We start from the raw sequence: 110,711 nt of genomic DNA on the forward strand, positions 1-110,711 counted from the left end.
GCAGGTGGCGCAGGCCTGCGGCGCGCGCCGGCTGATCCACCTGTCCTCGGCCGCCGTCTACGGCCCCGGGCGCGGCATGACCGAAGACGCACCGCTTCGCCCGACGGCGGATTACGGCCGATCGAAGCGCGCGATGGAGCAGGCAGTGGCCGCCCTGCCCGCCGATGACGGCATGGCACATTGCTGCCTGCGCCTGGCCAACGTGGTGGGCGCCGACAGCCTTGCCCCCGGCCTGCGCGGCACGGCCCCCGTGGGCATGGACCAATTCGCCGACGGGCGCGGCCCCCTGCGCAGCTACATCGCCCCCGGCGACCTGCTCAGGGTGCTGCGCGCGCTCTCCGCCCTGCCGCCCGAGGCCCTGCCCCCGGTGCTCAACGTGGCCGCCCCCGCCCCGGTCCGCATGGACGACCTCGTCCGCGCCCGCGGCCGCGACCTCGCCTGGCGCCCTGCCCCCGACACGGCGGTGCAGGAGGTCTCTCTCGACGTCACGCGCCTCGAAACCCTCCTGCCCGGCACCACCGCCTGCCACACGGCGGACGCCATGATCCCCGACTGGGCCGCGCTGGAGGCCCCGGCATGACATTCTCGAAACGCCTGATGGATCTCGGCCTTGCGCTGATCCTCGCGGTCGTCCTGATCCTGCCCATCGCGATCATCGCGGTCTGGATTCTGCTGCGCGACGGCCGGCCCGTCTTCTACCCCTCCGAACGCATGAAAGGCGTCAATCAGCCCTTCACGCTCTGGAAATTCCGCACGATGCGCTCCGACCGGAACGACACCGGCGTCTCGGGCGGCTACAAATCGGCCCGCATCACCCGCACCGGGCGCGCGCTGCGCGGCAAACGGCTCGACGAACTTCCCCAACTCTACAACATCCTGAAGGGCGACATGAGCTTTGTCGGCCCCCGCCCGCCCCTGCGCCGCTATGTCGAACTGCGCCCCGACCTCTACGCCAGGGTGCTGCAGAACCGCCCCGGCGTCACCGGTCTCGCCACCCTGGCCTATCACGGCAAGGAGGAAGAGCTTCTCGCCGCCTGCACCGACGCGGCCGACACCGAACGCGTCTACCTCAAGCACTGCGTTCCGGCCAAGGCGCGACTCGACCTGCTCTGGGCCCGCCACCGCTCGTTTTGCTACGATGCAGCATTGATCGTCGAAACCGTGCGCCGCGTCCTCATCCGGCGCCGCCAAAAATAGCGGCAACACCCGCCAAATTCCTGAAAGTTGCGCGGAATTCCGCGACTCGCGGCCTTAGGTCTTGTGAATGCAACGAGACTTGCAATACATTGAATTTCTGACACTTGGGGACATTGCGGCTTTTGTTACACAACAGTTTCACGCCGTTGCCCGGTCTGATGAAGCGACACCGGGAGATGCGCCGGCATGTTCTATAATTTGGTCATCGCCCTTTCGCGTCAGCAGAAACGCTTCATCATCCTCGCAGTCGATCTGCTTCTGATCGCCCTGTCCTTCGGCCTCGCCAAGGCGATCGTGATGCATCCGGTCAGCCTTCTGGAAACGCCTTTCGCCTCGGCCATGTTCGTACTGGCCCTGATGAGCTCGGGCGCCGTCGCGACGGTGTTGCAGGGCCTGCACAAGGTGAAGCTGAACGCCTACCAGATGCAGGGCGTGATGGAATCGGCCATCGTCGCCGTCGTCCTGATGATCACGGGCACCCTGCTCTCCTATTTCGACGCGGTCACCGGCGGCACGCCGCAGCTTTTCATCGTGGTCGGCATGACCTTCCTGATCCTGTCGGTCGCCGCACGCCTCCTGATGCGCCGCATCCTTCTGGGCATCTATGCGCGCGGCACTCAGCGCAAGCCGCTGATCATCTTCGGCGCGGGGCAGACGGGCCAGCAGCTGGCCATGGCGCTCTCGACCGATGACAGCGTCGAGCCGGTGGCCTTCGTCGACGACGATTCCCGCCTTCAGGGCCTGACCGTCGCCGGCCTGCGCGTCTACCCCCCGAGCGAGCTGATGAGGCTGGTCAAGCGCCGCGGCGTCAAGCGGATCGTGCTCGCCATGCCAAGCGCCACCCGCAACCAGCGGGCCGACATCAGCCGCCGCCTCGCCCGGACGGGCTGCGAGGTGCACGCCCTGCCCTCCTTCGCCGACCTCGTCGCCAACAATGCCCGCAACCTGTCCGACACGCGGCCGGTCGATATCAACGACCTGCTCGGCCGCGACCAGATGGAAGAGGAACTGCCGGGCGTCAGCGACACCTACCTGCATCGCAGCATCATGGTCACCGGCGCCGGCGGCTCGATCGGCTCCGAAATCTGCCGCCAGCTCATCACCTGCCGCCCGAGCTCGCTCATCCTCGTCGACCACAGCGAGCTTGCACTGTTCGAGATCGACCGCGAACTGCGCGGCTACTGCCAGAACGTGAACATCATCCCGATCCTGGGCTCGGTCTGCGACAAGTCGATGATCGAAGCCGCGATCGCAGACAACGACGTCGACATCGTCCTGCACGCCGCCGCCTACAAGCACGTGCCGCTGGTCGAGGCCAATGCCCTCGAAGGCATCCGCGTGAACGTCTTCGGCACCAAGGTCGTGGCCGACGCCGCCAAGGCTGCCGGGGTCGAACGCTTCATCCTCGTCTCGACAGACAAGGCCGTGCGCCCCTCGAGCATCATGGGCGCCTCCAAGCGTTTCGCCGAACTGCTGGTGCAGGATCTCGCCACCCGCAGCCAGACCACGCGCTTCTCGATGGTCCGCTTCGGCAACGTGCTGGGCTCCTCCGGCTCGGTCATCCCGATCTTCCACGAACAGATTTCGCGCGGCGGGCCCGTCACGCTCACCCATGCCGACATCACCCGCTACTTCATGACCATCCCCGAGGCCGTGCGCCTGGTGCTGCTGGCCGGCTCCTTTGCCCGCGGCGGCGACGTCTTCGTGCTGGACATGGGCAAGCCCGTCCCGGTGCGCGACCTGGCGCGCAAGATGATCGAAAGCGCGGGCTTCACCGTCAGGGACACCAACAACCCCACCGGCGATATCGAGATCGAGATCACCGGCCTGCGCCCCGGCGAGAAGCTGCATGAAGAGCTGCTGATCGGCTCCGACATGCTGACCACGCCTCACCCCAAGATCCTGCGCGCGCAGGAATCCAGGCTGTCGGAGCTCGAGATGGCCAACGCCATCCAGGCGCTGCGCCAGTCGCTCGAAACACGCGGTCTCGACCTGATGCACCAGACGCTCGAAAAATGGATCGAAAAGGACGTGGCCCAGACCGCCAAGACGGTCAACGAATAGCCACCGCCCTCAGGCCTCCGCCTTCTCCGCCAGAACCAGCCATTCCTCTTCGGCCTCCGACAAGGTCGCCTGCCGCTTGGTCAGCGCATCCGTCGCCTTCTTGAACTTCTCCGGCTCGCGCGTGAACAATTCCGGGTCCGACAGCAACTGCTCCAGCTTGGCAATCTCGCCTTCCAGCCGCTCGATCAGCCCCGGCAGTTCCTCCAGCCGGTGCTTCTCGGTGAAGCTCAGCTTGGGCTTCGATTTCTGCGGCTTCTCGGGCTTGGGCTCGGCGGCCTGCGCGGGTTTCGCCTTGGGCTTGGTCCCCTCATCCGCAGGCGCCGCCTCGGCCCGCTGCGCCTGGTAATCCGACCAGCCGCCGGCATAGACGGTCGCCTGCCCGTTGCCCTCCATCGCGATGGTCGTGGTCGCCACCCGGTCAAGGAAATCCCGGTCGTGGCTGACCAGAAGCACGGTGCCGTCGTAGTCGTCCAGCAGCTCCTGCAACAGGTCGAGCGATTCGATATCGAGGTCGTTGGTCGGCTCGTCGAGCACCAGCAGGTTGCTTTCCCGGGCCATCAGCTTGGCCAGCAGCAACCGCGCCTTCTCACCCCCCGACAGCGACCGCACCGGCGCCCGCACCTGCCGCTCGTCGAACAGGAACTCCTTGAGGTAGCCCACAACATGCTTGGGCTGTCCCCGCACCAGCACCTGGTCGGCCTGCCCCGAGACGCGCATATCCTTGTCGCCGGTCAGGTTCTCCCAAAGGCTCATGTCGGGGGCAAGCCCCGCGCGCGCCTGGTCGAAGAACGCCGGCACAAGGCTGGTGCCATGGGTGACGGTCCCGGTATCGGGCTCCTCGCGCTTCATCAGCATGTTCAGAAGCGTCGTCTTGCCAACACCATTGGGCCCGACAAAGGCGATCCGGTCCTTGCGCAGCACCTTCAGGCTGAAATCGCTCAGGATGACGTTCCCGTCGTAAGCCTTTGAAATCCCGTCCGCCTCGATCACCTTGCGGCCCGATTTCGGGCCAGATTCGAGCGCCATCGCCGCGGTGCCCTGCCGCTTGATCTGCGCCGACCGCTCGGCCCGCAGATCCTGCAGCGCCCGCACCCGGCCCTGGTTGCGCTTGCGCCGGGCCGAGATGCCCTCGACAGCCCACCGCGCCTCGGCCTTGATCTTCTGGTCCAGCTTGTGGCGGCTCGCGTCCTCTTCTTCCCAGACCTTGTCGCGCCAGGCTTCGAACTCGGTAAAGCCACGCTCCTGCCGGCGGGTGATTCCCCGGTCGATCCAAAGGGTTGCACGCGTCAGCTCACGCAGGAACGCCCTGTCGTGGCTGATCAGGACGAACGCCTTGCGCGTGTCCTTCAGCTGCTGCTCCAGCCACCCGATCGCCTGGATATCCAAGTGGTTCGTCGGCTCGTCGAGCAGCATCAGGTCCGGCCCCTCGGCCAGCAGCTTGGCCAGCGCCGCGCGCCGCCGCTCCCCGCCCGAGGCCGTCTGCGGCGACAGGCCGGGGTCGAATTTCAGCCCCTCGGCCACCATCTCGACCCGGTATTCCTCGCCCGCCTCCAGCTCGCTCGCGGCAAAGTCGCCCAGCGTCGCGAAGCCCGAGATATCGGGGTGCTGTTCCATGTAGCCGACCGACATGCCCGGCGGCACCGCGCGGGTGCCCTTGTCCGGCTCCACCAGCCCCGCCATGACTTTCATCAGCGTCGACTTGCCCGACCCGTTGCGCCCCACAAGCGCAACCCGGTCGCCCTGCTGCACGGTCAGCGAGACGTTGTCGAAAATCGGGTCGCCCCCGAAGGTCAGCGAGATGTCGGAAAGTTGGAGAAGCGGTGCCTTGGCCATATGCGCGAGCTATCCCGGCACCCGGGGATGGTCAAGCGGCTGCGCATCGCGGCGCCCTGTTTCACAGGTTTTTCCCAAAGACAGGCCGCCTATCCCGCCGTCGCCCGCAACAGCCGCTTGCGCGTCGGCGGAATCGCCGCGATCTCCAGCCCGGTGAAGACATGCAGCGTGTTCATCTGGCGGTCGACAACCGCATGATCGCTGACCCAGCCCCCCATCAGCAGGTAGGTCCGCAACAACGGCGGCATCCGCAGCATGGCCAGCTTGGCATCCGGTTTCCTCAGCCGCAGGCTCTGCGCAAAGCGAAACACCGACGGCGCCTTCACCCGCGGCAGCCACCGGCGCGGGGCAAGATGGCGATCCTTCAGCATGGCGAAGGCATCGGCATAGATCTCGGCATCCGTCCCCTTGAACGACGAACAGCCGAACAGCATCTCGACCCCGTTCTCATCGACGAACCGCGTCATCGCCCCCCAGGCCACCCGCAGGATATCGGCATCGCGCGCGTCGGGATGGATGCAGAACCGCCCCATCTCGACCATCGGACCCTCGAACTCCTTCAGCGCCGACAGCTCGTAGAACTGCGCCGAATAGCTCCGCCCGATCTCCGAGCCACCGGTCAGCGGCAGCATCCGGAAACAGCAGACCAGCTTGCCGGTCGCGTCCTCCTCGACAAGGATATGGGTGCAGATGTCGTCGAACTCGTCGGCGTCGATGCCGGGCACATCCTCGCCCTGCTTGAAGGCCACGAAGCGCAGCCGCTGTGCGGCGCGGATATCGGCCTCCGTCTCGGCCACCCTCGTGCTGTAGCGCCCTTTGCGGAACATCGCCCTGCCCACCCTCGAAGACCTACTTCTGAAAGTAGTTGCGGGCGCTTAAACACTCAAGATGTGACAGGCCGATGACGCGCACGCGCCGATCAGTTGAAGAGTTGGGTCGGGTCGATATTGCCGAAGTTGCCGAAGATCTGGCGCAGCAGGCCGTTGCCCATCACCGACGAATCCGTCACGCGCCGGGTCAGCGGCACGACATTGCCGTCTTCCAGCCCGAAGCTCTCGATATTCCGGATCGTGTCGTTCTCGTTGAAGCTGATCGCCACCACCTGCCGGTCGACCACCTGCGACGCCCGCGCCCCGTAGGCCCGCATCCGGCTGCGCACATAGTAATAGTCGCCATCGCTCAGCAGGCCCGAGGCCGAGGGTGCGCCGATCACGTCATCCACCGTGGCCCGGGTGTCGACCCCGATGACCAGCTGGTCAAGGTCGCGCGCCGGCGGCACATAGCCGTGGTTCTGGTACTGCGCCTGGCAGGCCCCCAGGACCATTATGCAGATCACGGCCAGCACGCTGGCGAACCGGTTGCGGAAACTCATCATGATCTGCCCTCTTGCACTTGGCCCGGATTGCTTTCACACCCGCTTACAACAAGCTAGGCTACATGTTCAAGAAAGGATGAGTGAGGCCCGATGCCGGAACATTCCCGGAAATCCGCCATTTACCGCGTCAGCGGGCTGTCGCCGCGCAAGCCGCAGCCGTTCGAGATCGTCCCCGCCCCCGACGAGCTTCAGGCTATTGCCGAAGACCTGGGCATCCTCGGGCTGCGCAAACTGCGCTTCACCGGCGAGCTCTCGGCCGAGGGCAAGGCCGACTGGCGGATGGATGGCCATCTGGGCGCCACCGTCACGCAGGCCTGCGTCGTCACGCTCGAACCGGTCAACACCCGGATCGAGGAAGACGTGGCCCGCCGCTTCCTCGAAGAGTGGCCCCCGCTCGAGGAAAAGGGCGAGGAAGTCGAGATGCCCGAGGACGAAACCATCGACCCGCTGGGCGAGCAGATCGACCTCTGGACGGTGATGACCGAGGCGCTGGCGCTGGCCCTGCCGCCCTACCCGCGCGCCGATGATGCCGAGCTGGAAACCGACAGCGCGATTCCCCCCGGCGCCGCCCCGATCGAGGACGAAGAGACCAAGCCCTTCGCCGGCCTGGCCGACCTGAAGAAAAAGCTGGAAGATGGCGGCGACTGACCCCCAAAAAACCACTTGCTCCTGCAACAATTCCCTGTATTTTCGCCGTCTCACCGGAATTTGGGGTTGAACCGGCGGCTCGAGACAGATTATGAGCCGCCTCAACCCGTGACACACGGGTCTTTCCAGGGACCCACAGAAATTGAGGTTGCGACATGGCTGTCCAACAGAACAAAGTATCGAAATCGCGCCGCAACAACCGTCGCGCCCACGACTCGCTGACCGCAGCGAATCCGAACGAATGCCCCAACTGCGGCGAACTCAAGCGCCCGCACCACGTCTGCGCCGCGTGCGGTCACTATGCTGACCGTGAAGTCGTCGCGATGGTGGACGAGGTCGATCTGGACGACGACGCAGCCTGAATGAGGCGGGGGCGGGCCTCCTGATGACCGCAGATTCGGATCAGACCAGGGCACGCCCGAGACGCACCATCATTTCCGTCGATGCGATGGGCGGTGATCTTGGGCCGGCAACCGTGGTTGCCGGCATTTCGCGTTCGGCCAAGAAGAACGACGAGATCGGCTTCATCCTGCATGGCCAGAAGGCCGTGCTGGAACCGCTTGTCGCCAAGCGCAAGAACCTCGAAGGCCGCTGCGAGATTCGCGACGCCCCCGATGTCGTGTCGATGGAGGAAAAGCCCAGCCAGGTGATCCGCCACGGCAAGGCGACCTCGATGTGGTCGGCGCTCGAATCCGTCCGCAACGGCGAGGCGACGGTCTGCGTCTCCTGCGGCAATACCGGCGCACTGATGCTGATGTCGGTGGTGCGCCTGCGCAAGCTGCCCAGCATCTACCGCCCCGCCATCGCCGTGCTCTGGCCCTCGCGCAATCCGCAGGGCTTCAACATCATGCTCGACGGCGGCGCCGATATCCGGGCCGATGCCAAGGACCTGATGCAATACGCGCTGATGGGCACCTCCTATGCCCGCAACGGCTTCAACCTCCAGCGCCCGCGCGTGGGCCTGCTGAACGTCGGCACCGAAGAACACAAGGGCCGCGCCGAGCTGAAAGAGGCGCATGACCTGATCGCCGCCAACGCGCGCACCGCCGATTTCGAATTCGTCGGCTTCGTCGAGGGCCGCGACCTGCCCGGCACGATCTGCGACGTGATCGTCACCGACGGCTTCACCGGCAACGTCGCCCTCAAGACCGGCGAAGGCGTCGCCAAGCTGGTCTCCGACCTGCTGAAAGACGCGTTCCGCTACACCCCCCTCTCGCGCATCGCGTCGGTCCTCGCCTACACCTCGCTCCAGCGCCTGAAAAAGCGAATCGACCCGCGCCGCGCCAATGGCGGCGTCTTCCTCGGGCTCAGCGGCACGGTGGTGAAATCCCACGGCGCGGCCGACGCGATGGGCGTCTCCTCGGCCGTGAAACTGGCCTTTCAACTGGCCCAGACCGGCTTCACCGAAAAACTCGCCGCGCGGGTTGCATCTGCCTCGCTGCTTGATCAGGATGACGCGACCGAAGACTCGAAAGCCAGCGGTGACACTGCATGACAATACGCGCCGTTGTAGAGGGCGTCGGCCACTACCTGCCAGAACGTATCGTACCCAACACCTGGTTCGAAGAGTTCCTCGATACCTCCGATGAATGGATTCGCACCCGCTCGGGGATAGAGCGTCGGCATTTCGCCGCCGAGGGCGAAACCACCTCCGACCTGGCCGTCAAGGCCGCGACCGTCGCGCTGGAAAACGCCGGGCTGACCGCCGATGACATCGACGGCGTGCTGGTCGCCACCTCCACGCCCGACCTCACCTTCCCCTCCGTCGCCACCATGGTGCAAAGCCGGCTGGGCATGACCCGCGGCTTCGGCTTCGACGTGCAGGCCGTGTGCGCGGGCTTCATCTACGCGCTGGCCAACGCCAACGCGCTGATCGTCTCGGGCCAGGCCAAGCGCCTGCTGATCATCGGCGCCGAGACCTTCAGCCGGATCATGGACTGGGAAGACCGCTCTACCTGCGTGCTCTTCGGCGATGGCGCGGGCGCGCTTGTGCTGGGCGCCGCCGAGGGCGAAGGCACCTCCGACGACCGCGGCATTCTCGCCACCGACCTCAACTCCGACGGGCGCTACCGCGACATGCTCTATGTCGATGGCGGCGTCTCGACCACCGGCACCTCGGGCAAGCTGCGGATGCAGGGCAACCCGCTCTTCCGGCAGGCGGTGGAGAAACTGACCTCGACCGCCGAAACCGCCCTGGCCAGCGCCGGTCTGGGCCATGACGACATCAACTGGATCGTCCCGCACCAGGCCAATATCCGCATCATCGCCGGCACCGCCAAGAAGATGGGCGTCCCGCTCGACCGCGTCATCGTCACGGTACAGGAGCACGGCAACACCTCCGCCGCCTCGATCCCGCTGGCCATGGCAGAGGGCGTGGCACAAGGCAAAATCAAGCGCGGCGACCTCATCGTTTCCGAAGCGATCGGCGGCGGGCTGGCCTGGGGCGCCGTCGTCCTGCGGTGGTAAACGGCCCGTCGACAGCTTGAAACACCGCTTAAACTCCTTCCGCCAAGTCATTGACATTGACTCGGAAATTCCTTCCGCCCTAAAGTCCTAGAAAGAGCGAGGGGATGCGATGAGCGACAAGACACTGACGAGGATGGATTTGAGCGAGGCTGTATTCCGCGAGGTCGGTCTTTCCAGGAACGACTCCGCAACGCTGGTGGAAAGCGTTCTTGATCACATCTCGGATGCGCTGGTGCGCGGCGAGCAGGTCAAGATTTCCTCCTTCGGCACCTTTTCCGTCCGCGAGAAATCGGCCCGGGTGGGCCGCAACCCCAAGACCGGCGAAGAAGTGCCGATCAACCCGCGCCGCGTGCTGACGTTCCGGCCGTCGCACCTCATGAAAGACCGTGTCGCCGCCGGCAACCGGAAATAACGAAGGCCCTCGCCGATGGCCAAATCCGCAGACGCATTTCGTACGATCAGCGAGGTTGCCGAGTGGCTCGACACACCGGCACACGTGCTGCGGTTCTGGGAAAGCAAGTTCACCCAGGTCAAACCCGTGAAGCGCGCCGGCGGGCGGCGGTATTACCGCCCGCAGGACATGCGTCTGCTCGGCGGGATCAAGAAGCTGCTGCACGATGACGGGATGACCATCAAGGGCGTGCAGAAACTGCTGCGCGAGAACGGCATCAAGCATGTCGCCGCCCTGTCGCAACCGCTCGCGGGCGAAGAGGATGACGTCTACACCGCCCCGGCCCGGCAGGAACCGGCGCAGGTGCTCGATTTCCGGCCCCAGCCGGAGGCGGAAGAACCCGCGCCGATGCCGCCCGAGGCGGCGGCCCCGGCAGAAACGCCCGAGCCGCCGGCAGAGCCCGCGGAAGAGCCGGCCCCGGCGCCGACCGCGCGCGATTTCGACCTGAAACACGCGGTTCCTGCCAACCCCCAACCGACACCGGAGGCGCCGCCCGCTCCCGAGCCGGACGAGCCCCCCGCCCCGGCCGCGGAGGTCGATGCCGAACCGCAGGACGCCCCCGAACCGGAGGACACGCCCGCGCCCGCCGAGGACGCATCGCTCTTCGACACCGAGCCGCCGGAAGACACGATGCCGGCGGAACCTGAGCCGGAGGCCGAACCTGAGCCTGAGCCTCAGCCCGAGGAGCGCCCCAGGCCCAAGCTGCCGGGCTTCCTGAGCCGCCAACCGCTCGACAACCAGCCGGCGGCCGAAGACGACACACCGCAAGAGCCCGCGACGGAGACAGAACCCGAGCCCGAGCCCGCCCCCCGGGTCGAACCCGAAGACGCGCCCGAGCCCGAGTCAGCTGCGCCCGAATCCACCGCGCCGGAGGCCTCGCCCCGCCGCCCCCTGATCGTCGATGTGCCCGAAGATCCGGGCGACTACGACTACATCCCCGAAGGCCCGCTATCGGCCCTCGCCGACGTGCCGCGCCCCTTCAAAACGCCGGTCATCGACGCGATCGAGCCGCTGATCGAACGCCTGCGCAAGAAGCTTGACGAGTCCGACGAGCATTGACGCCGAAAATTCGAAATTGCCCCTTGTCCCTGTGCGCAAATCCAGTATGTAACCCCAATCGTCGGGCTATAGCGCAGGCTGGTAGCGCGTCCGTCTGGGGGACGGGAGGTCGCAGGTTCGAATCCTGCTAGCCCGACCATGAACACCCTCCCCGCAGAACCGGAACATCAGGCGCACCGCGCATCGCGCAGGTCGCCCCGCCGCAAGGGAGCCGCAGGATGACAGGTGTTCTCGCCAGCCAGCAACTCAGGGCGATGATCGCCGACGGGCGCATCTCGGCGCCCACCGCCATTCTCAATGAACAGGTCCAGCCCGCCAGCCTCGATCTCCGCCTCGGGCATATCGCCTATCGCGTGCGGGCCTCCTTCCTGTCGGGCGCCGGCCGCACCGTGGCCGAACGGCTCGACGAGCTCGAAATGCACCGCATCGACCTCTCGAAGGGCGCCGTGCTGGAAAAAGGCTGCGTCTACGTCGTCCCGCTGATGGAGATGCTCGACCTGCCCTCCGACGTCACCGCCGTCGCCAACGCCAAGTCCTCGACCGGCCGGCTCGACCTGCTGACCCGCACCATCACCGACCAGGGCGAGGAATTCGACCGCATCGCAGCCGGCTACACCGGCCCGCTCTATGCCGAGATCTGCCCCCGCTCCTTCTCCGTCCTCGTCCGCCCCGGAATGCGCCTCAACCAGATCCGCTTCCGCGACGGGCAGGCCGCGCTCGACGACGCGGCCCTCGCCGCACTCCACGCCGACTCTCCCCTGGTCGATGGCGAGGCCGTGATCTCCGACGGGCTGGGCTTCTCCGTCGACCTCAAGCCCGCCAAGGGCTCGCTGGTGGGCTACCGCGCCAAACCCCATACCGGCGTGATCGACCTCGACCAGATCGGCCATTACGACCCGGCGGAATACTGGGAAGAGGTCCACAGCGACACCGGCCGCATCATCCTCGATCCGGGCGCCTTCTACATCCTCGTCAGCCGCGAAGCCGTGCACATCCCGCCCGCCTACGCGGCCGAGATGGCGCCCTACCTGGCGATGGTCGGCGAATTCCGGGTGCATTACGCGGGCTTCTTCGACCCCGGCTTCGGCCATGACGCCGCCGGCGGCACAGGCTCACGTGGGGTCTTGGAAGTGCGCTGCCACGAGGCCCCCTTCGTGCTCGAACACGGCCAGGTCGTCGGCCGGCTCGTCTACGAGAAGATGGATCAGGTGCCCGACCAGCTCTACGGCGCCGGCATCGCGTCCAACTACCAGGGCCAGGGCCTGAAACTCTCCAAGCACTTCCGCGCCTGACCCGGCACAACCAGCAGCTTCAGAAGCGGCCCATCCGCTTCGCCATGCGCATGCCCTGGCGCATGCGCTTTTGCGTCTTGCCGGTCTCCGGGCTCTTGCCCTTCGGCTGCCCCTCGCCCTGGCCCGACTTGGCCTGCCGCCGGTTCGCATAGGCATTCACGCCCGCATCCACGCCCGAGCGGATCACCCGGCGCATCACCATGCGCACGACCATGTTGATCATCTGGTTGGCGTTCATGACGCCCTCCTTTCAATGTCCGTTACCCGGTATCTAATAGGAAATCGTGGAGAATTCAGGGCATCCCGGCGAATTTTCCGCGGTCCCCGCACCGCTCAGTCGTTGAACAGCTCGTCCTGCCCCTTGGCGCCGGGCTCGTCCTCGTCTTCCCCCTCGCCGCCCGTCGGCATCTCGCCCAAAGGCGCGCGGTTCTCCAGCAAACCGGCAGCCCGCAGCTCCTTCAGCCCCGGCAGGTCGCGCGCGCTTTCCAGCCCGAAATGATCCAGGAAGGTCTGCGTCACCACGAAAGTCACCGGCCGGCCCGGCGTCATCTTCCGCCGGCCAAACCGAACCCACTCCATCTCCAGCAGCTGGTCCACCGTCCCCCGGCTGACCGACACGCCGCGGATCTCCTCGATCTCGGCGCGGGTGACGGGCTGGTGATAGGCGATGATCGCCAGCGTCTCGATCGCCGCCCGCGACAGCTTGCGCGTCTCGACCGTTTCCTTCTGCATCAGGTAGCCCAGGTCCGAGGCCGTGCGCATCGCCCAGGCATCGCCCACCTTCACAAGATGCACGCCGCGCCCCTCGTAACGCTTGCGCAGATGCACCAACGCCTCGGCCGCGTCGCTGCCATGTGGCATCCGGGCCTCCATCTCGCGCACGGTGATGGGCTCGGCCGTGGCGAACAGGATCGCCTCGCACATACGCTCCTGCTCGGCCATGGGCGGCGCCTCGAACAGGCTTTCTTCCTTATGTTCCGTCTCTTCTGCCACTACCCTGACCCAACATCCCGACGGTGACGATTTCTTGAAAAGAAATCGGATCGAAATCTTTTAAAGATTTCGACCCCTCCGGCCAACCCCATCCTATTGATCCTTCCGCCGCAACTGAACCGGCGCGAAATGCTCCGACTGGCGGATCTCGACCTTGCCTTCCTTCACCAGCTCCAGCGAGGCCGCAAAGGTCGAGGCCGTGGCCGACCTCCGCCGCCCCGGGTCGGTGGTGAACCCCTCGGGCAGGTAGCTGACGATATCCGTCCACGTCCCCGCGAACCCGATCAGCCCGCGCATCCGCTCCAGCGCCTGTTCCAGCGTGAAGAGCGCATCCCGGTCCATCGCGTAAGGCCTGAATTCATCCTTCGTGCGGATCCGGGCATAGCCCTGCATCAGGTCCAGAAGCGTGGCGGTATAGATCACCTTCTTCACCCGGGTCACGTCCTCGGGAATACCGCGGGCAAAGAAATCCCGCCCCAGCCTGTCGCGTCCCATCAGACGGGCGGCGCTTTCGCGCATCGCCTGCAGCCGCTCCAGCTGGAACGCCAGGTGCGCCGCCAGCTCCTCGCCCGACGGCCCCTCATCCTCGGGATCGGGCGGCAGCAACAGGCGGGATTTCAGAAACGCCAGCCACGCCGCCATCACAAGGTAATCGGCCGCCAGCTCGATCCGCAGCTGTTTGGCCTTCTCGACGAACGCCAGGTATTGCTGCGCCAGTTGGAGAACGGAAATCTGCCGCAAATCCACCTTCTGCGTCCGCCCCAGCGTCAGCAGAAGGTCAAGCGGCCCCTCGAACCCGTCGACATCGACGATAAGCGCCTCGGCCGCCATGCGGTCGGCAACGCGTTCGACCTGTCCTGTTTCCTCGAAGCTCTCATCCACCATGGTCGCGCCCGTTCATCAGCGCCTCAAGCTTTGCTTCCATGGCATGAATGTCAACCTCGTCGGGGGTCCGCCTTGCCTCCAGCGCGCTTTCCGCCCGCGCCTGCCCTGCATTCGACAGCGTCTCGGCGGCCTCGGCCACCGCGCGGCGCTCGTCCAGCGTGCCGTTGCAATGCAGGATCACGTCGCACCCGGCCGCCAGCGCATCGCGGGTGATATCCGTCAGCGAGCCGTGAAGCGCCTTCATCGAGATATCGTCGGTCATGATCAGGCCGAAAAACCCGATCTCGTCGCGAATGCATTTCATCACGGTATGAGAGGTCGTCGCCGGCAGGTTGTCGAGCGCGGAATAGACCACATGCGCGGTCATCCCCATGGGCAGGTCATTGAGCGCCTTGAACGGCGCGAAATCCACCGCCGACAGCTCCTCGTGCGACACCTCGGCCACCGGCAGCTCCTCGTGGCTGTCCACCAGCGCAAGCCCGTGCCCGGGGATATGCTTCACCACCGGCAGCACGCCGCCATCCAGCATCCCGTCCGCCACGGCCCGGCCCAGCCTTGCCACCGTCTCGGCATCGAACCCGTAACACCGGTTCTTCAGGAAATCATGCGTCTCCTCGCGCGCCACGTCGACCAGCGGGGCACAGTTGGCATCCACCCCGATCTCCCGCAGCTCATGCGCGATCAGCCGATAGCGTAGATACATCGCCTCCTCGGCCCCGTCCCCGGCGGCGGCCACATGCTCCAGCGGCGGCAGCCACGCGCACCAGCGCGGCGGGCGCAGGCGCTGCACCCGCCCGCCTTCCTGGTCGATCAGGATCGGCGCCTCGCGCCCCACCGCCGCGCGCATCTCGGAACAGAGCGCGCGCACCTGGTCGGGCGTGTCGATATTGCGGGCGAACAGGATGAACCCGAACGGGTCGTACTCGGCGAAAAGCGCCGTCTCTTCCCGCGTCAGCCGCAGCCCCTCGGCATCCAGTATCGTCGCACCGAACCGGCTCACCGCGTGACCACCGGGATGCATTCCGCCCGTTCCGCCACCAGCGCCGAACAGAAGCGGCGCGCATCCGACAGGTCGGCAAAGCCCATGGCCCGCAGGCGATAGAAGGTGCGCCCTCCGCTCGTGGCCTTCTCGATCACCCGGTCCTTGTCCTCGAGATACTCGTCAAACCGGTCGGCCAGCTTGTCCCATTCCTGCACCGCGATCTCGTGGCTGGAAAAGGCGCCAAGCTGTGCCAGCCGCGTGCCCACGGGTATCTTCGACGGGTCGACATCGCGGGCCGAGGCATTGGCCACCGCCGCCATCGCCACGCCCTCGGGCGAGGTCACAAGGCTCGACGGCCGCGTCTTGGGCCGAAGCGAGCGCCCGATCCCGCCTTCCACCGGCGGGCTGTCGCGCTCCTCAAGCTCCTCTTCCTCGACCGGCTCGGCGGCGGGCAGTTCCTGCAACGGCTCCACCCCTTCGGCCAGCGACTCCGCCAGCGCCTCGACCGAGGCAAAGCGCATCGGCGTGTCGTCCTGCGCGACCTCCTCGCCGCTCTCGGCCTCGCCGACCGTCACCGTCGTGGTCCGGTCGTCCAGCCGCGCCAGTTGCGTATCTTCCAAGCTCAGGTCCAGCGGCTCGGGCGCGAGGATCAGCCGGTCGGCCGGCTTCGCCGCCGTCCCTTCCGCCGCCACGTCATTCACCGACAGCCCCTGGTGCAGCGCCTGCCGCCCGCCCGGGTCTTCCGGCTGGATCCGCATCGGTCCCTCGGCGGCGCGAATGACCGGCACGCCACTGACATCGCGGATCACCAGCTTGTAGCCCCAGACGCCCACGCCAACCACAAGGGCCAGCGACGTCACTGCCCCAAGCAGGTTGACGACACTCTTGATGGATTTCGGCTGCCCCTCTGCACCGTCACGGTACACCTGTTGCATCTCTGCCATGTCTCGCCTCGCCACTTCCGGCGATGCATCGCCGCCGGACTTTCTGATATCTGCCTCTAGCGCCCGGCGGTTTGTTTTATGTCTCGGATGCGGCTCAGCGCATCTCCTCTGCCGGGACGACCCCGAGAATACCAAGACCGGCGGAAATAACAACGGTTACGGCCCGTGCAAGGGCGATTTTCGCCTGAGAGGTCGCCGGATCGTCCTCCTGCAGGAAGCGCAAGCCGGGCTCGTCATTGCCCCGGTTCCACAGCGCATGCAGCTCGCTCGCCAGGTCGTAGAGGTAGAACGCCACCCGGTGCGGCTCATGCGTCCGCGCCGCAATCTCCACCAGCCGCGGCCACTCGGCCAGCTTCTTCGCGACCGCCAGCTCCGCCTCATGGGTGAGCCCGCTGATATCCGTGGCCGACAGCGCCGCATCGCTCACGTCGATCCCCGCGGCCTCGGCCTTCCGCAGCACCGAACACACCCGCGCATGGGCATATTGCACGTAGAAAACCGGGTTTTCCTTCGACTGCTCCAGCACCTTGTCAAAGTCGAAATCAAGCGGCGCGTCATTCTTCCGCGTCAGCATCACGAAGCGCGTCACATCCGAGCCCACCTGGTCGACCACGTCGCGAAGGGTCACAAACGTGCCCGCCCGCTTCGACATCTTGAAGGGCTCGCCGTTCTTGTAAAGTTTCACCAGCTGCGTCAGCTTGATATCGAGCGGCACCCGCCCGTCGGTCAAGGCACTCACCGCCGCCTTCATCCGCTTGACGTAACCGCCATGGTCGGCGCCGAACACATCAATAAGCGCGTCGAACCCCCTGGAAACCTTGTCATAATGATAGGCGATGTCGGGCGCGAAATAGGTCCAGCTGCCATCCGATTTCTTCACCGGCCGGTCGACATCGTCGCCATGCTCGGTCGACTTGAACAGCGTCTGCTCCCGCGCCTCCCAATCCTCGGGCACCTTGCCCTTGGGCGGCTCAAGCACGCCCTCGTAAATCAGGCCCTTCTCCTCCAAGGCGTTCAGCGCCTCCTCGATCCGGCCCGTCCCGTAAAGCGACTTCTCGGAATAGAACACGTCCATCTCGACGCCAAGCGCCTTCAGGTCCGCCCGGATCAGGTCCATCATCTTGTCGGTGGAAAAATCCCGCACCTTCTCGAGCCAGACCGACTCCGGCTGATCGACATAGGCATCGCCCACTTCCGCCTTCAAAGCCTCGCCCACCGGCACAAGGTAATCGCCCGGATAGGTGCCGTCCTCGAACGCCACGGCCTGCCCGTGCGCCTCCAGATACCGAAGGTAAACAGACCGCGCCAGCACATCGACCTGCGCGCCGCCATCGTTGATGTAATACTCCCGCGTGACGTCATAGCCCGCGTAATCCAGCAGGCTCGCCAGCGCATCGCCGAACACCGCGCCGCGCGTGTGCCCAACATGCAAGGGCCCCGTCGGGTTGGCCGAGACATACTCGACATTCACCTTCTGCCCCTTGCCCATCTCCGAGCGCCCGAACGCCTCGCCGCCCGCCAGCGCCTTGTGGATCACACCCTGCCACACCGACGCCGACAGCCGCAGGTTCAGGAACCCCGGCCCCGCCACCTCGGCACTTTCGATCCAGCTCTCACCGGAAAGCCGCTCCGCCAAAGCCCCCGCGATATCCCGCGGCTTCATCCCCGCGGGCTTGGCCAGAACCATCGCCGCGTTCGTCGCCATGTCGCCATGCGCCGCATCGCGCGGCGGCTCGACCGTCACGTTGGCGGTGTCCAGCCCCCCGGGCAGCTCACCCGCCTCCTGCATCGCCTGCAGCGTGTCCAGAACAAGGCTTCTGATTTCGGTGAAGAGGTTCATATGCGTTTCGTCCTTCCAGCGTTGGCGCCGGTTTACCACCGCCAGCCTTGGCGTCAATCGGCCTGACCGGCCGTCAGCCGCGACGTTCCCCCGCCCCGCCGGGCCCGCCCAGCAGCCGCGCATGGCTTTCCAGCGCGAAGCGGTCGGTCATCCCGGCGATATAGTCGCAGACCAGCCGTGCCAGCGCGGTCTCCCCCTCGGCCCGCGCCACATCCTCCTGCCAACGCTTGGGCAGGAACTGGGGCTTCTCCATGTAGAAGGGAAACAGCTCCTCGACCACGGCCGTCACCTGCTTGCGCATCTCCACGACCGAGGGCGCCCGGTACATGTGCCGGAACAGGAACGCCTTGATCTCCTTCATGTGCCGCCAGACATCGTCCGAGAACGCAATCGCCGGCCGGCCGAGATGCCGCACCGCCTCCACGCTCTCGGGGTTCGCCTCCTCCAGCACCCCCCGCGACGTCTCGATCACATCGGCCACCATCACGCCGAACACCCGCCGCAGCGCCTCGTGCCGCCGCCGGTAGTCATCCAGCCCCGGATAGACCCGATCAACCTCGTCATAACAATCGCCCACGATCGGCAACCCGCGAATATCGGCTTCCGTAAACAGCTTCGCCCGCAACCCGTCATGCAGATCGTGGTTGTTATACGCGATATCATCCGACAACGCCGCCACCTGCGCCTCGGCACTCGCATGCGTATAAAGCTCCAGGTCATGCCGCTCGTCATACTCCGCCAGCGCCCAGGGCAGATCCCCCGTCACCGGCCCGTTATGCTTGGCGATCCCCTCCAGCGTCTCCCATGTCAGGTTCAGCCCGTCGAACCCCGCGTAATGCCGCTCAAGCGACGTCACGATCCTGAGCGCCTGCGCGTTATGGTCAAACCCGCCATAAGGCGCCATCAAACCGTCCAGCGCATCCTCGCCCGTATGCCCGAACGGCGTGTGGCCGAGGTCATGCGCCAAAGCCACCGCCTCGGTCAGCTCCTGGTTCAGCCCCAGCGCCCCCGCAATCGTCCGCGCCACCTGCGCCACCTCGATGGAATGCGTAAGCCGCGTGCGGAAATAATCCCCCTCGTGCTCGACGAAGACCTGCGTCTTGTGCTTGAGCCGCCGAAAGGCGCTGGAATGGATGATCCGGTCGCGATCCCGCTGAAAACATGAACGGAACGCGCTTTCCTCCTCGGCCACCAGCCGGCCATGCGTTTTTGCAGGGTCCGCCGCATACCGCTTCTGCATGACCACTATCCTTGTCGCCTGTTCCCCGAGCCCATATATTGCAGCCAAGCGAACAAGGAAACCACGAGGGTTTATCGACAGATGGAACTGCCACCGAAAGTCACCGACCGCGCCTTTGCCCGGCTGGCCGAAATCGGCGCCGGCGATCAGGGGCAGGCCCTGCGCATCGCCGTCGAGGGGGGCGGATGCTCGGGATTCCAATATGATATCAAGCTGGATCAGCCCGCCGATGACGACCTCATTCTCGAGGGTCAGGGCCAGAAAGTCGTGGTCGACAGCATCTCGCTGCCCTTCCTGAACGGCGCCACCATCGACTTCGCCGAGGAAATCATCGGCGCCCGGTTCACCATCGAGAACCCCAACGCCAGCAGCTCCTGCGGCTGCGGCACGTCTTTCGCGATGTAAATCAAAACCTTGAAGGGCGCCGTTAAAGCGCCCTTCCCGTCATTCGGCCGGCACGATCCGCGTGTCTTCCGGCCGCGGCCGCGTCTGGTCCCAGACCAGCCAGCTGCCCGCCGCGATCACGATCGCCGCCCCCACGAAGACCCCCGCCCAGGGCGTCTCGCCAAAGGCCACGAAGCCGATCGCGACCATCCACAGGAACTGCAGGTTCATCAGCGGCGTCACAACGTAGGCCGGCAACAGCCGCAACGCCGCCACCAGCACCCAGCGCGCCCCGAACAGGAACACCGCATAGGCACAGGCCCAGCCCAGGTCGGCCAGTCCCATCGGCTGGAACACGAAAGGCAGCGCACAGGCCATCACCGCCATCAGCGCCAGATTCGGATAGAACACCTGCGACAGGATATTGTCGTCCCGCTGGCCGATATAGCGCGAGGCCACCATCGACACCGTGCCCAGCACCACCGCCGCCAGCGCCACAAGATGCCCAAGGCCCACGCTGCTCAGTCCGCCGGGGAAAAGGCACATCACCCCCACCGTGCCCAGCACCAGCGCCGCCCAGACCTGCGGCCGCACCGCCTCGCCCAGGACCGGGCCAGACAGCAGCGCCGCCACCAGCGGAATGAGCGCGATGAACAGGAACACCTCGGCAAAGGGCAGCAGCCGGAACGCATAGAAGAACGCGATCGAGCCCAGCACCGTCGCCCCCGCCCTGATCGCCATCGCCTTCGGACACGCCGTGCGCACCCCCCGCCACTGCCCGCCCTTCCGGTTCGACACCAGCGCCAACAACGCCACGATCCCCCCCGACAGCGCAAACAACTGCGGCGCCGCGTAAGACGTGGCGAACAGCTTGGTGATCGCATCCGCCGTCGAAATCAGAAGCGTGTAAAGCGCGGTCAGCCCCACGCCAACAAGCAAGGCACTGCGCGCGACAGACCCGATCATGTCAAACCTCCCGGCCCACCGGCCCTCGCGAAACCCTTGAAAAAGGCCCCGAAATCAACCGCCTGCTCGGCCGCCGCCAGCACCGTGCGCGCCTCGTCCGACAGCCGGTCGCCCACCCGGTCGCGCATTTGCGTCCAGTCCGGGCTGCGCGCCTCGGTCATGTTGTACATGCAGTCCGACAGCTCCCGCAGCGGGCCCGAATTGGGCTCCGGCGCGGCAAACACCACGGCCCCCTCGGGCATCTCGTGGGCAAACCCGCCCCGCCCCGACAGGTCCATGAACCAGTTCACCATCAGCCAGGTGTGATAGTCGTCCATCCCCCCCGGCCGATCCGCCGGCATCACCTGGAACCGCATCACCTGGTCCGACAGCCACCGCTCCCACACCGGCGGCGGCGTCTTCCCGGCAAACCGCAGCGCAATGCAAACCTCTGAAAGCAAATCGATATTCAGCTCCAGAAACGCCAGCGTGCCGGCATAGCACAGGCTGTCGATCATCTCGGGGTCGGCCCCGGGGTCGGTCCGTCCATATTCCGACAGGTAGAACACGATATGGGTCAGCTCATACGCCGCCTTCTTGTTCGGCAGCGCGAACGTGTCCGACCGCCGCGCAAAGGCCCTTAGCCGGTCGTCAAGCTCGTGATCCGAAACCACCGGGTCGACCCCCCGGCGCAGGCACAGCCGCCGCGCCTCGGCACGCTGCAGGTCCGACAGTTCGGCCCCGGCCAGCCCCTGCGACGCGACCCACTCGGCCAGCGCCGCCCCCTTGTTCCCCGGCAGCCCGAGATCTTCGAGATCCAGGCAGATCGACAGGAAAAACCGGTAATATTGCGGGAAAAACCCGATCCGCTTCTCGATTTCCCCGTAAAGCCCCGCATAGGCCTCGAGCGCGGCCTCGCCCGGCCGGGAATCGGCTGTCTCCAGCACGTTGAGAAGTTCGGCGTTCTCCTTGAGCCAGAAAACGTCTTCATGCGGGCGCCGCTCACGCGCGACACGGTCGACAAGCGCTGCCTGCCGTGCCGCGCGCGTGCGCTGGCGAAACGGAACGTTCAGATGAAGTATGCTAGCCATCTATTTGATTTCTCCAAGCTTCGTCAGTTTGTCCGTTCCGCATCCGCGGCTTACATGCTCGAGGTGAACATCTCGCAGCCGTCGCCTTCCTCGGCGGTCACGACCCTGGGGCCCATCGACGAGGTGAAAGCGCCGACGGCCTCACCGGTCTCGGCCGCGCTGGCCGTGACGGGCGCCATGGACGAGGTGAACAGCTCGACCGCGTCACCGGTGCCCGCCTCGGCCGACGCCACCGGCGCCATCGACGAGGTGAAAAGCCCGGTCACGTCGCCCGCGCCGGCATCGGCCACGGTGGCCGGGCCCATCGACGAGGTGAACATCTCGACGCCATCGCCGAGTCCCGCATCGGCACGGGCAACCGGCGACATCGACGAGGTGAAGGCGCCAACGGCATCGCCATCGAGCAGGCTGGCATGGGCGCGCGAAGAAGTGGTTTCAAAGGTTTGAACAAGCTTACGATTTGCAGACATTGGTTAACTCCCGTGTATGACGTTGCCCGAAAACGCTTGCACGTTAAACGGGACTTGCCAACACGGATTTCTCTCATAGCGAGTTATCCACAGGGCAGTTTCGCCAAAACCGATCTGGCAAATCTTTGAAAATTCGTCGGGTTTTTCGCGTACAAACAATACTTAAAAAAAGTTATCCACAGGCCTGATCTTAAACAACTTTCAACTTGCAATTGTGCACTTTATGGCGAATCGATCAGTCAACATCTGACACTCCTCCAACCCCCGCCCTTGCCACCGCCGGCCGCCTGCGCGATAGAAAGGGCGAACCAGCGCGGAGGACCCGGATGAAGATCGCCAGCTTCAACATCAACGGCATCAAGGCCCGCGCCGGTGCCCTCACCGACTGGCTCGACGAGGCCGAACCCGACGTCGCCGTGCTTCAGGAGATCAAGTCGATCGACGAGAATTTCCCCCGCGAGCTCTTCGAGGAGCGCGGCTATCAGGTCGAGACCCACGGCCAGAAAAGCTTCAACGGGGTGGCGATCCTGTCGAAACTCCCGCTCGAGGATGTCACCCGCGGCCTGCCCGGCGATGACGACGACGAACAGGCCCGCTGGATCGAGGCCACCGTCATGGGCGACCATACGGCGGTGCGCGTCTGCGGCCTCTACCTGCCCAACGGCAACCCGGCGCCGGGCCCGAAATACGACTACAAGCTCGCCTGGATGGAGCGCCTGAAGGCTCGCGCCGAGGCCCTGCTCGAGGCCGAGGAACCCGCCCTCATGGCCGGCGACTACAACATCATCCCGCAGGACGAAGACGCCAAGCGCCCCGAGGCCTGGGCCAAGGATGCCCTCGCCCTGCCCGACAGCCGCGCCGCCTTCCGCCGGGTCGTGAATCTCGGCTTCACCGAGGCCTTCCGCGCCCGCGTCCAAAGCCCCGGTCACTACACGTTCTGGGATTACCAGGCCGGCGCCTGGAACAAGGATGACGGCATCCGGATCGACCATGTCCTGCTGACACCCCAGGCCGCCGACCTGATGACCGACTGCCAGATCGACAAGGAAATCCGCGGCCGCGAAAAGCCCTCCGACCACGTGCCGATCTGGGTGAACCTCGACGCGTAAGCCTCTGACGCGAAACCACTTCCGCGCGTGACGCGCCTTACCGGCCCGTCACCACGTCATGCTCGTAGATCCAGTCGAACTGATGCATGATCTTGCCGGGCGCCACCGCCCCGCCAAACCGCAGAGCGGCATGCGCCGCCCACCGCAGCGGCGGAAACGACAGGTGGTATTTCCAAGCGTTGGAACTGGCCGCATCCACGACCTTGCGAACCCGCCCCTCCCGGCGCGTCTGGTACGCCGCCAGCCGCGTCTCGAGCGACCCTGACAGCGACAGCGCCTCCGCCAGAACCCAGGCATCCTCCAGCGCCATCGACGCCCCCTGCGCCATGAAGGGCAGCGTCGGATGCGCCGCATCGCCCAGCAGAACCGTGCCCGGCCCATGCCACGCCGCCGCCACCGGGTGCCGGAACAGCCCCCACAGGTGCACCGTCTCGACCTGCCCCAGCATCTCGCGCACCTCCGCGCCGAAATCGGCGAAAGCCGCGCGCAGATTGTCAGGATCGTCCTGCTGGCTCCAGCTTTCCTCCTGCCACGCGGCGCGCTCCTGCACCGCCACCAGGTTCAACGCCGCACCATCGCGCAGCGGATAGCTCACCACGTGCCGGTGCGGGCCCATATGCACATGCACCTCCGGGCCCCGGCCGCGCGTGTTGGGCACCACGGCCCGCCACGCCACCTGGCCGGTAAAGAACGGCGCCGCCTGGCCATTGAGCGCCCGCCGCACCACCGAATGCAGCCCGTCGGCGCCCACCACCAGGTCGGCCTTCACATCGACACCCCTGGCCAGCCCCACATCCGGCGGCTCGCCCGGCGTCACGTCCTCGGCATGCTGAAGCAGGCGGATCTTCACCCCCGCCTCCCGCGCGCCGGAGGCCAGCACCTCGATCAGGTCGGCCCTATGGACGAAATGGTAATCGGCGCTCTCCAACCCGCCCAGGTCGAGCCGCAGCACCTCGCCGCCCCGGTAATCCTTCAGCCGCACCGCCTGTCCCTGCACCGACACGTTGCGCAGCGCGTCCCCCAGCCCCAGCGCCTCCAGCACCCGGAAGCCGTTGGGGCTGACCTGTAAACCCGCGCCCACCTCGCGGATCGTCTCGGCCTGCTCGAACACCGTCACATCGGCCCCGCGCAGCCGCAGCGCCCGCGCCGCCGCCAGCCCGCCGATGCCGCCGCCCACCACGACGATCTTCATGCCGTCCAAAGTCATTTCCCGGTCCCCGGACAAAAAACGCCGGAGCTTTCACCCCGGCGCCTTGATCTTTCTCAGGCCGCGACCTCTAGTCGTCGCGGTGAACCTTCTCGCGCCGTTCGTGACGCTCCTGCGCCTCGAGGCTCATGGTCGCGATCGGGCGCGCATCCAGCCGCTTGAGGCTGATCGGCTCGCCGGTCACCTCGCAATAGCCATATTCGCCCTCGTCGATCCGGCGCAGGGCCGAGTCGATTTTCGCAACCAGCTTGCGCTGGCGGTCGCGGGTGCGCAGCTCCAGCGCGCGGTCGGTTTCCTCGCTGGCGCGGTCGGCCACATCGGGGATCGCGCGCGTGCTGTCCTGCAGCCCTTCGATCGTGTCGCGGCTGTCTTCGAGCAGCTCGGATTTCCACTGGATCAGCTTCCGTCGGAAGTACTCCAGTTGCCGCTCGTTCATGAATGGTTCGTCTTCTGCGGGACTGTAGTCCTCGGGAAGAAAGACCTCGGCTTTCATTTCCACTCCCTCATCAAGGCCAGTGTCTGGCATGGTATTCTCCTCAGACATTTGGCAAGCCCATAGGCCGAGCACTTACACTTCCATCCGGCGAATGTCACTACACAAATACACGCCATTGCGGTGTTTTCTGCGGCGCAGTACGGTGCGAGGCGACCGTCTGAGCAAAGATGCAAAAAGGATATACAATTCATGAAGTTCGCCGGAACCGAATCCTACGTCGCCACGGAAGACCTCACCGTCGCGGTCAACGCCGCCGTCACGCTCGAGCGTCCGCTGCTGGTCAAGGGCGAGCCCGGCACCGGCAAGACAGAGCTGGCCCGCCAGGTGGCCCAGGCGCTCGGCGTCGACATGCTCGAATGGAACATCAAGTCGACCACCAAGGCCCAGCAGGGCCTCTACGAATACGACGCCGTCAGCCGCCTGCGCGACAGCCAGCTGGGCGACGAACGGGTGCATGACGTCAAGAACTACATCCGCAAGGGCAAGCTCTGGCAGGCCTTCGAGGCCGACAGCAAGCTCGTCCTCCTGATCGACGAGATCGACAAGGCCGATATCGAGTTCCCGAACGACCTCCTGCAGGAACTCGACAAGATGGAATTCCACGTCTACGAGACCGGCGAGACGATCCGCGCCAAGCACCGGCCCATCGTGATCATCACGTCCAACAACGAGAAAGAGCTGCCCGACGCCTTCCTGCGCCGCTGCTTCTTCCACTACATCCGCTTCCCCGATGTCGAGACGATGAAGAAGATCGTCGAGGTCCACCATCCCGGCATCAAGGAACAGCTCCTGACCACCGCCCTCACCCAGTTCTACGAGATCCGCGACCAGGGCGGGCTCAAGAAAAAGCCCTCCACCTCCGAGGTGCTCGACTGGCTCAAGCTCATCCTCGCCGAAGACCTCACCGCCGAAGACCTGCGCCGCGACGGCGCCGATGCCCTGCCGAAACTGCACGGCGCGCTCCTCAAGAACGAGCAGGACGTGCACCTCTTCGAACGGCTCGCCTTCATGGCGCGGCGGCAACGCTGACGGCCGCGTCCGGGAGACGCTCGGGAAAATCCTTCCCCGGCCGGGCAAAGCGTGTAGGCTTGGCCGGGGCAGGTTCCTGCCCCGTACCGGACAGACAAGAGCGAGCCTTCGGACCCGTGCCAAGCGACAGCACCAAAGCGCAGCAGAGTGACCGGGGAATGTCGGCCCGCCACTTAGGTGGCCGCGCCGGGAAAACAGGAAACAAAACCACCCGGTTTTCGGAATTGTTTCGCACTTTCACCCCCCGCCTGGCCCCCGCGTTAACGAATCGCCCCGGCCACGGGAATGCCGCCTTTGTTCCCTATCCGCGACAGCATCCGCCCGCTAACCTGATCCCGGCCCCGCCGCGGGGCCGTTCCGTGTTTCCCGGTGTCGGAGGGTCCATGCGCCGAATTCTGCTCCCCTTTTGCATGGTGCTCGGCGCCACGTTGCTCGGCGCCTGCGGCTCCGCCCCGCGCGAGGATGTGCCGTCGCGCGCCGCGACCCCCGAACAGACCGACCTGCCGCCGATGAAAGCCTTCTCGGTGGCCCATCCCGAGCCGCCCTCTCGCTCCAACCGCGACATCTACCGCGACTTCCTCGAACTCAGCTTCCAGCTCGAATCCGGCCGCCAGCTCGACCGCTTCTCGCGCTTCGAAGGCCCGATCTCGATCCGCGTGACCGGCAGCCCGCCGCCCAGCCTGATGCCCGACCTCAACCGTCTGGTGACCCGGCTGCGTCGCGAGGCCGGCATCGACATCGGCCGGGTCCGCGGCCGCAACGCCTCCATCACAATCGAGGCCGTCAGCCGCGCCGACATCCGGCAATTCCTGCCCAAGGCCGCCTGTTTCGTCGTCCCCAACGTCTCCAGCCTGCAGGAATACCGCAGCGCCCGCCATTCGCGCCAGACCAACTGGAGCGACCTCGTCGAGCGCGAGCGCATCGCCATCTTCGTGCCCGGCGACAGCTCCCCGCAGGAGGTGCGCGACTGCCTGCACGAGGAACTGGCCCAGGCGCTCGGGCCGCTCAACGACCTCTACCGCCTGCCCGACAGCGTCTTCAACGACGACAACGTGCACACCGTGCTCACCGGCTTCGACATGCTGATCCTGCGCGCCTATTACGCGCCCGAGCTGCAGGCCGGCATGACCCGCGAACAGGTGGCGTCCCGCCTGCCGGCGATCCTGTCACGGCTCAACCAGCGCGGCGACAGCATCGCCCCCCGCGCCCTCAAGGCCACGCCGCGGCCGTGGATCCGCGCAATCCAGACGGCCCTCGGGCCGGGCGCCTCCTCCGGCCAGCGCCGCCGCGCGGCGCAGGAAGCGCTCTCGATCGCCCGGTCGCAGGGCTGGCGCGACCACCGCCTCGCCTTCAGCCATTTCGCCCTCGGCCGCCTCACCCAGATGTCCGACCCCGACTTCGCCCTCGGCCAGTTCCTCGCCGCCGAGCGCATCTATGCCCAGACCCCGGGCACCGAGCTGCACCGCGCCTACTCGGCCTCGCAACTGGCCGCCTACGCCATCAGCCAGGGCCGCAGCGCCGAGGCCCTCCGCCTGATCGAACCCTACAAGGCCATGGCCGAGCGGCACGAGAACGCCGCCTTGCTGGCCACGCTGATGATGCTCGAGGCCGAAGCGCTTGACCTCGCGGGACGCCCGGCCGAGGCCCAGGCCATCCGGCTGGACAGTATCGGCTGGGCGCGGTACGGGTTCGGGGCGGACTGGGCCGTGCGCGCAAAACTGCGCGAGATCTCGGCCCTCAGCCCGCAGAAGGAACCGAACGGGTAATCTGAACCATGCTACTTGCCTTGATAGGCGCAGCAATTGGGGCCCTCCTCGGCGCGGTCGTCGCGCGCCGCCGCAAGGGCTCCATGACGGACATGCTGCAATACGGCGCCGTCTTCGCCATCATGTTCGCGCTCGCGGGCCTGTTCCTGACCATCTTCATCGTCCGGGCCTCGGGCTGAGGGGGCGGCGATGTTCCTTCCCTTCTTCGAGAACCTGCGCAAATCCGGCCTGCCGGTCTCGCTGCGCGAATACCTGACCTTTCTCGAAGCGATGTCGGCGAACCTCGTCACCTACGACATCGAGGGCTTCTACTACCTCGCCCGCGCGGCCATGGTGAAGGACGAGCGGATGATCGACCGCTTCGACCGCGCCTTCGCCGCCAGCTTCGAAGGCCTCGAACAGATCAGCGCGAGCGAAGTGCTCGACGCCGTCGACCTGCCTCAGGAATGGCTGGAAAAGATGGCCGAGAAACACCTTTCGCCCGAAGAGAAGGCAGAGATCGAGGCCCTTGGCGGCTTCGACAAGCTGATGGAAACCCTCAAGGAACGCCTCAAGGAACAGGAAGGCCGCCACCAGGGCGGCAACAAGTGGATCGGCACCGCCGGCACCTCCCCCTTCGGCGCCTACGGCTACAACCCCGAAGGCGTCCGCATCGGCCAGAAGGAAAGCCGCCACCAGCGCGCGGTCAAGGTCTGGGACAAGCGCGAGTTCCGCAATTTCGACGACTCCGTCGAAATCGGCACCCGCAACATCAAGGTCGCCCTCAAACGCCTGCGCAACTGGGCCCGCCAGGGCGCCGCCGACGAGCTTGACCTGAACGGCACCATCCGCGCCACCGCCGAGCACGGCTATCTCGACGTCAAGATGCGCCCCGAGCGCCACAACGCCGTCAAGGTCCTGCTCTTCCTCGACGTCGGCGGCAGCATGGACCCCCATATCAAGGTCGTGGAAGAGCTCTTCTCCGCCGCCCGGACCGAGTTCAAGCACCTCGAATATTTCTACTTCCACAACTGCCTCTACGAAGGCGTCTGGCGCGACAACCGCCGCCGCTGGGATGCGCAAACCCCCACCGAAGAGATCCTGCGCACCTACGGCTCCGACTACAAATGTATCTTCGTCGGCGACGCCTCCATGTCGCCCTACGAAATCGCCTACCCCGGCGGCGCCAACGAACACTGGAACGCCGAAGCCGGCCAGGTCTGGCTCCAGCGCGCCCGCGAACAATGGCCCCAGCACCTCTGGATCAACCCGGTGCCCGAGAATTACTGGCCCTACACCCAGTCCGTCCAGATGATCCGCGAGATCTTCGAAGACCGCATGGTCCCGATGACCCTCGCCGGCATCGAGGAAGGCATGAAGGAACTCGGGCGCTAACCCACGGCCTAGCGAAACCGCGCCCAGCCCCGCATGTCGATGTAGACAAATCCGCCGCGCCGTGAGACAGGCACACCATGAGCGCGCGCAAGATCATCATCGACACCGACCCGGGCCAGGACGACGCCGTCGCGATCCTGCTGGCGCTCGCCAGCCCCGACGAGATCGAGCTTCTGGGCCTCACCTGCGTCGCCGGCAACGTCCCGCTCGACCTCACCGCCCGCAACGCCCGCATGGTCTGCGAACTGGCCGGCCGCACCGATATCCCCGTCTTCGCCGGCTGCGACAGGCCCTTGGGCCGCGAGCTCGTCACCGCCGAGCATGTCCACGGCAAGACCGGCCTCGACGGCCCCGACCTGCCCGAACCCGCCATGCCGCTGGCCGACACCCACGCCGTCGACTTCCTCGTCGACACCCTGCGCGTCGAACCCGCGGGCACCGTCACCCTCGTGCCCATCGGGCCACTCACCAACATCGCCGCCGCCTTCAAGGCCGCCCCGGATATCGTTGAAAAGGTTCACGAAATCGTCCTCATGGGCGGCGCCTATTTCGAGGTCGGCAACATCACCCCGGCGGCCGAGTTCAACATCCACGTCGACCCGCAGGCCGCCGACATCGTCTTCCGCGCCGGCGCCCCCATCACCGTCATGCCGCTCGACGTCACCCACAAGGCGCTCGTCACCAAACCCCGCAACGACGCCTTCCGCGCCCTCGGCACCTCCGTCGGCACCGCCGTCGCCCAGATGACCGATTTCTTCGAACGTTTCGACAAGGAGAAATACGGCTCCGCCGGCGCCCCCCTCCACGACCCCTGCACCGTGGCCTACCTCCTGAACCCCGAGCTCTTCACCGGTCGCCACATCAACGTGGAAATCGAAACCACCTCCGAGCTCACCATGGGCATGACCGTCGCCGACTGGTGGCGCGTCACCCGCCGCACGCCCAACGCCCTCTTCATCGGCGACCTCGACGCCGACGGATTCTTCGACCTGCTGACGGAAAGGCTGGCCCGGCTGTGACCGCTCTCACCATCGCCAAGACCGACGACCTCGACCGGATCATGCGCCTCGTCTCCGACTACCACGGCGAGGAAGGCATCGCCCAATCCGAAGACACCCGCCGCGCCGCCATCCTGCCCCTGCTCGAAGGCTCGCCCCACGGCGTCATCTACCTGATGGGCCCGGCCCGCGCCCCCATCGGCTATGTCGTGGTCTGCTTCGGCTGGTCCATCGAATTCGGCGGCATGGATGGCTTCGTCGACGAAATCTACGTCCGCCCCGCCGTGCGCGGCCGCGGCATCGGCACCGAAGTCCTCCACACCCTGCCCAAGGCACTCGCCAAGGCCGGCATGAAGGCCATCCACCTCGAGGTCGGCAACGAGAACCCCCGCGCCCGCAAGCTCTACGAGAAACTCGGCTTCCGCGCCCGCGAAGGCTACGGCATGATGACCCGCGAGCTGTAAGCGCCCCCTAGCCATTCGCGGCGGAACACTTATCTTTCGTCCATGACCCTGACGATTCCGTTCGACAACTCCTACGCCCGCCTGCCCGCGCGGTTCTACACCCGGCTGAACCCCATGCCGGTGAAGACCCCGCAACTCATCCGCTTCAACCACGCGCTGGCGGCCGAGATGGGCATCACCCCCGGCACCGACGAGGAGATCGCGCTCGCCTTCTCCGGCAACACGCCCCCCGACGGCGCCGACCCGCTGGCCCAGGCCTATGCCGGGCACCAGTTCGGCGGCTTCTCGCCCCAGCTGGGCGACGGCCGCGCCAACCTGCTGGGCGAGACGGTGGCGAACGGCAAACGCTACGATATCCAGCTCAAGGGCTCCGGCCCCACCCCCTATTCCCGGATGGGCGACGGCCGCAACTGGATGGGCCCCGTGCTGCGCGAATACGTGGTCTCGGAAGCCATGCACGCGCTCGGCATCCCCACCACCCGCGCGCTCGCCGCCGTGGCCACCGGTGAACGCGTCTATCGCGAAAACGGCGGCATGCCGGGCGCGGTGCTGGCCCGCGTCGCCTCCAGCCATATCCGCGTCGGCACCTTCCAGTTCTTCGCCGCCCGCCGCGACACCGAAGGCTTGCAAGCCCTCTTCGACCACACCGTCGAGCGCCACTATCCGGGCGTCGAAACCCCCACCGACCTCCTCGACGCCGTCATCGCCCGGCAGGCGAAACTGATCGCGCAATGGATGTCCGTGGGCTTCATCCACGGCGTCATGAACACCGACAACAGCACGCTCTCGGGCGAAACCATCGACTATGGCCCTTGCGCCTTCATGGACACCTACCACCCCGACACAGTCTATTCCTCGATCGACGCGCATGGGCGCTATGCCTATTCCAACCAGCCCAACGTGATCGTCTGGAACATGGCGCAGTTGGCCACCGCCCTCGTGCCGCTCATGCCCGATCAGGACGCGGCCATCGAGACATTCACCAAGTCCGTCCACGCCATGCCCGACCAGATCCATGCCGAATGGATGACCCTCTTCCGCGCCAAGCTGGGCCTCGCCACCCAGGACGACGGCGACGAAGAGCTCATCACCGGCCTCCTGCGCCGCATGGCCGAGAACCGCGCCGATTTCACCAACACCTTCCGGGCGCTCCCCGCCGGCACCGCCCGCGACCAGTTCCTCGACCCCAAAGCCTTCGACGAATGGGAACCGCTCTGGCGCAAACGGCTGGAGGCAGAGGACGACCCCGAGACCCGCATGCGCGCCGCCAACCCGGCGGTCATCCCGCGCAATCACCGCGTCGAACAGATGATCCAGGCCGCCGTTCAGGGCGATTTCGGCCCCTTCGAACGGCTGAACGACGTGCTGGCCAACCCTTACGAGGATCAACCCGACGCGGCCGATCTCACCCGCCCGCCGGAACCCTCGGAAGTCGTCCACCAGACATTCTGCGGCACCTGACCGCCGGACGTGCCCGTTGCGCGCGGAACAACATCTCGTGCAGCGGGCCACCGAACGCCACATTAACACCGGGGGTCACCGCCCCCCGCACCGACGTGATACCGACAAAATACCGACGTTATACCGACGTCGGAATCCCAGCAAAACAAGGCCGTTAACCTGATTCGGCCCGAAACGGGGCCGACACCGCTATTTCCGCCGCAATCTCCGGAAGTAGCGCGGGTTGCGCGTGACGAACTCGTCGATCAGCACCGCCAGCCCGCCCCGGGCCTGCCCCTTGAGGTATCCGAACCCCGTCGCCGCCCCGATGAAGGCCCCCACCGCGTCGACGATCAGGTCGCCCATCGTGTCCATCAGCCCCGATTTCTGCATGTTGAACCCGAAGGCCTGGTCCATGAAGAACTCGAATATCTCCCAGGCCGTGCCGATGGTGATCCCGAAACAGAAGGCGAAAAACGCCACGGCAATCGGCGGCGCCGCATAACGATCACCCTGGAACATCATGAAAACCAAGACAAATCCGATCAGCCCGAACCCCACGGCCGAGGCGCCGTGCATCACCATGTCCCACCACCAGAACCGCTCGTAGAAGTCATAGACCTCGCCCAGGAACAGCGTGGCGCCCACGAAGATCACCAGCGCCGCGATGAAGCTGGGCGGCACGTGAATCTCCGTCCACCGCGCCACCACCACCGGCGCCAGCGACAGCGCCAGCGTGCCAAGTGCCACGAACGCGAGCTCCCACCGCAGCTCCGCCAGCGCGAACAGCACCACCCCGGCCAGCGCCAGCCAGATCGCGCGTGCCAGCCATGTCTGATCTGCGAACATGGGTGATGTGTCTCCTGCAAACGGATGATATTGCAGGGATATGAAAGTCGATCGGTTCCGGATTGCAACCTACAACCTGCAGAAATGCGTGGGCCTCGACATGCGTCGCCGCCCCGACCGTTCCCTGTCTGTCATCGCCGCGCTCGACGCGGATCTCGTTGTTTTACAAGAGGTTGACAAGCGCCTCCCGCCCCGTCCCGCCGCCCTGCCGCACGACATGGCCGAACAGGATGGCTGGCACATCCTGCCCTTCGGCGCGCCGGGCGGCTCGCTTGGCTGGCATGGCAACGCCATGCTTGCACGTCCCGGCGTAACCGTCCGGAATACCTCGCATTTGGAGCTTCCGGGCCTCGAGCCGCGCGGCGCCATCATGGCCGAGCTGGACACCGCCATAGGCCCCGTCCGCGTGGTGGGCCTCCATCTCGGCCTCGTGCGCCGCTACCGCCTGATGCAACTCGCCACCATCCAGCGCCACCTCCGCCGCATGGCCCCCATGCCCACCATTCTGGCCGGCGATTTCAACGAATGGGGCAGCGCCGCGGCCCTCGCCGCCGCCGTCGACGACAAGCAATTCGCACCCACGCCCCCCAGCTATCCGGCCCCGCGCCCCGTGGCCCGCCTCGACCGCATCGCCACCTGCGACGCCCTCGTCGCCGCCGCCACCGGCACCCACAGGACCAAGCCCGCCCATATCGCCTCCGATCACCTGCCCGTCTGGGCCGATCTGGAACGCGCCCCGCGCTAGACATCTGGCGCCGTCCGGGGCACCGTGCTAGGCGCTGCCCCGCAGACCCGCCATTGTTGGACGCTTTTCATGACCATTCTTCAGATCACCTCGCTTCTCATCGTGCTGGCCGCTGTCTTCGGCGCCATCAACTACCTGTTTTTAAAGCTCCCTTCGGCCATCGGCATCCTCGTCGTGGCGCTGCTGGCCTCGTTCGGCGTGATGCTGGTCGACATGGGCCTGCCCCATCTGGAGATCGCCGAAACCGCCCGCGATTTGATCACCTCGATCGACTTCTCCGACGCCCTGCTCGAAGGGATGCTGGGCCTCCTGCTCTTCGCCGGCGCGCTTCACGTCAAGCTGGCCGACCTGCGCGAACAATGGCGGGCCGTCTTCCTGATGGCCACCATGGGCGTGGCCCTCTCCACCGTGGTCATCGGCACCGGCTTTCACTGGCTGACCGGCATGCCGCTCCTCGTGGCGCTCGTCTTCGGCTCCCTCATTTCCCCCACCGACCCGGTCGCCGTGCTGGGCGTGCTGCGCGAGGCCAACCTGCGCAAGTCCCTGGAAACAAAGATCGCCGGCGAATCCCTCTTCAATGACGGCGTGGGGTACGTTGTCTTCCTCGTGCTCGTCGGCCTCGCCTTCCCGGGCGACGACCACCACGCCAGCGGCCTTCAGGCCGCGGCCCTCCTCTTCGTGCAGGAAGCCCTTGGCGGCGCCGTCCTCGGCCTCGTCCTCGGCTGGCTCACCTTCCGCGTCATGCGCCTCATCGACGACTACTCGCTCGAGGTTCTCCTCACCCTCGGCCTCGCCTTCGGCGGCTACGAACTGGCCGTGTTCCTGCACGTCTCCGCCCCCATCATGGCCGTCTGCGCCGGGCTTCTCATCGGCGAGGTCGGCGCCAAGCACGGCATGAGCGAGGAAACCCGCGACTATGTGGATGCCTTCTGGAAACTCATCGACGAAATCCTCAACGCCGTCCTCTTCCTGATGATCGGCTTCGAGGTCTTCGCCGTCGCCTTCGAGGTCGATTTCCTCCTCGCCGGCGCCCTCTCCATCGGCTTGGCCCTCATCGGCCGTCTGGCCGCCGTGGCTGTGCCCGTACTGATCCTGCGCCCCTTCCGCACCTTCGCCCCCGGCGTCGTGCCGATCATGACATGGGGCGGCCTCAAGGGCGGTATCTCGGTCGCACTGGCCCTCTCGCTGCCCGACAACGAGTGGAAGCCGCTCATCCTGACCGCCACCTACGTGGTGGTGATCTTCTCCATCGTCGTGCAGGGGCTGACGGTCGGCAAACTCGCCAACCGCCTCGGCCGCGCGCCCGACCTTGTCTGAGGAACGCCCCATGTCCCGCTACGTGGTCTATGACGTCTTCACTGAAACCCGCTTCGGCGGCAACCAGCTGGCCGTTTTCCCCGACGCCACCGCCCTGCCCGAAGCCGACCTTCAAGCCATCGCGGCCGAGTTCAACTTCTCCGAGGTCACCTTCGTCTATCCGCCCGAAAGCCGGGCCCACACCGCCCGCGTCCGCATCTTCACGCCCACGATGGAAATCCCCTTCGCCGGCCACCCGGTGATCGGCACCGCCATCGCACTGGCCGATGCGGGCCACGGGCCCGACATGGTGCTCGAACTGGGCATCGGGCCCCTGCCTTGCCGCGTCGATACCGGCACCGCCGCCTTCACCACCGCCGCCCCGCTGGAAACCCTCGCCAGGCCCGAACCGGCCCTCGTGGCCCGTGCCCTCGGCGTACAACCCTCTGATATCGCCACCGAAACACACCCGCCCACGATGGCCTCTCTCGGCCTGCCTTTCACCCTCAGCGAACTCACCAGCCGCGCCGCCCTCTCCGCCTGCCAGACCGATATCGCCACCTTCCGCAAGGGCGCGAAGGCCCATCCCGGCGGCCTCGACTTCGCACAATTCGCCTATGTCCGAGAAAGCGACACCATCCACGCCCGCATGTTCGCACCGCTCGACAACATCCCCGAAGACCCGGCCACCGGCAGCGCCTGCGCCACCCTCGCCGCCCTCCTTGCTGAGACGCTCGGTCGCGACCTCTCCCTCACCGTCCACCAGGGCGAGGATATGGGCCGCCCCAGCCGCATCAGGCTGCAAACCCAGCAAGGCCGCGTGACCGTCTCCGGGCAGGCCGTACAGGTGATGGAAGGCCGACTGGTTTAGACCGCCGATAAAATCTGGCCAACGCGCCGCGAACCGGCTATCCAACGGTCCCACGAGTCGCAAAAGATCGAGCCGATGACCGAGACCATCACCGAGCGTTGCGAGGCCAAGGGCCTGCGGATGACCGGCCAGCGCCGCACCATTGCCGGCGTGCTGGAAGACTCCGACGATCACCCCGATGTGGAAGAGCTTTACGCCCGCGCCTCGGGCCGCGATCCCAACATTTCCATCGCCACGGTCTACCGGACGGTGAAGCTGTTCGAGGAAGCCGGCATCCTTGAAAAGGTCGAATTCGGCGACGGCCGCGCCCGCTACGAAGATGCCGAGCGCGACCACCACGACCACCTGATCGACCTGCAATCCGGCGAAGTCATCGAATTCGTCGATGCCGAGATCGAGGCGCTTCAGGAAAGGATCGCCAACAAGCTGGGCTACAAGCTCAAAGGCCACAAGCTCGAGCTGTACGGCGTGCCGCTCAAGAAGTCCTGAGCCCTACTCCAGCCGCTCCGGCAACCCTCGCCCGTCGTTCCACCAGCGGTTCGGGTTGTCGCTTCTCGGGTCATAGGCCGCCCGGCTGGCCCAGTCCTCGCGCAGGAAGATCACCGGTTCCTCGTAATGATGCGCCCAGATCACCGCATCCATGACGCGCTCCAACACCTCCAACTCCCTGGGCACCGAGATCTTCAGCTCGACCATCGGATAGGTCTCCGTCGCGCCCGCCTTAAACCCCTCCACATGGGTCGTCGTGGTCGAGCCCGGTTCCGGCTGCGCCGTCTCGCGCCCCACCGCCGAGATACTCGCATTGCGCTGGTACCGCCCATAGCCCAGCGGATACACCTCCATCACCGCATCGAGAATCCGGTCCGTATCCTCCGGCAATGTCTGGATTTCCAGCGTCCATACCGGCTCGAACCGCCCCGATGTCGCCTCGTACTCCGTCAGGTCCATACCCGCCTCCCGCTATTGGCTGACCGACCTTCGGCCGCCGCCCCGCCGCGGTCAACGCCCCACCGCCACGCCCGGTGTTGCTGCTGACGCCAATGGTCACTATAGCCGGTCGCGTGCGGCATCCCGCCACAGCACGGAAAGGCACCCCATGCAGAACGTCCACGGCATCCTGCTCGTGATAGCCGCCATGGCCGGCTTCACCATCGAGGACACGCTGATCAAGCGGATGTCGCAGGATATTCCCGTGGGCCAGATCCTCATCATCATTGGCCTTTCAAGCACCCTGCTCTTTGCGTTCATGGCCCGCCACCGCGGCCATGCCATTTTCGCCCGGGCGGCATGGCGGCCGATGTTCCTGTGGCGCGCGCTGGCCGAGGCGATGGCCTCCATGGCCTTCGTCACCTCGCTCTCGCTGGTCGACATCTCGGTCGTGGCGGCCGTCTTCCAGGCGACACCGCTCGTCATCACCATGGGCGCCGCCCTCTTCCTCGGCGAAGACGTCGGCTGGCGCCGGTGGAGCGCCATCGCCATCGGCTTCATCGGCGTGCTCATCATCATCCGTCCCGGCGTGGCCGGGTTCGAGCCGGCAGCGCTTATTGTGCTGATCTCGGTCTGCGCCATCGCCGCCCGCGACCTGATCACCCGGCGGATGGATACCAACGTGTCTTCCTTCGTCATCGCCTTTCAGGGCTCGGGTGCCGTCATCCCGGCGGGTTTCCTGTTGCTGGCCCTGGCCGGTGAAGGGCCACAGACCATGACCGCCACGCATGGAACGATGATGCTCGTGGCCATCGCCGTCGGCGCGCTCTCCTATTACGGCATCGTTCAGGCCATGCGCCTTGGCGAGGCCGCCGCCGTCACGCCCTTCCGCTACACTCGCCTGCTCTTCTCTCTGATCGTGGGCGTCACCATCTTCGGCGAACACCCCGACACCCTGACACTCGCCGGCGCCGCGCTTATCATCGCGACCGGCCTTTACACCTTCATTCGCGAACAACGCCTCGCCCGCCGCCAGCGCCGCGATCTGCCGGGAAACCCCAACATCTAGTTGGGGCATCTCGTTAGCGCTACCACCCCCAGTTGCATTCGACGTAAAACTTGGTATGGGACACCCAACCATTTCAGCCTTCCGAGGGACAAGGACATGAGCACCATCATCGACATTCACGCCCGCGAAATACTCGACAGCCGCGGCAACCCCACGATCGAGGTCGACGTCGTCCTCGAAGACGGCACCATGGGCCGCGCGGCAGTGCCCTCGGGCGCCTCGACCGGCGCGCACGAGGCTGTCGAGAAGCGTGACGGCGACAAGAACCGGTACATGGGCAAGGGCGTGCTCGAGGCCGCGGCCTCGGTCAACGGCGAAATCGCCGATCTGCTCCTGGGCTTCGACGCCACCGAACAGGTTTCGGTCGACGCCGCGATGATCGAGCTTGACGGCACCCCCAACAAGGCCCGCCTCGGCGCCAATGCCATCCTCGGCGTCTCGCTCGCCGTCGCCAAGGCCGCCGCCGATTTCACCACCCAGCCGCTCTTCCGCTATGTCGGCGGCACCTCGGCCCGCACCCTGCCCGTGCCGATGATGAACATCATCAACGGCGGCGAGCACGCCGACAATCCGATCGACATCCAGGAATTCATGATCATGCCGGTCGCCGCCAGCGATATCCGCGAAGCGGTGCGCATGGGCGCCGAGGTGTTCCACACCCTCAAGAAAGAGCTGTCCGCCGCCGGCCTTTCCACCGGTATCGGCGACGAAGGCGGCTTTGCCCCCAACCTCTCCTCGACCCGCGAGGCGCTCGATTTCATCCTGAAATCCATCGAGAAGGCCGGCTACAAGCCGGGCGAGGACATCTACCTCGCCCTCGACTGCGCCGCGACCGAGTATTTCAAGGACGGCAAGTACGAATTGAAGGGCGAAGGCCTCTCGCTCACCTCCGAGGAAAACGCCGACTACCTCAAGGCACTGGTCGGCGACTACCCGATCATCTCGATCGAGGACGGCATGAGCGAGGATGACTGGGACGGCTGGAAAGCCCTGACCGACATGATCGGCGACAAGGTGCAGCTCGTGGGCGACGACCTTTTCGTCACCAACCCGGTGCGCTTGGCCCAGGGCATCGAGAAGGGCGCCGCGAACTCGATGCTGGTGAAGGTCAACCAGATCGGCACGCTGACCGAGACGCTGAAAGCCGTCGACATGGCTCACCGCGCGCGGATGACAAACGTCATGTCCCACCGCTCTGGCGAGACCGAGGACGCCACCATCGCCGACCTCGCCGTCGCGACCAATTGCGGGCAGATCAAGACCGGCTCGCTGGCGCGCTCCGACCGGCTTGCCAAGTACAACCAACTGATCCGCATCGAGGAAGCCCTCGGCGACAGCGCCGAGTACGCCGGCCGCTCGATCCTGCGCGGCTAAGCCTCGCCGGCCTGGCCCTAACGCCCTTCCCGCCGCGCCTTTTGCTGGCGCGGCGGCGTCAGCTTCATCTCAGGCAGCCTCAGCCGGGTCTCCGGCCCGCTCCACGCATAGGCCAGCAGGCAGGGCTGCTGCTCTCCGGTCGTGATCCTGTGCTCGTCCCCGGCCCGGTTCAGAATGAGCGACCCCGGCGCATAAACCGCCGCATCGTTTTCCGACCATGCCCCCGCGACCGACACGTAGCTTTCCTCGATCTCGACATGGCTGTGCTGCGGATAGGTCGTGTTCGGCGCAAACAGCACGAACCCGATGATCAGCCGGCCCGTCTGCACCGGGCCGTTCGGCCCCATCACCTCGCAATAGGCGTATTTGCGCGCCAGCGACGGCGAAACCTTCTCGTACCCGTATTCCCATGTCAGCTGGTCCGACACCCGCGACAGCGCCCGCGCGAGCCCCTGCATCACCCCGCGTTCGCCGATATCGAGCGCGCGCCCCAGATGCGCGGTCACCGGCTTTGTCTCCGGCGCCCGCATCGCCATCTCAGGGTTCGACTCCAACACCGCCGACACCGCCTCGCGCACCCGCTTGCGATGGCTGCGGATCGACCGGCTGCCCCCGGCAGAGCCCTGCCGGTACAGCGTCTCGAACTCCCGCAGCAGGTAATACCAGTCGGGGCAATCCCTCAGCCGCGGCCCGGCCGCGGCGGCGGTTTCGGGCTGCGAGACACCTGCCTGCGGCTCATTTTCCTGATCGGTCGCCATGCCAACCCCCTTCGTCTCGAATCCGCGCCAGCTAAGCCGCACAATTGACCCATGAAAAGGGGGGATTGGCATCCCCCGCGCCTCGAGGGGCGACAACACTGGTTCTGCCCGTCGCTTGTGCGGATAACTGTCTGAAATGCCGCAGGAAACGGCGACATCAGCCTTTCAGGAATTTCCGCCGGGCATCCTCGGCAATCGACTGGCGCATCATCAGCTGCGCCAATTCCGCCATCGCTGCCTTGCGCGTCTCCGGGTCGGTGATCGTGGCCATCTGCGCCTTGTGCGCGGCGATCTGCTTTTTCAAAGTGATCTCTTCCGGCAAGACCCCGGCCTCGGCCATCATCCGGAACCCCGCCGCCTCGCCCGCGTCGAGATGCGCCTCGCCGCTGTGATCGGGCAGCGGTTGCCCCTCGCCCTCAAGCCCCTGCAATTTCCCCTCGGCACCGGCCTTGAGGATCTGCCGCTCGATCAGTCTGCCAAGCCATGTCATGCCCGCAGGTTACCGTACACACGGCGCCCCGGCGAGCGCCAAAAACTTGCATCGACCCGCAGCATCCCCAAGTCTGGACCACGCACAGGAAAGGAGTTTCCATGCCCGAGATCCCCGTCGACACCACCGCACCCGTGCTTGTCACCGGCGCCACAGGCTACGTCGCCGGGTGGCTGGTGCGCGACCTGCTCGATGCAGGCGTCACCGTCCATGCCGCCATCCGCAATCCCGATGACCCGGCGAAGACCGCGCCGCTGCAGGCCATGGCCGATGCCGCCCCCGGGACGATCCGTTTCTTCCGGGCCGACCTGCTGCAAGACGGCGCCTATGCCGAAGCGATGAAAGGCTGCCGGATCGTCTTCCACACCGCCTCGCCCTTCTCCACCTCCGTCAAGGATCCGCAACGCGAACTGGTCGACCCGGCGGTCAAGGGCACCCGCAACGTGCTGGAAGAGGCCAGCCGCACGCCCTCGGTCCAGCGTGTCGTCCTCACCTCCTCCTGCGCCGCGATCTATGCCGACGCCACCGATTGCGCCCGCGCCAGCGGCGGCAAGCTCTCCGAGGACGACTGGAACACCACCGCCTCGCTCGACTACCAGCCCTATTCCTACTCCAAGACAGAGGCCGAGCGTACGGCATGGGACATCGCCGAAGCCCAGTCGCAGTGGCGCCTCGTCACGGTGAACCCCAGCCTCGTCCTCGGCCCCGCCTCCCACGGGACGCCCACGTCGGAAAGCTTCAGCATCATCAAGCGCATGGGCGATGGCAGCTTCCGCTCCGGCGTGCCGCGCCTCGGCATCGGCGTGGTCGATGCCCGCGACGTGGCACAGGCCCACATTGCCGCCGGCTTCCTGCCAGACGTGCAGGGCCGCTACATCGTCTCGGCCCATGACACCGACCTGCTGACCGTGGCCCAGGCGCTTCACGCGACATATGGCGACCGCTACCCGATCCCGTCCAAGCCTCTGCCGAAATGGCTGGTCTGGCTCGTCGGCCCCTTCCGCGGCCTCTCCCGCCGTTTCGTGGCCAACAATGTCGACGTCCCGTGGCATATCGACAATTCCAAGGGCAAGCGCGAGCTCGGCCTGACCTATCGCCCGCTCGATGTGACCGTGCGGGAGATGTTCGCCCAGATGATCGAAGCCGGCACCTTCCCCGAAACCTGAAAGGCCCCTTTCCTGCCGGGGCCCGCCGCGCTAGCCTGCCCCCATGACAGCAAACGACATCATCGAAAAGCTCGGCCTTCAGCCCCATCCCGAAGGCGGCCACTACCGCGAGACATGGGTGGCCGACAATGACGGCCGGGCCACCGGCACCTGCATCTACTTCCTGCTCAAGGGCGGCGAGGAGAACCGTTGGCACCGGGTCGATGCCACCGAAATCTGGCATTTCTACGCCGGCGACCCGCTCCTGCTGCGCCTCTCGGCCACCGATGACGGCCCGGCCGAGCGCCACCTGCTCGGGCCCGACCTGGCCCAGGGCCAGCGCCCCCAGGTCATCATCCCGACGCACCACTGGCAGCGCGCCGAATGCATCGGCGCCTACACGCTGGTCGGCTGCACCGTCTCGCCCGGCTTCCAATTCGAGGGGTTCACCCTGGCCGCAGACGGGTTCGACATCCCCGAGCGGGGATGATCGACTCCCGAAAGTCAGAAAAATTTATGTAGTCCTATCATATACTTGAAAACATCACTTCCAGATTCACGAAAAACTTCGCCCACCTCTGAAACTTTTCCCCGCCTGATACGTGAGTGACCATCGGAACTCAGCCCAACGGCGGGATTTCCTCGGAGACCATTCCTGACTCCCGTGCTCCGCGGAGCTGCATATCGACGTTTGCATGCAGCATTCCCCAGCCCCGCCCGATGGCAGAGTTTGTCGGGGCCCGCCCTTTGCCCCGTCAGACAGGACCGGCGCCGCTGTTTAGTGAGTGTATGCGTACGACGTTTCGGCGCCGGTTCTGGTCCGGGATGCCAGCGTGCATCCCGGACAATCCCCTTCGCGCCCCGGCGCGAAGCCGACATATGCCGCTGGATCGCGGTTACGAGTGGTGTTGGTTGGTCCCGGTTACGAGGCAGACGAGCAATCCATGCGCGGCATTGGCCCGGAAAGCGAAGCCGCCTTCCGGGCCTTACTCATTATGTTGCCCCGCGCACGAAGGCCACAAGCTGACGGGTCGAGCCGTCCTTGCCGGCGCCATCCTCCGCGCCCGACAGGATCGGCGCCATTTCCTTCGCCAGCGCTTTGCCCAGTTCCACGCCCCATTGATCGAACGAGTTGATCCCGAGAATCACGCCCTCGACAAAGACCCGGTGCTCGTACAGCGCCACGATCTGCCCCAGCCGCCGCGGCGTCAGCCGGTCATAGATCAGCGTGGTCGACGGCCGGTTGCCCGGAAAGACCCGGTGCGCCGCCTGCCGCTCAAGCTCGTCGCCTTCGAACCCGGCCGTCTCCATCTGCGCCCGCGCCTCGGCCAGGGTCCGGCCCCGCATCAGCGCCTCCGACTGCGCCAGGCAATTGGCGACCAGCAAGTCGTGATGATGCGTCAGTTCCGGCTCGTGCCCCTTGGCGGCCACCATGAATTCACACGGCACCACCTGCGTGCCCTGGTGGATGAGCTGATAGAACGCGTGCTGCCCGTTCGTGCCCGGCTCGCCCCAGACAACGGGGCCGCTCTGCTCACTCAACGCATCGCCCTCCATCGTCACGCGCTTGCCGTTGCTTTCCATTTCCAGTTGCTGGAAATAGGCCGGCAACCGCGACAGCCGCTGGTCATAGGGCAGCACAGCGCGGGTCGGAAACCCGCAGGCATGGCTGTGCCACAGCCCCGTCAGCGCCAGCATGACCGGCATGTTCTCCTGCGCCGGCGCCGTTCGGAAATGCCCGTCCATCGCCGCGCCGCCCTTCAGGAACGCGCGGAAATCCTCCGGTCCGATCGCCAGCATCAGCGGCAACCCGATCGGCCCCCACATCGAATAGCGCCCGCCGACCCAATCCTCGAAGCCGAAAACCCGCTCGGGCGCGATGCCGAAATCGGCGGTTTTGTCCTCGGCGCTCGACACGGCGGCAAACTGCGCGGCCGGGTCGTCCACCGCCTTGGCCATCCACGCCCGCGCCGTCTCGGCATTGGTCATCGTCTCGATGGTGGTAAAGGTCTTGGAGGCCACGATCACCAGCGTCGTTCTCGGGTCGAGCCCGGCCAGGCAATCGGCAATATCCGCCCCGTCCACGTTCGACACGAAATGGCATCGCGGCCCGTCATGATAGGGCGACAGCGCCCGCGTCCCCATCTCGGGGCCAAGGTGAGAGCCACCGATCCCGATATTGATCACGTCGGTGATCGGCCCGCCGGCGCCGGTGAAACGGCCCTCCCGCACGTCCTCGGCAAAGGCCTCCATCCGCGCCAGCGTCTCCAGCACGCCCGGCATCACGTCCTGCCCGTCCACCTCGACCGGTCCGCCGTCGAGGTTGCGCAGCGCGGTATGCAACACCGCCCGCCCCTCGGTCTCGTTGATCTTCTCGCCCGCGAACATCGCGGCGCGACGCTCTTCCACCCGATGCGACTGGGCAATTGACAGAAGCAGCGCCCGTGCCTCCTTGCTCATCGCCGTCTTGGAGTAATCGAAAAGCATCCCGTCGAAGCTGACAGAAAAGTCGGCCGCCCGGCCCTCTTCCTTCAAAAGCTCCGAGATCCGCGCGCCGGTATCGGCCGTCAAAGCCTCCCACATGCCGTTGTCTCCCGCCCCTGCGTGTCACCGTTCCTTACGTACTTCGGGGAAAACGTCGAAACCCTGAAAATGGTTTCCACGGACAAGGGCGTTGCCCGCGTCCCCGTCACGGCGCCCAGTGTACCGTCGCCTCTTCCAGCACGGCCGCCACCGGCGCCTTCACCGGCTCGAGCGATCGCGCCCGGTCAAGCGCGGCCTTCTTCGCCTGTCCGGTGATCACCACATGCAGCGCCAGTGCATCCCTGAGAACCCGTGCCGACAGCGTCAGCCGCGGCTCGGGCACGTCCTTGGCCCGCATCGGCACCAGCACCGGCCCGTAGCGGTCAAGCGCCGTCTCGAGGTTGTCCGCGCCGGGAAACAGCGACGCGGTGTGCATGTCGCTTCCCATCCCCAGCAGGCAGACGTTGATCGGCAGGGCCGGGCTTATCGCCTCTTCCAGCTCCGCCAGCACCGGCTCGGGCGTCTCCGACTTCCGGTACAGCGGCAGGAACCGCGCCTTCGCGGCCCGCCCCACCATCAGCCGCTCGCGGATCAGCCGGCTGTTCGAGCGCACATGCACCTCGGGCAGCCACCGCTCGTCGCTCGGCAACACGTCGACCCGGCTCCAGTCCAGGTCGGAGTCGCAGAGGCTGTCGAAGACCGGCCCGGGCGTCGTCCCGCCCGGCACCACGAACAGCACCCTGTCCTTGTGCTCCAGCGCGGCCGTCAGCTCCCCGGCCAGCGTGTTGGCCAGGTGCACCGCCATCAGCTCGTCGTCTGGATAGTCGATGAAATTCATGCCTTGATCTCCCGCCAGCGCCGCCCGTCGCGATGCATAAGCATCAGCGCGTCGTCAGGCCCGGCACTTCCCGTGGCATAGGGCAGCGGGTCGTCGCCGCGTTTCTCCCATCCGGCGATCACCTCGTCCGCCCAGGCCCAGGCCTCCTCGACCTCGTCGCCGCGCATGAACAGCGTCTGGTTGCCCCGGATAACATCCATGATCAGCCGTTCATAGGCATCGGGGAAATCCGCCTCCTCCGGGCCCAGCGCCTCGGCAAAGGTCATGTCGAGCGGCACATCGACCAGCCGCATGCCGCCCGGGCCCGGCTCCTTGATCGTCACGCCAAGCTCGATCCCCTCGTTGGGCTGCAGCTTGATGGTCAGGATATTGCGGTGCCGCCCGGCCTCTTCGCCGAAGATCGAATGCGGCGCATCCTTGAAGACCACGGCAATCTCGCTCGCCCGTTCCTTCAGCCGCTTGCCGGTGCGCAGGTAGAACGGCGTGCCCGCCCAGCGCCAGTTGCTGACCCTTGCCCTCAGCGCCACGAAGCTCTCCGTCGTGCTGTCGCGGTTGCCCACCTGGTTGCGATAGCTCGGCCGCCCGCCCGAGCCCTCGTACTGGCCCCGCACAACGTCATCGGGCGCCACCGGGTCAAGCGCGCGGATCACCTTCAGCTTCTCGTCGCGCACCGAATCGGGGTTAAACTTCGCCGGCGGCTCCATCGCGATCAGGCACAGAAGCTGCATCAGGTGGTTCTGCATCATGTCCCGCATGGCCCCGGCCCGGTCGTAGTAATCGCCGCGCCCGCCCACGCCCACGGCCTCGGCCACGGTGATCTGGATGTGATCGACATACTGGCTGTTCCACAGCGGCTCGAACAGCATGTTCCCGAAGCGGATCGCCATCAGGTTCTGCACCGTCTCCTTGCCGAGGTAATGGTCGATCCGGTAAATCTGGCTTTCGTCGAAATGCTCGGCCAGCACCCTGTTCAGCTCCCGCGCCGTCTTCAGGTCGCGCCCGAACGGCTTCTCCACCACGATCCGCGTCTGCCCGTCGGCCAGCCCGTGCTGGTGCAGCCGCTCCGCCAGCGGCCCGAAGAGCCTTGGCGCCACCGAGAAGTAGAACGCCCTGATCCGGTCCGACCGGGTGATCCGGGCCAGCTCCTCCCAGCCGTCATCGCCCATGGCATCGACCACGACGTAATGCAGCATGGCCAGGAACTCGTCGAGATGCGCCTTCTTGGTGCCCGCCGACTGATCGGACGCCATGATCGCTTCCGCCGCGAAATCCCGATACCCTTGGGTGTCCATCTCGCCCCGGGCCGCGCCGGTGATGCGCACGTCGCCCTCGATCTGGCCGGCGCAATACCGTCGGAAAAGGCCCGGCAGGATTTTCCGCCGCGCGAGATCCCCCGTGCCGCCGAAAATCACCAGGTCGAAGGGATCCACAGGAATGACACGCGAAACCATCAGACCTCTCCTGTCCCGCCGCGATACCGAATTGACGCGCGGCGTTCACGGGGCCTTTATGCCCCTATCACAAACCCGTCACCAGCCCGGTCATGGCTTTTCACGACAAAAAGGACAGGTTACGCCCGAAATGCAAACCAAAATCAGGTGATTTGATGAAAGACGCCGCCACAGCCCTGGCCAATGACGGCAAGTTCCGTGACCCGCAGGTAACCGCCGACGGGCAACCCCGCGCCCACGTGCCCCTCTCCAGGCCCGAGACGCTCTGGTTCAACACCGGCACGCTCTGCAACATCACCTGCGTGAACTGCTATATCGAAAGCTCGCCCGAGAACGACCGCCTCGTCTACATGACCGAGGCCGAGGTGCGCGACTATCTCGACCAGCTTGAAACCCGGGGCTGGCCGGTCCGCGAGATCGGCTTCACCGGCGGCGAGCCCTTCATGAACCCCGAGATGTGCGCCATGGCCCGCGCCGCGCTGGACCGCGGCTACGACGTCCTGATTCTTACCAACGCCATGCGCCCGATGATGCGCCCGAACGTGCAGAACGCCCTCCGCGCCCTGATCGAAGAGTACGGCGACCGTCTCACCCTGCGCATCTCCGTCGATCACTGGTCGGCACAGCACCATGACGAGGAGCGCGGCACCGGCGCCTTCGAGAAAACCCTGGCCGGCATGGCCTGGCTGCGCGACGCGGGCGCCCGCATGACCGTCGCCGGCCGCAGCCTCTGGAATGAAACCGAGACCGAGGCCCGCGACGGCTACCGCGCCTTCTATGCCGCGAACCGGTTTGCCATCGACGCCGACAACCCCGCCGAAACCGTGATCTTCCCGGAAATGGACATGCGCGTCGAGGTGCCCGAGATCACCACCGCCTGCTGGGGCATCCTCGGCAAGTCGCCCGACGACGTGATGTGCGCCTCCTCGCGCATGGTCGTGAAACGCAAGGGCGCGCCCCGGCCGACCGTGCTGTCCTGCACCCTCCTGCCCTACGACCCGCAATTCGAGATGGGCGAGACGCTGGAGGAGGCCGAGCGCGACGTCGCCCTCAACCACCCGCACTGCGCCAAGTTCTGCGTCCTCGGCGGCGCCAGCTGCTCGGGCTGAGACGGCGCACAAGGGGGCGCTGCCACCCACGTTGAAACCCTGAAGGGTTCCAACGCTCCCCCGGGATATTTCCGGCCAGAAGAAGCTTGGGCGCGCCCCCGGCTTCATCTTGCCCGAAATACTCCCGCCGGAGGCTCCCGAGGTCGCAACCAGACAAGCGGCCCGAAGGATAAGCGGCTCCAGTCCGAACAAGGACAGCCACGGAGCCCGCCAATGCCCTTCCATTTCGACGCCGCCGAATACGCCGCCCGCCGCGCCCGCGCCACGCAGGCGGTCAAGGAGGCCGGGCTCGACGCGCTGATCCTCTTCGCACCGGAAAGCCACTACTGGATCTGCGGCTACGACACGTTCGGCTTCGCCATGTACCAGGCGATGGTGCTGACGGCGAAGGGCGATCTGCACCTGATGACCCGCATGCCCGACCGCCTCCAGGCATTCCAGACCTCGGTGCTGTCGGAAGACGAAATCCACGTCTGGCCGCAATACGAAGGGTCGAACCCGGCCGAACACCTGAAGAACCTGCTGACTGACCTCGGCGTGGCGGAGGGCCGCCTCGGCTTCGAATCGGATACCGCCGGCCTCACCGACCGCAACGGCCAACTCACCCGTGCGGCCCTGCCCGCGGCAGAGGAGCATTCCGACCTCATCCGCGCCCTGCGCCGCGTGAAAAGCCCCGCCGAGATCGAGATGCACCGCCGCGCCGGCCAACTGGCCGATGACGCCATGGATGCGGGCCTTGCCGAGACCCGCGCGGGCGCCTTCGAAGGCGATATCCTCGCCGCCATGCAGGGCGCCGTCTTCCGCGGCGGCGGCGATTATGCCGGCAACGAGTTCATCCTCGGCTCCGGCCCGCAGGCGCTGCTGTCGCGCTACCATTCGGGCCGCCGGCACCTCGAGCCGCAGGACCAGATGACATGGGAATGGGCCGGCGCCTATGCCCGCTATCACGCCGCCATGATGCGCACCGTCATCATCGGGAAACCCAGCGACAAACAGCGCCACATGCACGAGGCGGGCGTGGCCGCGCTCGAGGCCTGCGAAGACGCCATCCGCCCCGGCCGCCCCATGAGCGAGGTCTTCGACGCCCATGCCCGCACGCTCGACGACCACGGCCTCGGTCACGCCCGGATGCAGGCCTGCGGCTATGGCATGGGCGCGGTCTATAACCCCATCTGGGTGGATTTCCCGATGTTCTACGAGGGCAACCCGCTCCTCATGCAGGCCGGGCAGGTGTTCTTCCTTCACATGATCCTGATGGATGCCGAGGCGGGATTGGCCATATGCCCCGGCCACTCGGTGCTCGTCACGGAAACCGGGGTCGAACGCCTCTCGCGCCAGCCGCTCGACCTGCTCGTCCGCTAGGCGCACATCACGCGAAACCCCGCCGGCCGGCATTATCCTGTTGCCAGTGCCCGGACCTTGCCCGACACTCCGCCTTCGGTCCTCCTCCTGTTCAGGTTCGCGCCCCCATGCCCTACGATCAGCTGTTCGTTCTTCTCCTGCTGGCCCTCGTCTTCGCCGGCTTCCTGTTCGAGCTCTACCCGCCCGAGGTCACGGCGCTGTCGGCCTCCGCCGTGCTTCTGGCGACCGGCATCCTCGGCACCGACGATTTCCTGAACGTCTTCTCCTCCGGCGCGCCGATCACCATCGCGATGATGTTCATCATCTCGGCCGCGCTCGAACGCACCGGCGTGCTGACCCTTCTCGGCGACGTCCTGCAGAAACAGGCGCGCGGCTCGATGTCGCGGGCGGTGCTGATCATGATGGCCGCCGCCATCGCCGCCTCGGCTTTCATGAACAACACCCCCGTCGTCGTGCTGCTGACGCCGGTGATGATCTCGGTCGCGGCCTCGGTGGGCGCGGCGCCCTCGAAGGTGCTGATCCCGCTCTCCTACGCGGCCATCTTCGGCGGCACGCTCACCCTGATCGGCACGTCCACCAACATCCTGATGAGCGACGTCGCGCTCGCCGCCGGCCAGCCTCGCATCACCATGTTCGAAATGACCCTTCCGGGGCTGTTCCTGGCCGGCGCCGGCATGATCTACATGGTCATCGCAGGCCGCTACCTGCTGCCCAACCGCGCCTCCCTTTCCTCGGTCCTGGGCCAGGAACGCAAGCGCAAGTTCCTCGCGCGCCTGCTCATTCCCGCCGGCTCGGCCCATATCGGCAAGGCCCTCGCCGACCTGCCCTTCAACACGTCTCAATCCCGCATTCTCGACGTGATCCGCGGCGAACGCTCGCAGCGCGCGCGCCTGTCCTCCCTCACGCTCGAAGCCGGCGACCGGGTCGTCATCAAGACCGACGCGGGCGAGCTTCTGGGCCTCAAGGAAGACGGCAGCGTCGCCTTCAACGAGATGCACGACACCGGGTTCGAGCCGGTCACCGCCGAAAGCACCATGATGATGGAAGGCAGCATCGGGCCCAAGTCGATGCTGCGCGGCCGCATGCTGGGCGACCTGCGCCTGCGCCGCACCTACGGCATCTATGTCCTCGCCGTGCACCGCGACGACCGCAACATCACCGAGAGCACCGAGACGCTCCGCCTGCGCTTCGCCGACACGCTGCTGCTGGAAGGGCCCGCCGAAGGGCTGCAACGGCTGGTGGCCGATGGCGGCATCGTCAACCTCTCGACCCCCTCCGAACGGCCCGTCCGCCGCGGCAAGGCCCCCATCGCCATCGCCACCATCCTCGGCGTCATGGTGCTGGCAGCGTTCGGGCTGATGCCCATCGCGGGCCTCGCGGTGATAGGCGCCTCGGTCGTCATGCTGACCGGCTGCGTCGACCCGGAAGAGGCGTTCGACGCCATCGACTGGCGCATCCTGTTCCTGATCTTCGGGATGCTGGGCCTCAGCCAGGGGCTCGACAACACCGGCGCCGCGGAAACCGTGGTCGCGTTCATCGTCGGCCTGACCGGCGGCTTCGGGCCATTGGCGGCGCTGGCGGCGGTCTATCTCTTCACCAGCCTGCTGACCGAGATGATCAGCAACAACGCCGTAGCCGTCCTCGTCGGGCCGATCGTGATCGGCATGGCGGTGCAACTGGGTTACGACCCGCGACCCTTCATCATGGCGGTGATGTTCGCGGCCTCGGCCAGCTTCGCCACCCCCATCGGCTACCAGACCAACACCTTCGTCTACGGCGCGGGCGGCTACCGGTTCCGCGATTTCGTAATCGTGGGCCTGCCGCTCAACCTGCTCTTCGCGGTGGTGGCGGTACTGGTGATACCCCTCTTCTTCCCCTTCTGACCCAAAGGGCAGGTGCGGGGCGACCCGCGCTTGCCCGCCCCTGCCCGGCACCCCATATTCCCCTCATGCTGAAGTTCACCCCCATCCTCCTGGCGATTCTCTATGCCGTGGCCATGTATCGCTTCTCGGTCTGGCGCACCCGGCGCGAGCTCGACGCCCGGTCCTCCGAACTGGCCGACCCGCGCCTGAAGAAGCTGACCGACCGCCTGGCATCCGCGCTCGATCTGCCCCGCATCAAGGTCCATATCTACGAGATCGACCCGGTGAACGGGCTCGCCGCCCCCGATGGGCGCATCTTCATCACCCGCGGCTTCTACCGCAAGTTCCAGAACGGCGAGATCTCGGCCGAGGAAATGGCCAGCGTCATCGCCCACGAGCTTGGCCACGTGGCCCTGGGCCATTCCCGCCGCCGGATGATCGACTTCTCCGGCCAGAATGCCCTGCGCACGGCGCTGGCGATGATCCTGTCGCGCTTTCTGCCCGGCATCGGCGTGCTGATCGCCAACGGCCTGACCACCCTGCTGGCCGCCCGCCTGTCGCGCAGCGACGAATACGAGGCCGACGAATACGCCGCCGCCCTTCTGACCAAGTCGGGCATCGGGACGGCGCCCCAGAAATCGCTGTTCAACAAGCTCGAAGACCTCACCCAGTCCCGCTCCGGCGCCGCGCCGGCCTGGCTGATGAGCCACCCGAAAACCGGCGAACGCATCGCGGCCATCGAGAAGCTCGAGGCCAAGTGGGCGCAATAGGGCCCGAAGACCGAACAAAAGCCGCCATTCCGCGCCTTCCGGCCATAGTCCGGCCCAACTTTCGTTAAATCTCGACGCTACCGACTGTCCTACGGGAACCCGAGAGGACAGACATGCACACGACCGTTGCACCGACCCAAGCCGTTTCACAGCGTTTCGCGCCAATCGTTTTCGTCCTGACGCTGTTTCTCAGCGCGTCGCTGCTGTTTTTCGTGCAACCCCTGTTCACCCGGGTAGTCCTGCCGCATGTGGGCGGCTCGCCGGCGGTGTGGACCACGGCGATGCTGTTCTTCCAGACCATCCTCATCGCGGGCTACCTCTATGCCCACGTGCTGACCCGCCTGCTGCCCGTGCGCGGCCAGGTTCTGGTGCACCTGGCCGTCTGGGCGGCGGCCCTGCTCAGCCTGCCGCTCGGCGTGCCCGAAGGCTGGCAGCTCGACCCGACCGGCTCGACCGCGTGGCAGACGCTTCTGCTCTTCGCGGCCGGGGTCGGCCTGCCCTTCTTCGCGCTCTCGGCCAACGCACCGCTGATCCAGTTCTGGTACAGCCGCAGCGGCGGGCCCTCGGCGCATGATCCCTATTTCCTCTACGGTGCCTCCAACCTCGGTTCGCTCATCGCCCTGCTCGGCTTCCCGCTCGCCGCCGAGCCGATCCTCGGCGCCAGCGCCATAGGTCTGGTCTGGGCCGTAGGTTTCGTGGCCCTGGGTGGCGCGCTCGCGCTCAGCGGGCTCTTCACCCAGGGCCCCGCGGCCGTCACCCCGAAAGACCACAAATGCGCCACGCGCAACTCGGCATGGCAGGTGGCCCAGTGGGGGTTCCTCGCCTTCATCCCGTCCTCGCTGATGCTGGGGATCACGCTCAAGATCAGCATCGACATGGGCTCCTTCCCGCTGGTCTGGGTGGTGCCGCTGGCGCTCTACCTCTTCACCTTCGTACTGGCCTTCTCGAACCGGCGCGTCCTCTCGGACCGCACGGTCAGGATTATCGCGGCCCTCTCCCTCGCCGTGCTCAGCCTCTACGTGCTGGGCTTCCACGGCTCCTACCTGGAATGGGAAGAGGTCGGCGTCCTGCTGCTGTGCTTCTTCAGCATCACGCTCTTCGCCCATCGCCGGCTCTATGCCGCGCGCCCGGCCGGCCACGGGCTGACGGGCTTCTACCTGACCATGTCGGTGGGCGGGGCGCTCGGCGGGCTCTTCAACTCGCTCATCGCGCCGGTCGCCTTCTCCGGGCTGCATGAACTGCTGATCACGACCGTGCTGGCCGTGCTGCTCTTCATTCCCTTCGCCGCAAGCGCCGGCGAGACGCTCGCGAAACTCGCCCGCGGCGGCGCCACCGGGCTGGCCCTCGCCATGCCCGCGATCCTGACCGGACTGGTGGCCGGTGACCCTGGGCATTGGACAGCGGTGCTCCTCATCCTCTTCATCGGTGCGATCCTCGCCCTCGCCTGGATGCGCCGCGACCCGCTGGGCTGCTTCGGCGCCGGCGTGGTCGTTCTGGTGACGGGCCTGATGCATGTGCCCGACGGCTCGGTCTGGCGCGATCGCAGCTTCTTCGGAACCCATGTCATCGTAGAGGATGTCGGCCTGCGCCTCTACGGCAACGGCACCACCGTCCACGGGGCCCAGCGGCTGGCCGACGACGACGCCGAGCGCCCCGAACCGCTCTATTATTACCACCGCAACGGGCCGATGGCGCAGGTTCTGACCTCCGCCCGCGGCACCGCCGCCGACACCGTCGGCGTGCTGGGGCTCGGCGTGGGCTCGCTGGCCTGCTACAAGCAGCCGGGGCAGAACTGGCACTTCTACGAAATCGACAGCCTCGTCGACAAGATCGCCCGCTCGCCGGAATATTTCCGCTTCCTGTCGGCCTGCGCCCCCGAGGCCCCCACCCATATGGGCGACGGGCGGATGGTGCTCGCCCGCCAGAAAGACCTCGCCTTCGACGTTCTGGTGATCGACGCCTACAGCTCCGACGCGGTTCCGGTGCACCTCACCACCAACGAGGCGATGCAGCTCTACCTCGACCGGCTCTCGCCCGACGGGATCCTGCTCTACCACATCTCCAACCGGTATTACGACATCGACATACCGCTCGCCCGCTCGGCAGCCGACCTCGGGCTCTCGGCGCGCGTCCAGCACTACCAGGCCAACGTGTCCGAAGACCCCGGCGATTCCAGCTCGAGCGTGGTGATGATCGCCCGCTCCCCCGACGCCTTCGGAGAGCTGAACGACGACCCGCGCTGGAAAATCCTGGAAAGCGACGGCGGCCGCGTCTGGACAGACGACTACGCCAACCTCATCTCGATCATGACCCGCTGAGCGCCTTGCCCAGCCGCGGCAGCTTCGCCTTCTTCAGAAGCTGCCGCATCTCCCAGATCTGACCCGAAAGCCGGTTCGCATCGGCCAGCACGCTCTCGGCCGCCCCGGCCACCAGCCCCGGCTCGGCCTTCCAGTGACCCAGCAGGAACCCGTCCGGATCGGCCCGCGCCACGCCCTCCTCGGCCAGCACGTTGCGCGGGAAATCCTTGACGTTCAGCGTCAGGATCAGGTCGGCCGACCCCGCCACCGCCGCCGCCAGCACATGAATATCCGCCGGATCGGGCAGCCACAACCGGCTCTCCAGCGACGGCGGCCAGCTCACCTCGGCCTCGGGCCACTCGACCCCAAGCATCGCCGCCTCGGCGCCCGCCTGTGCCACGCCCTCGGGGCCCAGCTTGGCCGCGGCCCGCTGCCATTCCTCGATGATCCGCGCCGACCAGAGCGGCGTGAAAAGCCCCGTCTTCGCCACCCTCAGCAGCATCTGCCGCATCACCGTCGGGTAGATGACGCAGGTATCCAACACCGCCTTCATGCGCCGCCCTCCGCGAGGCAGCCCGCAAGGGCTGACGAGCACCGCCCCCTCAAAGCCGGAAAAACAGCGCCTTCAGATACGCCGTCTCCGCCAGGTTCGGATGCTGCGGATGATCCGGCCCCGCGAACCCGGTATGTATGAGCGGCCCCGCACGCCCCGCCCGGCCGATCCCCCGCAGGCACGCCGACCGGAACTTCGCAAGATCGGCGGCATGGGAACAGGAGCACAAGCCCAGTATCCCGCCCTCGGCCACCAGCGGCGCCGCCAGCCGGGCGACCCGCTCATAGGCCCTGAGACCCGCCTCCAGCGCCTGTTTCGACGGCGCAAAGGCCGGCGGATCGCAAATCACCATGTCGAACCGCGCCCCCTCCTCGGCCAAAGCGGTCAACGCCTCGAACGCGTCCGCCTTCCGCGTCTCGAACCGCCCGGCGGCACCCATCTTCTCGGCGCCGGCCCTTGCCAGCTCCAGCGCCGGCTCCGAGCCGTCCACCGCCAGCGCACTCTCCGCCCCCGCGGCCAGCGCCGCCAGGGAAAACCCGCCCACGTGGGCAAAGACGTCCAACACCCGCGCGCCCTTCGCCATCCTTGCCGCAAAGGCATGGTTCGGCCGCTGGTCGTAGAAGAGCCCCGTCTTCTGCCCGCCCGTCAGGTCGGCCATATAAACGGCCCCGTTCATCGGCACTTCGACGGGCCCAACCGGCGCCGCACCTTCCAGAACCGCGCTCTCGTCATCCAGCCCCTCGAGCCCGCGCGCCCGGCCCCCGGCATTCTTCAGCATCGTGGTCACGCCCGTCACCTCCCGCAACGCCGCCACCAGCTCCGGCAGCAGCGCCTCGGCCCAGGCCGCGTTGGGCTGGATCACGGCAACATCCCCGAACCGGTCGATCACCACCCCCGGCAGACCGTCGCCCTCGGCATGGATCAGCCGGTAGTACGGCGCATCGTAAAGCTTCTCCCGCAACGCCAGCGCCCGCGCCAGCCGCTCGCGCAGCCACGCCTCGCCAATCTCCGCGCTCGTATCGAGATCCAGAACCCGGCCCATGATCCGGGACTTCGGGTTCACCGCCACCAGCGCCAGCGGCTCCCGCCCGGCATCCTCCAGCACCGCGATGCTTCCGGGCGCAATCGCCTTGGTCCGGCGGTCGGTCACCAGTTCATTGTCAAACACCCACGGCGCCCCGTGCCGGATGGCGCGGGCATTGGCTTTGGGTTTCAGGCGGATCACGGGCAAAGAGGATGGCGTCATGCCGTCCCCATAAGCCCTTTCCCCGATGCGGGAAAGCTCAGAGTTCCGTCAGGCACCTGCTATCGCACCCGGCGCTCAGTCCCGCTCGCGCGACCGCCAGCCGCCCCGCCGCCGCGGCTTGCCCGCGGTCTCCAGCCCCTGCCGCAGAACCGCGGTCATCGGGTGATCGGGAAACTCCCCCTCGCGCCGCGCCAGGTGCGCCTCGATCGCCGGCCTGGTCTCCTGCCCCTCGGGCAGCGACAGAGCCCAGTCGAGAAAGACCGACCGGCACTCCCCCTCGGTGATCCCCTCGATCCGATAGGATTCCCGGATCAGCCCTTTCGGGTCCAGCGGGTCGCGCTCTCTGCTCATGCCTCGTCCTTTCCCTCGTCCGCCAGCGCGGCATCGATGATCTCCGCCGCGGCCCCCGTCACCTCGACGAGCCGCGCCTGCACCTCGTCCAGCGTCTCGGCCTTCGTCTCCCGCAGCAGGAAGGCCGTCGCCCCCTCGCCAAGGTTCACCGGATCGAGCGGCTTGTCGGTCAGCAATCGCGCCGCCTGCAACACGCACCAGCAAAGCCCATAAGCCTCGGCCAGCGCTGCCCGGTCCGCGTCATCCAGCCAGCCGATTGCGACACAGGCCCCGAGCCCCGCCGCCACGTCCCGCCCCGGCTCGGCCGCCATCAGCGCGCCGGCCTGCGCCACCAGCTCGATCTCCTGCATCCGGCCCGGGCCCAGCTTGGTGTCCCACGCCCCCGCCGGGCTCTTCGCCTCGGCGATCCGCCGGCGCATGTCGGCCACGCCGGACAATACCCGCTCCCTTGCGCCCTTCTCCGTCAGCAACTCGCAGCGGAACGCCTCGAAGTCCCCGGCCAGTTCCCCGGGTCCCGCAATCACCCGTGCCCGCGTCAGCGCCAGATGCTCCCACACCCACGCCTCGCCCTTCTGATACTCCTGGAACGACGGCCAGCCGGTTGCCACCGGCCCCTGGTTGCCCGACGGCCGCAGCCGCATGTCGACCTCGTAAAGCCGCCCCTCGGCCATCGGCGCGGTCAGCGCGGTGATCAGCGCCTGCGTCAGCCGCGCATAATAGGTCCGCGACGCCAGCGGCCGCCGCCCGTCGGAACTTTCCTCCCCCGCCGCATCGTAAAGCACGATCAAATCAAGGTCCGACGTCGCATTCAGCTTCGCCGCCCCCAGCGAGCCCATGCCCAGCACCACCGCGCCCCGCCCCGGCGGCGGCCCGTGCTTGCCCGCAAACTGGTCGACCACCACCGGCCAGAGTGCCCCGATCACCGCCTCGGCCAGCTCGGCATATTGCGTCCCGGCCTCGTCGGCATCGATCAGCCCCCGCAAGTGATGCACCCCGATCCGGAAATGCCACTCCTTGCACCACCGCCGCGCCGCATCCAGCCGGCGCTCGTAATCCTCGTCCGCCTCGAACCGCCCGACAACCTCTGCCTCCAGCGCTTCCCGCCCCGGCCACTTGGCAAAGAAATCCCCGGCAATGACGGCGTCAAACACGCCCGCATTCCGCGACAGATGCGCCGCCAGCGACGGCGACGTGCCGGCAATATCCACCAGCAGGTCAACCAACTGCGGGTTCGCCTCGAACAGCGAGAACACCTGCACCCCCGCCGGCAGCCCCCGCAGGAACCCGTCAAACGCCAGCAGCGCCTCGTTCGGCTCCATCGATTTCGCCAGCTTCGCCAGCAGTTCCGGCTTCAACCGGTTGAAAATCTCCACCGCCCGACTCGACCGCAGCGCCGGATAGCTGGGCCACCCGGCGATAATGTCCTGGTCGAGCTCCGCCCCGATCTCCTCGGCCTCGCCCGCATCCTCCGGCGCAAAGAAGCTCTCGATCGTCTCGTGCACCTCGGTCAGCCGCCCCAGCAGCGCCGTCTCCATCTCGCCCCGCTCACAATCCATGAACGCCGCCAGCCGCTCGAACTCCTCGTCGCTTGTCGGCAGGTCATGGGTCTGCTGATCCCGCAGCATCTGCAACCGGTGCTCCACCTCCCGGTGCTCCCGGTAATGCCGCGTCAGCATCTCGGCCGCGTCGCCGGGCACCCAGCCCTTCTCCGCCAGCCGCGCCAGCCCCTCCACCGTGCCGCGCACCCGCAGATCAGGGTCGCGCCCGCCCGAAATCAGCTGCCGCGTCTGGGTGAAGAACTCGATCTCCCGAATGCCCCCGCGCCCCAGCTTCATGTCATGCCCCGGCAGGCTCAGCCGCCCGCCCAGCCCCTTATGCTCCCGAATGCGCAGCCGCATGTTATGCGCGTCCTCGATCGCGGCGAAATCCAGGTGCTTGCGCCAGACGAACGGCTTAAGCGTCGCCAGGAAACCCTCCCCCGCCGCGATATCCCCGGCACAGGCCCGCGCCTTGATATAGGCGGCGCGCTCCCACGTGCGGCCCAGGCTTTCGTAATAGGTCTCCGCCGCCGCCATCGCCATGCAGACCGGCGTGACCGACGGATCGGGCCGAAGCCGCAGATCGGTCCGAAAGACATAGCCCTCGGCGGTCTTATCATTGAGCGTCGCCGCCATCTTCCGCGTCGCCCGCACGAAGGCGGCGCGTGCGTCGTGATAGTCGTCCTTATCGAACCGGGTCTCGTCGAACAGGCAGATCAGGTCGATGTCCGAGCTGTAATTCAGCTCCCCCGCCCCCATCTTGCCCATCGCCAGCACCGTCATGCCGCCGGCACTGTCCAGCTCGTCCTCGCCCACCCCCGGCAGCTTCCCGCGCCGGATCTCCACGCCGATCGCGGCCCGCAGCGCCACCTGCACCGCCGCATCGGCAAAGCGTGTCAGGTGCCCCGTCACCTCCTCCAGCGCCCAGACCCCGGCCAGGTCCGCCAGCCCCGTCAGCAGCGCCACGCGCCGCTTGGCCTGCCGCAAGCCCTTGGCCACCCCGTCCGGCGCCGTCTCCCGGATCTCCGCCAGAACCGCCTCCAGCGCGGCCTCCGGCGCGTCCAGCGCCCCCGGCAACCACGCCGTTTCCTTTTCGCACAGCGTGCGCAGGTAGGGGCTGCACCCGGCCGCCCCCTCGATCAGCTCCCCCGGCTCGGGCGCCACATCCGGAAACCGGGCGCGCGTTTCCACCCCCTGGTCTGGTTCAAACGGGCGCGGGCAGCGGGTCATGCGGTCGGTAAAACTCATGGCGCCAGTGATACAGCGCCGCCGGGTCTGGTCAATGCCGCGCCGCTGCAATATCCCAACCCCGACCAAGACGGAGCCGCGCCCCATGTCCAAATCCCTCAAACGCGTCACCCGCGCCCTTCAGGACGGCGGCCTCGACACCCAGCCCGTCGAAGTGGGCCAGGCCACGACCGCCCAGATGGCCGCCGACCTCGTCGGCTGCACCACCGACCAGATCGCCAAGTCGATCATCTTCCGCGGCGAGGAGAGCGGCGCCGCCATCCTCTTCATCACCGCCGGCGGCAACCGGGTCGATGACGCCAAGGCCAGCGCGCTGGCGGGCGAACCCCTCGGCAAGGCCGACGCCGCCCTGATCCGCGCCCAGACCGGCTTTGCCATCGGCGGCGTCTCGCCCGTGGGCCACCTCACGTCTCCCCGCGCCTTCTTCGACCCGCGCCTCAACGCCTTCGATCAGGTCTGGGCCGCCGCCGGCACCCCGCGCCACGTCTTCCCCATCGCCCCCGCCGACCTCCTCCGCCTCTCCGGCGCCGAAGAGGCCGACTTCACGGCCTAGCTACACATCGCATTTTTGCGCCAACCCCGTGCTTCTTCTGGCCAAAAATATCCCGGGGGCTTGGGGGCTGGCCCCCAATTTGCGCCATAAAAAACAAGCGCAACGTCCAATAATGTAAAAATCCTTCACATCACCCCTTGCAACCCCCGCCCGCAATCCCGATCTAGGGTATGTGAAAGACATTCACATTGAAAAGCAACGCTGACCCGAAAGGACACGCCGAATGACCACCGTCGCTTCATCCACCCACGCCACCGGACCGATCGGCTGGCTTCACCGGGCCGAGGCCTGGCTGGATGACAAGGGCAAGGGCGCATGGATCGCAGCCATGGTGCTCGCCTTCATCCTCTTCTGGCCGGTTGGCCTCGCCCTCCTCGCCTACATGATCTGGAGCAAGAAAATGACCTGTTCTGTCTCGAAACGTCGCCATCACGGCTACGGTGGCGGCATCAACCGCTCGACCGGCAACGCCGCCTTCGACGCCTACAAGGCCGACACGCTGGAACGGCTCGAACGCGAGCAGGACAATTTCGAAGCCTTCCTGCAACGCCTCCGCGATGCCCGCGACAAGGCCGAGTTCGACCAATTCATGGAAGAACGCGCCCGCGCCGCCCGGTCCGACCGCGACGACGAAACCCCGAAAGAGGTGTAACGCGCCTCTCCCCCCCCACGGCCGGCCCGGAACTTCCCGGGCCGGTTCCCCGTTGATAAAAGGTACCCGATGACCGACTACGCATGGCATATCCCCGATCCGGTGACCCAGCCGGAATTCTACGCCGACGTGCCGGTGAAGCGGCTGATCGCGTGGGTGGTCGACACGATCATCGTGGCGGTCATCTGCCTGCTGATCCTGCCCTTCACGGCCTTCACCGGCATCTTCTTCTTCCCGCTCATGATGCTCGTCGTGGGCTTCATCTACCGCGTGCTCACCATCGCCGGGGGCTCCGCCACATGGGGCATGCGCCTCGTCGCGATCGAGTTCCGCACCCAGGCCGGCCGGCCCTTCGAGTTCGGCATGGCCTTCCTGCACACGCTGGGCTTCTCGATCTCCTGCGCGGTCTTCCTGATCCAGATCGCCTCGATGGTCCTGATGATCGCCACCCCGCGCGCCCAGGGCGTCACCGACCACCTGCTTGGCACCGTCGCGATCAACAAGCGCGCCCACACGTGAAGGGCGCGTCACGGTTTCGCACTTGGCGCTCGCGGGGATCGTTGTTATCGTTTCTGTAACAGAACGGACAGAAACGACCCTTCATGCGCCATACGCTTCCCATCGCGCCGCAGTTCTACGTGACGGCCCCGCAACCCTGCCCCTATCTCGACGGGCGGATGGAGCGGAAGCTGTTCACGGCGCTACAGGGCGAATCGGCACAGCGCCTGAATGACAGCCTGTCCAAGCAGGGCTTCCGCCGTTCGCAGAACGTGCTCTACCGGCCTTCCTGCGCCGACTGCGCCGCCTGCCTCTCGGCCCGCATCAACGTGGCCGAGTTCGCGCCGTCGAAAAGCCAGAAGCGCACGCTCAACCGCAACCGCCACCTCGAACGCCGCGCCACCTCGGCCTGGGCGACCGAGGAACAGTACGAGCTCTTCCGCCGCTACCTCGAAGCCCGCCACGCCCAGGGCGGCATGGCCGACATGGACGCCTTCGAATTCGCCGCCATGATCGAGGAAACCCCGATCCGCACCCGCGTCGTCGAATATGCCGACAGCGAAACGGGCGAGCTGGTGGCGGTCTGCCTGACCGACGTGCTCGATGACGGGGTCAGCATGGTCTATTCCTTCTACGAGCCCGACCTGCCGCGCCAGTCGCTCGGCACCTACATCATCCTCGACCATATCGACATCGCCCGCGAGGCGGGGCTGCCCAATGTCTATCTCGGCTACTGGGTGCCCGGCAGCGCCAAGATGGGCTACAAGGCCGCCTTCTCGGGGCTCGAGGTCTATTCCTCGGGCGAATGGCAGAAAATGCGCGACCCGGCCGACTACCATTCCAAGCGCCACCCCCTCTCGAACGATCCCATCGCCGAGCAGGTGGCCAACATCTCCCTCCCCGACAGCCGGCCCCTCCGCGGCCCGCAGCGCGGCTGACCGGCCTAGCCGTCGCCACCCCCGCAAAACGAAACCACCGCCTGCATCAGCTTCTCCCAGCTTTCGTCTTGCGGCAGCGGCACGTGGTTGCGCGTGTCCAGCATCATCAGCCGCGCATCGGGCAGCCTGGCGGCCATCCTCTGGCTCTGGCTGAACGGGTGAATCGCATCCTCCCGCGCATGGGCCAGCAGGACCGGCGCCGTGACGTGCACAAGGTCGTCCTCCACCACCAGCCGGTCCACCGCCTGCCTCAAAAGCGCGGCACTTTCCGCCGAGACCGACTGCTGCTGGATCCGCACGAAGCTTTTCAGCTGCTCCGGCGTGGCGTCCGGCATGAAAAGCGCCGAGAAGGCATTCAGAAACGCCGACCCCTCGCGCCCCCAGCCCGCGCGAATGAGCCCCAGTATCGTCTCCTCGTCCACCTCCCCCGGCGCCGCCTCGCGGTAAACCCTGCCCACCGAATATCCGCCGTAAAGCGCCATCCGGCTGACCTTCTCCGGGTGCGTCGCCGCGAACCTCAGCGCCACCGGCACCGCCTGCGAGGCGGCAAAGATCGCCACCCGCGACAGCCCGTTGGCCTCCACCACTGCCGCCAGATCGTCGGCAAAGGCATCGAGCGACAGGTTCCCCGTCGCCCGCGTCGACAACCCCGTGCCCCGCTGGTCATAGCGGTAGAGCGTGAAATGCTCCCCCAACCGCGCCATCAGCGGCTGCCAGACCGGGCAATCCCAGTCGAGTTCGAGGTGCGACAGCCAGTGCCCCACCCGCACCAGCGGCGGCCCGGCCCCGTGATGCGCATGGGCGATCACCTCGCCATCCGCCGATGTCGTGTAGCGGATCGCCGGCGCCGCGACGGGCCGTGACGGGGCCCCGCCTTCAACCTCCACCGGCGCCACCATCTGGAACCCCAGCTTCGGCAACGTCCGGATCACCCGCTGCGCGCTGCCGTCATCGCCCACCGCCTTGCGCGCCGCATTGATCCGCGCGCTGATCGTGGCATCCGACACGTTTAGCCCGTTCCAGACCGTCGCCACCAGCTCATCCTTGCTCACCACCGCCCCGCCCGACCCGGCCATCACGGCCAGAAGGGCAAACACCTGCGGCTCCACATGCACCACCTCGCCCTCACGGCAAAGCTCGTGGCGCCCGGTATCGAGTGTGCACTCCGCGAAACGATGGATCATGCCCCAAGGATAACGGCCCTTCGCGCCACCCGCGCAACAAAAATCCACCGACTTCATCAAACCACAAGGAAAGCACAAGCCTTTCACAAGACCCTCTTCAAGCGCGCCCGCACGCCCCGTGGTCAACTGGTCCCAGACAACGAAAGGACGCAGACCATGACCACCGAGATCAAGACCCGCCCAGACGGCTCCATCGACACCGCCCATTACATGAAGATCGGCCGCCAGATGCGCAGCGAACAGGCGATGACCCTGCTCACCGGCGGCGCCCGGAAAGAAGAACGCCCCCGGCGCAAACCGAGGGCCCTCTTCAGCTTTCTCTGAAACCCGTCACGGGCCGAACGCCACCGGCGCTGCGGCCCCGCGCCCCGGCCACCGGAAAACACCTGTTTCCACGGCGGCCGGGGCGATCTTTCCTCAGCCGATCAGCTGTGGCACGATCGTCACGATCCACGGGAAGAACCACAGGATCGCCAGCCCCACCACCTGGATCAGCACGAAAGGCGCCACCCCGCGATAGATGTGACCGGTCGTCACCTCCTTGGGCGCAACCCCCCGCAGGTAGAACAGCGCGAACCCGAAGGGCGGCGTCAGGAACGACGTCTGCAGGTTCACCGCGATCATGATGGTCACCCATTTCGGGTCGAACGTCCCGCCATAGATAACCGGCCCGACGATCGGGATCACGATGTAGATGATCTCGAGGAAGTCGAGCACGAAGCCCAGGATGAAGAGCACCAGCATCACGATCAGGAAAACCGTGAACTCGTTGTCGAAGCTCCTCAGGAACTGCTGGATGTAATGCTCCCCGCCGAACGAGATCACCACGAGGTTCAGAAGCTGCGAGCCGATCAGGATGGTGAAAACCATCGAGGTCACCTTCGCCGTCTCCCGCACCACCGGGGTCAGAACCCCGCCTGCGAACAGCACCCAGCACGCGAAGACAAGGCCGAAGGCGGCATAGATATAGGCCGCGTAGGCGAAGAAGAACGCGATCCAGGTGTCAAAGCTCACCTCGGCATTGTTGATCCGCAGGTCGAAGTTGATCCCGATCAGGATCGCCAGCACGATCGCCAGCGTCGCGAAGATGATGACCTTGCCCGAGCGTTCCTCGTCCCTGAGCTTGCGATAGGCGGCCAGCATGATCGAGCCCGCCGCCCCCAGCGCCGCCGCCGGCGTCGGGTTGGTGATCCCGCCAAGGATCGAGCCCAGCACCGCCACGATCAGAACCAGCGGCGGAAAGACCACCCGGATCAGCTCGTTCTTCGACAGCCTGATCGCGGCATGGGTACAGCCATAGATCGCCAGCGCGAACGGGATCAGCAGCACGACCACCGTCGCCCCCGAACTCCATTGCGGCCCGATCAGCAGGATATCGACCAACAGGCCGAGCACCACGCCCAACGCCCCCACGATCAGCGGCGCCGGGCTGGCCGAGGGCATCACGCCCCGCGCCACCGCCAGAACCAGCGAGAACAGCAGGAAGATCGTCGCCACGCCCGTCCCGATGGGCGCCGCGTTCTCGATCTTGGTCGCAAGCCGTTCGGCGATCTCCTCTTCGGAAAGCTGGTGCGACTCTTCAAGGCCACCGGCCTCGTCGATGGCGGCCTGTTCGGCAACCGCCGTGTCCCAGGCCTCCTGCCCATGCAGCTCGATCATCGCCTCCTGGCAATCCGGGCTGACATTGGTGCGCAGGCTGGCCGCATCGCCCTGCTCGGAATAGCTGTCGACCGTCAGGTCCTGCGACCCGATCACCCCGACTTCCGAGAAGACAAGCAGCCCGGCAATCAGTGCGACCGGCACGCCGATGAACCACGTGAACCCCTCGCCCCGCGTGATCGGCTCGGCATTGGTCTCGCCCAGGTCATCGACCGCCGGCGCCTTCGAGGGGTTCAGCAGCGCATAGCCAAAGGCATAGACGGCATAGAGCAGCGCCAGAAGGATCCCCGGCAAGAGCGCCGCCTGGAACAGCGTGCCCACCGACACCACCGCCGGCTCGCCCAGATAGGTCAGCGCGTCCGAGCACCCGGCTTCGATCGCCCGGTTCTCCTGCGCCACCGAATAGAGGTCGCCCGCCAGCGTGCCCAGCAGAACGATCACGATCGACGGCGGAATGATCTGCCCCAGCGTCCCCGACGCCGCGATCACGCCGGTGGCGATCTCGGGGCTGTAATTGTGCCGCAGCATGGTCGGAAGGCTCAGAAGCCCCATCGTCACCACCGTGGCACCCACGATCCCGGTCGAGGCCGCAAGGAACGCCCCCACGACAACCACCGACACCGCCAGACCGCCCGGCAGCGGGCCGAAGACCCGCGCCATCGTGGTCAGAAGATCGTTGGCGATCTTCGAGCGTTCCAGCGTGATGCCCATCAGCACGAACATCAGCACCGCCAGCAGCGTCTCGATCGACTGACCGGCCAGCACCCGCTCGTTCATCCGGTTCACGATGAACGAGATGTTGCGGTCAAGCGCCGTCTCCCAGCCGCGTTCGAAGACATGCACCCCGATCCGTGGCAAGTCCGGATATCGGAATATGGATATGGTTTCCGGTTTCACCCCGCTGTTGACCAGCGTGCTGTAGGCTTGCGACGAGGTGTCGATCGCCTGGTGAACCAGCAGCCCCGCACTGTCGAGTGCGGCGATGATCGCGAACGAGATCACCCCGGCCCCGCCGATGGCGAACGCCACCGGGAACCCCGACAGAATGCCCCCGAAGAGGCACAGGAACACGATGATCAGGCCGACTTCGACGCCATCAAGTCCGAATAGCATTGTCCCCTGCCCCCTTAATGCGTGCCTTCAAAGGCTTCTTCGCCCTCTCCAAGGGAATCCTTGTCGAGGTACTTGTTTTCGCTCTCGGGTCCTTCCTTCCATTCAAGGAACGACCGGTAGAAGAACGCGACGGCGTGGATGAAAACCATCCCGGCAAAGGCCACCAGCAGGATCTTGAACAGGAAATATCCGTTGAACCCGTTGGGGCTGAAGCCGATCGTCTCGACGTTCCAGCGCACGGCGCGGGCCTTCATCAGCAGCCGGTCCACCGTGTCCGAGGCCGAGGGCTTCGGCGTGATCAGGTGCCGCCACAGGAAGTACCAGCCATACATCCAGATCAGGATCGCCATCGGCAGCATGAAGAACACGCTCCCCAGCATGTCGATCACCCGCTTGGTCCGATAGCTCACCGCCGAATAGATCAGGTCGACGCGCACATGCCCGCCCTGCACGAAGGTGTAGGTACAGCACAGCGCCACCACCATCGCGTTGTAGAGCTTCAGTTCCTCCGCCCACCAGCTGATGTCCATTTCCAGCGGAATGCCCAGCCCGATCGAGATGTCCGGTCGGGCAAAGATGCGCTGGATGAAGACGATGATCACCTGCTGCAGCACCATGATAAGCCCGGCCCAGGCAAAGAAGCGGCCCACCGTGTTGGCAAACCCCTCCAGCACCCGCACGCAGCCCCACATGAAGCCGTTCCGCCACAGGCCCACCGCGGTGAGCACAAGGACGGCCGTGAAGACGACAAAGAAGAATTCCACCGATCCGCCGTAATAGACGAACCGCATGATCGCTTCCTTGTCGGACCAGTCCAGCCACAGTCCGGGATGGCTGATCGCGTAGAAGAAGTTGTAGAAGGCCAGACCAATGTTCGTGAAGAACCAGACAATACCGTCCAGCATGGGTCCCCCGCGCCTTTGTTCGCGTCTTGCGGGCTGTTGGTGCCCGTCTTTTCATGCAGTCAGGCGGGCCCCGCCAGGGGACCCGCCAAGCTCAGTGTCCGATGGGGCTCAGCCCAGAACGCGGTCGCGCTGCGCCACGTAGGCGCCCGTCGACTTCTGGATCCACTCCGACGACTTGGCCATGGAGGCCATCGCGCTGTCGTAGATCTTCTTGTACAGCTCGTCGCCCATGTTCTCGTCGTGCACGGCCTGCGAGGCCTGGCCGAAGGCATCCCAGACGCTTTCGGGGAATTCCATCGTCTGAACACCGCTCGACTGCAGACGCTGCAGGGCCGAGCCGTTGTTCGACAGGAATTGCGCCAGGTTCCACTGGTGCGCTTCGCCACAGGCGATCTCGAGGATCTTCTGATGCGCCGGCGACAGGTCTTCAAAGACCTCGCGGTTGGTGCCGACCGACAGGCCCGCGCCCGGCTCGTGGAAGCCCGCGGTGTAGTAGATCTTGGTGATTTCCTGGAAGCCGGCCTTCTCGTCCGCCCACGGACCGATCCACTCGGTGCCGTCGATCGCGCCGGATGCCAGCGCCTGGTACACTTCCGCGCCGGGGATGTTCTGAACCGAGGCGCCCAGTTTGCCCAGCGCCTTGCCGCCAAGGCCCGGCATCCGGAACTTGAGGCCGTTGAAATCCTCGGGGCTGTTGATTTCCTTGGCGAACCAGCCGCCGGCCTGCGCGCCGGTGTTGCCGGCCAGGAAGCTCTTGAGGCCGAAGATCTGGCCCAGCTCGTCATGCAACTCCATGCCGCCGTCGAAATAGTACCAGTTCACCAGCTCCTGCGCGGTCATGCCGAACGGCACGGCGGTGAAGAACGCATAGCCCGGGTGCTGACCCACGAAGTAATAGTCGGCGCCATGGTACATGTCGGCCTGACCGGCGGTCACGGCGTCGAACACCTCGAACGCGCCCACAAGCTCGCCCGCGCCCTTGACGTCGATGGTCAACTGGCCGTCGGTCATGGCAGTCACCGAGTCCGCCACGCGCTGCGCCGCGTCGAACACGCCGGCAAGGCCACGGCCCCATGTCGTGACCATGGTCAGGGTGCGGTTGCCCTGCGCGATGGCCGGCGCCGCAAGGCTGGATGCCGCGGCGGCAGTGCCGCCTAGCGCGGTATTTCTCAAAAATGAACGACGATCCATGTGGTGTCTCCTCCCGATTCAGTCATGGCGCCCCGGACTCTTGCGGCCCGTGCGCGGATCGTTGCAAGTGGCGGGACACTACCGCGCAGGAACGCTCATGGGAATACCGACTACTGCGTAGAAACCTTCCCGGCGCACGGAATAAGCGCGCAAATAACGGGCAGAGCGCCGGGGATCCGGCAAAACTCTGGGCATCCGTTACGATTCGGTCTATCGATTCGACATGCGGGCCTTGCGCGACCTTATCCGCCTGAATTACGGCCAGAAACTCTTCCTCGTGGCCACCCTGCCGCTCGTCGTGGCGGCAGTCCTGATTTCCGTGATCGTGACGCTGGAATCCCGCCAGCTGGCCGAACGCGAGATCCGCAACCTCGAAGACCAGCTCATCGCCGCCAAGCGGGCGGAGCTCAAGAACTACCTCTCCATCGCGCGCACCTCCTTCTTCAACATCTACGGCCGCGCGGCCCCCGACGATGAAGAGGCGAAACTCCAGATATCCCAGATACTTGCGGCCATGCTCTACGGCCAGGACGGGTATTTCTTCGTCTACGACTACGACGGCAACAACCTCGTCAGCCCGCGCCAGACCGACCTGATCAACCGCAACTGGTCGGGCCTCACCGACGACAACGGCACCCCGGTCACCGACGAGCTGATCCGCCTCGCCCGCACCGGCGGCGGCTATCACAGCTACGACTGGCGCAAGCCCTCGACGGGCGAAACCGCCCGCATGGTCACCTACGTGGTCGGCCTGCAGGACTGGCGGTGGGCGATCGGCACCGGCGTCTTCATCGACGACGTGCTCGCCACCGTCTCGGCCGCGCGCGCAGGCGTCGAGGCCCGCATCCAGCGCACCTTCCTCTGGATCGGCGGCATCACCCTCGCCGCCCTCCTCCTCGTTTTCGTCTCCGGCCTCTTCATCAACATCCGCGAACGCCGCCTTGCCGACGCCAAGCTCAAGAAGCTCACCCAGCGCGTCTTCGACGCCCAGGAGGAAGAGCGCGGCCGCGTCGCCCGCGAGCTCCATGACGGGATCAGCCAGATCCTCGTCGGCGTCCGCTACGCGCTCGATACCACCCGCCGCCGGCTCGAGGCGGGCGACACCCGCGCCGCCGACAATCTCGACAAGGGCATCGCCTATCTCTCCGGCGCCATCCAGGAGGTCCGCCGCATCAGCCGCGACCTGCGCCCCGGCGTGCTCGACGATCTCGGCCTCGGCCCCGCCCTCAAGGCGCTGATCGAGGATTTCGGCCAGCGCACCGGCATCGAGACCGAGTTCGACACCGTCGTCTTCCGCAACCGGCTCGACGGCGACGCCAAGATCGCCCTCTACCGCGTCGCGCAGGAGGCCCTGACCAATGTCGAACGCCACGCCGGCGCGACCCGCGTCTCGATCGACGTGCGCGGCCATGCGCGCGGCGCCACCATGCGCATCTCCGACAACGGCCGCGGGCTCGATCCCTCGGGCCGGACGGATACCAGCGGAAACGGCGGGCTGGGCCTGCGCAACATGCAGGAACGCATCGAACAGCTTGACGGCACGCTCAGGATATTGTCCAGCAAGTCCGGCACCGTGATCGAGGCCTCGGTGCCCCTCACCCACCTCCTGCCGCCGCAGGAACGTTCCGATACCAGTACCAAGGCCAGCGCATGACCGCCGACACGCCCACCCGCATCGTCATCGTCGACGACCACCCGATGGTCGCCGAGGGCATCCAGTCGATCCTGGAAAGCTATGACGACGTCGAGGTGATCGCCACCCTCTCGACCGGCCAGCAGATCATCGACAACGTCGCCACGCTGCAACCCGACGTCATCCTGCTCGACCTCAACATGCCCGGCATCGGCGGGTTGTCGACCACCGAGATCATCCTCGAACGCCGCCCCGAAACGCGCATCCTGATCCTGTCGATGCATGACAGCCCCGAATACATCACCTCGGCCCTCAGCCACGGCGCGGTGGGCTATGTCCTGAAAGACGTGCCGACCGAGGAAATCAAGCACGCCATCGACGCGGTCGTGTCGGGCCAGCGCTACCTCTGCACCGGGGCGCAGGGCTCGCTCGCCCCGCGTGACGGGCACCTGCGCGAACAGCTCACCAACCGCGAACAGACCATCCTGCTGCAACTGGCCCAGGGCCGCTCCAACCGCGAAGTGGCGCTCGACCTCGACATCTCGATCCGCACGGTCGAAACCCACCGCAAGAACATCAAGCGCAAGCTCGGCATCAGCTCGACGGCGGGCCTCACCCGCTATGCTCTGGAACACGGCGTTCTGCAGGGAACGGGCGTGTCGCTTTAGGAGGGGTTGCTGGGGCTCTGCCCCTAGCGTTGAAACTCCCATGGAATTTCAACGTCTCCCCCGGGATATTTGACCCAAGAAGAAGCCCCGGCGTGGTGAGACACCGGGGCCTTTTCCTATTCTCGCGCAGGCTCAGCCGACGAGGTCGCCATCCTCACGCCAGACCACCACGATGGCCGAGCGCGGCAGCTTGCCCTCGCCATCGGGGAACGGCGCATCCGGGTGCTGGATGCCCACGAACATCGCCGTCCGGTCCGCCGACCATGTCAGCCCCGTCACTTCCGAGCCCTTGGGCCCGGTCAGGAACCGTGCGATCTCGCCCGTCACCGGGTCGCCCGCCAGCATCTGGTTGTTGCCCATGCCGGCAAACTCACCCTCGTTGCTGTCGTCCCCATCCGTCTGGATCCAGACGATGCCGGCACTGTCGAACGCCATGCCGTCGGGCGAGTTGAACATGTTGCCGTTCGTCACGTTCTCCGACCCGCCATAGACGTTCTGGTAGACGTCCGGGTTGCCCGCCATCACGTAGAGATCCCAGTCGAACCCATCGGCGGCATGATCGTCCTCATGCGGCCGCCAGCGCACGATCTGGCCGTAATTGTTGGTCTCGCGCGGGTTGGGCCCGTTGACCGGCGTCTCGTCACCGCCCGCATTGGGCTTCACGCCCCGGTTCTTGTTGTTTGTCAGGCAGCAATAGGCCTCCACGGCATGCGGGTTGGCGGCGATCCACTCCGGCCGGTCCATCGTCGTGGCCCCCACTTCCGAGGCCGCCATCCGGGCGAATATCAGCACCTCGGCCAGGCTCTCCATCCCCGTCGTCTCGGGCGTCAGCGGCAGCCACTCGCCGGTGCCGTCGTCGTTGAACTTCGCCACCGAAAGCGTGCCCTCGTCCAGCAGCCCCTCGGTCGAGCCACCCGGCGCATAGGCCGCAGCCGAGACGAACCGGTACATGAACTCGCCCCGCTCATCGTCGCCCATGTAGACCACCACGCGACCGTCGGGCGCCAGCACCACCTCGGCATTCTCGTGCTTGAAGCGGCCCAGCCCGGTATGCTTGACCGGCGTGCTTTCCGGATCGCTCGGGTCGATCTCGACCACCCAGCCCGCGCGGTGTGGCTCATGCGGGTTCTTCGCGGTGTCGAACCGGTCATCCCACTTGTGGTAATCGTAACCCCAGCCCTCCGGCCCGATGCCATAGCGCTCGTACCCGGCCTGCACCTTCTCCGGCACGTCGCCTTTGGCGGACGCGCCGAAATACCCGTTGAAGTTCTCTTCACAGGTCAGGTACGTGCCCCAGGGCGTCTTGCCCGAACCGCAATTGTTGAACGTGCCAAGGCTCTCGGTCCCGCTCGGGTCGGCCTCGGTCTTGAGCAGGTCGTGCCCCGCGGCCGGCCCGGCGATTTTCATCGGCGTCAGGTGGGTGATCCGGCGGTTATAGAGGCTGTCGACCACGACGCCCCAGCCGCCCTCGCCCTTCTCGACCTCCATCACCGTCACGCCCTGCAGCTTCTGCAGCTTGCGCACATCGTCGAGGCTTCCCGGCACGCCCTCCTCGGTCTGCGGCAGGTTCACCTCGCGGTTGGTGTATTCGAGGTTCACCGCGATCAGCTCATGCCCGTCATGCACGAAGGTTTCCATCCCGTCGGTGTTCTCGCCGAACACCCGGTCGGCGCTGTCCGCGTCGCCCCCGGTCTCGTGGTCGAATTCCGGCGCATCCGAAAACAGCGGATCGCCCCAGCGCACCAGCACGTCCCACTTGTAGCCCTCGGGCACATGCACCGTCGCATCGGTCTGCGCCGCAATCGGCTTGAACGGAAAGCGCGAGGCTTCCATCGCCTCGGCCGCCGTCGAGCCCAACAGCTGCGCCGTGCCCATCGCCGCCGCGCCCGAGCCGAAGGCCACCACCCCGCCAAGGAAACCGCGGCGCGAGATCGCCCGCTCGACCACCTCGTCGAAATCACACCCCTCGGGGCGCGGGTCGTTCAGCTCGTCCCACTCGTCGGCGGATATCCGGTTCAGGTCTACGTCTTTCATGGCTGGCTTCTCCCTTGCTGCAAAGACCGGCTGTCATCGGTAAAGGCTTTGGGTGATTCCTGTAAAAACCATGTGTCCGTTTGCCTGCAATACGACGACAGCCGCCCCCGCCGCCCGACATGGGCGGGTTTTCGCCACGTCAGGTACAGCGCACCCCCGCTTCCACCAGCTCGAACGCCACGATCTCGAACTCGTAAAGCGCGCTGTTGTCCGGCCGCAGCGCCCGCGCGATCAGCCGGCCCTCGTCATCGTGATAGACCGCATGCGCCGTATGCAGCGCGCGATAGCAGTGGTCGCCGTTCGGATAGTAATACTTGATCATGCCTCTCTCCGGGTCAGGTTGCCTGCCCGACACCTAGCATTTCCCGCTGACAGCCCCTGTCGGCAGGCCCCGACCGCCGAAAAGCCCCATTTCGCGCAACATCCGTAAAGCAAACCCGCCGCCCTGCGACACTTTTTTCACCAAACCGCCACGATCGCGGTTGACGGGTCCGGCCCCTCACCATAATGTCCCGCGCACGCAGACAGGAGCTTCCGATGTTCGGACCGATCGTAATTCTGGTAGGCAAATGGCGCATGGGCCGGTAACGGACACCATAACGGTACCCCATGCGCCCCCGAAAATCGGGGGCTTTTTTATGCGCAGCGACAGACACGTCATAAACGGAGCAAATCAAGATGACACGTCACATGACCGGAGCGAAAATGGTGGTTCAGGCCCTCAAGGATCAGGGTGTGGACGTCGTATTCGGATACCCCGGCGGGGCCGTGCTACCGATTTATGACGAGGTCTTTCAGCAGAACGACATCAAGCACGTGCTCGTCCGCCACGAACAGGGCGCCGTGCACGCCGCCGAAGGATATGCCCGCTCGACCGGCAAGCCCGGCGTCTGCCTCGTCACCTCGGGCCCCGGCGCCACCAACGCGGTCACCGGCATCACCGACGCGCTGATGGATTCGATCCCGCTCATCGTCCTTTCGGGTCAGGTGCCCACCTTCATGATCGGCAACGACGCCTTTCAGGAGGCCGATACCGTCGGCATCACCCGCCCCTGCACCAAGCACAACTGGCTGGTGAGCGACACCAAGGACCTCTCCAACATCGTGCACCAGGCCTTCCACGTCGCCACCAGCGGCCGGCCCGGCCCGGTTCTGGTCGACATCCCCAAGGACGTGCAATTCGCCAGCGCCGAATACACGCCCCCGCAAAAGGCCAAGACCTCGCATTACCAGCCGCAGGTCAAGGGCGACATGGAGGCGATCACCGAGCTGGTCGAGGCCCTGGAAGAGGCCGAACGCCCGATCTTCTATACCGGCGGCGGCGTGATCAACTCCGGCCCGGCAGCCAGCCAGCTTCTGCGCGAACTGGTGGAGGCGACCGGCGTGCCGATCACCTCCACCCTCATGGGCCTCGGCGCCTACCCGGCCAATGGCGACAAGTGGCTCGGGATGCTCGGCATGCACGGTCTCTACGAGGCCAACATGGCGATGCATGACTGCGACCTGCTGATCAACGTGGGCGCTCGGTTCGACGACCGGATCACCGGCCGCGTCGACGCGTTCAGCCCGCATTCGAAACGCGCCCATATCGACATCGACCCCTCCTCGATCAACAAGGTCATCAAGACCGACATCCCCATCGTCGGCGACATCGCCCATGTGCTGGAAGACGTGCTCAAGATCTGGAAATCCCGCGGCCGCAAGACCAACCGCGAGGGGATCGAGAAATGGTGGGCGCAGATCAACGACTGGAAGAAGGTCAACTGCCTCGCCTTCACGCAGGCCGGCAAGACCATCAAGCCGCAATACGCTCTCCAGCGCCTCGAGGAACTGACCAAGGATCACGACCGCTATATCTGCACCGAGGTCGGCCAGCACCAGATGTGGGCGGCGCAGTACCTGGGCTTCAACGACCCCAACCGCTGGATGACCTCCGGTGGCCTGGGCACGATGGGCTACGGCTTCCCGGCCTCCATCGGCGTGCAGATGGCGCACCCCGATGCGCTCGTCATCAACGTCGCGGGCGAGGCCTCGTGGCTGATGAACATGCAGGAGATGGGCACCGCGGTGCAGTTCCGCCTGCCGGTCAAGCAGTTCATCATGAACAACGAACGCCTCGGCATGGTCCGCCAGTGGCAGGAGCTTCTGCACGGCGAGCGCTACTCGCATTCCTGGTCCGAGGCCCTGCCCGACTTCGTGAAACTCGCCGAGGCCTTCGGCGCCAAGGGCATCCAGTGCAAGGATCCGACCGACCTCGACGACGCGATCATGGAAATGATCGAGCATGACGGGCCGGTGATCTTCGACTGCCTCGTCGAGAAGCACGAGAACTGCTTTCCGATGATCCCGTCGGGCGAGCCGCACAACAAGATGCTGCTGGGCGAGAACGCCTCCACCAAGGACGCGATCAGCACGTCCGGGGCGGTCCTGGTGTAATGGCGACATACCTGATCCTGTCCGCCATCAGGGCGCTGCTCGTAACGGGTTTCATCTCCTACATCACGAGCAGCATCCTGACGGACCGGGCCCGCCGGCTGGCCTGCGCCGCGATCGTGGCGCTCTCCTTCGGCGCCCTGATGGACGGGATCACACCGGACGGGTGGGACTACGAATACATGTTCGGCCACCCGTTCTTTTTCTACCTCGTCGCCAACCTGCCCGCCGTCTTCGCCGTGCTGGTGACCCTTCTCATCTGGCCGCAACCCGCAACGTCCGAGGACGCGGCACGTCCATGACCGTCTCTCACCCGCCCTCACCCGTAGGGTGGGTGAAACCCACCATCCCCCACCTCCCGACGCGCGCCCTGCAAGGACCTGCCGCATGACGCCCAACGCCACCCCAGACGCAAGCCTATCGGTCCTCGACACCCGTCGCGGCCGGCAGCTCTGCCTGATGGGCGCGCTGCTGACGGCGTTGCTCGGCGTGATGCTGATGCTGCGCGACGTGGCCGAGATCTCCGGCTCCGGGCTGTCCTCCGTCTCGGTCGATTTCTACGTCTTCTGGGCGGCGGCCAAGCTGGCCCTTCAGGGCCTGCCCCTCGACGCTTTCGACGTCGACCGCATCCGCGAGATCGCCAACGTCACCCAGGAAGGCTGGATGCCCTGGGCCTATCCGCCGGGCTTCCTCCTGCTGGTCACGCCCCTCGGCCTGCTACCCTTCGCCCCGGCCTGGGCCGCCTTCATGGGGCTCTCCGTCGCGGCGCTGGCACTGGCCACGCGGCCCTTCACCGCCGGCCGCCCGCATCTCCTGCTGGCCATCGCCCTTGCGCCCGCGATCCTGCCCTGCCTCCTGGTGGGCCAGACAAGCATCCTCTGGCTCGCGGGGCTCATGGCAGCTCTCGCCGCCCTGCACGCCGAAAAACCCCTCCTCGCCGGCCTCTTCATCGGCCTGCTGACGCTCAAGCCCCAGCTCGGCCTGCTCCTCCCCGTCGCCCTGATCGCCGCCGGCCAGTGGCGCACCATCCTCGCGGCCGTTGTCACCACCCTTGCGCTCGCCGCCATCCCCACCGCCCTCTACGGCACCGCCTACTGGCCCGAGATGCTCGCCATGCTCGACCAGCACGGCACAACCGTCCGCGGCGCCATCGCCGATCTGACCCTGATGATCAGCCCCTACTCGGCCCTCGCCGCGCTCGGCGTCGCCGAGCCCGCGGCGCTGACCGCGCAATGGGCCCTCACCGCCCTCTGCGCCCTCGCCGTCTTCGCCGTCTGGCGCCGCCCCGCCACCTCCTTCGACCTGCGCGCCGCCACACTCCTCTCGGCCATCCCTTTGGCCTCGCCATACCTCTGGCACTACGAATCCGCCTTCCTCGCCCCGGCCGCCCTCTTCCTGCTGCGCGACGGCGTCATCACCCCCGCGCGACCCCTCACCCTCCTCCTCGGGCTCGCCATGTGGCTCAGCCTCGGCCCCTCGGCCCTCGCCCTGCTCCAGACAGGCCAGGCCGACCTCTTCCGCCCCGTCTTCCTGCCGATCGCCCTCGCCGCCTTCCTCACCTGCCTGTGGCACACCCTGCTCAGGCCCCGCCCTTCGGCCAACCCGGCCGCCTCAGAACAACCCCAGTGAAGGATCAGACCCAATGTCAGCGCTCAAGATCAAGAAAGGCTCGACCAAGCATTCCGCCTACAACCTGCGCCCGACCTTCTCCGACAAGGCCGAGACGCACACGCTGGCGGTGATCGTCGACAACGAACCGGGCGTGCTGGCCCGCGTCATCGGCCTCTTCTCCGGCCGCGGCTACAACATCGACAGCCTCACCGTGGCCGAGGTCGACCATACCGGCCACATGTCGCGCATCACCATCGTCACCACCGGCACGCCGCAGGTGATCGAACAGATCAAGGCCCAGCTCGGCCGCATCGTGGTGGTGCACGAAGTCCACGACCTCACGGTCGAGGGCCACTCCGTCGAACGCGAACTGGCCCTGCTCAAGGTCGCCGGTGAAGGGGACAAACGCGTCGAAGCCCTGCGCCTCGCCGATATCTTCCGCGCCAACGCGGTCGACAGCACCCTGAACAGCTTCGTTTTCGAGATTACGGGGACGCCCCAGAAGATCGATGCCTTCGCCGACCTCATGCGCCCCCTCGGCCTGACCGAGATCGCCCGGACAGGCATCGCCGCGCTCTCGCGCGGCGCCTGATCAGCGGTAGGCGGTCTCCACCGCGCGATGCGCCTTCGGCGTGCCGCGCGGGTGCAGGGCCACGACGTTGTTCTTTCTCGGGCTCGGAGTAGGCGGCGCAATCTTGTTGCGCCGCAGGTTCGCCTTGGCCGCCTTCAGATCGCCCGGCAGCGACGGAAATTCATGCGCCGACACGACACAGGGATCAACCGCAAGGCGCATGTCATCCACCTCGCGAAGATCGAACTCGACTAGGTCACCCGGCACGAACAGGCTGGCCTCGGACAGGTTCGACTCATCTTTGTAAAAGGCAAGATTGCGGTGGTCCTCACACCAGATGACCGCCCGATTTTGCTTTTTGTCACTCCACAGAACTACGCCGTACATGGTGTCCCCAGTTTTCTTCCTCACCCCCGATTTTGGAAGAACTGGGCCAAATGTGAATGGGTTGATTTGGACGCGCGCCGGGGCAATTTGTGACAAGCCGGCCACAGCTTGACGCCAAGTCGCGTCACAGCTGACTCTAAGTAGCGTCGATTTTTCTGGAATATCCGGAGAATCTCCGATAGCGTGCCGTAACACTCTCGTATGCAACCATAAAGTACATCCGGCTTTGACACAACAACGCACAGCCGACTCGCGCAATCGCGACATCGACCCGGCCGCGCTACGCGAAGTGTTCGGTGAAAACCTCCGTCGCATGGTCGAAGACTACCGCTCGGTGTCCGAGCTTTGCCGCGAGCTCGGTATCAACCGGACCCAGTTCAACCGTTACATGTCCGGCGAAAGTTTCCCGCGCCCCGATGTGCTGCACCGGATCTGCGAATTCTTCGAGACCGATGCCCGCATCCTCCTCGAACCGATCGAGGATCTCAAGCCGTCACCGAATGACTTGGTTAATCACCCCTTCCTCGCCGGCTTCTTCGGCCAGGCCACGGTGCATGTCTCGACCGACCTCTTCCCCAGCGGCTTTTACCGCTTCGCCCGGAAAAGCTTCGTCGATGCCTCGCGTTTCGTGCTCGGGCTGGTGCTCATCAAGCGCGGCGACGGCTACACCTTCCTGCGCGGCTTCGAACCGCGCCAAGGCGTGCGCGAACAGGGGCTCTCGACCGATCCGCGCACCCGCGAATACCGCGGCATCGTCATGCGCCAGGAAGACGGCATCATGGCCGTCGTCACCCACCGCGACTCGCTGGCCTGCTCGTTCAACTTCCTGACGCCGGAAACCTCGTTCCAGTCGAACCTCTGGGAAGGCTACGCCTCGCGCACCGTGCGCGAGAAGATCTCGGGCAACCGCGCCACCCGCATGGTCTACGAGCATCTCGGAAGCGGCACCGGCCGCGTCCTGCAGGCCGCGCGCGAAACCGGCGTCGTCCCGATCGAAAAGGTGCCCCGCTTCTACCAGCACCTGCTGCGCCCCGACGAGGATTTCCGCTAGGGGCGCACCCGCGCCAATCCGCAGCCCCATGTCGCCCTGAGATAAACCGGGTCGCTGCCGGTCGGTCGCAACCGGCCCATCCATGCGTAGGTCACCAAAGCCAACGCATGGAGACCCGCGATGACCGCCACCGTGACCGACCTCAGCCACGTCCGCCTGTCCGTCGACAAGGCGCACGGCCTGCCCAACGCCCATTACATCGACCCCGAGGTTTACGCCGAAGAGCGTCAGGCGCTGCTCTTCTCGCAATGGGCGGGTCTCGCCGTCGCCGCCGACGTGCCGGAACCGGGCGATGCCGTGCCGATGGAATTCCTCGGCATGCCCCTCCTGCTCATCCGCGACAAGGAGGGCGACGTGCGCGTCTTCCAGAACATCTGCCGCCACCGCGGCATGATCCTGGTCGAGGAACCCCGCAAGATCGAGGGTGCGATCCGCTGCCCCTATCATTCCTGGTGCTACTCGACCAAGGGCAAGCTGGTCTCGACCCCCCATGTGGGCGGCCCCGGCCACAACACCCACGAAACCATCAAGCGCGACGATCTCGGCCTGATCGAGGTCCGCTCCCATGTCTGGCGCGACGTGGTCTGGATCAACGTCTCGGGCGACGCCCCCGCCTTCGAGGACGCCATGCGCGACATCATCACCCGCTGGTCGGAATTCGACCTGCCGGTCTACCACGGCGGCCATGACAGCAAGATCACGCTGGAGGTCCAGACCAACTGGAAGCTCGCGGTCGAGAACTACTGCGAAAGCTACCACCTGCCCTGGGTCCACCCCGGGCTCAACAGCTATTCCAAGCTGGAAGACCACTACAATATCGAGAAGCCCGGCGAATATTCCGGCCAGGGCACGATGGTCTATCGCCAGCTCACCAACGAGAACGGCGAAACCTTCCCCGATTTCGCCGATGTCGGTTCGAAATGGAACGAACAGGCCGAATACATCGCCGTCTACCCGAACGTGCTTCTCGGCGTCCACCGCGACCACGCCTTCGCCATCATCCTCGAACCCCGCGGCCACGACCGCACGGTCGAGCATATCCACCTCTACTACTCGGTCCCCGACAGCGACGAGGGGCTGCGCATGCGCAACACCCAGCTCTGGAAGACCGTGTTCGAGGAAGACATCTTCGTCGTCGAAGGCATGCAGAAAGGCCGCCACGCCACCAGCTTCGACGGCGGCCGCTTCTCGCCGGTGATGGACAGCCCGACCCACTGCTTCCACGACTGGGTCGCCGCCAAGATCGAAACCCACCGCGGCCTGGCCAAAGCCGCCGAATGAGGGACGAGCCGGATCAAAGCGTCGGCATGGTCGACTCCCTGGATGCGCAGCTCCTCGCCGCGCATGACGGCGACGACCGTTTCGCCCTGATCCGGCTCTACACCCAGGCCGCCGACATCACCAACGACGTCGACGCGGCCTGCTTCTTCCTCACCTACGCCTATGTCTTCGCCCTCGAGGTCGGCGCCGCCGAGGCCGCCACCCTCCACGCCCGCCTCAAGGCCCACGGGCGCGAGGAATAGCCCACGCCCCTTCGCTCACCCGCCTTTTCCACGAGCCCCCTCTTGCGAGACAGCCTGAAAAGGCTGGCGAGCATCGCCCCCCGCGAGGCAGCCTGTAAAGGCTGACGAGCAGCCGCGCTCACTCCGACAGAATTGCCTGCCAGTTCGCCCGCGCATGCACCACGCGCACCACGTCCAGACCCCGCTCATCCGCCAGGAAAACGATCAGATGCGCCCTGTAGGGATGTATACGCACAGGCGGCACGAACTCTTCCCGCAATCGGGCCGTCTCCGGAAATTCCGCCAGCACCCCCAGCGTTCGGTCGAGCCCCGTCAGATAGGCAACCGCCTGCCCCTCCGACCACCTCTCGACCGTGTATCGCCAGATATCGTCCAGGTCGGCCTCGGCCCTGGGGCGCCACAGAATCTGGCGGCTCACTCGCCCTGACCGCGCGTCTTCCTGTCAATGAACCCGGCCATGTCGAACGCCTGCGGCTCGCCGCTCCGAAGCCCCTCCTCGATCATCCCCTGCAACTCGCCGATCGCCTGCTGCCGCTCCAGATCCTTCCGGATCAGGTCGCGCACGTAATCGCTGACATTGCTGTACTGCCCGCCCTTGGCGCGCGCTTCGACGCATGTTTTCATGTGATCGGGAAGGGAGACGTTCATCGTGGCCATGACGGTAACATCGGCTTCTTGGCAAAGTTTGTCAATATGACCCCGCCCGCCGGGCCGGAAAACATCCTTGCAATTCCCCCCTCCCCTCCGTTAATTAAACACACGTTCAATTAGACGAACGCCAGGAGGAGGAGGCACCCCCATGGATTTCGCCCTCACAGAGGAACAGACGGCCATCTTCGACATGGCCCACGCTTTCGGGCAGGAACAGATCGCCCCCCACGCCCGCGACTGGGAAAAGGCCGGCACCATCCCCAAGGATCTCTGGCCCCAGGTGGGCGAGCTGGGCTTCGGCGGCCTCTACGTCTCCGAGGAGTCCGGCGGCGCCGGCCTCTCCCGCCTCGACGCCACCCTCGTCTTCGAAGCGCTCAGCATGGCCTGCCCCTCGGTCGCGGCCTTCCTCTCGATCCACAACATGTGCGCCAAGATGATCGACAAATTCGCCAGCGACGAGATGAAATCCCGCGTCCTGCCCAAGGCCATCGCCCTCGAAACCGTCCTCTCCTACTGCCTCACCGAACCCGGCTCCGGCTCCGACGCCGCCGCCCTGAAAACCCGCGCCGAGAAAACCAACGAGGGCTATACCCTGAACGGCACCAAGGCCTTCATTTCCGGCGGCGGCTATTCGGATGCCTATGTCACCATGGTCCGCACCGGCGACGCGGGCCCCAAGGGCATCTCCACCGTCTATGTCGAAGACGGCACCCCCGGCCTCTCCTTCGGCGGGCTCGAAGACAAGATGGGCTGGCGCTCGCAACCCACCCGCCAGGTGCAGTTCGACGACTGCAAGATCCCGTCGGAAAACCTCGTCGGCGAAGAGGGCCGCGGCTTCTCCTACGCCATGGCGGGCCTTGACGGCGGCCGCCTCAACATCTCGGCCTGCTCCCTCGGCGCGGCCCAGACCGCCATGAACCTCACCCGCGACTACATGGCCGAGCGCAAGGCCTTCGGCCAGTCCATCGACCAGTTCCAGGCCCTCCAGTTCCGCCTCGCCGAGATGGAGATCGAGTTGCAAGCCGCCCGCACCTTCCTGCGCCAGGCCGCCTGGAAACTCGACACCGAAGCCCCCGACGCCACCAAGTTCTGCGCCATGGCCAAGAAATTCGTCACCGAAGCCGGCTCGAAGATCTGCAACCAGTGCCTGCAGCTTCACGGCGGCTACGGCTACCTCGCGGATTACGGCATCGAAAAACTCGTGCGTGACCTGCGCGTTCATGAAATCCTCGAAGGAACCAACGAAATCATGCGCCTCATCGTGGCGCGGCACATGCTGGCGGAAAAATGACCGACATATCGATCCGGAAAGACGGCAAGGCGGGCCGCATCACCCTGACCCGCCCCAAGGCGCTCAACGCCATGACCTACGAGATGTGCCTCGCCATCGAGGACGCGGTCGATGCCTGGGCCGATGACGACACGGTCGAGCTCATCATCATCGACGCCGAGGGCGACAAGGCCTTCTGCGCCGGCGGCGACATTGCCGAGCTTTACGACACCGGCACCAAGGGCAACCTCGACTACGCCCGCCGCTTCTGGCGCGACGAATACCGCCTCAACGCCAAGATCGCCGAATACCCCAAACCCTATGTCGCCTTCATGCAGGGCTTCGTCATGGGTGGCGGCGTCGGCATCTCCTGCCACGGCCACCCCCGCATCGTCTGCGAATCCAGCCAGATCGCCATGCCCGAATGCGGCATCGGCCTCGTCCCCGACGTGGGTGGCACCTACCTGCTGGCCAAGGCGCCGGGTCGGCTGGGCGAATATCTCGGCACCACTGGCACCCGGATGAACGCGGGCGACGCCATCCACGCGGGCTTTGCCGACCACTTCATCCCGCAGGAGAAATGGGCCGACCTCATCGCGCAACTCAGCGAAACCGGCGACATCTCCCTCATCGAGCAATCCACCGAAACCCCGCCCGAGGGCAAGGTCAGCCCCCAACAGGCCGAGATCGACGCCCATTTCGGCGGCGAAACCCTGCTCGACATCCTCAACTCCCTCAAATCCTCCGACAGCGAGTTTGCCGAGCAGGCCCTCAAGGCCCTCTCCCGCGGCTCCCCCCTCTCGATGGCCTGCACCATCGAGATGCTGCACCGCTTGCAAGGGCCCGCCGCCGATATCCGCCGTGCGCTCGACCTCGAATACCGCTTCACCCATCGCGCGATGGAAAAGGGCGACTTCCTCGAAGGCATCCGCGCCGCGGTGATCGACAAGGACCGCACGCCCAAATGGCAGCACGACCTCGACAATCCGCCGCAACTGGCGGCGACCCAGATGCTCATGCCGCTCGGGGCCGACGCCCTGACATTCGAAAAGGAAGGATAACGCCATGAAGATCGGATTCATCGGACTGGGGAACATGGGCGGGCCGATGGCCGCCAATCTCGCCAAGGCCGGTCACGAGGTGACAGGCTTCGACACCGCCGAGGTCAGCATCGAGGGCGTCACCATGGCCCCCACAGCGGCCGACGCCGCCAAGGGCAACGCCGTGGTCATCACCATGCTGCCCAACGGCAAGATCCTCCGCGCCGTCGCCGAGGAAATCCACCCGGCGATGGACGAGGGCGCCGTGCATCTCGACTGCTCGACCGTCGATGTCGACAGCGCCCGCGCCGTGGCCGAGGCCGCGCAGGCCGCCGGCCTCTCCGCGCTCGACGCGCCGGTCTCGGGCGGCATTGCCGGCGCCGCGGGCGGCACGCTCACCTTCATGGTCGGCGGTGACGAGGCGGGCTTTGCCACCGCCAAGGAACTCTTCGACATCATGGGCCAGAAGGCCGTGCATTGCGGCCCCTCCGGCAACGGTCAGGCCGCCAAGATCTGCAACAACATGATCCTCGGCGCCACCATGATCGTCACCTGCGAGGCCTTCGCCCTGGCCGACAAGCTGGGCCTCGACCGGCAGGCCATGTTCGACGTGGTCTCCACCTCCTCCGGCTACTCGTGGTCGATGAACGCCTATTGCCCCGCCCCGGGCGTCGGCCCGCAATCGCCGTCGGACAACGACTACAAGCCGGGCTTCGCCGCCGACCTGATGCTCAAGGACCTGCGCCTTGCCATGCAGGCGGCCGAGACCGCCGATGCCGACACCACGCTCGGCAAGGCGGCCATGCAGCTCTACGAGCAGTTCGTCGAGAAGGAAGACGGCGCCGGCAAGGACTTCTCCGCCATGCTCCCCCGCCTCGAAAAGCGCGGGCACAGCTAGGTCGAATTGATCTGCGTCATATTCATATTTGGAAATATGATTAAGGCTGGTCCCATCTGACACGAAAGGGACCAGCCATGTTCAAGCAAAACATCGGCAATATCGAACGCATCCTCCGCGTCCTCGTCGGCGCGGCCCTGATCCTCGGCTACTTCCTAAGCGACGGCGCCTATAGCTGGCTCTACCTGCTGGGCATCATCCCGCTCGCCACGGGCGTGATCGGCTATTGCCCGCCCTACGCCTGGCTCGGCATCAACACCTGCAAGCGCAGCTGAGGCAGCAATCCGCGCACCCGCTCCGGCCCGCATTGCGGTGCGGCCGGGCGGCCCCATCTTGAGTGGCCCATCCATAGGCACGCCAAGGAGGCCACCCAATGCGCAGGATACTCGTCACCACCGTCATCGCCGCGGCCACATTTACGACGCCGCTTGCCGCCCAAGCCGGTGCCGCTGGCTGCCCGCCGGGGCTGGCCAAGAAACAGAACGGCTGCCTGCCCCCCGGACAGGCCAAGAAGATCTACAACAACAATCAGCCGCGGTACCTGCGGAACGGCATACTCGTCGAGTACCCCCAACGCTACGGGCTGAACCCGGCCTACACGTACTACCGCTCCGGCGGGAACGTCTACCGGGTCGACCGCGACACCCGCGAGGTGCTCGACCTCATCGGCGCGGTCAGCCGCATTCTGAACTGATCCGTCACCGGCTCGCAGGGTGGCGGCCACCGCCACCCGCACCGACGTGATACCGACAAAATACCGACGTTATACCGACGTTGAAAAACGGCCCTATTCGGCCGCCACCTTCCGCGCCGCCAGCATCTCCTTGAGGTAATGCCCGGTATGGCTCCGCGGCTCCTCGGCCACCGTTTCCGGCGTCCCGACCGCCACGATCTCGCCCCCGCCATCACCGCCTTCCGGCCCGATATCGATCAGCCAGTCAGCCGTTTTGATGACGTCAAGATTGTGTTCGATCACGACAACCGTATTGCCGGTTTCCACAAGCTGATGAAGGACTTCCAGCAGTTTCTTCACGTCCTCGAAATGCAGGCCCGTCGTCGGCTCGTCGAGGATATAGAGAGTCCGCCCCGTCGACCGTTTCGACAACTCCTTCGACAGCTTCACCCGCTGCGCTTCGCCGCCCGACAAGGTCGTCGCCTGCTGCCCGACCTTGATATAGCCAAGCCCCACACGCGCCAGCGCATCCATCTTCTCCCGGATCGACGGCACCGCCTTGAAGAACTCCTGCGCGTCCTCGACAGTCATCTCAAGAACGTCGGCTATGCTCTTGCCTTTCCACGTGATTTCCAGCGTCTCGCGGTTGTACCGCGCGCCATTGCAGGTCTCGCAGGTGACATAGACATCGGGCAGAAAGTGCATCTCGATCTTGATCAGCCCATCGCCCTGGCAGGCCTCACACCGCCCGCCCTTGACGTTGAACGAGAACCTTCCCGGCTTGTACCCCCGCGCCTTCGCCTCCGGCAGCCCGGCAAACCAGTCCCGGATCGGCGTGAACGCCCCGGTATACGTGGCTGGATTGGAACGCGGAGTCCGCCCGATGGGTCGCTGGTCGATATCGATCACCTTGTCCAGGTGCTCCAGCCCCTTGATCGTCTCGCACGGCGCCGGCGTCTGCCGCGCCCCGTTGAGCCGCATCGACGCGGTCTTGAACAACGTCTCGATCGTCAGCGTCGACTTGCCCCCGCCGGAAACCCCGGTCACGCAGACGAACTTGCCCAGAGGAAACTCGGCATCGACCGCCTTAAGATTGTTTCCTTCCGCCTTGATAACCTTGACGGATTTCCCGTTCCCCTTGCGCCGCTCAGACGGAATGGAAATCTCCCGCTGGCCTGACAAGTATTGCCCGGTCACAGAGGCCGGGTCAGCGGCAATCTGCTCCGGCGTGCCGTGGCTCACCACCTGCCCGCCATGCACCCCGGCGCCCGGACCGATGTCGAAAACGTAATCCGCCGTGCGGATCGCCTCCTCGTCATGCTCCACAACGATCACCGTATTGCCCTGGTCCCGCAGGTTCTGCAGCGTCTGCAACAGCCGCCCGTTATCCCGCTGGTGCAGGCCAATCGACGGCTCGTCGAGCACATACAACACCCCGGTCAGCCCCGACCCGATCTGGCTCGCCAGCCTGATCCGCTGGCTCTCACCGCCCGACAACGTCCCCGCACTGCGCGACAGCGTCAGGTAGTCGAGCCCAACATTGTTAAGGAAACCAAGACGTTCGCGGATTTCCTTCAGGATGGCCTTGGCAATCTCGTTCTTCTGCGCCGTCAGGCTTTCCGGCACCGTCTCGCACCATTCATAGGCCTCACGGATCGACATCTCGACCACCTGGCCAATGTGCAGATTGGCGATCTTCACCGCCAAAGCCTCGTCCCGCAGGCGATAGCCGCCACAGGCCCCACACGGCCGGTTATTCTGATACCGCTCAAACTCCTCACGGATCCACGCGCTATCCGTTTCGCGATACCGGCGCTCCATGTTGGGGATCACCCCTTCGAACACCCGGCTCACCTGGTAGACGCGCCCGCCCTCGTCATAGCGGAACTGAATTTCCTCGTCGCCCGAGCCATAGAGGAACACCTGCTGCACATGCGCATCAAGATCCTTCCACCGCGCATTCCGGTCGAACTCGTAATGCTTGGCGATGGCCTCGATCGTCTGAAGGAAATAAGGGCTTTTCCCTTTCCGCCACGGCGCCAGCGCCCCGTCGGCAATGCGAAGTTGCTCATCGGGCACCACCAGCCGCTCGTCAAAGAACAGCTCGGCACCAAGCCCCCCGCATTCCGGGCAGGCCCCGAACGGCGCGTTGAAAGAAAACAGCCGCGGCTCGATCTCGGGGATGGTGAAACCACTGACCGGACAGGCAAAATTCTCGGAGAAGGTATGCCGCTCCGGCTCCCCCTCCTTCGGGGAGGTCTCAAGCACGGCAATCCCGTCAGCCAGATCGAGAGCGGTGCGGAAACTGTCGGCCAGCCGGGTGCCAATGTTGTCCTTCACCACCAGCCGGTCGACCACCACGTCGATATCGTGGCGAAACTTCTTGTCGAGCTTGGGCGGATCGTCGAGCTCGTGAAACTCCCCGTCGACCTTCACTCGCTGGAAGCCCTGCTTGCGCAACTCCAGGAATTCCTTGCGATATTCGCCCTTCCGGTCACGCACAATGGGCGCCAGAAGATAGGCGCGCGTGCCTTCCTCCATGCCCAGCACACGGTCGACCATGTCCTGCACCTGCTGCGCCTCGATGGGCAGGCCGGTCGCCGGCGAATAGGGCGTGCCGACCCGGGCGAACAGCAACCGCAGGTAGTCGTAAATCTCGGTGACGGTGCCAACGGTCGAGCGCGGGTTCTTGCTCGTCGTCTTCTGCTCGATCGAGATCGCCGGGGAAAGACCGCTGATATGGTCCACATCCGGCTTTTCCATCATGTCGAGGAACTGCCGCGCATAGGCCGACAGGCTTTCGACATAGCGCCGCTGCCCTTCGGCATAGATCGTGTCGAAGGCCAGCGATGACTTGCCCGAGCCCGAAAGCCCGGTGATCACCACCAGCTCGTTGCGCGGAATATCCACGTCGATGCTGCGCAGGTTATGCTCCCGCGCACCGCGCACTTCGATATGCTTGAGCTCGGCCATCTGCTCCCCCGGTTCACACTGGTTAAGAGATAGTGGAGCCGGTCGGATCTTCCAAGTCAAAACTGCGAACATAACGGGAACACCTGACAAGCCCTGTCAGCACGGCGATTATTTCCCCGTCATGCTCGGAAACATGCCGATTCTGCGCTTCGTGTCCCGGCCCTGACCGCGTCAGATGTGGATCACCCGGTCATAGGCGTCGAGCACCGTCTCGTGCATCATCTCGCTCAGCGTCGGGTGCGGGAAGACGGCGTGCATCAGGTCTTCCTCGGTGGTCTCGAGCTGCCGGCCCACGACGTAGCCCTGGATCAACTCGGTCACCTCTGCGCCCACCATGTGCGCGCCCAGAAGCTCGCCCGTCTTCTCGTCGAAAACAGTCTTCATCATCCCTTCCGCCTCGCCAAGGGCGATGGCCTTGCCGTTGCCGATAAAGGGGAAGCGGCCGACCTTGATCTTGTAGCCCTTCTCCTTGGCCTGCGCCTCGGTCATGCCGACGCTGGCAATCTGGGGATGGCAATAGGTGCAGCCGGCAATGCTGTCGGGGCGCACGGGGTGCGGATGCCCACCGGCAATCAGTTCAGCCACCATCACGCCTTCATGGCTGGCCTTGTGCGCCAGCCACGGTGCACCGGCCAGGTCACCGATGGCGTAAAGCCCGTCGACGCCGGTGCGGCAGTACTCGTCGACGATGACGTGGGTCCGGTCGACCTTCACGCCCAGATCTTCCAGCCCCAGCCCTTCGACATTGCCGACAATCCCCACGGCCGAGATCACCGTGTCGAACTCGTGCGTCTCGGTCTTGCCGCCGGTTTCGATATGGGCGGTCACCTTGCCCTTGGCGCGGTCGAGCTTCTTGACCGTCGCCTTCTCCATGATCTTCATCTTCTGCTTCTGGAACGCCTTCTTGGCAAAGGCCGAAATCTCGGCGTCTTCGACCGGCAGGATCCGGTCCATCACCTCGACCACGGTCGTGTCGGCGCCCAGCGTGTTGTAGAAACTGGCGAACTCGATCCCGATGGCGCCAGAGCCGATGACCAGCAGCTTCTTCGGCATCCGGGGGGGCAACAGCGCATGCTTGTAGGTCCAGACGAGATCGCCATCCGCCTCGAGACCCGGCAATTCGCGCGCGCGCGCGCCCGTGGCCAGCACGATCGCCTTCGACTCCAGCTCCTCGGTGCCCTTCTCGGTCTTGACCGAGACCTTGCCCTTGGAAGGAAGAGTCGCCTCGCCCATCACGGTTGTGATCTTGTTCTTCTTCATCAGGTGCCCGACGCCAGAGGCCAGCTGTTTGGCCACCCCGCGCGAGCGTTTCACCACGGCGTCGAGATCGTAATCGATCCCGTCGGCCTTCAGGCCGAACTCCTTGGCGCGGTGCATCAGGTGGAACACCTCGGAACTGCGCAGCATCGCCTTCGTGGGAATGCAGCCCCAGTTGAGACAGATACCGCCCATGTGCTCACGCTCGACGATGGCCACGTTCAGGCCAAGCTGCGCCCCGCGAATGGCGGCCACATAGCCCCCCGGCCCCGCGCCGATAACGATCATGTCAAAGGATTTTGCCGCCATTTCCGTCTCCGTCTGGCTGTGTTCCGGAATTTAGTTTGATATTAAACTATCTATCGTCTTCACACAACGCAGCAAACGCGCCCCGCAACGCAATGTCACGGGGTGCGCAGCTAACGGGTTCATTCGCAATGCTTTTCCACCACCCATTGTCAGGCGGCGTCGGCCTCCTGCAGAGCGCGCACGGTCGAGCCATAGCCGCCCTGTTCGACATAATCGAGCTCGGGCTCGGTCGAATTGCGGCTCAGCGCCGCGTTTCGATAGGGGAAGCGGCCGAACATGCGGATCACCTCGCGATGGGCACGGGCGTGCAGCAGATTGTCGTCTCCGCCCTGCGGCATCCGCTCCATCACCAGCCGGATGCAGCGTTCCTGGTCGCAGAGGTTCTCGGAATGCATCAGAGGCAGGTAGAAGAACTGGCGAGCCGGCTCGTCGATGCGAAGATCCCACTTTCGGTGAATGGCGGCCTTGGCCGCGGCCACGGCATGCTTGTCGGTCGAAAAGGCCTGAGTCTTGCCGCGGTACATGTTCCGCGGGAACTGGTCCATGACGATGATGTAAGCCAGCGTGCCGGTGGGATAGGTCAACCAAAGGCCGTAGGTGCCCTCGCGCGCCCTCTCCCATGTTTCCTGGAACCTGTCGCGCACGGTGCCGTCAAGTTCGTCGGACACCGCGTACCAGCCCTGAGGCCCGACCTCATCGAGCCAGAACCGCAAGACCTCCTCAGGGGTCGTCATTGGTCACTCCTCATCTTTCCCACACCCGAATAGGGAAGCTTAGTCCCATATCCTTTTCTTTGGACAGTAAAAAATTGCAACATCGGCAATAGTCCGTGACTGTGGATAACTCGTTAGCGCTATCCGGCTTCCTGTTCGTCCTGAGCGGTTTCGTAGTCGTATTCGGCCGCCAGGTTCACGGCCATCGGCGAGGCAGACATCGACACCATGGTAAAGCTTTCCGTCTCGTCCACAGAGGGTGCCGCACGCTGCGTCATCCGGTAGGCGGCATAGGCGGTGACAGCGAAGCACAGCACCGAGATGACAAGGAAGAAGGCCCAGGCACCAAGCTGCCCCATGAGCCAGCCGGTCGCGACCGGCCCTGCAACCGCTCCCAACCCGTTGATGAACACCATGCCGCCCGCCGCGGCGGCCATGTCCTCGTGGTTCAGGAAGTCATTGGTGTAGGCGATGAGAAGCGAATAGAGCGGGTTCGACATGCCCCCCACCATCAGCCCGGCGAGCAGCAGCGCCGGAAAGAACGATCCGAAGATCGCGCCCACGACACCGCCCAGACCGCATATCGCCGCCGCAATGAGGATCAGCAGGCGCCGGTCCATGCGGTCAGACAGCCAGCCAATGGGGAACTGCAGCACCATGGCCCCAACGAAGAAGGTCGACACGAAGGTCGAGATCTGCGCCACAGTGAGCCCCACCTCGGCGCCGTAGACCGGCGCCATGCCGAACTGTGCCGAGAAGACGCCGCCCAGCAGGAACATGCCGACACAGCCCAGCGGCGAGATCTTCATGATCTGGCGCAGGCTAAGCGGTTTGGCGGTATCGAAGGCCGGCGTCGGGCTGATCGACAGGAGAATGGGCGCGAAGGCCAGCGAGATCAGAACCGAGGGAATGATGAACAGCACGAACCCGCCCGGATCGGCGACCAGCATGAGGGCCTGTGCCGAAACGATGCCGACCATCTGCACGATCATGTAGAGCGACAGCGCCTTGCCGCGGTTCTCGTTGCTGGCCGCTTCGTTCAGCCAGCTTTCGGCCGTCACATAGACGCCCGAGAAGCAGAACCCGATCAGGATGCGCCCGATGCCCCAGGCATAGGGGTCGGCGAAGGTCGGATAGAGGATCATCACGGCGGAAATGAGCGAGGCCAGCGCCGCAAAGACCCGCACATGACCGACACGCCGGATCATGTCCGGTGCCATCCGCGACCCGAAGAGGAACCCCACGAAATAGCCGGACATGACGAGCGACATCTGAAGCGTCGAAAAGCCTTCGATCTCGCCACGAATACCGAGAAGCGTGCCCTGCATGCCGTTGCCGACCTGCAGAAGCATCATACCAAGAAGCAGCGCCCATGCGCTGGACAAAACCGAAAACATAAACGTGCCTCCCGTACAGACCCGGCCTGAGTGCCTTAACACACCAAAGGTGTCACGGCCAAAACCGATTCAGGCTGACCTGCCCCTGCCGCCGTGCCAGCCTTTCAGCCGGGGATCAACAGCGAAGCGTCTCCATAGGAAAAGAAACGGTACTCTTCGGCGACCGCATGCTCATAGATGTCCCGGATGCGCCCCTGCCCCATCAGGGCCGAAACGAGCATCATCAGGGTCGAGCGCGGCAGGTGAAAATTGGTCATCAATGCATCGGTCACCCGGAACTTGAAGCCGGGATAGATGAAAATCTCGGTCTCGCCCCGCCACGGCGTGATCTGCCCGCCCTGGGCCGCGCTTTCGATCAGGCGCAACGCGGTCGTGCCGACGGGAATGACGCGATGGCCGGCCGCCTTCGTCTCCGCGATCTCGGCAGCGGCGGCCTCGCTGACCTCGCCCCACTCGGCGTGCATCTTGTGGGTGGTCACGTCCTCGACCTTCACAGGCAGGAAGGTACCTGCACCGACATGCAGCGTGACATGGGTGAAGGTCACGCCCATATCGGCCAGCGCCGTCAGCAACGCCTCATCGAAATGCAGGGATGCGGTCGGCGCAGCCACGGCGCCTGTGTTGCGGGCCCAGACGGTCTGGTAATCCTCGCGGTCCTGCTCATCCGCCGCCCGGCGCGCTGCGATGTAGGGCGGCAGCGGCATCGCGCCCGCCTGGTTCAGCGCCGCATCGAACTCATCGCCCTCAAGGTTAAAAGCCAGCACCGCCTGCCCGTCTTCCTTGGCCCGGCACGTGGCCTCCAGCCCCGCACCGAAACGCACGACCTCTCCCTCGCGCAGCTTCTTGAGCGGCTTTACCATCGCCCGCCAGCCGCCATCCGGGGCCGGGTCGAGCAGCGTCACCTCGATCCGGGCTTCGGTTTCGCCGGTCGCGCCTTCGCGCCGCCGCGTTCCCGTCAGCCGCGCCGGGATCACCTTGGTGTCGTTCAGCACCAGCCGATCCCCCGGCCGAAGCCACCGGCCGAGATCGGCCACCTTCGCGTCGGTGATGGCATCGCCGTCGGCCACCAGCAGACGGGCCGAGCTTCGCGGCCGCGCAGGCCGTGTCGCGATCAGCCGTTCGGGCAGATCGAAATCGAAATCGGAAAGCTTCATGATTACCGGTCCTGGCTCCGAGTCGTGTCTTCGCGTGTTTGGCTTTCCCCCGTGCTGGAGGCAACACCCGAACGCTTGGGCGGCGCCCGGCGAAAGAGTTCGCGAAACATTCCCGGCGTCAGCACCGAAAGGGGGTTCACCTGAACTTTCGGCTGGCTTGTCGGCCCCTTCAGTGAATACTGGAAACCCAACAGGCCCTCGCCCTGCCGCGAGAACAGCCCTCCGAGCATGTTGACGGCGTAGACAGGAGAAATCACGCCTTCCATGTCCATCTGCTGGGCTTCCAGCCAGTAATACCCCTCCATCGAGATACCGAGCGATGCTCCGACGGCGCTCCCGTTGTATACGGTCACGCGGTCGGGCCCCAGCTGGAACTCGGTTTCGACCCGGTTGAAATGCAGCCCCTCGCCGGCGAGCTGTTCGAGAATGCCGACAACGCTCAGCGCATTGAGCAGCGCGGCCATCGCCGGCGCATCCTTGACCCGCAGGTTGTCGACCGTCAGCTTGCCGTCATAGGTGCCTTCTGCCTGCCCCGGCACCAGTACCAGCGCCAGCGACCCGTCGCGCGCCTGTTTGAGCACGTTGGCCGAGCGCAAGACGCCGCCGGCATCCTGTGACGTGATGGTAAAGGCGCTGCGCCCATCGCGGGGAAGGACCCGCCCGACAATCGGCGTTCGCCCGTTGACCTTGCCGGTAAACTTCCCGTCGGCGCCTTGCGACATGTCCAGCTCTGCATTGAACTCGGTCAGCGCGATCTTGTCGGATATCTGCAGCCGGTCGAGCCGCAGCGACACCGGTCCCTGCTCCCCCCTTGGGCCGTCGCCCTTTGCGGCCAGCGACGTCTGTCGCAGGTCGATCTCGCCGCCCGTGACCCGGACGAGTGGCGGCTTGTTCGGCCCCAGCCCGACTAGGTCAACCGGGGCATCGACCCAGGAGCCAAGCTGCACCCTGCCGAAATTGGCCTGCTGAAGCGTACCGTCGTCATTGAGGGTCACCGACCCGTTGGCCCGCAGCCCGGCCGCATCCAGCCGGATCCGGTCGATGCTGGGCGGCTGCCCAAGCGCGCCGCTTACCTCGAGCAAGCCGGTCGCATCCGCTCCGATCGCCCAGTCGAGCGGCCGCAGGCGAAGCGCCACACCGCCAAGGTCGGAGGACATGCGGAAGACAGGCGGCGTCTCGTTCTCGAAGTCGATCTCGATCTGTCCACGCCCCGCACCGGAAATGCTGCCCGGCGGCAGTCCGATGCGGAACTCGTCGGCGAAGCGTTCCGACAGTTCGATCCAGCCATCGACATGCGAGCGCCCGTTGCTGCCCTCGACCAGGGGCATCGACCAGGTTCCCCCGAACGGGACCCGACCGACCCGACCCTCGCCGGATATGTTCAACCGCTCGTTGGTCGCGTCGATCTTCAACTCCGAAGAGGCCAGCACGCGTTCCTCGATCAGCGTCTCGCTGCGCACGTCCTGCATCGCGCCGGTCAGGCCGAAGGCCACGTCGTCGGGCTGAAGGTCATCGATCACGAGAAAATCGAGCTGGCCTTCCAGCGTCGCCCGTCCGTCGGCCAGCGTAACCGGCCGACCGGCCTTGTCGAGAAAACGGAACGGTTCCTCGTTCAGAAGCGACAGCGCGGCGGTGATGGTGCTGCTGGTCTTCAGCCGCACGCGCCCGGGGCCGCGCTTGACGCGGATGTCGGGGATGTCGAAGCTCGACCCGGATATGTCGATCTTTCCCCCTTGCGCGGCAGTCACATAGCCCTCGTGCGCGGCAATCACGAAGCGGTTGTCATGGATCGTTGCATGGCCACGCCCGTCTTCGATCACCGGGACATTCTTGATGAATCGCGAGGTGAGCTCGGAAAAGTCGAACCCCAGGAACACGTCCGGCTTGTGACCGGGGACCGAGCGCAGCGCCACCTGTATGTCGCTCAGTGTCGCGGTCACGATATTCTCTTCGATCCAGGTCCGGGTCTTGGGTTCAAGCCCCTCCGGCCAGAGTGTCATCAATCGGTCCGGATCGATCCCCGGCAACCGGCCGTCAACGCTTGCATACCAGCCGTCGGGCTTTGCGTGCACGTCCCCCGTGACCACGAGGTTCTGGCCTTGGTCCGACAGGCTGAGTTCGCCCAGCGTGATGCGGAACGGGTCGAGCGTCAGCCGCATGTCCATCATCGCCCCCTCGAAGGCGACCGGCTCATCGTAGATCTCCATCGGATTGGCGGTCAGGTCATGCACGCGAAACTGCGAGACAAGCGCATTCGGCCAGCCGTCCTCCATGCCGGCAAGATAGGTCTGGCCCTCGATCCGGGCGCTGACCCACCTGCTTTTCAGATCCAGTTCGTGAAACCTGATGAGCTGATCGGCAGGATCGTAGGTGAAATGGGTACTGGCATGATCGAAGGCCACCGGGCTCGCCGCCTCGTTGGGATGCAGGACCCCGGCCCCGATTTCTAGCTTGGTATCGAGCGGGCCCAACTGGCCCTCCTCGTCCACCGCGGCGCGGATCGAGCCTGAAATCGGCGCCTCCAAGGCGGTCAGCCACGTCAGGGCGGGCGACTGACCGGCAATATCGCCCGCAGGCATATCCTCGAAATCCACGGCGATTTCTGCCGCGGTCTCACCGATCCGGCTGGAATAGGCGACCGCCAGCGTCGTCGCGTAATCCCGCGCGCCCAGCAACGCGAAATCCGTGCGGATCGTCAGATCCTGTCCGTCGCGCTGCACCTGGATGCGGCCGCCATCCACGGTCCAGGCCTTGCCGGCGCGGGCATCTTCGAACCGCAGCGTAAGGTTTTCTGCCGACACCTCTGTCAGCGCCGAGAAATGCGGCCTCTGAAAGAACGTGTCCGCCTGCTTGATCAGGGCGGTCACGGTTTCGGCTTCCTCGACCGGGCCTGCCGTGTCGCCCACGCTGACGCCGACGGCACCGTCGGCGGCCCGCCGCAGGGTCACGCGCGCACCGGTCAGCGATATCCGGCCGGGCTGCAATTGCCCCTTGAGGAGCGGCCCCAGGGCAACGGCGCTCTGCACATCCGACAATTGCGCGATGGGCGTGCCGGCCTCGTCGCGGATCGTCACCCGGTTCAGCGCCAGCCTCGGCACCCAGTCGTTTTCCAACACGACCGACACATCGGCAAACCCGATCGACAGCCCCTGTACATCGCTATTGATCTTTTCGGTGATCCGCTCTCGCAGCCAGTCGGGTGCCGAAATCCGCGTTCCGAGCAGGGACAGGGTCGCAACAACTGAGGCCGCGGCAAGCGCAACCATCAGCCCGCCGCTCCAGAGCCCGGCCTTTTTCAGACGCCGGCCGCGCGGCCGTTCCTGTTTTTCATCGGTCATTCTTGTCTTCAAACGGTGACCTGCCTCTGGCTGTTTATTCTGGCGTCTCGCGCCCTAATATGAAACTCAATTCTTTGCTGAAGGAGAAAGCCCATGCTGAAACCCGCCGAAGAGGCCCCCGATTTCACCCTGCCCCGCGATGGCGGCGAAGATGTGACACTGTCCGGCCTGCGCCCTGCGCCGGTTGTCCTGTTCTTCTATCCCAAGGACGACACCTCGGGGTGCACCAAGGAAGCCATCGCCTTCACCGGTCTTGCGGGCGAGTTCGAGGCCGCCGGCGCCAAGGTTTTCGGCATCTCCAAGGACACCGTCGCCAAGCATGACAAGTTCCGCGACAAGCACGAGCTGGGCATCCCGCTTTTGTCCGACGCCGAGTCCGACGTGTGCGAACGCTACGGCGTCTGGAAGGAAAAGAGCATGTACGGCAAGAAATTCATGGGCATCGAACGCACCACTGTGCTGATCGGCGGCGACGGCAAGGTCGTGCAGGTCTGGCCCAAGGTGAAGGTGCCGGGACATGCCGAAGAGGTACTCGAGGCGGTGAAGGCGCTTTGACGGAACAGACGCTGTCCCAGATGGCGGTCGAGGTTCTCACCACCGCCGACGGGCGCGAAAAGACCGCCCTGTCCCGCCGCCATGCGGCGGCTTGGTTTGCCGCGCGAGAGGCGGGTCAGCCGATACCTTTGGGCCATGCCACCCCGCCCGATTTTCCCGCCCGGCCCGTAACGCCGGAGCTTCTCGACCCGCGCGACGTGCCGCGCCGCAGACCCGGCTCGCCCAAGGGACGTTTGGCGATGCTGCACGCGGTGGCGCATATCGAACTGAACGCCGTCGATCTGCATTGGGATATCATCGCGCGGTTCACCGATGTCTCGATGCCCATCGGGTTTTACGACGACTGGGTGAAATCCGCCGACGAGGAATCGAAACATTTCAACCTGATATGCGATTGTCTTGAATCGCATGACAGCTTTTACGGCGCCATGCCCGCCCATGCCGGCATGTGGCGCGCGGCCTCTGACACGGCAGAGGATTTCATGGGCCGGCTCGCCGTCGTGCCCATGGTGCTCGAAGCCCGCGGCCTGGATGTGACGCCCGGCATGATCGACCTGTTCGAAAAGGCCGGCGACACCGGCGCGGTGGAAGCGATGAAGGTGATCTATGCCGAGGAAGTGCATCACGTGGCCTATGGCTCGAAATGGTTCCACTTCCTCTGCGGCCGGCACGAGGAAGACCCCAAGGAGGCCTTCCACACCCTCGTGCGCCGCTATTTTCACGGCGCGCTGAAGCCGCCCTTCAACGAGGAAAAGCGCGCCGAAGCCGGCCTGCCGCCCGACTTTTACTGGCCCCTCACCGAGAAAGCGGGCTGATTCTTGCGTTTCTGTTAGCGCTCAACCCATTGAGATCGGCAATTTTTTGCCGTCTGTGCGGTAAATCGCCGGATTCATGGACTCTGTTGTCCAAAAACCTTGCCCATCCGATTTCCAGCCGATAATCACACCAAAGGTCCACGTGTAAGAAAAAGTGAACGACGGGGCCGCCTTGGGGATGGGGCAAAAGGGACGGGGTTTACGTGCGAACACGACTCGCAATCAAGTTTCATGCGTTTCTGGAAAGGTATTTCCCGGAGCGCAGGGTTTTCCTTCGGTCAGATAACGACACGCGGTTCATCCGCCTGAAACCCGGATCGCAACTCATTGCCTTCGTTGGTGTTTCGGCAGTTGTCGCCTGGACGATCATCGCGACCGCCGTCTTGCTGATGGACTCGATCGGATCCGGCAACTTCCGCGAACAGGCCAAGCGCGACCAGCGCACTTACGAGGCCCGGCTCAACGCACTCGAAGCAGAACGCAACAGCCGCGCCGAAGAAGCCGCCGCCGCGCAGGAGCGTTTCAACTCCGCGCTGAAACAAATCTCGACCATGCAATCCGACCTGCTGGCCTCCGAAACGCGCCGGCGCGAGCTGGAAACCGGCATCGAGGTCATCCAGTCGACCCTGCGCCGCACGATGAAGGAACGCGACACGGCGCGCGACGAGAACGCAGAGCTTGCGCTGGCCCTGCGCGACAGCGACCCGGACACGCTGGCCGACGAGGAGGGCATGGGCACCGACGCCACGCTCGAGACCCTGACCGCCGCGCTTTCCGACACGGCCCGCCAGCGCGACAAGATCAACAACGACGCCCAGATGGCGCTGCTCGAGGCCAACGAAATGGCCGCGCAGATCCAGCTGATGAAGGACCAGAACGACCAGATCTTCCGTCAGCTCGAAGACGCGATGACGATCTCGGTCGAACCGCTCGACAAGATGTTCACCGCCGCCGGCATGGACACCGACAACATGCTCGACACCGTGCGCCGCGGCTATTCGGGCCAAGGCGGGCCGCTGATGCCCCTTTCCTTCTCGACCCGGGGCGAAGAACCCACGCCGGACGCCATGCGCGCCAACCGCATCCTCAACCAGCTCGACCGCCTGAACCTGTACCGGATCGCCGCCCAGAAGGCGCCATTCGCCCTGCCGGTTAAGTCGACCTTCCGCTTCACCTCGGGCTTCGGCATGCGCTGGGGCCGGATGCACTCGGGCACCGATTTCGCCTCCAAGCACGGTACGCCGATCTATGCCACGGCTGACGGTGTCGTCATTCATGCCGAGTGGCTTTCGGGCTATGGCCGCCTCGTGAAGATCCAGCATGAATTCGGCATCGAGACCCGATACGCCCATATGTCGCGCATTCGGGTCAAAAAAGGCCAAAGGGTCTCGCGCGGGGAACGTATTGGTGATATGGGGAGCACTGGACGTTCCACGGGCACGCATCTACACTACGAGGTCCGTGTCGGCGGCAAGGCCGTCAACCCCATGATCTACATCAAGGCTGCGAGAAATGTTTTCTAAGAGCAAAATCAACGATCCCGCCCCCAAGCAAGATGCCGCGGCCAAACCGGCAGTTCCGGAAAAGCCCGACACTTCGCGCAACGACTCACCCTCGACCGAATTCAAGGCCGCGGCCCCCAAGGCCAAGCCGCCGGCGTCGGTTCTGTCGTCTGACCTGCACGTCACCGGCAACCTGAAGACCACCGGCGATATCCAGGTCGAAGGCACCGTCGAAGGCGACATTCGCGCGCACCTGCTGACCATCGGCGAAGGCGCCACGATAAAGGGCGAAGTCATCGCCGATGACGTGGTGATCAACGGCCGCATCGTGGGCCGGGTTCGCGGCCTCAAGGTTCGCCTGACCTCGACCGCGCGGGTCGAAGGCGACATCATCCACAAGACCATCGCCATCGAATCCGGCGCGCATTTCGAAGGTTCGGTGCAGCGTCAGGACGACCCGCTCAATTCCAAGCCGAAGAACCAGCAGCAGGCCGGTGGCGGCCAGCAAAACCAGCAGGGGCAGCAGAAGCCCCAGCAGGTTCAGGAAGCCGCCAAGGGCTGATACCCGACGGCTTGACCGACACGGGAAAGGCGCCCTGCTTCGCAGCGGCGCCTTTTGTTTTGGAGGTGGCAGCCGCCCTACCCGCCCCGGTGCTTGAAGCTGTCTCGCCTGAATGAATAAAGCGCCGAAGGGTCGACCATCGTGTCGATCACCGCGGGCTTGCCGCATTGCAGTGCATCCTCCACCGCCTCGGCCAGTTGCGGCAGCGTGTCGGCCCGATAGCCCTTTGCCCCGTACAACTCGGCCAGCTTGTCGAACGGCGGGCTAGACACATCGGCGCCGATGTAGCGCTCGCCGAAGAAGTCGCGCTGATAGGCCTTCTCGGCCCCCCAGCAGCAGTTGTTCATCACCACGGTCACGGTATTGATCCCGTGATCCACCGCCGTCGACAGCTCGGACACGGTCATGCCGAACCCGCCATCGCCCATGAGCGACACCACCGGCCGGTCGGGTGCGGCCAGCTTCACGCCCAGCCCGCAGGCGAAGGAAAACCCGACCAGCCCGAAATCGAGCGGCGTGAACAGGCTCTTGGGCTGCCAGTAGTTCAGCGCGTCGGTCGCCTGAAGGCAGAGCGTGCCGGCATCCATCGTGATCGCCGCATCCTTCGGGAGCACGTCCCGCAAGGTCTTGAAGAGGCCCGAGGGCTGCAACGGCGTGGAGTCGACATCGGCCTCGGCGTCGCGTGTCTGAAGGTAAGCCGAGCGCTCAGCCTTGAAAGCCTCGGTCCAGGCCTCGGCCTTTGTCCGCGCGTCCATTTTCGCCAGCGCGGCAGTCAGTTGCCCCGCCACCGTGGGCGCGTCTCCGTGAATGCCCAACGACACCGGGAAATACCGCCCGATCGCCGTCGGCTCCATTTCGACCTGTATTATCTCGGCCCGTTCATTAATGTTATCATAGCTGTAGAAGGTGGAGTTGAAGCCGATCCGCGTGCCGAGCGCAAGGATCACATCGGCCTCCTTCACCAGCCGCGAAGCAACGACATTCCCTCGGGGCCCCATCTGCCCTGCATTGAGAGGATGGCCGAAAGGCACCGCGTCACCATGGCCGGGCGATGTCACCACCGGACAGCCCGCCGCCTCGGCCAGCGCGAGGCATGGCTCGGCTGCGCCGGTGTTCTTGATGCCGCCGCCGGCGATGATCACGGGCCGCGCCGCCTTTGCCAGCATCGCGGCCGCCCGGTCGATGGCCTCAGGCGCGCCCGCCGGGGCGGCGAAGGGGCGGTATTGCCCAGGCGTCTGGAACGCGCCGAACTCCGCCTGTCCCGACAGCACGTCGCGCGGCAGGTTCAGCTGAACCGGGCCGCGCCGCGGCGCCAATGCCTCGCGAAACGCCTCGCGCATCATTTCGGGCACACGGTCGGCGCCCGTCGCCGTCCACACCTTCTTGGTGACCGGCTTGAACAGGGCCTGTTGGTCGACCTCCTGGAAGGCGTCACGGTAGACATGCCCGCTTGCGAGGGCACCGGCGAGGCTCACGACAGGCGAATAGGCGGCCTTCGCCTGCGCCAACCCGGTCACCAAGTTGGTGGCCCCCGGCCCGTTCTGCCCGGCAAGGATCACCCCCGCCTGCCCGCTCATCCGGGCATAGCCATCGGCCATATGGGTGCCGGTCCGCTCGTCATGCACGCCGATGAAGCGGATGCCCCTGGCATCGTAAAGTGCGTCAAACATCTCCATCGTCGCGGAACCGATCAAACCGAACAGGGTCGAGACCCCTTCCGCCTCCAGCGCCTTCACCGCGGCCTGCCCGCCCGTCATCTTTTCCATGCTGTCCTCCTCCACGTCATGACCACTCTACGCCTGGGCCCCCTCCTGCCCAAGGAAGGTCTTCAACGGCCCGACAAACAGCTCGGGCCGCTCGATCAGGCCAAGGTGCTGAAGCTCCGGCACGATCACCACGTCGGCCTCGCCCATTTCCTTTGCGATGGCCCAGCTCATCGCCGGGGTCGACCCGCTGTCATTCTGGCAGGTCATGACCAGCGCCGGCTGATGGATCGGCGGTTCGGGCCGGATCAGTTCCGTGACACCCTCCGCAAGCACCACGCGGTGAGCGGCATAATTCCGATGATCATTGGCCAGAACCGTCGCGCGAACTTCGGCAACGATCTCTTTGTGATCGTTACGAAAGTCTTCTGTGAACCACCGCTCCAACGTCGCGTCGATATTGGCCGCCGGCCCGCGGGTACCGGTCTCCCGCGCGCGGTCCTCGACGAGCTTCTGCTGCGCCTCGCCCCGCTCATGCGGCGAGTTAAGGATCGCCAGCGCCGACACACGGCCGGGGTGATCCATCGCCACCCGGCGGTTGATCATCCCGCCCAGCGAGAACCCCACGAGCGCCGCCTGCGCGATCCCAAGCTCATCCATCAGGTCGATCAGTTGCTGCCCGAGCGCCGTCAGATTGACCTCGCCCTGCGGCAGCGCGGTCTCGCCATGCCCCAGGAGGTCATAGCTCAGCACCCGGAACCGATCGGCCAGCACCGGGGCCACCCCGCCCCATGTCACCTGCCGGGTCAGCCCCAGCCCGTGCAGCAGCACGACCACCGGTGCATCGTCGGGCCCGGTCAGGTCATAGGCCGTACCACCCCGGCTGACAGGCATCACACGCCCGCCGGGTTGTCGACGTCGTGGCCCATGGCCCGCAAATCGGCATAGCGGTCGCCGATCCGGTGGTTCGGGTGCCCGCCCACCGACGCGCCAAGCGCCACCACCACCTCATCCGGCCCCGGCGCATCGGGGATATCGAGGTGTATGGTCTGGTAATGAGAACGCATCCCGGCATCGTCCTTGTGCATCAGCGGAATCATGATCGGCTGCCCCGCGACGCCCTTGCAGTTGGTGAAAGCGAGGTAGGATTTTGCCTTGATTGCATCCCGTAACTGGTTGCCAAACCACAAGGAATGGGTCAGCGCCTGCGCGTGTTCCACTTCGCCCCCCATGCCCACGACCGAGGCCTTGCCGCACCCTTCCAGCGCGTCGCCCGTGACGTCGAGCAGCATCTCGGTCAGCAGCTTGCCGATCTCGGGGCAGATCTCCTGAACCTCGGGGCTCAGATCCTCGACATGGCCCCTCCCGAACCACGGGTTGCGAATGACGGCCAACGCGGCCACCAGCTTGGTGGGCGTCGCCACCTCTTTCCAGCCTTCCTTGTAGGTCGTCTGAACCTGCAGCAACGTGCGCCTGATCTCAGCCGGCATGGGCCATCTCCTTTTCTGCGAATTCCGGCATCACCTTGTCGATGAACAGCTGCAGCGAGCGTTTCTGCTGCGCCATGTCCATGCCCATCGACGCGTAATAGACAAACGCATCGGCCCCCACGGCCTCATGCGCCTTGAGCTTCTCGACCACCTGATCGGGCGTGCCGAACATCAGGTTCTCTTCCAGCATCTCGGGGTCGACCCTGGCATTCCCGTCCAGCTCTTCGAGTGGAACTTGTTCCGGGAAGCCGTTGATAACCTCGCCTTTTTTCATCATCAGGTTGCCGAATTGCCCCAACACATGCCGGATCGAACCCATCGCCGCCTTGCGGTCATCCTCGGTCTCGTAGACGGCGGAATGGCGCATTACGGCCCAGGTTCCCTTGTAGGGCTTGCCCGCCTTATCGACCGCCTCGTCCAGCCGCCGGCGATACGTCTGCACCTCCGAAAGCGGCATCGTCAGTGGCCAGCTCAGGATGTCGCAATCATGTTCGACGGCATAATCGAAAGTGATCGGCGCCCGCGCGGCCACCCAGACGGGCACCTTTTGCTGCACCGGTTTGGGGCAGGATGTGGCGGTGGGAAACTGCCAGAACTCGCCGTCATGAGCATAATCCCCCTCCCAGAGCTTGAGCACCACCGGCAGCATTTCCTGCATGTAGCGCCAGCTGTCACGCTGATCGAGACCAGGCTTCATTCGATCGAACTCCCGCTGGTAAGCGCCTGATCCGATACCGAATTCCAGCCTTCCATCGCTCAGCAGGTCCAGCATCGCGGCCTCGCCGGCCAGGTTGATCGGGTGCCAGTAAGCCGCGTTCACCACACCGATGCCCAGCCGGATGTTCTTCGCGTGCTCGCCCCACCACGTCAGGATCTGGAACGGGTTCGGCGCAATCGTCATCTCGAGCGCGTGGTGCTCGGCCGCCCAGGCGATCTCGAACCCGGCCGCATCGGCCATTTTCACCATTTCCAGCGTATGGTCGCGCACCTCCCGCATATCTGTCTCGGGGCTCATGCGCTCAAGGTTGATTGCCAAATGGAACTTCATCACTCTCTCCTTCTCATCGCATCTGGAACGGGTTTCCGACCGGCGCGTCGGACATGTTCATCCAGACTGTCTTGGGACGGGTGTAATCGTAGACGGCCTGAAGCCCGCTTTCCCGGCCATAGCCCGAGGCCTTGTTGCCCCCGAACTCCGCTATCGGTGAAATCACCCGGTAGGTGTTCACCCAGACGATGCCAGCGCGCACCGCGCGGCTCATCCTCAGGGCGCGGGCACTGTCGCGGGTGAAGATGCCGGCAGCCAGCCCGTGCTCGGTATCGTTGGCAAGACGCAGCGCTTCCTCCTCGGTCCGGAACCGCAGGACACACAGGACGGGGCCGAACAGCTCGGTATCGACGATCTTCAGATCGGGCGACGGGCAATCGATCACGGTGGGCTGAAAGAACATCTCGCCCGCCTCGGCCCGGCGCCCGCCGCAGACCACCGTCGCACCTTGCGCGACCGCGCCGACCACCTCCCGCTCGATCGTCTCGAGCTGGCCCCTGGTGCAGAGCGGGCCCATCTCGGTCTCTTCGGCCATCGGGTCACCGATGCGGATGCCCTCCGCGATCGCCTTCATCCGGGCGATGAACTCGTCCGCCACGTCTTCGTGCACGATCAGCCGCGAGCCAGCCACACAGCTTTGCCCCGAAGCGCCGAAAATCCCGGCAACAGACCCGTTTACGGCGCTTTCCACATCTGCATCATCGAACACGATGAAGGGCGATTTGCCGCCAAGCTCGAGGCTCACCTCGGCAAAGTTGCTGGCCGAGTTCATCACCACATGCCGCGCCGCCACAGGCCCGCCGGTAAAGCTGACCCGCGCCACCAGAGGATGCGAGGTCAGCACCTTGCCGCACGGGTCGCCATGACCGGAGACGATATTCACCACGCCATCCGGTATCCCCGCCTCGGCAATCAACTTTCCGAATTCGAGGATCGTTGCCGGCGCGTGTTCCGAGGTCTTCAGAACCACCGTATTTCCAGCCGCCAACGCCGGGCCGATCTTCACCGAGGTCAGAAACAGCTGGCTGTTCCATGGCACCACGGCGGCAACGACGCCCACCGGTTCGCGGTTGGTGAAAACGAAGAGGTCGGGCTTGTCGATTGGCAGCGTCTCGCCGCTGATCTTGTCGGCGGCGCCGGCGTAGAAATGAAAGAACTCGGCGATGTACTTTGCCTGCCAGCGGGTTTCCTTGAACATCTTGCCGCTGTCGCGCGTCTCGATCTCGCCCAACGCCTCCGACCGGTCGGCCAGAAGATCGCCCAGCTTGCGCAGGCAGCGGCCCCGCTCGGTGGGTGTCATCCGCGCCCAAGGACCTTCATAACAGGCCTCGTGCGCCGCTTTCACCGCGCGGTCGATGTCTTCGGCCGTGGCTTCCGGGGCGATGGCCCAGACTTTGCCGGTTGCGGGGTTCGTCGTTTCAAACGTGCCCCCGTCCGACGCGGCGACCCACGCGCCGCCGATCAGCATCCTGTATTCTTCGATCATGTTCAGCTCCTTCATCCGGCGCGGGCGTGGGGCACGACCCGGTGATACGCCCCGTCGCGATAGGCCAGCGGCGGCGCCGCGCTGTCCAGAACATCGCGGACATGGCCCACGACGATCAGGTGGCTGCCAGAGCGCACGACCTGTTGCAGATCGCACTGAAACGCCGTCGCCCCGTCGATCACTGGCGCGTGGCCTCTCGGTGCAAACACCTCGATACCGTCGAACCTGTCAGGCACGCTGCCATCATGCCGCCCGGCGAAGCGGTCGGCGATGTCCGAGGAACGTTCGGGAAGAACATTGACGCAGAAGCGTTTGTTTTCCTGCACGAACCCCGCAATGCGGCTTTGGGCGTGAAGACAAACCAGCACGGTCGGTGGATCGGCCGAGACAGAGGAGAACGCACTGACTGTCGCACCGGCCCGGCCCGCCGGGCCGTCTGTCGTCACCACCGTCACAGAGGCCGCAACGCGCCGCATTGCCGAGATGAAGTCCTCTCTGGGCACAAGCCCGTCGATCTGCCGGAACATGTCGCATCTCCTGTTCACTCATCCTGTCGCGGTCTTAGAGGTGCCACAAAAGAGAAATTCTTGAAAACGAATTGTTTTGCGTCATAAATTCGAAATATTCGAATTTTAGATCTCGGCCCATGAACATCACAGCCCTTCAGACCTTCCTTGCCATCGTCGATACCGGCAGCCTTGTGCGGGCCTCGCAGGTTCTGCACGTCACCCAGTCGACCGTCACCGCCCGGCTGAAGACGCTGGAAGACGAGCTTGGCCAGCAGCTGCTCAACAGGCAGAAATCGGGCACCACGCTGACGCCGGCGGGTACCAGGCTCTTGCGATATGCCCGCATCATGACCGGGCTCTGGCGCCAGGCGCAGCATGAAACCAGCCTGCCCGCCGGGCTTGCCTCGGTCTGCACGCTCGGGTGCGACCGCGAGCTTTGGCATGGGCCGGGGCGCAACTTCTTCAACGGGCTGATATCCGGCAACCCGGAAATGGCGGTCTCGGTCCTGCAGGGCAGTGGCAGGGATCTCGAGGAATGGCTCGCGACCGGTGTCGTCGATGTCATTCTGACCTTCGATACCCTCACGAGGGGCAACCAGACGGTGCACGCCCTTCCGCCCGAGGAGCTGGTGCTCTACTCCGACGACCCGGAGACGCCGATCGACGCCGGGTCGTTCTACATCTTCGTCGATCATGGCGAGGAATTCCGCCGGCAGCACGCCGAAACCTACTATGGCGCCGGGGTCGCGCGGGTCAGCTTCGACAGCTCGTGGTGGGCGCTCCAAACCATGCTCGATCGCGGCGGCTCGGCCTACCTGCCGCGCTCGCTGGCCGCGCCATACGTCGACGACGGGCTTCTGCATCAGCTCGACGCGCCGATCTACACGCGCAAAAAGAATCTCATCGTCAACGACGCATCGGCCCAGAACTGGACATGGTTCACCCCCCTTGTGGCCGTGCTCAGGACGGCTGCTTCGGGTTAACTGAAAAGTCTTTTCTTAAAATTCGAACATTTCGAACAAAAACTAGCAGTAAATTCCCTTTCCCAAAGTTTTTTGCCCCGCAGCACTTGCCTCGCCGTCTCCGGCCATGCTGCACTCTTGGTATTAACGGTGGGGGCAATTTGGCCCTACCCGCCAGTCCGGCGAGGGACGCACAGTGGGCCCGGTCAAAAAATAACAACGGGAAGACCCGGCCTTGCGCATCAACAGAAAACAATACGCGCAAATGGCTAACAAATAATCAACACGGAGGAACGGACTTATGAAAAAGCTTTCAGCCCTCATGGGCGGGACAGCGCTGATGGTTGCGGGGCCGGCGATGGCGGCGGATATCGTCATCGGCGTACCAAACTGGCCGTCGGTGAACGCGACGGCGCATATTCTCAAGGTGGCGATCGAACAGAATCTCGGGCTCGAGGTCGAGCTGCAGAACGGCACCAACCCGATCGTCTTCGAGGCGATGGACACCGGCGCCATGCATGTGCACCCCGAAGTCTGGATGCCCAACCAGCAGAACCTGCACGACACCTATGTGAAGGACAAGGGCACCGTGGTGATGAACCCCAACGGCGTCGAGGCCTTCCAGGGCATGTGCGTCGACAAGGCCACCGCCGATGCCAACGGCATCACCGCGATCGAGGATCTCACCAACCCCGACATCGCCTCGCTCTTCGACAGCGATGGCGACGGCGAGGGGGAGCTCTGGATCGGGGCGCCCGGCTGGGCCTCGACCAATGTCGAGAAAATCCGGGCGAAATCGTATGGTTACGACCAGACCTTCGAGCTGACCGAAATCGACGAAACGGTGGCCTATGCCAATCTCGACAATGCCATCAAGGCGGGCGATCCGTGGGTCGGCTTCTGCTACACGCCGCATTACGTCTTTGAACTGCACGACCTGCAGATCCTGGAAGAGCCCGATTACGACCCCGAGAAATGGACCGTGATCCAGCCTACCGACGACCCCGACTGGCTTGAGAAATCCGATGCCGGCGTGGCCTGGGACCTGGCCTATCTGCATGTCCACTATGCCAAGGAGCTGGAAGACAGCTATCCGAGCGTCGCCACCCTTCTGGGCAATGTCGACCTGACCACCGACCAGGTCTCGGCCATGACCTATGCGCTGGTGATCGATGGCATCGAACCGATGGCCTATGCCGAACAGTGGGTCGCCGATAACGAAGATGCCGTGCTCACCTGGATGACCGAGTGACGGAGCATCGCGGCCGCACCGCCTGACCAGACAAGGGCCGCCGGACAAACCGGCGGCCCTTTGCGCGAAAAGGGACAGATATGAGCGAAACAGTCGTCAAGTTGACGGATGTCTGGAAGATCTTCGGCGAGCGCGCCGAGGAAGCCATGACCGCCGTCAAATCCGAAGGGATCGGCAAGCCGCAGGTGCTCGAGCGCTTCGGCTGCGTGGTCGGTGTTCAGGGGGCCAGCTTCGAAGTGCCCCGGGGTGAAATCTTCTGCATCATGGGGCTGTCGGGCTCCGGCAAATCGACGCTGGTGCGGCACGTCAACCGGCTGATCGAACCCACCGCCGGCAGCATCGAGATCCTCGGCCGGGATGTCTCGGCCATCTCCGAAAGCGAGCTGCGCCGTATCCGCGCCCAGCAGATCGGCATGGTCTTCCAGCACATGGCGCTGATGCCGCACCGCTCGGTGCGCGACAACGTCGCCTACCCGCTTGAGATCCGCAAGGTGTCCAAGGCGAAACGCTGGGCGATCTCGGATCATGCACTGGGGCTGGTTGACCTGACCGGCTATGAAGACAGGCTCCCGAAAGAGCTGTCGGGCGGCATGCAGCAGCGCGTGGGCATCGCCCGGGCGCTGGCCTCCGACCCCGAGATCCTGCTGATGGACGAGCCCTTTTCTGCGCTCGATCCGCTCATCCGGCTGCAATTGCAGGACCAGTTCAAGGCGCTGGTCGCACAGCTCAAGAAGACCACGCTTTTCATCACCCACGACCTCGACGAGGCGATCCGCATCGGTCACCGCATCGCCATCATGAAAGACGGCGTGATCGTGCAGATCGGCACACCCGAGGATATCGTGATGAACCCGGCCGACGATTACGTGCGCGAGTTCGTGCAGGGCATCTCCAAGCTCAAGCTGGTGAAAGCCCACTCGATCATGGAACCGCTCGACAGCCACAAGGGCTCGCTCGACGGGGCGCCGCGTGCCGACGAGGGTGCCGACCTCGACCAGCTGATCGACCTCTCCGTTGGCACCGACCAACCAGTGGTCATCACCGAAGGCGGCACCGATGTGGGTGTCGTGACAAAACCGCGCCTGCTGCGCGGCATCCAGGGGGGCAAAGATGACTGACGCAACCGACATGAAAGTCACCGCCGCCTCGGATATCGAGGTGGATCACGAGGCGCTCGACGCCTCCATCCGGGAATTCGCGGGGCCGAACGGCGAGTATTACGTCGGCGCGTTCCACAAGATCCACGAGGCCACCGGCTTCGTGCCGCGCACTTTCAACATATGGGCCGCCGTGCTAGGGCCGCTCTGGGCCGCGAGTCGGGCGATCTGGGGGATGTTCTGGTCGTTCCTGATCCTCGAGATCATCGCCTGGGTGCAGATCGGGCGTGGCGCCTGGGGCAACCCCGGCGCCGATATGGCCGACCGCGCCGCGCGCCAGCAGGCCCGTGCCGAGGAGCTGATGCAACGGGCGAACGAGGCCACCGAGCAGGCCGATGTCGACCGCTTCACCAAGCTGGCCGAGAACATCCAGAAGGCTGCCGACGCCAGCTTCGAACGGGCCGAGGCCGCCCAGGCCGAGGCGCTGGGGATCATGCTGACCGGTCTTGTCCTGCTGGCGGTCTTCAAGATCATCCAGGGGCTTTATGCCGATCCGGTCTATGAAAAGCAGTACTCCCGCTGGCGGATCGACCCCGCCGCAACGGAAAGCGGTCGATCGACGCGCAACACCGTGATGGGTGTGGTGCTGACGCTGCTGATCGGGCCGCTCATCGTCTACAAGTTCACCGTAAACGCCTCGTTCGCGCTGCTCGATGCCTTCCCGGAACAGGAGGTGTCGGCGATGATCCTCGGCGATGGGGCAGGCACGATTTTCTCCAATCTTGCCAGCTGGATGGAGGCGCGCATTGATGCGGCCGCCGCGGCCGGGGGCGATGTCTTCGATGGCATCGTCGCGGGCGTGCGCGGCGTGCTCGACGCGCTGACGCTGGCCCTGAACGGCTCGCCCTGGCCGGTGGTCATGCTGGTGATCGTCGTCACCGCATGGCGCTCGGCCGGGCCGCGCGTGGCGATCTTTACCGCCGCGGCGCTGGCCTATACGGCGCTGCTGGGCTATTGGGCCGTCGCGATGGAGACGGTGGCGCTGGTGGGCGCGGCGGTGATCCTCTGCGTGGTGATCGGCATTCCGCTGGGCATCTGGTTCGGCAAGTCGCGCCGGGCCTACAACATGGCAGAGCCGGTGCTCGACCTGATGCAGACCCTGCCCGCCTTCGTCTACCTGATCCCGATCATCGCGTTTTTCGGCACCGGCAACCCGCCGGGGATTTTGGCGACGATCATCTTCGGGATGCCGCCGGTGATCCGCCTGACGGCGCTGGGGATGCGCGGCGTGCCCGACAGCATCAAGGAGGCCGCCGTGGCCTTCGGCGCCTCCAAGTGGCAATTGCTGAAGGACGTGGAGATCCCCCTTGCCCTGCCCTCGATCATGACCGGCGTGAACCAAACCATCCTGATGTGCCTGTCGATGGTCGTGATCATCTCGCTGATCGGCGGCGGGGGCCTGGGCAAGGAGATCCTCGAAGCGTTGCAATACGCGGCCAAGGGCCCCGGCCTGCTGGGCGGCTTCGCCATCCTTTTCCTCGCCATGGTGATGGACCGGATCGTGCAGGGCGCCTTCCGCCGCGAGGATCAGAAGGACTGACACGAAGCGCAAGGCCCGGCCACCCTGCAAGCCGGGCCTTGCTTCATCTTGCTAAAAATACTCAAATCCCCCGGCATGCCACATGGCGCAGAGGGCCTCCGAGATGACCGACCGTTACCAGCAATCGATGATGGACAACCTTTACTGGTGGGGCATTCCCACCATGTTCCGCTGTCCAAACGAGGGCCCCGAGGGGCAGGATATCGCCCTTGTCGGCGTGCCCCATTCCACCGGCAACGGCACCACGGAGCGCGATCAGCACCTCGGCCCCCGCGCGCTGCGCCATGTCTCGGCAGTGCAGCGGCGGGTGCATTCGGTCTTCGGCGTAGACCCTTGGAATGACGTGAAAATCGCCGATATCGGCGACGTGCCCTTCCCGCGCGCCAACGACAACGAAGACTGCATCGCGCGGATCACCGAATTCTACGAAGGCATCGACGCCGCCGGCGCCCGCCCCGTGTCGGTCGGCGGCGACCACTCCATCACCGGCGGCATCGTGCAGGCGCTCGGGCGCGACAAGCTGGCCGGGGGCGAGCCCGTCTCGTTCCTGCATCTCGATGCGCATACGGATGTGTTCACCAAGGTCGATCACTTCCTCGGCGCCGAGAAATCCGCCGCCCATTGGGGCGCCTACCTTGCCGACCAGGGCGATGTGGACCCGACCCGCTCCATGCAGATCGGGCTGCGCGGGCATCCCCGCAGCCTCGACTGGCTGCAACCGTCCTACGATTACGGCTACAACATCGTCACGATGCGCGACTTTCGTGAACGAGGTCTTAACGACGTGGTTGCACAGACCCGCGAGGTTCTGGGCGACCGGCCGGTCTATATCACCTTCGACCTCGACTGCCTCGACCCCACTGTCGCGCCCGCCGTCTCGAACCTCGAGCCCGGCGAGAAGGGTTTCGACATCGACGAGGCCGTGGGCATCCTTCGCGCCGCGAGGGGGCTCAACGTGATCGGCGGCGACGTTGTCTGCATGATGCCCACGAAAGACTCGCCCAACAACATCACCGCGTTGACAGCGGCCGCGGTGATGTTCGAGATGATCTCGATGATCACCGAGACCATCGTCAAAGCATAAGGTTAAGAAAGCGTATGAAAGCCGCCCTGATGACGGAATACGACGCGGAGCTTCC

The 110,711-nt window shown here is 65.5% G+C and carries 108 protein-coding genes and 1 tRNA gene (2 of these 109 running past the window's edge); 62 read left to right on the forward strand and 47 right to left on the reverse strand.

All coding sequences use genetic code 11. From position 1 onward, the window contains the following. From RIdsm_RS14965 to RIdsm_RS14975, 3 genes are all read left to right on the forward strand, one after another. Positions 1-580, forward strand: the 3' portion of a protein-coding gene (locus RIdsm_RS14965; protein WP_057816203.1) for an NAD-dependent epimerase/dehydratase family protein. It extends 269 nt beyond the left edge of the window; only the last 580 of its 849 coding nucleotides appear in the window; the start codon falls outside the window, past its left edge; it ends in the stop codon at positions 578-580. Next, positions 577-1,197, forward strand: a complete 621-nt coding sequence (locus RIdsm_RS14970; RefSeq protein ID WP_057816018.1) for a sugar transferase — start codon at positions 577-579, stop codon at positions 1,195-1,197. The genes RIdsm_RS14965 and RIdsm_RS14970 overlap by 4 nt, the downstream gene beginning before the upstream one ends. A 186-nt stretch (positions 1,198-1,383) precedes the next feature. After that, entirely contained in the window at positions 1,384-3,261 is a 1,878-nt protein-coding gene (locus RIdsm_RS14975) for a polysaccharide biosynthesis protein (protein WP_057816016.1), read from the forward strand. A 9-nt stretch (positions 3,262-3,270) separates the two neighbouring features. On the opposite strand, the gene RIdsm_RS14980 is transcribed toward RIdsm_RS14975, so the two are convergent. From RIdsm_RS14980 to RIdsm_RS14990, 3 genes are all read right to left on the reverse strand, one after another. Then, positions 3,271-5,094: an ABC-F family ATP-binding cassette domain-containing protein gene (locus RIdsm_RS14980; RefSeq protein ID WP_057816015.1), complete on the reverse strand. Its 1,824-nt coding sequence runs from the start codon at positions 5,092-5,094 to the stop codon at positions 3,271-3,273. Positions 5,095-5,183: 89 nt separating this feature from the next. Beyond that, positions 5,184-5,921 (reverse strand): GNAT family N-acetyltransferase, encoded by a 738-nt coding sequence (locus RIdsm_RS14985; protein WP_057816012.1) that lies wholly within the window; start codon positions 5,919-5,921, stop codon positions 5,184-5,186. 92 nt (positions 5,922-6,013) lie between these two features. Further along, positions 6,014-6,469, reverse strand: a complete 456-nt coding sequence (locus RIdsm_RS14990; protein ID WP_057816009.1) for an outer membrane protein assembly factor BamE — start codon at positions 6,467-6,469, stop codon at positions 6,014-6,016. Positions 6,470-6,559: 90 nt separating this feature from the next. Between RIdsm_RS14990 and RIdsm_RS14995 the strand changes: the two genes are divergently transcribed. The 8 genes from RIdsm_RS14995 (at position 6,560) to RIdsm_RS15030 (ending at position 12,385) form a co-directional block, all read left to right on the forward strand. Continuing rightward, positions 6,560-7,117 (forward strand): YceD family protein, encoded by a 558-nt coding sequence (locus RIdsm_RS14995; protein ID WP_057816007.1) that lies wholly within the window; start codon positions 6,560-6,562, stop codon positions 7,115-7,117. Between the two features lie 155 nt (positions 7,118-7,272). Next, entirely contained in the window at positions 7,273-7,479 is a 207-nt protein-coding gene (gene rpmF, locus RIdsm_RS15000) for a 50S ribosomal protein L32 (protein WP_057816004.1), read from the forward strand. 23 nt (positions 7,480-7,502) lie between these two features. Further along, a complete protein-coding gene (gene plsX, locus RIdsm_RS15005) occupies positions 7,503-8,612 on the forward strand; it encodes a phosphate acyltransferase PlsX (RefSeq protein ID WP_057816002.1) in 1,110 nt (369 codons plus the stop codon). Then, positions 8,609-9,583 carry a beta-ketoacyl-ACP synthase III gene (locus tag RIdsm_RS15010; protein WP_057816000.1) on the forward strand — a complete coding sequence of 325 codons (975 nt, stop codon included), beginning with the start codon at positions 8,609-8,611 and terminating at the stop codon, positions 9,581-9,583. Before plsX ends, RIdsm_RS15010 begins: the two co-directional genes overlap by 4 nt. A gap of 109 nt (positions 9,584-9,692) precedes the next feature. Continuing rightward, positions 9,693-9,995, forward strand: a complete 303-nt coding sequence (ihfA, locus tag RIdsm_RS15015) for an integration host factor subunit alpha (protein ID WP_057815998.1) — start codon at positions 9,693-9,695, stop codon at positions 9,993-9,995. 15 nt (positions 9,996-10,010) lie between these two features. Beyond that, a complete protein-coding gene (locus RIdsm_RS30520; RefSeq protein WP_082647377.1) occupies positions 10,011-11,093 on the forward strand; it encodes a MerR family transcriptional regulator in 1,083 nt (360 codons plus the stop codon). Positions 11,094-11,155: 62 nt separating this feature from the next. Beyond that, positions 11,156-11,232 (forward strand) — tRNA-Pro (locus tag RIdsm_RS15025). Positions 11,233-11,311: 79 nt separating this feature from the next. Further along, the gene (locus RIdsm_RS15030; RefSeq protein ID WP_057815996.1) at positions 11,312-12,385 is read left to right on the forward strand and encodes a 2'-deoxycytidine 5'-triphosphate deaminase; all 1,074 of its coding nucleotides are present in this window, start codon (positions 11,312-11,314) and stop codon (positions 12,383-12,385) included. 19 nt (positions 12,386-12,404) lie between these two features. On the opposite strand, the gene RIdsm_RS15035 is transcribed toward RIdsm_RS15030, so the two are convergent. The 7 genes from RIdsm_RS15035 to RIdsm_RS15065 form a co-directional block, all read right to left on the reverse strand. Then, a complete protein-coding gene (locus RIdsm_RS15035) occupies positions 12,405-12,623 on the reverse strand; it encodes a hypothetical protein (protein ID WP_057815993.1) in 219 nt (72 codons plus the stop codon). Between the two features lie 95 nt (positions 12,624-12,718). Further along, positions 12,719-13,327 (reverse strand): SMC-Scp complex subunit ScpB, encoded by a 609-nt coding sequence (scpB, locus tag RIdsm_RS15040; RefSeq protein ID WP_082647384.1) that lies wholly within the window; start codon positions 13,325-13,327, stop codon positions 12,719-12,721. 144 nt (positions 13,328-13,471) lie between these two features. After that, a complete protein-coding gene (locus RIdsm_RS15045; protein ID WP_057815989.1) occupies positions 13,472-14,263 on the reverse strand; it encodes a segregation and condensation protein A in 792 nt (263 codons plus the stop codon). Then, a complete protein-coding gene (nagZ, locus tag RIdsm_RS15050) occupies positions 14,253-15,284 on the reverse strand; it encodes a beta-N-acetylhexosaminidase (protein ID WP_057815987.1) in 1,032 nt (343 codons plus the stop codon). Before nagZ ends, RIdsm_RS15045 begins: the two co-directional genes overlap by 11 nt. Continuing rightward, positions 15,260-16,189, reverse strand: coding sequence for an SPOR domain-containing protein (locus tag RIdsm_RS15055; RefSeq protein ID WP_057815985.1), 930 nt, complete (start codon positions 16,187-16,189; stop codon positions 15,260-15,262). Before RIdsm_RS15055 ends, nagZ begins: the two co-directional genes overlap by 25 nt. 94 nt (positions 16,190-16,283) lie before the next feature. After that, complete coding sequence (gene argS, locus RIdsm_RS15060; RefSeq protein ID WP_057816202.1) at positions 16,284-18,029, reverse strand: arginine--tRNA ligase; 1,746 nt, start codon at positions 18,027-18,029, stop codon at positions 16,284-16,286. Positions 18,030-18,102: 73 nt separating this feature from the next. After that, a complete protein-coding gene (locus RIdsm_RS15065) occupies positions 18,103-19,269 on the reverse strand; it encodes a deoxyguanosinetriphosphate triphosphohydrolase (RefSeq protein WP_057815983.1) in 1,167 nt (388 codons plus the stop codon). 81 nt (positions 19,270-19,350) lie between these two features. On the opposite strand from RIdsm_RS15065, the gene RIdsm_RS15070 reads away from it, so the two are divergent. Further along, a complete protein-coding gene (locus tag RIdsm_RS15070; RefSeq protein ID WP_057815981.1) occupies positions 19,351-19,674 on the forward strand; it encodes a HesB/IscA family protein in 324 nt (107 codons plus the stop codon). A gap of 39 nt (positions 19,675-19,713) precedes the next feature. On the opposite strand, the gene RIdsm_RS15075 is transcribed toward RIdsm_RS15070, so the two are convergent. From RIdsm_RS15075 to RIdsm_RS15085, 3 genes are read right to left on the reverse strand one after another with little or no spacing between them, the layout of a single operon-like run. Beyond that, a complete protein-coding gene (locus RIdsm_RS15075) occupies positions 19,714-20,619 on the reverse strand; it encodes a DMT family transporter (RefSeq protein WP_057815979.1) in 906 nt (301 codons plus the stop codon). Further along, entirely contained in the window at positions 20,616-21,689 is a 1,074-nt protein-coding gene (locus RIdsm_RS15080; protein ID WP_057815978.1) for a DUF6902 family protein, read from the reverse strand. Before RIdsm_RS15080 ends, RIdsm_RS15075 begins: the two co-directional genes overlap by 4 nt. Positions 21,690-21,739: 50 nt before the next feature. Beyond that, a complete protein-coding gene (locus tag RIdsm_RS15085) occupies positions 21,740-22,159 on the reverse strand; it encodes a DUF6749 family protein (RefSeq protein WP_057815976.1) in 420 nt (139 codons plus the stop codon). Between the two features lie 326 nt (positions 22,160-22,485). On the opposite strand from RIdsm_RS15085, the gene xth reads away from it, so the two are divergent. Continuing rightward, the gene (gene xth / locus RIdsm_RS15090) at positions 22,486-23,268 is read left to right on the forward strand and encodes an exodeoxyribonuclease III (RefSeq protein WP_057815973.1); all 783 of its coding nucleotides are present in this window, start codon (positions 22,486-22,488) and stop codon (positions 23,266-23,268) included. Between the two features lie 37 nt (positions 23,269-23,305). On the opposite strand, the gene RIdsm_RS15095 is transcribed toward xth, so the two are convergent. Together RIdsm_RS15095 and dksA are read right to left on the reverse strand one after the other, a co-directional pair. Next, on the reverse strand, positions 23,306-24,475 hold the full coding sequence (locus RIdsm_RS15095; RefSeq protein ID WP_057815971.1) for an FAD-dependent monooxygenase: 1,170 nt from the start codon (positions 24,473-24,475) through the stop codon (positions 23,306-23,308). Between the two features lie 70 nt (positions 24,476-24,545). Further along, the gene (gene dksA / locus RIdsm_RS15100; RefSeq protein ID WP_057815969.1) at positions 24,546-24,968 is read right to left on the reverse strand and encodes an RNA polymerase-binding protein DksA; all 423 of its coding nucleotides are present in this window, start codon (positions 24,966-24,968) and stop codon (positions 24,546-24,548) included. Between the two features lie 192 nt (positions 24,969-25,160). Between dksA and RIdsm_RS15105 the strand changes: the two genes are divergently transcribed. The 7 genes from RIdsm_RS15105 (at position 25,161) to RIdsm_RS15130 (ending at position 32,063) form a co-directional block, all read left to right on the forward strand. Beyond that, positions 25,161-26,000: an AAA family ATPase gene (locus tag RIdsm_RS15105; protein WP_057815966.1), complete on the forward strand. Its 840-nt coding sequence runs from the start codon at positions 25,161-25,163 to the stop codon at positions 25,998-26,000. A 383-nt stretch (positions 26,001-26,383) separates the two neighbouring features. Continuing rightward, positions 26,384-27,766 carry a DUF2927 domain-containing protein gene (locus RIdsm_RS15110; protein WP_057815964.1) on the forward strand — a complete coding sequence of 461 codons (1,383 nt, stop codon included), beginning with the start codon at positions 26,384-26,386 and terminating at the stop codon, positions 27,764-27,766. 8 nt (positions 27,767-27,774) lie between these two features. Beyond that, positions 27,775-27,945, forward strand: coding sequence for a hypothetical protein (locus RIdsm_RS30170; RefSeq protein WP_057815962.1), 171 nt, complete (start codon positions 27,775-27,777; stop codon positions 27,943-27,945). A 10-nt stretch (positions 27,946-27,955) separates the two neighbouring features. Next, complete coding sequence (locus RIdsm_RS15115) at positions 27,956-29,140, forward strand: vWA domain-containing protein (protein WP_057815960.1); 1,185 nt, start codon at positions 27,956-27,958, stop codon at positions 29,138-29,140. A gap of 77 nt (positions 29,141-29,217) precedes the next feature. After that, positions 29,218-30,159, forward strand: coding sequence for a nucleoside hydrolase (locus RIdsm_RS15120; RefSeq protein WP_057815958.1), 942 nt, complete (start codon positions 29,218-29,220; stop codon positions 30,157-30,159). Next, complete coding sequence (locus tag RIdsm_RS15125) at positions 30,156-30,602, forward strand: GNAT family N-acetyltransferase (protein ID WP_235607836.1); 447 nt, start codon at positions 30,156-30,158, stop codon at positions 30,600-30,602. The genes RIdsm_RS15120 and RIdsm_RS15125 overlap by 4 nt, the downstream gene beginning before the upstream one ends. A 42-nt stretch (positions 30,603-30,644) precedes the next feature. Continuing rightward, a complete protein-coding gene (locus tag RIdsm_RS15130) occupies positions 30,645-32,063 on the forward strand; it encodes a protein adenylyltransferase SelO (RefSeq protein WP_057815956.1) in 1,419 nt (472 codons plus the stop codon). Between the two features lie 189 nt (positions 32,064-32,252). Here RIdsm_RS15130 and RIdsm_RS15135 read toward each other — a convergent pair whose 3' ends face one another. Beyond that, complete coding sequence (locus RIdsm_RS15135) at positions 32,253-32,891, reverse strand: DUF2238 domain-containing protein (protein WP_057815954.1); 639 nt, start codon at positions 32,889-32,891, stop codon at positions 32,253-32,255. 40 nt (positions 32,892-32,931) lie between these two features. Between RIdsm_RS15135 and RIdsm_RS15140 the strand changes: the two genes are divergently transcribed. From RIdsm_RS15140 to RIdsm_RS15155, 4 genes are all read left to right on the forward strand, one after another. Next, complete coding sequence (locus RIdsm_RS15140; protein ID WP_057815951.1) at positions 32,932-33,636, forward strand: endonuclease/exonuclease/phosphatase family protein; 705 nt, start codon at positions 32,932-32,934, stop codon at positions 33,634-33,636. A gap of 69 nt (positions 33,637-33,705) precedes the next feature. Then, positions 33,706-34,953, forward strand: a complete 1,248-nt coding sequence (locus tag RIdsm_RS15145; RefSeq protein ID WP_057815949.1) for a cation:proton antiporter — start codon at positions 33,706-33,708, stop codon at positions 34,951-34,953. A 10-nt stretch (positions 34,954-34,963) separates the two neighbouring features. Further along, entirely contained in the window at positions 34,964-35,803 is an 840-nt protein-coding gene (locus RIdsm_RS15150; RefSeq protein WP_057815947.1) for a PhzF family phenazine biosynthesis protein, read from the forward strand. Positions 35,804-35,878: 75 nt separating this feature from the next. Next, positions 35,879-36,292, forward strand: a complete 414-nt coding sequence (locus RIdsm_RS15155; RefSeq protein WP_057815945.1) for a Fur family transcriptional regulator — start codon at positions 35,879-35,881, stop codon at positions 36,290-36,292. A gap of 3 nt (positions 36,293-36,295) precedes the next feature. On the opposite strand, the gene RIdsm_RS15160 is transcribed toward RIdsm_RS15155, so the two are convergent. After that, the gene (locus RIdsm_RS15160) at positions 36,296-36,751 is read right to left on the reverse strand and encodes a hypothetical protein (RefSeq protein WP_057815944.1); all 456 of its coding nucleotides are present in this window, start codon (positions 36,749-36,751) and stop codon (positions 36,296-36,298) included. 148 nt (positions 36,752-36,899) lie between these two features. Between RIdsm_RS15160 and RIdsm_RS15165 the strand changes: the two genes are divergently transcribed. Further along, positions 36,900-37,799 carry a DMT family transporter gene (locus RIdsm_RS15165; RefSeq protein ID WP_057815942.1) on the forward strand — a complete coding sequence of 300 codons (900 nt, stop codon included), beginning with the start codon at positions 36,900-36,902 and terminating at the stop codon, positions 37,797-37,799. 96 nt (positions 37,800-37,895) lie between these two features. Further along, on the forward strand, positions 37,896-39,173 hold the full coding sequence (gene eno, locus RIdsm_RS15170; RefSeq protein ID WP_057815940.1) for a phosphopyruvate hydratase: 1,278 nt from the start codon (positions 37,896-37,898) through the stop codon (positions 39,171-39,173). Between the two features lie 17 nt (positions 39,174-39,190). Here the strand turns inward: eno and RIdsm_RS15175 are convergent, their stop codons facing one another. Further along, positions 39,191-39,931 (reverse strand): dimethylsulfonioproprionate lyase family protein, encoded by a 741-nt coding sequence (locus RIdsm_RS15175; RefSeq protein WP_082647376.1) that lies wholly within the window; start codon positions 39,929-39,931, stop codon positions 39,191-39,193. A gap of 157 nt (positions 39,932-40,088) precedes the next feature. Beyond that, positions 40,089-40,421 (reverse strand): DnaJ family domain-containing protein, encoded by a 333-nt coding sequence (locus RIdsm_RS15180; protein ID WP_057815938.1) that lies wholly within the window; start codon positions 40,419-40,421, stop codon positions 40,089-40,091. A 101-nt stretch (positions 40,422-40,522) separates the two neighbouring features. On the opposite strand from RIdsm_RS15180, the gene RIdsm_RS15185 reads away from it, so the two are divergent. Continuing rightward, positions 40,523-41,587, forward strand: coding sequence for an NAD-dependent epimerase/dehydratase family protein (locus tag RIdsm_RS15185; protein WP_057815936.1), 1,065 nt, complete (start codon positions 40,523-40,525; stop codon positions 41,585-41,587). A gap of 43 nt (positions 41,588-41,630) precedes the next feature. Further along, a complete protein-coding gene (locus tag RIdsm_RS15190; RefSeq protein WP_057815934.1) occupies positions 41,631-42,056 on the forward strand; it encodes a cupin domain-containing protein in 426 nt (141 codons plus the stop codon). A gap of 503 nt (positions 42,057-42,559) precedes the next feature. Here RIdsm_RS15190 and pgi read toward each other — a convergent pair. From pgi to zwf, 3 genes are all read right to left on the reverse strand, one after another. Next, positions 42,560-44,149, reverse strand: a complete 1,590-nt coding sequence (pgi, locus tag RIdsm_RS15195; RefSeq protein ID WP_057815932.1) for a glucose-6-phosphate isomerase — start codon at positions 44,147-44,149, stop codon at positions 42,560-42,562. A gap of 106 nt (positions 44,150-44,255) precedes the next feature. Continuing rightward, positions 44,256-44,927 carry a 6-phosphogluconolactonase gene (gene pgl, locus RIdsm_RS15200; RefSeq protein ID WP_057815930.1) on the reverse strand — a complete coding sequence of 224 codons (672 nt, stop codon included), beginning with the start codon at positions 44,925-44,927 and terminating at the stop codon, positions 44,256-44,258. After that, positions 44,924-46,378 carry a glucose-6-phosphate dehydrogenase gene (gene zwf, locus RIdsm_RS15205; protein WP_057815927.1) on the reverse strand — a complete coding sequence of 485 codons (1,455 nt, stop codon included), beginning with the start codon at positions 46,376-46,378 and terminating at the stop codon, positions 44,924-44,926. The genes pgl and zwf overlap by 4 nt, the downstream gene beginning before the upstream one ends. A gap of 155 nt (positions 46,379-46,533) precedes the next feature. Between zwf and RIdsm_RS15210 the strand changes: the two genes are divergently transcribed. The 5 genes from RIdsm_RS15210 to RIdsm_RS15230 all read left to right on the forward strand — a co-directional run bounded on the left by RIdsm_RS15210 (position 46,534) and on the right by RIdsm_RS15230 (position 53,799). Then, on the forward strand, positions 46,534-47,487 hold the full coding sequence (locus tag RIdsm_RS15210; RefSeq protein WP_057815925.1) for a radical SAM protein: 954 nt from the start codon (positions 46,534-46,536) through the stop codon (positions 47,485-47,487). A gap of 213 nt (positions 47,488-47,700) precedes the next feature. Next, positions 47,701-48,849 carry a M24 family metallopeptidase gene (locus tag RIdsm_RS15215; RefSeq protein ID WP_057815924.1) on the forward strand — a complete coding sequence of 383 codons (1,149 nt, stop codon included), beginning with the start codon at positions 47,701-47,703 and terminating at the stop codon, positions 48,847-48,849. A gap of 107 nt (positions 48,850-48,956) precedes the next feature. After that, positions 48,957-50,732, forward strand: a complete 1,776-nt coding sequence (locus RIdsm_RS15220) for an SLC13 family permease (RefSeq protein WP_057815922.1) — start codon at positions 48,957-48,959, stop codon at positions 50,730-50,732. A gap of 65 nt (positions 50,733-50,797) precedes the next feature. Beyond that, a complete protein-coding gene (locus RIdsm_RS15225; protein WP_057815919.1) occupies positions 50,798-51,481 on the forward strand; it encodes a M48 family metallopeptidase in 684 nt (227 codons plus the stop codon). Between the two features lie 113 nt (positions 51,482-51,594). Then, positions 51,595-53,799, forward strand: coding sequence for a fused MFS/spermidine synthase (locus RIdsm_RS15230; RefSeq protein WP_057815917.1), 2,205 nt, complete (start codon positions 51,595-51,597; stop codon positions 53,797-53,799). On the opposite strand, the gene RIdsm_RS15235 is transcribed toward RIdsm_RS15230, so the two are convergent. The 4 genes from RIdsm_RS15235 to RIdsm_RS15250 all read right to left on the reverse strand — a co-directional run bounded on the left by RIdsm_RS15235 (position 53,786) and on the right by RIdsm_RS15250 (position 58,714). Beyond that, positions 53,786-54,331, reverse strand: coding sequence for an RSP_2648 family PIN domain-containing protein (locus RIdsm_RS15235; protein ID WP_057815915.1), 546 nt, complete (start codon positions 54,329-54,331; stop codon positions 53,786-53,788). The genes RIdsm_RS15230 and RIdsm_RS15235 overlap by 14 nt on opposite strands. A gap of 49 nt (positions 54,332-54,380) precedes the next feature. Beyond that, the gene (locus tag RIdsm_RS15240; protein WP_057815913.1) at positions 54,381-55,577 is read right to left on the reverse strand and encodes an RSP_2647 family RNA methyltransferase; all 1,197 of its coding nucleotides are present in this window, start codon (positions 55,575-55,577) and stop codon (positions 54,381-54,383) included. Between the two features lie 75 nt (positions 55,578-55,652). Further along, a complete protein-coding gene (locus RIdsm_RS15245; protein ID WP_057815912.1) occupies positions 55,653-55,928 on the reverse strand; it encodes a hypothetical protein in 276 nt (91 codons plus the stop codon). After that, on the reverse strand, positions 55,925-58,714 hold the full coding sequence (locus tag RIdsm_RS15250; protein ID WP_057816199.1) for a [protein-PII] uridylyltransferase family protein: 2,790 nt from the start codon (positions 58,712-58,714) through the stop codon (positions 55,925-55,927). Before RIdsm_RS15250 ends, RIdsm_RS15245 begins: the two co-directional genes overlap by 4 nt. An 85-nt stretch (positions 58,715-58,799) precedes the next feature. Between RIdsm_RS15250 and RIdsm_RS15255 the strand changes: the two genes are divergently transcribed. The 4 genes from RIdsm_RS15255 to RIdsm_RS15270 all read left to right on the forward strand — a co-directional run bounded on the left by RIdsm_RS15255 (position 58,800) and on the right by RIdsm_RS15270 (position 61,355). Further along, positions 58,800-59,267 carry a YbaK/EbsC family protein gene (locus RIdsm_RS15255; protein WP_057815910.1) on the forward strand — a complete coding sequence of 156 codons (468 nt, stop codon included), beginning with the start codon at positions 58,800-58,802 and terminating at the stop codon, positions 59,265-59,267. A 223-nt stretch (positions 59,268-59,490) separates the two neighbouring features. Next, positions 59,491-59,919: a DUF2852 domain-containing protein gene (locus RIdsm_RS15260; RefSeq protein WP_057815907.1), complete on the forward strand. Its 429-nt coding sequence runs from the start codon at positions 59,491-59,493 to the stop codon at positions 59,917-59,919. A 69-nt stretch (positions 59,920-59,988) separates the two neighbouring features. Continuing rightward, positions 59,989-60,438: an RDD family protein gene (locus RIdsm_RS15265; RefSeq protein ID WP_057815906.1), complete on the forward strand. Its 450-nt coding sequence runs from the start codon at positions 59,989-59,991 to the stop codon at positions 60,436-60,438. Between the two features lie 83 nt (positions 60,439-60,521). Continuing rightward, a complete protein-coding gene (locus RIdsm_RS15270) occupies positions 60,522-61,355 on the forward strand; it encodes an arginyltransferase (protein ID WP_057815903.1) in 834 nt (277 codons plus the stop codon). Positions 61,356-61,360: 5 nt separating this feature from the next. Here the strand turns inward: RIdsm_RS15270 and RIdsm_RS15275 are convergent, their stop codons facing one another. After that, positions 61,361-62,539 (reverse strand): alpha/beta hydrolase, encoded by a 1,179-nt coding sequence (locus RIdsm_RS15275; protein WP_074939814.1) that lies wholly within the window; start codon positions 62,537-62,539, stop codon positions 61,361-61,363. A gap of 156 nt (positions 62,540-62,695) precedes the next feature. Between RIdsm_RS15275 and RIdsm_RS30175 the strand changes: the two genes are divergently transcribed. Next, entirely contained in the window at positions 62,696-62,863 is a 168-nt protein-coding gene (locus RIdsm_RS30175; RefSeq protein WP_160325843.1) for a hypothetical protein, read from the forward strand. A 93-nt stretch (positions 62,864-62,956) separates the two neighbouring features. Here the strand turns inward: RIdsm_RS30175 and RIdsm_RS15280 are convergent, their stop codons facing one another. The 3 genes from RIdsm_RS15280 to RIdsm_RS15290 all read right to left on the reverse strand — a co-directional run bounded on the left by RIdsm_RS15280 (position 62,957) and on the right by RIdsm_RS15290 (position 67,407). Next, positions 62,957-65,311, reverse strand: coding sequence for a TRAP transporter large permease (locus tag RIdsm_RS15280; protein WP_057815899.1), 2,355 nt, complete (start codon positions 65,309-65,311; stop codon positions 62,957-62,959). A 14-nt stretch (positions 65,312-65,325) separates the two neighbouring features. Further along, complete coding sequence (locus RIdsm_RS15285) at positions 65,326-66,216, reverse strand: TRAP transporter small permease subunit (protein ID WP_057815897.1); 891 nt, start codon at positions 66,214-66,216, stop codon at positions 65,326-65,328. Positions 66,217-66,324: 108 nt separating this feature from the next. Beyond that, on the reverse strand, positions 66,325-67,407 hold the full coding sequence (locus RIdsm_RS15290; protein WP_057815895.1) for a TRAP transporter substrate-binding protein: 1,083 nt from the start codon (positions 67,405-67,407) through the stop codon (positions 66,325-66,327). Between the two features lie 223 nt (positions 67,408-67,630). Between RIdsm_RS15290 and RIdsm_RS15295 the strand changes: the two genes are divergently transcribed. Together RIdsm_RS15295 and RIdsm_RS15300 are read left to right on the forward strand one after the other, a co-directional pair. Beyond that, positions 67,631-69,061 carry a cache domain-containing protein gene (locus tag RIdsm_RS15295; protein ID WP_057815893.1) on the forward strand — a complete coding sequence of 477 codons (1,431 nt, stop codon included), beginning with the start codon at positions 67,631-67,633 and terminating at the stop codon, positions 69,059-69,061. Then, positions 69,058-69,708, forward strand: a complete 651-nt coding sequence (locus tag RIdsm_RS15300) for a response regulator transcription factor (RefSeq protein ID WP_057815891.1) — start codon at positions 69,058-69,060, stop codon at positions 69,706-69,708. Before RIdsm_RS15295 ends, RIdsm_RS15300 begins: the two co-directional genes overlap by 4 nt. Positions 69,709-69,840: 132 nt before the next feature. On the opposite strand, the gene RIdsm_RS15305 is transcribed toward RIdsm_RS15300, so the two are convergent. Further along, positions 69,841-71,742: a PhoX family protein gene (locus tag RIdsm_RS15305; RefSeq protein WP_057815889.1), complete on the reverse strand. Its 1,902-nt coding sequence runs from the start codon at positions 71,740-71,742 to the stop codon at positions 69,841-69,843. A gap of 139 nt (positions 71,743-71,881) precedes the next feature. Then, positions 71,882-72,064: a hypothetical protein gene (locus RIdsm_RS15310; RefSeq protein WP_057815887.1), complete on the reverse strand. Its 183-nt coding sequence runs from the start codon at positions 72,062-72,064 to the stop codon at positions 71,882-71,884. A 356-nt stretch (positions 72,065-72,420) separates the two neighbouring features. Between RIdsm_RS15310 and RIdsm_RS15315 the strand changes: the two genes are divergently transcribed. From RIdsm_RS15315 to ilvN, 4 genes are all read left to right on the forward strand, one after another. Next, positions 72,421-74,178 carry an acetolactate synthase 3 large subunit gene (locus tag RIdsm_RS15315; RefSeq protein ID WP_057815885.1) on the forward strand — a complete coding sequence of 586 codons (1,758 nt, stop codon included), beginning with the start codon at positions 72,421-72,423 and terminating at the stop codon, positions 74,176-74,178. Further along, positions 74,178-74,477, forward strand: a complete 300-nt coding sequence (locus tag RIdsm_RS15320) for a hypothetical protein (protein ID WP_057815883.1) — start codon at positions 74,178-74,180, stop codon at positions 74,475-74,477. Before RIdsm_RS15315 ends, RIdsm_RS15320 begins: the two co-directional genes overlap by 1 nt. An 85-nt stretch (positions 74,478-74,562) precedes the next feature. Beyond that, positions 74,563-75,804, forward strand: coding sequence for a glycosyltransferase family 87 protein (locus RIdsm_RS15325; RefSeq protein WP_057815881.1), 1,242 nt, complete (start codon positions 74,563-74,565; stop codon positions 75,802-75,804). A 13-nt stretch (positions 75,805-75,817) separates the two neighbouring features. Beyond that, positions 75,818-76,378: an acetolactate synthase small subunit gene (gene ilvN, locus RIdsm_RS15330; RefSeq protein WP_057815879.1), complete on the forward strand. Its 561-nt coding sequence runs from the start codon at positions 75,818-75,820 to the stop codon at positions 76,376-76,378. On the opposite strand, the gene RIdsm_RS15335 is transcribed toward ilvN, so the two are convergent. Next, a complete protein-coding gene (locus tag RIdsm_RS15335; RefSeq protein WP_057815877.1) occupies positions 76,379-76,744 on the reverse strand; it encodes a hypothetical protein in 366 nt (121 codons plus the stop codon). Positions 76,745-77,057: 313 nt separating this feature from the next. Here RIdsm_RS15335 and RIdsm_RS15340 point away from each other — a divergent pair, with 313 nt between their 5' ends. The 3 genes from RIdsm_RS15340 to RIdsm_RS15350 all read left to right on the forward strand — a co-directional run bounded on the left by RIdsm_RS15340 (position 77,058) and on the right by RIdsm_RS15350 (position 79,318). Then, positions 77,058-77,795, forward strand: a complete 738-nt coding sequence (locus RIdsm_RS15340; RefSeq protein ID WP_082647374.1) for a helix-turn-helix domain-containing protein — start codon at positions 77,058-77,060, stop codon at positions 77,793-77,795. Between the two features lie 120 nt (positions 77,796-77,915). After that, the gene (locus RIdsm_RS15345) at positions 77,916-79,076 is read left to right on the forward strand and encodes an aromatic ring-hydroxylating oxygenase subunit alpha (protein ID WP_057815875.1); all 1,161 of its coding nucleotides are present in this window, start codon (positions 77,916-77,918) and stop codon (positions 79,074-79,076) included. Further along, a complete protein-coding gene (locus tag RIdsm_RS15350; protein WP_236553221.1) occupies positions 79,073-79,318 on the forward strand; it encodes a hypothetical protein in 246 nt (81 codons plus the stop codon). The genes RIdsm_RS15345 and RIdsm_RS15350 overlap by 4 nt, the downstream gene beginning before the upstream one ends. 118 nt (positions 79,319-79,436) lie before the next feature. Here the strand turns inward: RIdsm_RS15350 and RIdsm_RS15355 are convergent, their stop codons facing one another. Further along, positions 79,437-79,736: a type II toxin-antitoxin system RelE/ParE family toxin gene (locus RIdsm_RS15355; RefSeq protein ID WP_057815874.1), complete on the reverse strand. Its 300-nt coding sequence runs from the start codon at positions 79,734-79,736 to the stop codon at positions 79,437-79,439. Beyond that, positions 79,733-79,975: a type II toxin-antitoxin system ParD family antitoxin gene (locus tag RIdsm_RS15360; RefSeq protein WP_057815872.1), complete on the reverse strand. Its 243-nt coding sequence runs from the start codon at positions 79,973-79,975 to the stop codon at positions 79,733-79,735. Before RIdsm_RS15360 ends, RIdsm_RS15355 begins: the two co-directional genes overlap by 4 nt. A 142-nt stretch (positions 79,976-80,117) precedes the next feature. Here RIdsm_RS15360 and RIdsm_RS15365 point away from each other — a divergent pair, with 142 nt between their 5' ends. The 5 genes from RIdsm_RS15365 to RIdsm_RS15385 all read left to right on the forward strand — a co-directional run bounded on the left by RIdsm_RS15365 (position 80,118) and on the right by RIdsm_RS15385 (position 83,871). After that, positions 80,118-81,260 carry an acyl-CoA dehydrogenase family protein gene (locus RIdsm_RS15365; protein ID WP_057815870.1) on the forward strand — a complete coding sequence of 381 codons (1,143 nt, stop codon included), beginning with the start codon at positions 80,118-80,120 and terminating at the stop codon, positions 81,258-81,260. Continuing rightward, a complete protein-coding gene (locus RIdsm_RS15370; RefSeq protein ID WP_057815867.1) occupies positions 81,257-82,300 on the forward strand; it encodes an enoyl-CoA hydratase/isomerase family protein in 1,044 nt (347 codons plus the stop codon). The genes RIdsm_RS15365 and RIdsm_RS15370 overlap by 4 nt, the downstream gene beginning before the upstream one ends. A 4-nt stretch (positions 82,301-82,304) precedes the next feature. After that, a complete protein-coding gene (gene mmsB, locus RIdsm_RS15375; protein WP_057815865.1) occupies positions 82,305-83,177 on the forward strand; it encodes a 3-hydroxyisobutyrate dehydrogenase in 873 nt (290 codons plus the stop codon). Between the two features lie 77 nt (positions 83,178-83,254). Beyond that, entirely contained in the window at positions 83,255-83,452 is a 198-nt protein-coding gene (locus tag RIdsm_RS15380) for a YgaP family membrane protein (RefSeq protein WP_057815863.1), read from the forward strand. A gap of 98 nt (positions 83,453-83,550) precedes the next feature. Continuing rightward, the gene (locus RIdsm_RS15385) at positions 83,551-83,871 is read left to right on the forward strand and encodes a hypothetical protein (protein WP_057815861.1); all 321 of its coding nucleotides are present in this window, start codon (positions 83,551-83,553) and stop codon (positions 83,869-83,871) included. Positions 83,872-83,964: 93 nt separating this feature from the next. Here RIdsm_RS15385 and uvrA read toward each other — a convergent pair whose 3' ends face one another. From uvrA to RIdsm_RS15415, 6 genes are all read right to left on the reverse strand, one after another. Next, entirely contained in the window at positions 83,965-86,823 is a 2,859-nt protein-coding gene (uvrA, locus tag RIdsm_RS15390) for an excinuclease ABC subunit UvrA (protein WP_057815859.1), read from the reverse strand. 171 nt (positions 86,824-86,994) lie between these two features. Continuing rightward, the gene (gene lpdA / locus RIdsm_RS15395; protein ID WP_057815856.1) at positions 86,995-88,389 is read right to left on the reverse strand and encodes a dihydrolipoyl dehydrogenase; all 1,395 of its coding nucleotides are present in this window, start codon (positions 88,387-88,389) and stop codon (positions 86,995-86,997) included. A gap of 149 nt (positions 88,390-88,538) precedes the next feature. Beyond that, on the reverse strand, positions 88,539-89,123 hold the full coding sequence (locus tag RIdsm_RS15400) for a DUF924 family protein (protein ID WP_057815854.1): 585 nt from the start codon (positions 89,121-89,123) through the stop codon (positions 88,539-88,541). Between the two features lie 119 nt (positions 89,124-89,242). After that, the gene (locus tag RIdsm_RS15405; protein WP_057815852.1) at positions 89,243-90,499 is read right to left on the reverse strand and encodes an MFS transporter; all 1,257 of its coding nucleotides are present in this window, start codon (positions 90,497-90,499) and stop codon (positions 89,243-89,245) included. 104 nt (positions 90,500-90,603) lie between these two features. After that, positions 90,604-91,653 carry a tRNA preQ1(34) S-adenosylmethionine ribosyltransferase-isomerase QueA gene (gene queA / locus RIdsm_RS15410; RefSeq protein ID WP_057815851.1) on the reverse strand — a complete coding sequence of 350 codons (1,050 nt, stop codon included), beginning with the start codon at positions 91,651-91,653 and terminating at the stop codon, positions 90,604-90,606. A 2-nt stretch (positions 91,654-91,655) separates the two neighbouring features. After that, the gene (locus RIdsm_RS15415; protein ID WP_057815848.1) at positions 91,656-94,991 is read right to left on the reverse strand and encodes a YhdP family protein; all 3,336 of its coding nucleotides are present in this window, start codon (positions 94,989-94,991) and stop codon (positions 91,656-91,658) included. Between the two features lie 93 nt (positions 94,992-95,084). Between RIdsm_RS15415 and RIdsm_RS15420 the strand changes: the two genes are divergently transcribed. The 4 genes from RIdsm_RS15420 to RIdsm_RS15435 all read left to right on the forward strand — a co-directional run bounded on the left by RIdsm_RS15420 (position 95,085) and on the right by RIdsm_RS15435 (position 98,425). Further along, positions 95,085-95,546: a peroxiredoxin gene (locus RIdsm_RS15420; RefSeq protein ID WP_057815846.1), complete on the forward strand. Its 462-nt coding sequence runs from the start codon at positions 95,085-95,087 to the stop codon at positions 95,544-95,546. Positions 95,547-95,566: 20 nt separating this feature from the next. After that, the gene (locus tag RIdsm_RS15425) at positions 95,567-96,361 is read left to right on the forward strand and encodes a ferritin-like domain-containing protein (RefSeq protein ID WP_057816196.1); all 795 of its coding nucleotides are present in this window, start codon (positions 95,567-95,569) and stop codon (positions 96,359-96,361) included. Between the two features lie 203 nt (positions 96,362-96,564). Further along, on the forward strand, positions 96,565-97,884 hold the full coding sequence (locus RIdsm_RS15430; protein WP_082647373.1) for a M23 family metallopeptidase: 1,320 nt from the start codon (positions 96,565-96,567) through the stop codon (positions 97,882-97,884). Beyond that, positions 97,874-98,425, forward strand: a complete 552-nt coding sequence (locus tag RIdsm_RS15435) for a bactofilin family protein (protein WP_057815844.1) — start codon at positions 97,874-97,876, stop codon at positions 98,423-98,425. The genes RIdsm_RS15430 and RIdsm_RS15435 overlap by 11 nt, the downstream gene beginning before the upstream one ends. 77 nt (positions 98,426-98,502) lie before the next feature. On the opposite strand, the gene RIdsm_RS15440 is transcribed toward RIdsm_RS15435, so the two are convergent. The 6 genes from RIdsm_RS15440 to RIdsm_RS15465 are packed head-to-tail and all read right to left on the reverse strand — an operon-like array spanning position 98,503 to position 104,679. After that, a complete protein-coding gene (locus RIdsm_RS15440) occupies positions 98,503-100,191 on the reverse strand; it encodes a thiamine pyrophosphate-binding protein (protein ID WP_057815842.1) in 1,689 nt (562 codons plus the stop codon). Positions 100,192-100,218: 27 nt separating this feature from the next. Further along, complete coding sequence (locus RIdsm_RS15445) at positions 100,219-101,022, reverse strand: alpha/beta fold hydrolase (protein ID WP_057815840.1); 804 nt, start codon at positions 101,020-101,022, stop codon at positions 100,219-100,221. Further along, positions 101,022-101,618, reverse strand: coding sequence for an amino acid synthesis family protein (locus tag RIdsm_RS15450; protein ID WP_057815838.1), 597 nt, complete (start codon positions 101,616-101,618; stop codon positions 101,022-101,024). The genes RIdsm_RS15445 and RIdsm_RS15450 overlap by 1 nt, the downstream gene beginning before the upstream one ends. Continuing rightward, positions 101,608-102,666 (reverse strand): LLM class flavin-dependent oxidoreductase, encoded by a 1,059-nt coding sequence (locus tag RIdsm_RS15455; RefSeq protein ID WP_057815836.1) that lies wholly within the window; start codon positions 102,664-102,666, stop codon positions 101,608-101,610. Before RIdsm_RS15455 ends, RIdsm_RS15450 begins: the two co-directional genes overlap by 11 nt. 13 nt (positions 102,667-102,679) lie before the next feature. Continuing rightward, positions 102,680-104,152, reverse strand: a complete 1,473-nt coding sequence (locus tag RIdsm_RS15460; RefSeq protein WP_057815833.1) for an aldehyde dehydrogenase — start codon at positions 104,150-104,152, stop codon at positions 102,680-102,682. 11 nt (positions 104,153-104,163) lie between these two features. Beyond that, a complete protein-coding gene (locus tag RIdsm_RS15465) occupies positions 104,164-104,679 on the reverse strand; it encodes a flavin reductase family protein (protein WP_057815831.1) in 516 nt (171 codons plus the stop codon). A gap of 119 nt (positions 104,680-104,798) precedes the next feature. Between RIdsm_RS15465 and RIdsm_RS15470 the strand changes: the two genes are divergently transcribed. The 6 genes from RIdsm_RS15470 to RIdsm_RS15495 form a co-directional block, all read left to right on the forward strand. After that, positions 104,799-105,644, forward strand: a complete 846-nt coding sequence (locus RIdsm_RS15470; RefSeq protein WP_057815829.1) for a LysR family transcriptional regulator — start codon at positions 104,799-104,801, stop codon at positions 105,642-105,644. A 280-nt stretch (positions 105,645-105,924) separates the two neighbouring features. Then, positions 105,925-106,875, forward strand: a complete 951-nt coding sequence (locus RIdsm_RS15475) for an ABC transporter substrate-binding protein (protein ID WP_057815827.1) — start codon at positions 105,925-105,927, stop codon at positions 106,873-106,875. An 80-nt stretch (positions 106,876-106,955) separates the two neighbouring features. Further along, the gene (locus RIdsm_RS15480; RefSeq protein WP_057815825.1) at positions 106,956-107,993 is read left to right on the forward strand and encodes a quaternary amine ABC transporter ATP-binding protein; all 1,038 of its coding nucleotides are present in this window, start codon (positions 106,956-106,958) and stop codon (positions 107,991-107,993) included. Beyond that, positions 107,986-109,572: an ABC transporter permease gene (locus RIdsm_RS15485; protein ID WP_057815823.1), complete on the forward strand. Its 1,587-nt coding sequence runs from the start codon at positions 107,986-107,988 to the stop codon at positions 109,570-109,572. The genes RIdsm_RS15480 and RIdsm_RS15485 overlap by 8 nt, the downstream gene beginning before the upstream one ends. 103 nt (positions 109,573-109,675) lie before the next feature. Next, entirely contained in the window at positions 109,676-110,656 is a 981-nt protein-coding gene (locus tag RIdsm_RS15490) for an arginase family protein (RefSeq protein ID WP_057816194.1), read from the forward strand. A gap of 14 nt (positions 110,657-110,670) precedes the next feature. Next, a protein-coding gene (locus RIdsm_RS15495) for a zinc-dependent alcohol dehydrogenase family protein (RefSeq protein ID WP_057815821.1) crosses the window boundary here: on the forward strand, positions 110,671-110,711 show its beginning. The gene runs 1,006 nt beyond the window's last position; the window shows 41 of its 1,047 coding nt (coding positions 1-41); it begins with the start codon at positions 110,671-110,673; its stop codon lies off the right edge, out of view.

This window comes from Roseovarius indicus, assembly GCF_008728195.1.
In the GTDB taxonomy this organism is placed as follows: Bacteria; Pseudomonadota; Alphaproteobacteria; order Rhodobacterales; family Rhodobacteraceae; genus Roseovarius; species Roseovarius indicus.

What these genes read in the sequence shown, in the direction of transcription:
- RIdsm_RS15155 (WP_057815945.1), top strand. Translation starts at nt 35,879, where the DNA reads ATGACCGAGACCATCACCGAGCGTTGCGAGGCCAAGGGCCTGCGGATG.
- RIdsm_RS15340 (WP_082647374.1), top strand. Translation starts at nt 77,058, where the DNA reads ATGGTCGAAGACTACCGCTCGGTGTCCGAGCTTTGCCGCGAGCTCGGT.
- RIdsm_RS15445 (WP_057815840.1), bottom strand. Translation starts at nt 101,022, where the DNA reads ATGCCTGTCAGCCGGGGTGGTACGGCCTATGACCTGACCGGGCCCGAC.
- RIdsm_RS30520 (WP_082647377.1), top strand. Translation starts at nt 10,011, where the DNA reads ATGGCCAAATCCGCAGACGCATTTCGTACGATCAGCGAGGTTGCCGAG.
- RIdsm_RS30175 (WP_160325843.1), top strand. Translation starts at nt 62,696, where the DNA reads ATGACCACCGAGATCAAGACCCGCCCAGACGGCTCCATCGACACCGCC.
- RIdsm_RS15085 (WP_057815976.1), bottom strand. Translation starts at nt 22,159, where the DNA reads ATGTCTGCAAATCGTAAGCTTGTTCAAACCTTTGAAACCACTTCTTCG.
- RIdsm_RS15230 (WP_057815917.1), top strand. Translation starts at nt 51,595, where the DNA reads ATGCACACGACCGTTGCACCGACCCAAGCCGTTTCACAGCGTTTCGCG.
- RIdsm_RS15165 (WP_057815942.1), top strand. Translation starts at nt 36,900, where the DNA reads ATGCAGAACGTCCACGGCATCCTGCTCGTGATAGCCGCCATGGCCGGC.
- mmsB (WP_057815865.1), top strand. Translation starts at nt 82,305, where the DNA reads ATGAAGATCGGATTCATCGGACTGGGGAACATGGGCGGGCCGATGGCC.
- RIdsm_RS15120 (WP_057815958.1), top strand. Translation starts at nt 29,218, where the DNA reads ATGAGCGCGCGCAAGATCATCATCGACACCGACCCGGGCCAGGACGAC.
- RIdsm_RS15225 (WP_057815919.1), top strand. Translation starts at nt 50,798, where the DNA reads ATGCTGAAGTTCACCCCCATCCTCCTGGCGATTCTCTATGCCGTGGCC.
- RIdsm_RS14970 (WP_057816018.1), top strand. Translation starts at nt 577, where the DNA reads ATGACATTCTCGAAACGCCTGATGGATCTCGGCCTTGCGCTGATCCTC.
- RIdsm_RS15385 (WP_057815861.1), top strand. Translation starts at nt 83,551, where the DNA reads ATGCGCAGGATACTCGTCACCACCGTCATCGCCGCGGCCACATTTACG.
- RIdsm_RS15370 (WP_057815867.1), top strand. Translation starts at nt 81,257, where the DNA reads ATGACCGACATATCGATCCGGAAAGACGGCAAGGCGGGCCGCATCACC.
- RIdsm_RS15300 (WP_057815891.1), top strand. Translation starts at nt 69,058, where the DNA reads ATGACCGCCGACACGCCCACCCGCATCGTCATCGTCGACGACCACCCG.
- RIdsm_RS15310 (WP_057815887.1), bottom strand. Translation starts at nt 72,064, where the DNA reads ATGATCAAGTATTACTATCCGAACGGCGACCACTGCTATCGCGCGCTG.
- argS (WP_057816202.1), bottom strand. Translation starts at nt 18,029, where the DNA reads ATGAACCTCTTCACCGAAATCAGAAGCCTTGTTCTGGACACGCTGCAG.
- RIdsm_RS15400 (WP_057815854.1), bottom strand. Translation starts at nt 89,123, where the DNA reads ATGACGACCCCTGAGGAGGTCTTGCGGTTCTGGCTCGATGAGGTCGGG.
- RIdsm_RS15460 (WP_057815833.1), bottom strand. Translation starts at nt 104,152, where the DNA reads ATGATCGAAGAATACAGGATGCTGATCGGCGGCGCGTGGGTCGCCGCG.
- RIdsm_RS15450 (WP_057815838.1), bottom strand. Translation starts at nt 101,618, where the DNA reads ATGCCGGCTGAGATCAGGCGCACGTTGCTGCAGGTTCAGACGACCTAC.
- RIdsm_RS15065 (WP_057815983.1), bottom strand. Translation starts at nt 19,269, where the DNA reads ATGCAGAAGCGGTATGCGGCGGACCCTGCAAAAACGCATGGCCGGCTG.
- RIdsm_RS15095 (WP_057815971.1), bottom strand. Translation starts at nt 24,475, where the DNA reads ATGACTTTGGACGGCATGAAGATCGTCGTGGTGGGCGGCGGCATCGGC.
- xth (WP_057815973.1), top strand. Translation starts at nt 22,486, where the DNA reads ATGAAGATCGCCAGCTTCAACATCAACGGCATCAAGGCCCGCGCCGGT.
- RIdsm_RS15110 (WP_057815964.1), top strand. Translation starts at nt 26,384, where the DNA reads ATGCGCCGAATTCTGCTCCCCTTTTGCATGGTGCTCGGCGCCACGTTG.
- RIdsm_RS14990 (WP_057816009.1), bottom strand. Translation starts at nt 6,469, where the DNA reads ATGATGAGTTTCCGCAACCGGTTCGCCAGCGTGCTGGCCGTGATCTGC.
- RIdsm_RS14975 (WP_057816016.1), top strand. Translation starts at nt 1,384, where the DNA reads ATGTTCTATAATTTGGTCATCGCCCTTTCGCGTCAGCAGAAACGCTTC.
- RIdsm_RS14995 (WP_057816007.1), top strand. Translation starts at nt 6,560, where the DNA reads ATGCCGGAACATTCCCGGAAATCCGCCATTTACCGCGTCAGCGGGCTG.
- RIdsm_RS15135 (WP_057815954.1), bottom strand. Translation starts at nt 32,891, where the DNA reads ATGTTCGCAGATCAGACATGGCTGGCACGCGCGATCTGGCTGGCGCTG.
- RIdsm_RS15245 (WP_057815912.1), bottom strand. Translation starts at nt 55,928, where the DNA reads ATGAGCAGAGAGCGCGACCCGCTGGACCCGAAAGGGCTGATCCGGGAA.
- RIdsm_RS15215 (WP_057815924.1), top strand. Translation starts at nt 47,701, where the DNA reads ATGCCCTTCCATTTCGACGCCGCCGAATACGCCGCCCGCCGCGCCCGC.
- RIdsm_RS15070 (WP_057815981.1), top strand. Translation starts at nt 19,351, where the DNA reads ATGGAACTGCCACCGAAAGTCACCGACCGCGCCTTTGCCCGGCTGGCC.
- RIdsm_RS15175 (WP_082647376.1), bottom strand. Translation starts at nt 39,931, where the DNA reads ATGGCGACCGATCAGGAAAATGAGCCGCAGGCAGGTGTCTCGCAGCCC.
- RIdsm_RS15075 (WP_057815979.1), bottom strand. Translation starts at nt 20,619, where the DNA reads ATGATCGGGTCTGTCGCGCGCAGTGCCTTGCTTGTTGGCGTGGGGCTG.
- RIdsm_RS15190 (WP_057815934.1), top strand. Translation starts at nt 41,631, where the DNA reads ATGACAGCAAACGACATCATCGAAAAGCTCGGCCTTCAGCCCCATCCC.
- RIdsm_RS15485 (WP_057815823.1), top strand. Translation starts at nt 107,986, where the DNA reads ATGACTGACGCAACCGACATGAAAGTCACCGCCGCCTCGGATATCGAG.
- RIdsm_RS15055 (WP_057815985.1), bottom strand. Translation starts at nt 16,189, where the DNA reads ATGGCAGAGATGCAACAGGTGTACCGTGACGGTGCAGAGGGGCAGCCG.
- RIdsm_RS15295 (WP_057815893.1), top strand. Translation starts at nt 67,631, where the DNA reads ATGCGGGCCTTGCGCGACCTTATCCGCCTGAATTACGGCCAGAAACTC.
- ihfA (WP_057815998.1), top strand. Translation starts at nt 9,693, where the DNA reads ATGAGCGACAAGACACTGACGAGGATGGATTTGAGCGAGGCTGTATTC.
- nagZ (WP_057815987.1), bottom strand. Translation starts at nt 15,284, where the DNA reads ATGCATCCCGGTGGTCACGCGGTGAGCCGGTTCGGTGCGACGATACTG.
- RIdsm_RS15210 (WP_057815925.1), top strand. Translation starts at nt 46,534, where the DNA reads ATGAAAGACGCCGCCACAGCCCTGGCCAATGACGGCAAGTTCCGTGAC.
- RIdsm_RS15265 (WP_057815906.1), top strand. Translation starts at nt 59,989, where the DNA reads ATGACCGACTACGCATGGCATATCCCCGATCCGGTGACCCAGCCGGAA.
- RIdsm_RS15465 (WP_057815831.1), bottom strand. Translation starts at nt 104,679, where the DNA reads ATGTTCCGGCAGATCGACGGGCTTGTGCCCAGAGAGGACTTCATCTCG.
- RIdsm_RS15380 (WP_057815863.1), top strand. Translation starts at nt 83,255, where the DNA reads ATGTTCAAGCAAAACATCGGCAATATCGAACGCATCCTCCGCGTCCTC.
- RIdsm_RS15345 (WP_057815875.1), top strand. Translation starts at nt 77,916, where the DNA reads ATGACCGCCACCGTGACCGACCTCAGCCACGTCCGCCTGTCCGTCGAC.
- RIdsm_RS15475 (WP_057815827.1), top strand. Translation starts at nt 105,925, where the DNA reads ATGAAAAAGCTTTCAGCCCTCATGGGCGGGACAGCGCTGATGGTTGCG.
- scpB (WP_082647384.1), bottom strand. Translation starts at nt 13,327, where the DNA reads ATGGCCGAGCAGGAGCGTATGTGCGAGGCGATCCTGTTCGCCACGGCC.
- RIdsm_RS15480 (WP_057815825.1), top strand. Translation starts at nt 106,956, where the DNA reads ATGAGCGAAACAGTCGTCAAGTTGACGGATGTCTGGAAGATCTTCGGC.
- RIdsm_RS15305 (WP_057815889.1), bottom strand. Translation starts at nt 71,742, where the DNA reads ATGAAAGACGTAGACCTGAACCGGATATCCGCCGACGAGTGGGACGAG.
- RIdsm_RS15275 (WP_074939814.1), bottom strand. Translation starts at nt 62,539, where the DNA reads ATGATCCATCGTTTCGCGGAGTGCACACTCGATACCGGGCGCCACGAG.
- RIdsm_RS15435 (WP_057815844.1), top strand. Translation starts at nt 97,874, where the DNA reads ATGTTTTCTAAGAGCAAAATCAACGATCCCGCCCCCAAGCAAGATGCC.
- RIdsm_RS15405 (WP_057815852.1), bottom strand. Translation starts at nt 90,499, where the DNA reads ATGTTTTCGGTTTTGTCCAGCGCATGGGCGCTGCTTCTTGGTATGATG.
- rpmF (WP_057816004.1), top strand. Translation starts at nt 7,273, where the DNA reads ATGGCTGTCCAACAGAACAAAGTATCGAAATCGCGCCGCAACAACCGT.
- RIdsm_RS15145 (WP_057815949.1), top strand. Translation starts at nt 33,706, where the DNA reads ATGACCATTCTTCAGATCACCTCGCTTCTCATCGTGCTGGCCGCTGTC.
- zwf (WP_057815927.1), bottom strand. Translation starts at nt 46,378, where the DNA reads ATGGTTTCGCGTGTCATTCCTGTGGATCCCTTCGACCTGGTGATTTTC.
- RIdsm_RS30170 (WP_057815962.1), top strand. Translation starts at nt 27,775, where the DNA reads ATGCTACTTGCCTTGATAGGCGCAGCAATTGGGGCCCTCCTCGGCGCG.
- RIdsm_RS15350 (WP_236553221.1), top strand. Translation starts at nt 79,073, where the DNA reads ATGAGGGACGAGCCGGATCAAAGCGTCGGCATGGTCGACTCCCTGGAT.
- plsX (WP_057816002.1), top strand. Translation starts at nt 7,503, where the DNA reads ATGACCGCAGATTCGGATCAGACCAGGGCACGCCCGAGACGCACCATC.
- RIdsm_RS15260 (WP_057815907.1), top strand. Translation starts at nt 59,491, where the DNA reads ATGACCACCGTCGCTTCATCCACCCACGCCACCGGACCGATCGGCTGG.
- RIdsm_RS15320 (WP_057815883.1), top strand. Translation starts at nt 74,178, where the DNA reads ATGGCGACATACCTGATCCTGTCCGCCATCAGGGCGCTGCTCGTAACG.
- eno (WP_057815940.1), top strand. Translation starts at nt 37,896, where the DNA reads ATGAGCACCATCATCGACATTCACGCCCGCGAAATACTCGACAGCCGC.
- RIdsm_RS15115 (WP_057815960.1), top strand. Translation starts at nt 27,956, where the DNA reads ATGTTCCTTCCCTTCTTCGAGAACCTGCGCAAATCCGGCCTGCCGGTC.
- RIdsm_RS15080 (WP_057815978.1), bottom strand. Translation starts at nt 21,689, where the DNA reads ATGGCTAGCATACTTCATCTGAACGTTCCGTTTCGCCAGCGCACGCGC.
- RIdsm_RS15255 (WP_057815910.1), top strand. Translation starts at nt 58,800, where the DNA reads ATGTCCAAATCCCTCAAACGCGTCACCCGCGCCCTTCAGGACGGCGGC.
- ilvN (WP_057815879.1), top strand. Translation starts at nt 75,818, where the DNA reads ATGTCAGCGCTCAAGATCAAGAAAGGCTCGACCAAGCATTCCGCCTAC.
- RIdsm_RS15290 (WP_057815895.1), bottom strand. Translation starts at nt 67,407, where the DNA reads ATGGATCGTCGTTCATTTTTGAGAAATACCGCGCTAGGCGGCACTGCC.
- RIdsm_RS15185 (WP_057815936.1), top strand. Translation starts at nt 40,523, where the DNA reads ATGCCCGAGATCCCCGTCGACACCACCGCACCCGTGCTTGTCACCGGC.
- RIdsm_RS15035 (WP_057815993.1), bottom strand. Translation starts at nt 12,623, where the DNA reads ATGAACGCCAACCAGATGATCAACATGGTCGTGCGCATGGTGATGCGC.
- RIdsm_RS15240 (WP_057815913.1), bottom strand. Translation starts at nt 55,577, where the DNA reads ATGACGCCATCCTCTTTGCCCGTGATCCGCCTGAAACCCAAAGCCAAT.
- RIdsm_RS15130 (WP_057815956.1), top strand. Translation starts at nt 30,645, where the DNA reads ATGACCCTGACGATTCCGTTCGACAACTCCTACGCCCGCCTGCCCGCG.
- RIdsm_RS15360 (WP_057815872.1), bottom strand. Translation starts at nt 79,975, where the DNA reads ATGGCCACGATGAACGTCTCCCTTCCCGATCACATGAAAACATGCGTC.
- RIdsm_RS15105 (WP_057815966.1), top strand. Translation starts at nt 25,161, where the DNA reads ATGAAGTTCGCCGGAACCGAATCCTACGTCGCCACGGAAGACCTCACC.
- RIdsm_RS15045 (WP_057815989.1), bottom strand. Translation starts at nt 14,263, where the DNA reads ATGGTGGATGAGAGCTTCGAGGAAACAGGACAGGTCGAACGCGTTGCC.
- RIdsm_RS15455 (WP_057815836.1), bottom strand. Translation starts at nt 102,666, where the DNA reads ATGAAGTTCCATTTGGCAATCAACCTTGAGCGCATGAGCCCCGAGACA.
- RIdsm_RS15250 (WP_057816199.1), bottom strand. Translation starts at nt 58,714, where the DNA reads ATGAGTTTTACCGACCGCATGACCCGCTGCCCGCGCCCGTTTGAACCA.
- RIdsm_RS15150 (WP_057815947.1), top strand. Translation starts at nt 34,964, where the DNA reads ATGTCCCGCTACGTGGTCTATGACGTCTTCACTGAAACCCGCTTCGGC.
- RIdsm_RS15030 (WP_057815996.1), top strand. Translation starts at nt 11,312, where the DNA reads ATGACAGGTGTTCTCGCCAGCCAGCAACTCAGGGCGATGATCGCCGAC.
- RIdsm_RS15420 (WP_057815846.1), top strand. Translation starts at nt 95,085, where the DNA reads ATGCTGAAACCCGCCGAAGAGGCCCCCGATTTCACCCTGCCCCGCGAT.
- RIdsm_RS15285 (WP_057815897.1), bottom strand. Translation starts at nt 66,216, where the DNA reads ATGCTGGACGGTATTGTCTGGTTCTTCACGAACATTGGTCTGGCCTTC.
- RIdsm_RS15140 (WP_057815951.1), top strand. Translation starts at nt 32,932, where the DNA reads ATGAAAGTCGATCGGTTCCGGATTGCAACCTACAACCTGCAGAAATGC.
- RIdsm_RS15180 (WP_057815938.1), bottom strand. Translation starts at nt 40,421, where the DNA reads ATGACATGGCTTGGCAGACTGATCGAGCGGCAGATCCTCAAGGCCGGT.
- RIdsm_RS15220 (WP_057815922.1), top strand. Translation starts at nt 48,957, where the DNA reads ATGCCCTACGATCAGCTGTTCGTTCTTCTCCTGCTGGCCCTCGTCTTC.
- RIdsm_RS15315 (WP_057815885.1), top strand. Translation starts at nt 72,421, where the DNA reads ATGACACGTCACATGACCGGAGCGAAAATGGTGGTTCAGGCCCTCAAG.
- RIdsm_RS15415 (WP_057815848.1), bottom strand. Translation starts at nt 94,991, where the DNA reads ATGACCGATGAAAAACAGGAACGGCCGCGCGGCCGGCGTCTGAAAAAG.
- pgi (WP_057815932.1), bottom strand. Translation starts at nt 44,149, where the DNA reads ATGTGGGAGGCTTTGACGGCCGATACCGGCGCGCGGATCTCGGAGCTT.
- RIdsm_RS15280 (WP_057815899.1), bottom strand. Translation starts at nt 65,311, where the DNA reads ATGCTATTCGGACTTGATGGCGTCGAAGTCGGCCTGATCATCGTGTTC.
- dksA (WP_057815969.1), bottom strand. Translation starts at nt 24,968, where the DNA reads ATGAAAGCCGAGGTCTTTCTTCCCGAGGACTACAGTCCCGCAGAAGAC.
- queA (WP_057815851.1), bottom strand. Translation starts at nt 91,653, where the DNA reads ATGAAGCTTTCCGATTTCGATTTCGATCTGCCCGAACGGCTGATCGCG.
- RIdsm_RS15490 (WP_057816194.1), top strand. Translation starts at nt 109,676, where the DNA reads ATGACCGACCGTTACCAGCAATCGATGATGGACAACCTTTACTGGTGG.
- RIdsm_RS15010 (WP_057816000.1), top strand. Translation starts at nt 8,609, where the DNA reads ATGACAATACGCGCCGTTGTAGAGGGCGTCGGCCACTACCTGCCAGAA.
- RIdsm_RS14980 (WP_057816015.1), bottom strand. Translation starts at nt 5,094, where the DNA reads ATGGCCAAGGCACCGCTTCTCCAACTTTCCGACATCTCGCTGACCTTC.
- RIdsm_RS15160 (WP_057815944.1), bottom strand. Translation starts at nt 36,751, where the DNA reads ATGGACCTGACGGAGTACGAGGCGACATCGGGGCGGTTCGAGCCGGTA.
- RIdsm_RS15335 (WP_057815877.1), bottom strand. Translation starts at nt 76,744, where the DNA reads ATGTACGGCGTAGTTCTGTGGAGTGACAAAAAGCAAAATCGGGCGGTC.
- pgl (WP_057815930.1), bottom strand. Translation starts at nt 44,927, where the DNA reads ATGAATTTCATCGACTATCCAGACGACGAGCTGATGGCGGTGCACCTG.
- RIdsm_RS14985 (WP_057816012.1), bottom strand. Translation starts at nt 5,921, where the DNA reads ATGTTCCGCAAAGGGCGCTACAGCACGAGGGTGGCCGAGACGGAGGCC.
- RIdsm_RS15425 (WP_057816196.1), top strand. Translation starts at nt 95,567, where the DNA reads ATGGCGGTCGAGGTTCTCACCACCGCCGACGGGCGCGAAAAGACCGCC.
- RIdsm_RS15440 (WP_057815842.1), bottom strand. Translation starts at nt 100,191, where the DNA reads ATGGAAAAGATGACGGGCGGGCAGGCCGCGGTGAAGGCGCTGGAGGCG.
- RIdsm_RS15270 (WP_057815903.1), top strand. Translation starts at nt 60,522, where the DNA reads ATGCGCCATACGCTTCCCATCGCGCCGCAGTTCTACGTGACGGCCCCG.
- RIdsm_RS15365 (WP_057815870.1), top strand. Translation starts at nt 80,118, where the DNA reads ATGGATTTCGCCCTCACAGAGGAACAGACGGCCATCTTCGACATGGCC.
- RIdsm_RS15470 (WP_057815829.1), top strand. Translation starts at nt 104,799, where the DNA reads ATGAACATCACAGCCCTTCAGACCTTCCTTGCCATCGTCGATACCGGC.
- RIdsm_RS15325 (WP_057815881.1), top strand. Translation starts at nt 74,563, where the DNA reads ATGACGCCCAACGCCACCCCAGACGCAAGCCTATCGGTCCTCGACACC.
- lpdA (WP_057815856.1), bottom strand. Translation starts at nt 88,389, where the DNA reads ATGGCGGCAAAATCCTTTGACATGATCGTTATCGGCGCGGGGCCGGGG.
- RIdsm_RS15235 (WP_057815915.1), bottom strand. Translation starts at nt 54,331, where the DNA reads ATGAAGGCGGTGTTGGATACCTGCGTCATCTACCCGACGGTGATGCGG.
- uvrA (WP_057815859.1), bottom strand. Translation starts at nt 86,823, where the DNA reads ATGGCCGAGCTCAAGCATATCGAAGTGCGCGGTGCGCGGGAGCATAAC.